Here is a 111,535-nt window from a genome sequence, read left to right on the forward strand (position 1 = left end):
GCCCGGCTCATCACCTATCAGATTAAGGGCAAGTCCCGGCAAGTATTGACCTCCTTGCTCGATACCCGCCGCTACCCCTGCGACGACCTCGTCGATCTTTACAGCCACCGCTGGGAAATCGAGCTGGGTTACCGGGAAATGAAGCAAAGCCTGCTGCAGTCGAGCTATACCCTTAGGAGCAAAAAGCCGTGCATGACGCGGCAGGAGTTATGGGGGCTGTTGCTGGCGTACAACCTCATTCGGGTGGCAATGATAAAGGCGGCAGCGCCCCTGGAAGGGGTGTGGCCAAACCAACTGAGCTTTGCCGGCTGCGCGCGCGCCGTTATCCACTTTTTTTGTACCCAGCAAACCACCCATCCAGGCGCATATCCCAAGCAATACGCGTGGTTCATTAGCACCCTGGCCCAGTTCAAGCTCCCCGACCGACGACCAGACCGGTCATATCCACGCTGCATCCGGCCAAAATACAGCAAGTATCCAGCGAGAAAGAAAAAATGCCAGTCAGCTTAACTGACTGGCATTAGCTCGATGAGCGGCTTTTTTATTGGCTAGAGTGCTTATTGCACTGTGGCGATAACGGCGGTGTCGGTGTAGCTCAGGGCCACCTTCACGGCGCCGGCGCTGACACTGGCGAACTGACCGGCCAGCTTGCCAGCACTGATCAGGGTGAACTGGCTGCCGGCAGCGGGCTGGCTGCTGAAGTTAAGCACCAGTTGGCCGCCGCTGATATAGGCGGTGCCGGTGGTTTGCAGCTGGGCGGCGTCGTCGTCCATGTCGATGGTGAGGGTGCCGTCGTCCTGGGTGAAGTTGGCTACCGTCACCGCGCCGCTGGCGTTAACCAGCACATTACCGGCACTGACGTACAGATCGCCGACGCCAAAGGCGCTGGGGGACTGGGCTTCCAGGCTACCGGCCTTGACCAGGGTGCCGCCGCTGTAGCTGTTGGCGCCTGTCAGGGTCAGGGTGCCGGTGCCTTCCTTAGTGAGCATGCCGGTGCCGCTGATGTCGTTGCGCCACCAGTCGTGGCTGCTAAAGCCGCCGTCCGCTGCGTCCATGTCCACGGTCACGTCGCCATTAAAAGCGCCGTAGCCGTCGCTTGCCATCACCAGGTCCAGGCGGCCCCAGCCGTTGGACTCATCGAGGATGGGGTAGCCGGAGTCGACTTCGGTGGTAGCCAGCACGGCGCGGCGCTGCTCGGCGCTGAGGTAGGGTTGACGGCTCGCCAGCAGCAACTCGGCGCCCTGGGGCACTATGGCCGCGGCGCCAGCGGTGCCGGTTTGGGTAAAGCCGTAGGTCAGGCGGGCGCGATACAGCGCCTTCATGGCGGCGTGGTCGCTGTAGCGGTTGTTGTTAAAGACGCTGGTGTTAACGGCGCTGCCATCAACCAGGCTGCCGGGGTTGGCAACGGTGGTGTGGGCGTAAGCATAGAGGCTCATGTCGGCGCTATCGGCCATGGCGCCAAAGTAAGACTGGGCCTTGGTGTAGGCCGCCTGGGCGTCGCTTTGAATGGTGCTTTGGCCAAGGGCGTAGGCAGCTACCGCCAGGGCGTGGATACGGCCGCCAATCACGTCTACCGGCGAGTGCATACCGGCCAGGATGCGGTTTTCACCCAGCTGCGAACCGCGGGTTAGCATCTCGGCGTAGCGCTGCGGCAAGGCATAGGCGTACGCCATGGCCGCCAGGTAGCCGGCATTGGTGTGGCCTGAAGGGAAGGCGCCATCTTTGCGGCGGTTTTCCTGGTCGTCGGCGATGATGCTGCTCTCGTGATGGCGGCGAGCACATACCAGGCCCGGCACCACTTTCACGCTGCTGGTGTAGCTGTCGAAGATCCAGCTGTTGTCCGTGTTGCTGTCGGCATCGACGCAGCTGTAATTGGCCGAGCCCAGGTAATCAACTTTACCGTCATCGTCCATGCGCCAGGGGCGCGGGGTAGAGAACAGGTATTTGGAGGCGCTGGTAGAGGCCGGCGCGGCTTGGCGGAAGTCGTAAACCAACTGGTAGACGGCACCCAGCTCGCTGTCGCTGCTGCCAGCGTACTGGATACCGTCGTTGTTGGCGGCGCTGTAATGGGCGTTGCTGAGCACGTCAGACAACGCCGGGGCGTGGATGTCGGTATAGGCGCCGGCACCGGCCACGTAGGCTTCGGTAAGGGGGCCGTAGCCGTCAATCACGCTGTAGTTCTTGCTGCGCTGGTCATCGAGGAAAGCTTCGACGGATTGGTCCTGGCTGCGGTTGGCCGTGACCTTGACCACGTACTGGATGTTTTCCTTCCACACCGTGGCGTTGACTATCTGCTGGCCGTCGAAGTTGTCGGGGCCATTGCCGTTGGCGTTTTGCTGCCAGCCGGCAAAACCGGCGGTCCAGATGTTGTTGATGCCCTTAAGCAGGTTGGCGATGGGGTTTTGGTCGATGTTGTAACGCAGCGCCGAGTCGGCGTTGTTGGCGGCGTTCTCGGCCGACGGCAGCGGGTAGTCCACTGCCGGCAGCGGTACGCTCAGCTCGCTGCCAAGGCCGGTGGGGATGGCCGGCTTGGTTATCTCAACGCTGGGGGTATCGTCATGGCTGTCACTGCAGCCGGGCAGTACTAGGGTCAGGGCGGCCAACACGGCCAGGGACAAGGCGGAACGTTGCAAGGAGTTGGGGTACATGGCTGGGTCCTTTTATAAAAAGTCCCAGCACCCTAAGCACTCTTTATGAAAGCTCGGTGACTGTTTTGTTAACCCTTGATTAGGAAGGGTAAATTAGCTTGGTATATGAAATTTTTTATACCAAATGATGAAAATACTCGGCAAATCAATAAAAAACCCGGCCAGTGCCGGGTTCAACCTTCGAGGATAACGGTGGCCATGGCCAAGGCCTTTTCGTCTGACAAGGCCAGGTGGCAATGGCGCACCCCCATGGCGTCGGCCAGGGCTTTAGCCTGGCCGCTCAGGCGCAAGATGGGCTTGCCGGCAGCATCGTTACTGACTTCAAAATCCTGAAAGCTCACCCCGGCGGCAATGCCGGTGCCAAGGGCCTTGGCCGCCGCTTCCTTGGCGGCCCAGCGCTTGGCTATAAAAGACAGCGGCTTGCCCCTCGCTTCAAACTGGGCCTGTTCGGCAGCGGTGAGCAGCCGTTTGGCAAAGCGCTCACTGGCGCGCTCAAAGCGGCCAATTTGCACCACATCGTTACCCAGGCCGAGGATCACCTGGCGGCCACCATCAGCGCTTTCATATCCCGCACGGCTTTGTCCAGGCCGTCAAAGAGCGCTCGGGCAACAATGGCATGGCCGATGTTGAGCTCATAGATTTGCGCCATGGCGGCAATGGGCTGCACGTTGTGGTAATGCAGGCCGTGGCCGGCGTTAACGGTGATGCCAAGGCTGTCGGCCAGCTCTACGCCACGGCGGATGCGCTCCAGCTCCTTGGCCTGCTCGCTGCCTTGGCTCTCGGCGTAGTGGCCGGTATGAATTTCAATAAAAGGCGCCCGGCACTTGGCCGCCGCTTCTATCTGGCGCGGGTCGCAGTCGATAAATAGCGACACCAAAATGCCCGCCTCTGCCATGCGCTCACAGGCGGCGTTAACCCGCGCAAACTGGCCGACCACATCCAGGCCGCCCTCGGTGGTGAGCTCTTGGCGCTTTTCCGGCACCAGGCACACAAAGGCAGGTTTGACCTGCTCGGCAATGGCCAGCATCTCGTCGGTGACCGCCATCTCCAGGTTCATGCGGGTCTGGATGGTGTCTTTTAACAGAAACACGTCGCGGTCTTTGATGTGGCGGCGGTCTTCGCGCAGGTGGATAGTAATGCCGTCGGCCCCGGCCCGTTCGGCCACAAAGGCGGCTTCCACTGGATCTGGGTATTGGCTGCCACGGGCGTTACGCACGGTGGCAATATGGTCGATGTTCACACCAAGATGGATTGGGCTCATTGGACTCCTCCTGCGAGTCGAAAAAGCTCCCTGCTTTTTAGCGGTTTGTCCCCCAGATGCGGGGCCAGCAGGGCACGGCAAAAGTGTTTGGCGATACGCCGGGTGTCCTCATCCTGCCAAAGGTCCTGGGCCATGGCCAGCAGCGCCTGGCCAGGGTATGGGCCTTTCACATCACTCACCAGGCCCTCTTCGGGCAGCAGTTGGTAACGCCCTTGGGGATTGAGGGGCTGGCCCTGGGTGTCGCGCCACAGATCAACGCCATAGCCCAGGCGATGACACAGGCTCAGCTCAAAGCGGCGCAGCACCGGCTCCACATCTGCGCTACTCAGCGCCAGCAGGGTTTGCTGGTAGAGGCGAAACAGGCCATCGGTCTCGACGCCACGGGGCACCAGGCGAATAAGCAGTTCGTTGACATAAAAACCGGCGTAAAGGGCATTGCCGGTAAGGGGATGGGCGGTTTTAACGTCAATGCTGCGGGCGTTCTTTAAATCACCCTGGCCAGCCAGGGTCAGCTCGAGCAGCACAAAGGGCTGCATGGCAGCCCTTTTATGACTCTTCTTGGCCGCCATGCCTCGAACCACGGCGCCGACCCTGCTGTCGTCTTCAAGCAATAGCTCGGCAAGGGCGGCGTCGTCCAGGTAAGGACGGCGGTGCAGCACATAGGCCCCCTGGGCCATTAGTCGTCCCCGTAACCCAGGGAACGCAGGGCCCGCTCGTCGTCGGCCCAGCCGGATTTCACCTTCACCCACAGTTCCAGATGCACCGGGTAGTTAAAGAGGCGCTGCATGTCTTGGCGGGCGTCGGTGCCGATGCGCTTGAGCTTGTCGCCTTTGGCGCCGATCACCATGCGCTTTTGCCCTTCCCGCTCCACCAGAATAAGGCCATTGATATGAAAACGGCCTTCTTCTTCCTTGAACTGCTCAATCTCTACCGTCACCGAATAAGGCACTTCGTCGCCGAGGTTACGCATCAGTTTTTCACGGATGATTTCAGCAGCCATAAAGCGGCTGGAACGGTCGGTGATGTGGTCGTCGGGGAAGATGTGCTCGCACTCGGGAATGCGTTTTTCCACCTCGGCGCGCAGGGCTTCTACCTGGGTGCCCTTCTCGGCGCTGATCGGCACGATGGCGGCAAAATCGAATTGCTCGGACAGCCATTTGAGGTGCGGGAACAGGTCGTTCTTGTTCTTGACGTTATCGACTTTGTTGACCGCCAGAATAACCGGCTTTTTCTCGGCTTTGAGCTTTTCCAGTACCATCTGGTCGTCGTCTTCCCAGTGGCTGCCCTCCACCACAAACACCACCACTTCTACGTCGCCCAAAGAGCTGGCAGCGGCGCGGTTCATCAGGCGGTTGATGGCCTTTTTCTCGTCCTTGTGCAGGCCGGGGGTGTCAACGTAGATCACCTGCAGGTCATCCTGGGTGTCGATACCCAGGATGCGGTGGCGGGTGGTCTGGGCCTTTTTGGAGGTGATGGACACCTTCTGGCCTAAAAGCTGGTTCAAGAGGGTGGATTTACCCACATTGGGGCGGCCGACAATGGCCACAAAACCACAGCGTTGCTCAGTCATTTAATTGCTCCAGGGCTTGCTCGGCGGCGGCCTGCTCTGCCTTGCGGCGGCTGGAGCCTACGCCCATAAAGGGATTGTCGATACCTTCCACCAGACAGGACACCGTAAAGGTTTGCTGGTGGGCTTCCCCTTCCACTTTCTCCACCTGATAGTGTGGCAGAGGCAGGCGCTTGCCCTGCAGGTATTCCTGCAGCCGGGTTTTGGGATCTTTCTGGGCGACGCCAGGCTGGATAGCCTCTAAGCGGCTGTCATACCAGCTGAGGATAAGGTCGCGAATGGTGGGTAAATCCGAATCCAGATAAATGGCGCCAATCAAGGCTTCTACGCCGTCAGCCAAAATGGACTCACGGCGAAAACCGCCGGATTTGAGCTCGCCCGGCCCCAGGCGCAAAAAGTCGCCCAGTTGGAATTCGCTACCAAACTCGGCCAGGGTTTTGCCTTTGACCAGGGTGGCGCGCATCCGCGACATATCCCCTTCGTTAGCGGCCGGGAACCGATGATAAAGGGCGTCGGCAATGACAAAACTCAAAATCGAGTCGCCCAGGTATTCCAGACGCTCGTTGTGCTGGGAGCCAGCACTGCGGTGCGTCAACGCCTGGCGAACCCGCTTTTCGTCATTGAAGCAGTAGCCCAGGCGGCGATACAAAGTCTCTAAAGAATGGGTCATCTCTCTTCCAATAAAGAGGGCGGAGTGTCCGCCCTGCTGAATCGTTATTTTATGGGACCTATGCGTCCGAATCTAACCCCGGTCGGCACCCAACTGGGTAACCAGCTGTCCGGACCGCGGTCCATGTTAAAGCTCATCCAGATAAATACCGCTTTGCCCACCAGGTTTTCTTCCGGCACAAAGCCCCAGAAACGGGAATCGGCGCTGTTGTCGCGGTTATCCCCCATGGCGAAATAATGTCCTGCCGGCACCAGCCACTGGCCGGCGCGCTGGCCCGGCTGGCGATAATACTCCCCTACCCGGTCGGGAATACCGGGCGCCTGCAAAATGTGGTGCTTTACATCGCCCAGGGTCTCAAGGCGGTTGTCCAGCGGGTAGTTACCGATAAAAAAGGCGCCAAGGCCTTCATCAACGCTGGCCACTTCTGCAAGGGCCGGGCAAGGCTGCTGGCCCTTGCAGGCCGGCTGCACATAAAGGTGCTTGTTACGGTAGACAATTTTGTCTCCCGGCAGTCCCACCACCCTTTTTATCAGGTCGATTTTCGGGTCGCGCGGGTCCTTGAACACAAACACATCGCCCCGTTTGGGCTCGCCGGTGGCAATCACCTTCTTGGCAAAAACCGGATCTTTAAGGCCGTAGGCAAACTTCTGTACCAGCACAAAGTCGCCCACCAGCAAGGTGGGCATCATGGAGCCGGAGGGAATTTGAAACGGCTCAAACAAAAACGAGCGCAGTATCATCACCGCCGCTATCACCGGGAACACCCCGGCGCTGTTCTCTACCCAACCGGGCTGGGCCAGCAATTTGTCACGCTCCGGCCCCTCCAGGGTGCCACGGGCCGCCGCCTCGGCATCGGCCAGTTGGCTGCGCCGCTTCGGCGCCCAGCGGTAACGGTCCAGGGCCCAGACCAGGCCGGTGGCCAGGGTCAACATCACCAGCAGGATAGAGAAATACTGTGCCATCCGTATGCGTCTCCCGCCTCTTGGCCGTCAGTGAATGGGGCCCAGGCGGCCAAAGCGCACGCCGGTGGGAACCCAACTTGGCAGCCAGCTGTCGGGGCTGCGGTCCATGTCAAAGCTCATCCAGATAAAGACTGCTTTACCCACCAGATTCTGCTCCGGCACAAAGCCCCAGAAGCGCGAATCGCGGCTGTTGTCGCGGTTGTCGCCCATGGCGAAGTATTCGCCTTGCGGCACTATCCATTCGTCAGGGCGGGTGCCGGGTTGCTCGAAGTACTCGCCAACCCGGTCAGGAAAGGCGTAGTTGAGCAGGATGTCGTGTTTGACATCGCCTAAGGTTTCGGTGCGCCGGTCGAGCGGGAAGTTGCCAAGATAAAACTCGCCCTTGCCCTTGTCGACACTGGTAACTTCGCTCAGGCCTGGGCATTCCTTAACGCCCTCGGCGCAAGCCGGCTGAATATAGAGGTGCTTGTTGCGGTAGATGATTTTATCCCCCGGCAAGCCCACTACCCGCTTGATGTAATCGACTTTAGGGTCTTCGGGGTATTTGAAGACGATGATATCACCACGCTTGGGTTTGCCGGTGGGGATCATGGTCTTGGCAAAAACCGGGTCCTTGATGCCGTAGGCAAATTTTTCCACCAGGATAAAGTCGCCCACCAGCAGGGTGGGCATCATGGACCCGGACGGAATTTGAAAGGGTTCAAACAAAAACGAGCGCAGTACCAGCACCGCCGCGATCACCGGGAAGGCGCCGCGGCAACTCTCCACCCAACTGGGGTGAGCCAGCATCTTCTCACGACTGTCTTGGTCCAGCTCGCCGCCGGCGGCCTGTTCGGCACGGGCCAGAGCGGCCCGGCGTTTGGGCGCCCACAGCAGTTTGTCCAGCAACCAGACCAGGCCGGTGCCCAAGGTGATGAGCACCAATAAGATGGAGAAGTACTGCGCCATGAATTGTCCTTATTTACCCACTTTCAAGATGGCGAGGAAGGCCTCCTGGGGCACTTCAACGTTCCCCAGCTGCTTCATCCGCTTTTTACCTTCTTTTTGTTTCTGAAGGAGTTTTTTCTTACGGGAGACGTCACCACCATAACATTTGGCGGTTACGTCCTTACGCAGCGCCTTAACGGTACTACGGGCAATAATGTGGTTGCCGATAGCGGCCTGGATGGCGATATCGAACATCTGGCGAGGAATGAGCTCTTTCATCTTCTCCACCAGTTCGCGGCCACGGTATTGGGCGTTGTCCTTGTGGGTGATGATGGCCAGGGCGTCGACCCGGTCGCCGTTGATCATCACGTCCAGGCGCACCATGTCGGCCACCTGGAAGCGTTTGAAGTTGTAATCCAGCGAGGCGTAGCCACGGCTGGTGGACTTGAGGCGGTCAAAGAAGTCCAGCACCACTTCGGCCATGGGCAGCTCGTAAGTCAGCGCCACCTGGTTGCCGTGGTAAACCATGTTGGTTTGCATGCCGCGCTTTTCGATACACAGGGTAATGACGTTACCCAGATACTCTTGCGGCACCAGGATGTGGGCCTCAACGATAGGCTCGCCAATCTCTTCGATGTTCTGGATGGGCGGCAGCGCCGAGGGGTTGTCCACCTGCACGGTTTCACCGTCGGTCTTTTTGACCTCGTAAATTACGGTGGGGGCGGTGGTGATAAGGTCGAGATCGTATTCCCGCTCCAGGCGCTCTTGGATGATCTCCATGTGCAGCATGCCCAAAAAGCCCAGGCGAAAGCCAAAGCCAAGGGCGGTGGAGGTTTCCGGCTCGTAAAAGAGCGACGCGTCGTTCAAGGACAATTTGCCCAGGGCGTCACGGAAAGACTCGTAATCGTCGGAGCTGATGGGGAACAGGCCCGCGTAAACCTGGGGTTTGACCTTTTTAAAGCCCGGCAGCGGTTTGTCGGCGCCGTTACGGGCCAAGGTCAGGGTGTCACCTACGGGAGCGCCGTGGATGTCTTTGATGCCGCACACCACCCAGCCCACCTCGCCGCATTTGAGGCCGTCGGTGTCTTTCTGTTTGGGGGTGAAGATACCGATGCGGTCCACATCCCAGTTCTGGCCGGTGCTCATCACCTTGATTTTCTCGCCCTTTTTCAGCGAGCCGTGCTTGATGCGTACCAAGGACACCACCCCAAGGTAGGGGTCGAACCAGGAGTCGATGATGAGCGCCTGCAGCGGCGCGTCCGGGTCGCCGACCGGGGCCGGAATGGCCTGGACGATGCGCTCCAGCACGTCTTCAACGCCGATACCGGTTTTGGCAGAGCAGCGCACCGCGTCGATGGCTTCGATACCGACGATGTCTTCAATCTCGGTGGCCACCCGCTCTGGGTCGGCCTGGGGCAGGTCAATCTTATTAAGAACCGGCACCACTTCCAGGTTTTGCTCCAGGGCGGTGTAGCAGTTGGCCAGGGTCTGGGCTTCTACCCCTTGGCCGGCGTCTACCACCAGCAGCGCCCCTTCGCAGGCCGCCAGGGAGCGGGACACTTCATAGGAGAAGTCCACGTGGCCGGGGGTGTCGATAAAGTTGAGCTGGTAGGTCTCGCCGTCTTTGGCGTTGTAGTTGAGGGTAACGCTCTGGGCCTTGATAGTAATGCCGCGCTCGCGTTCCAGATCCATGGAGTCCAGCACCTGCTGCTGCATTTCGCGGTCGGTCAGGCCACCACAGACCTGGATCAGGCGGTCGGACAGGGTAGATTTGCCATGGTCAATGTGGGCAATAATGGAGAAGTTACGAATATGCTTCATGAGGCTAGGATGGGTCCACGTCAATGCTGGGTCGCAAATGCGGGGATTTTACGCTAAACCGCCGGGCAAATCATCCGCCCGTCACCGCAAGTTCCATTCTGTCTCTTTCGCGGCTCAGCACCTTGATAAGCTTGGGCTCTGCCACCAGCCGCCCGGCAAGATAACCAGCCCAGCGAAAACCGCCATAACCGCCGCCAACCAAGGCCGGCAATACCCACAACTCGGACAGGGCCAGGCTGGCGGTTAACTGGCTGGCCAACACCGCCGCCGCGATAAGGCACAGCAACGGCAGCAGATACAGGATGAGGGTGCCACGCACCAGGCTTTGCTCGGTAATGCCTACCCGCACAAAATCCCCTACCGCCACGGCTTGATCGCAGTGCATGTCTAGCACGTCTAGGCGGCGGTTAACGGCTTTGGAGAGTTGCCCCGAACCACATTGCTCGTTGCTGGAACAGCTGTCGCAACTGGACTGGCGGCGAAACTGGACCCGGATCAGGCGGCCCTTCACCGCCACCACTTCGACGTCACGCTCCATCATGGCTGGCCACCGGTCAGGCTAACCTGGCGCGCCACCCTCTCAAGGGCTGCGGTAGGCACGGTGCCAACCGCCATCACCTCGGTGCCGCCGTGGTTGATCCCCACCAGGTTGAAAAAGCCGTTCTGATGGATGGTCAGCTCCTGGCGCGGGGCGCTGGGGTTGATGTACACGGCAATCTCGGCCAGGCCATCGGAATAGAGCCAGTAATCGACCCCTTCGCCCAGCAAGGCCAGGCGATGGTAGTTGGCAGTCACCGGGTGAAAGCCCGGCGGCAGCCAGTTGACCTTGCCAAGGGCCTGGGGCGAGCCTTGACTGGGCAGGGCGCTGGGGGCCGGGAACTGGGCCTTGGCTACCCGCTGGATATGGTCGGACGGGGCGTCCAGTTTATCCATGTCCACCACCATCAGCTGCTCGATCACCTCGGCATTCTGGGCTACCCGGTCTACCCGCAGCGGCAGGTGGTTGTCTCTGTCTATCCAGATCCAAAAACCGTGGCGGTAGTTGTCTTTGGGCACGATGCGCAGCAATTGGGCCGGATGCCCTGCTACCCGCGACACCCCGGCCAACACCAGGTTGTAGTGGTCAACAAGGTCGGCCGGCGCGGTCAGCAGCGCATCGGGAATAGGGCCGCGAATGCTGTCGGCCTTATAGGAAAAAGGAGCATGGTCCATGTCCAGCAAGGTGACCACGTCGCCCTTTCTGACCACTTCCCGTGGCGGCCCGTTAAGGAACACCAGATGCTCGATCTGTTCGCCGTCAATCACCCCATGCTCATAGCGGAACGGCTGCACTCGCCCTTCCTGGACCTTGACCAATGACAACACGTAGTCGTCATTGGTCAGGGCATGGGACAAGGCATCGAGCCATTGCAGCGCCTGGGCCTGATTTTGTTCAGCATCTTGAGATGATGGGTTGTGCTGGGGCAGCGCCTGGGCGCTTTCGGCTTGGGGCTGGCTACCGGGGGTTACCCCCTGGTTGGCCGGCACAGTGGTCGCAGTGACCGCTGCCAGCACCAGCCAGGGGAACATCATTTCGGATTCGCCTCGCTATCCTCGGTCACTTTTTCATCGTCCTGCAACCGCAGTTGCTGGGCGTGGTCCTGCAGATAGGCGTTAACGCGGCGTTGCTGTTCGGCCTGAATAAGGCGGCCTTGCTCACCATTGGGCGGGCCAGCTTCCAGGCTCACCGGCGCAGCAGTACCGATAGCCGGCAGGGTAGACAAAACTGGGTTGCTGACCGGCTGCGGCACGTCGCTCTTGGCGCCGTACTGCTGAACACCGATCACCGCCACCAAGGCAACGGAGGCCGCGACCGCCATCTGGGCCACCGGGCGCCAGAACCCTTGCAGGCCACGGGGCTTGGCTTTGGTTTCAGTCGCCTTGGGGGCCAGCAGCGCCGGTTCCTCGTCCAATGCGGCAGCGACCCGGTCCGTGATGTCAAAAGACATCTGAGCCGGCAGTTCACCGCGCAGAGCATCACCGATCAGGTGATAACGCTGCCAGCGCTCAGCCGCCTCTGGGTCTGATTTGATTTCCTCCAGCCAGGTACCATCCAGCGGATGCTGGTTGTCCACCAGGGCTGAGAAGAGTTCGTCACGATGCTGTGCCATAGTATTTACCCTTAACGCCTGAGCAAAGGTTGCAGCCGTTTGTCGATAGCTTCGCGGGCCCTGAAGATCCGCGATCGTACTGTCCCTACCGGACAATCCATCACGACAGCTATCTCCTCGTAACTGAGCCCTTCCATCTCTCGCAACGTGATGGCTGATCGCAAATCGTCCGGCAGGGACTCAATGGTTTCAAACACCACTTTCTTGATTTCTTCCGACAGCAGCATGCGCTCGGGACTGTCGACCTCACGCAGCGCATCGGCGCCGTCATAAAATTCTGCTTCGTCCGCGTCTACATCATTGGCCGGCGGACGGCGGCCCTGTGCCACTAAATAGTTTTTGGCACTGTTTACGGCGATGCGATAAAGCCAAGTATAAAAGGCACTCTCGCCGCGAAAATTAGGGAGTGCCCGGTACGCCTTGATAAAGGCCTCCTGAACCACATCAGGCACATCCCCCTGATTTTTCACATACCGGCCCACCAAATTGGCCAGCCGGTGCTGATACTTGGCAACCAGCAGATTAAACGCCTGTTTGTCGCCTCGCTGGACGCGCTCAACCAACGCCAGGTCGTTATCTACGGTCTGCTCATTCATCCGAGCCTGTTCTCCCAACATGTTCTTCTCAATTTCTGCGTTGTGACTCGGTACAAGCGCCAACTCTATGACGCGGCGGTTCATGGGAAGTTCAATGCATTCGTAACTTTTTGACTCTCCCTCGGATTTGGAGGGATACTGCGCCGCATCCAGTCACTTGCCCTGCCCGCCATCATACTGTATGCAAGCAGATACTGACCATCTCTGTGACGTCCTCGTTGTCGGCAGCGGCGCTGCCGGCCTGACATTGGCCCTGAAACTGGCCGACACCGCCCAGGTGTTGGTGCTGGCCAAAGGCCCCTTAAAAGAGGGCTCCACCTTTTATGCCCAGGGCGGCATTGCCGCCGTCTTTGACGAAACCGACACTGTTGAGTCCCACGTGGAAGACACCATGGTGGCCGGTGGCGGCATCTGCGAAGAAGACGCGGTGCGCTTTACCGCCAGCCACGCCAAGGAAGCCCTGGAATGGCTCATCTCCCTTGGGGTGCCCTTCGACCGCGAAGAAGACGACGACTCGCGCTTTCACCTGACCCGCGAAGGCGGCCACAGCCACCGGCGCATTCTCCATGCCGCCGACGCCACCGGCCGCGCTGTGCAGCTGACCCTGGTGGAACAGGTGCGCAATCACCCCAACATTCGCCTGCTAGAAGCCCATAACGCCGTGGATTTGCTCACCGGCCGCAAATTTGGCCTCGATACCGACCGCTGCTTCGGCGCCTATGTGTGGAACCGCAACAAGATGCGGGTGGAAACCATCCGCGCCAAGGCGGTGGTGCTGGCCACCGGCGGCGCCTCCAAGGTTTACCAATACACTTCCAACCCCGACATCGCCTCGGGCGACGGCATTGCCATGGCCTGGCGGGCGGGCTGTAGGGTAGCCAACCTCGAATTCAACCAGTTCCACCCCACTTGCCTGTACCACCCCCAGGCCAGGAATTTTCTGGTCACCGAAGCCCTGCGCGGTGAAGGCGCGGTATTGCGCCGCCCCGACGGCAGCCGTTTTATGGACAAGTACCACGAGATGGGGGAGCTGGCGCCACGGGACGTAGTAGCCCGGGCCATCGACCATGAAATGAAGAAGCTGGGCGCCGATTGCGTGTACCTGGATATTTCCCACAAGGACAGCGACTTCATCATCAAGCACTTCCCTACCATCCATGAAAAGCTCAAGGGCCTTGGCATCGACATCACCACCAGTCCCATTCCGGTGGTACCGGCCGCCCACTACACCTGTGGCGGCGTGGTCACCGACATGCAGGGCCAGACCGATGTGCCCGGCCTCTACGCCATAGGGGAAGTGGCCTACACCGGCCTGCACGGCGCCAACCGCATGGCCTCGAACTCCCTGCTTGAATGCCTGGTGTTCGGCACCGCCGCCGCCGAAAAGATAAACACCGAGCTTGGCCAACTGCAAAGCCTGCCCATGGCCCCGGCCTGGGACGAGTCCAAGGTCATCGACTCGGACGAAGAAGTGGTCATTGCCCACAACTGGCACGAGCTGCGCCTTTTCATGTGGGACTACGTAGGGATAGTGCGCACCAACAAACGCCTGGAGCGGGCCATGCACCGCATCGAGCTGTTGAAGCAGGAGATTCACGACTACTACGCCAACTTCAGGGTGTCGAACAACCTGTTGGAGCTGCGTAACCTGGTACAGGTGGCCGAGCTTATTGTGCGCTGCGCCATGGCAAGAAAAGAGTCGCGGGGCTTGCACTATAACCTCGATTACCCCGGTCAGCTTGAAAACGCCAGCCCTACGGTGCTGCGCCCAGACAGCGTTTGAGCCGGCGCCAGTCGGCCTCGCCAAGTTCAGGCCGATAAACCCAGTACCACCTAGAGCCCGCCTGGAACATCACCAGCAGCGGGCTTTTCATTACCCGGCTGACAACCACCGGCTGGCCATCAAGGCGCACCATGCCGGCCTCGTTTAGCCACAACAGCGCCGGGGCGGCCGGAAAGGTCACTAAGTAAAGGAGCGGTAACAGCAGCAATGCCGGCCAGCTAAGCCAGCAAAGGGCGGGGAAAATCAGCAGCAACGGCGCCCGCTTGAGCCAGGGGCGCCAGCGCCATAAACGCAGCTGGAGGTTATGGCTTGATACGGGCGTGGACACGGTCGAGGATAAGCTGCACCATGGCGGCCAGCTCCGGGTCCGGGCATTGCTGGTGGCCCATCACCCAGGCAAACAAATCAGGGTCATCCTGGGTCAGTAGGCGCTCGAAAGTGACCTTGTCCTGGTCGCTCAGCTCGTCATAGGCTTCGTCGACAAAGGGCTCAAACAGCACGTCCAGCTCCAGCATGCCGCGACGGCAGGCCCATTTGAGGCGTGACTTGTTCTTGTTATCGGTCATGTTGCGCACTACTCCGGCAAATTTTGTTGGCCAAGTTTACCTGCTTTTGGCGCCGCTATCAGCCTGCACTTCAATTGTGGCCGCCCCTTGGTGGTATGATGGCGCCACTTATTCTGAGGAGGTGATTGATGTCATCCTGGCAAAGCATCCTTGGCACCTTGCCACAAAGCCCCCTGCCCCTGAACCTGCCCACCTTGGCGCTGATGCCCCTGACCGAGCTGGGCCTGGTGCGCCTAGCAGGGGTTGAGGCGCAAAAATTCCTGCAAGGTCAGGTCACCACCGATCTGACTGTCTTACCTAAAAACCAAGCTAGTCTCGCCGCCCAGTGCGACCCCAAAGGCAAGATGCTGGGGCTCTTTACCCTGCTCTGGCAGCAAGACGACATCCTGCTTATCCAGGCCCGCGACGCCATCGCCAGCCAACTGCCCGGCATGGCCAAATTTGCGGTGTTCAACAAGGTCACCCTGAGCGATGCCAGCGACGAGCTGCTGATGCTAGGGGTGAGTGGCAGCAGCGCTAGTGATGCCTTGCAAGCCGCCGGCCTGCCGCTACCCGCCGCGCCCCTTGAGGTGAGCCCGCTAGAAGGCGGCTTTGTGCTGAATAAAGGCGCGTCTCGCTACCTGGTGGCCCTGCCCGTTGAGGCCATGAAGGCCTTGGTAAGCAAACTGCCCGATGCCTGGTTTGAGCCCTCGGCCTGGCAAGGTCTTGAGGTACTGGCCGGCCAGCCCTGGCTGCCCGCTGCCATTCAGGGCGAGTACATTCCTCAGCAATTGAACCTTGATAACCTCGGCGGCATCAGCTTTGAAAAAGGCTGCTACATCGGCCAGGAAGTGGTAGCACGGATGCATTTTCGCGGCGGCAACAAGCGCGCGCTTTGGCAATTGGCCGGCAGCGCCGACCAAGCCCCCAAGGCCGGCGACGAGCTGGAGCTCAAGCTCGGTGAAAGTTATCGCCGTGGCGGTGTGGTGGTAGCGGCTTATCGCTTTGCCGAAGGCGAACTTCGGGTGCTGGCAGTGGCCAGCAATGATTTGGAACCCGACAGCGCATTTCGCCTCAAAGACGCCCCGGGCAGCGCCCTTGCCCTGGTCGCCCAGAGCACCAAGCTGTAAGCAACTGTTCCCTTATGCAAGGGGTTGCATAAGGGAATACTGATAAAACTTAGCCCCTTAGCCCAATCCCTGCAGATATCGCCTGACACACTCTGTTACAGACCCCGTCGGCCATCCAAGCCCTCTCTTCCACACTTTGACATGGACACCGACATCCCTGTCTTGCGTTTGGAGGAAGTGAAGATGAAATTGGCCTCGATACTGATCCTTGGCGCCACCCTCGCCGCCGCACCGGCCCTGGCGCAAACCCGTTATGTGGCTGCCGACAACAGCCTGGGAACCCAGCTTTGCATTTCAGCCGCGACCGCCACCCCCATCGGCATGGTGATGGAGCTCAAAGAAACTCACCTGAGTTACCATTTTCTTGCCAACAACCTGCGTTGCAACGACATGTCAGTGGGGCGCTTTGCCGCCGAAGCCGGCAATGACCGTGTTGCCAGCCAGTTCCTGAGAAGGATGAAACAGCAGATTGAAATCAAAGACATTGTTGCCAAAGCCGACGTGTCGCTTATGGTGCAGGGCAGCCTGTAATAAAAAAGGCGCCGTTGGCGCCTTTTTTATTTGAGAAAATTGCCGCAGCCATGCAGTTGCTGGCTGCCCAGAGCAATAGCCACCTTGGTATCAAAACGCTCGCCGCTCATGTCGTCAACGCAGGGGCCTGGGCTTAGGGTGGCGCTAAAACCGCTGCCCTCAAAGAGGGTCTTGTCGCCTTGTTGCAGGCGCCGGGCGCCGCTTTTGAAACGTTGCTGGCCGTAATCGGTATCAAGCTCCATGGCGGTGCCGGAGATCTCCAGCTGCCAGCCGGGCTCGTTGCCCAAAGCCCGAAAATCCACCCCTTTGAGCTTGGCGCTGTCCCAGGCGGTGGCCTTGGGGTCGAGCCGGCAACTCTGGCTGGCGCCTCTGGTCGTCAAGGTGGCCTCTTTACCGCTGGTAACCAGATGCAGCTCGGTGCCGGCGTACTCAATGCCACTGCTGCTCTGGCGCTGCTGCACCGGCACTTTTTGGCCATCAAGATACAACATGCTGCTGCCGCCCTTTTGCTCCAGCACCAGGCTGGTGTCGGTGCAGTGATAGACCCTGGCGCCAGGGCCAGCTATCCGCTCAGAGAGATCCGGCGCTTCCGGCGCCTTGGCCGTTACCGGCAAATCAGTGTTGCCTTTGTCGCCGCAGCCGCTTAGCAGAACCAGTACAACCGCCCAGATGTGTTTGCTCATAAATCCCCCCAACCTTGCAGCTGTAACCTTAGCCACCCCAGTTCAACCCAGCCTGACAATGGCTTGGTAACCGCCTTTTCACCCCGTTTACCGAGCGCTAACCAGCTGATTTTTTTACTTAGCGATGGCTTCGCAGCTTTGGTAACGTAGGCCAACCCCCGAGGAGACGTTTTATGAAGCGTATTGTGATTGTCGGCGGTGGCGCCGGCGGATTGGAGTTGGCTTGCCGGCTCGGTCGCAGTCTTGCCAAGAAACACCTGGCCCAGGTGCTGCTTATCGACCAGCACCGCCAGCATGTCTGGAAACCGCTGCTCCATGAAGTGGCCACCGGCGCCTTCAACCCTGAACTTGGCGGCGCCGATTACCTGAACCTCGCCCGCCTGAGCGGCTTTCAGTTTATCCAGGGCCAACTCACTGAACTGGACCGGGAAAACAGGCAACTGACCCTGGCCCCCACCCGCGATGGCAAAGGCCGTTTTCTCAGTAGCAACCAGCATATTCAGTACGATTTTCTGGTGATGGCGGTAGGTAGCCAGAGCGCCGATTTCGGCACCAAAGGCGTGGCCGACCATGCCTTTTTCCTCGACGGCCCCGAGCAAGCCAACCTCTTTCACGACCACCTGCTGGCAAGGGTGCAAAGCGAAACCTTAAGCGAAACCCCGGCCAAGCTGTCGGTAGCCATTGTTGGCGCCGGCGCTACAGGCGTAGAACTCTCTGCCGAGCTTCGCAGCGCCGAGAAGGTGTTTCGCCACTACGGCGCCAAACACCTAAGCCTGGATTTGACCTTGCTGGAAGCGGGCCCCCGCATCTTGCCGGCGCTCAACGAAAAAATTGCCGCCAAGGCCCAGCGCGAACTCAACAAGCTTGGGGTGAAGGTGCGTACCGGCGCCAAGGTGATTGAAGCCACCAAAGACGCCTTTGTGCTGGACGGCGACGAGCGTATCGAAGCAGATTTAATGGTGTGGGCCGCCGGTATCAAAGGCGCCGATTGGCTGGCCCAGCTGGGGCTTGCCACCTCCCGGCGCAACCAGTTCGAGGTCAACGGCCAGCTGCGCACCTCCGACGAGCACATCTACGCTCTGGGGGATTGCTGCGACGCCGCCCCGCCACGGGCCCAGTCTGCCAACCAGCAGGCCATCTTTCTCAACAAGCTGTTTGCGGCCCTGGTCAAGGACGAGCCCTTCAGCGACGAGTTCAAATACCAAGATTACGGCTCGCTGGTGTCGCTGGCCAACTACAGCGCCGTGGGCGGCTTGATGGGGTCTATCGCCAAAGGCACGCTGTTTGTGGAAGGCCATATCGCCCGCTGGATGTACATCTCCTTGTACCGCAAACACCAGCTGGCCATGTTTGGGCTGTGGCGCACCATCGGCATGGTGATCGCCGACAAGTTCAACGGCTGGGTCAGGCCCCGCCTGAAACTGCACTAAGCCTGGCCGCGCCCTGGGTTGATGACAGGGCGCTCGCCAATACCGGCTCACTCAGATAAAAGCCCTGCACTGTGTCGCAACGCATTTTTGCCAGCAGTGCCAGGGCTTTTTCGTCTTCCACCCCTTCAGCCACTACCTCGATAGCCAGCCCCTGGGCCAGGGCAATCACCCCTTCCACCAGCTTGGCTGAGCGCGTATCGCTGGCCATGGGCTGGACAAAGCTTTTATCCAGTTTCAGCACCTCGGGCGCAAAATCCTTAAGGTGCGACAGGCTGGAATAACCGGTGCCAAAGTCGTCCACCGCCAGGCGAATGCCTTTGCTGCGCATGCCATTCACAAAGGCCAAGGCTTGCTCTGGGTCGCGCAGCAGCGCGCCTTCGGTGAGTTCCACTTCTAAAAGCGCGCCGGCCAGGCCATAACGGTTAAGCTCACCGGCGAAAAAATCCGCCAGATCCGCTTCATCCAATTGCACTGCCGACACATTAATGGCCATGGTCAGCCCCGGCCAAAGCGCCTGCCAGGCCTTAAGCTGCATAAGAGCGGTGCTGGCCACCCAGCGCCCCACCTGGCGGATAAGGCCGGTGTCTTCCAGCAGCGGCACGAAATCACAGGGCGGAATAAGGCGCCCGTCCTGACTCCAGCGAATAAGCGCTTCCACCCCAACCATACGCTGGGCGTTGAGGCTGAATTTGGGTTGGTAGACCAGCAAAAACTCGTTGTTGGCAAGGGCAGTGCGCAGGCGGTTTTCCATCCGTACCCGCTCCAGCGTCGGCCCGCTGAGGGTAGTGGAGTACAAACGGTAGTTGTCGCGCCCGGCTTGTTTTGCCGCATACATGGCCACTTCGGCGCACCTCAGCAAGCTCTCGGCATCACTGCCATGCTCGGGAAAGCGTACCAAGCCAAGACTGTGGGTCAGCACATGGCGGTCGCTGCCAATCACCAGTGGCTCGGCCACCCCCTGGCGAAGGTGGGCGACTAAGGCCTCCAGTTCATCAAGGCTCAGATCCCGGGGGGCGGCGAGGATAAACTCGTCGCCGCCGCTTCGCACTATCAGCATTTCGTCGCCAAAGCGGCGGCGCAGGCGATGGGCCAGCTGCACCAGCACTTCGTCACCCACCTTGTGGCCAAGGGTATCGTTGATGTTTTTAAAGCGGTCCAAATCTAACAGGCACATAAAACCGCTTTTGCCCTGGCGCAACCAGCGATTGAGGCTTTGCCCCAGCAGCACCCGGTTGGCAAGGCCGGTGAGTTGGTCGTGGTGGGACAAATGCCAGATGCGGCTGCGCTGGGTGCGGCTTTCGGTGATGTCGGTCATGATGCCTGCCACCTTGAGGGTGCGGCCCTCTTCGTCAGTGACCGGGTAGGCGTTGTCCTTTATCCAGCGCTCGTTGCCGTCTTGGTCCAGTACCCGATATTCCAGCTCAGTCTCGCCACGAAGGCGCTGGCCGGAGGCGAGCACCCGGGCCACCTTGTCCCTGTCCATAGGGACTATAGCCTCCAGCCAGTCTTCGGCGTCCACATAGAGCATCTGCGGGTCGCGCCCCAGCAGCGCTTGGTAACCGGGCGACACATATTCGATGCGGCGACTGGCCACATCAAAGCTCCAAAACACCTGAGGCAGGCGGCTAACCAAGGCCTGCATCATCTTCTCGCTTTGGGCCAGCTGCTGGCGGGCCTGGCGTTCGCGAGACAAGTCCACCGCTGCCACCAGCACCAGTGTGTGGCTGTCAAACTGCAACTGCCGGGCCAGTACCGACACACTTAGGCCATTGGCCAGCTGCATTTCGTCTTTCAGTGCTGACAGGTCACCGGATAACAAGGCGGAATTGAACAGCGGATGGAACTGGCTGGCAAAGATCTGGTCTAGGTGGGACACCTCGCCCACCATGGCCAGGCTTTGATGGTTTTGCTGGATAACGCTACCTGCGGTATCCACCAACCAAAGAGCCAGGGGGTGTTCGTTAAAAAGGCTTTGATAACTTTGTGTTAAGGCCAGTTGCCGACCATAAATGCGCCGCTGACTTTGGGCGAAACGGTCAATGAGGCGGTAGAGGATAAGAGCCGTCATCAACACGAAAAAACTGCCTTTATAGGTTTGCACCCACGGGTTGTCACCAAATAGCAGCAGGCTTAGTTGATCGGACCCCCAGATCCACAGCAGCGCGAGTACGCAGTAAACAACAGCAATCCGAATGGGCACCAGGCGGTAACGTCGATCGTATGAAGAGGCGTTATGGGTGTCTGTCATTGAGCATCCAAGCGGGCTAAATCAAAAAAAGGCGTTAACTTTTAATGACTTTACCTAAACACATTTTTTCAACAAACGATAGAATTACCCAATGCGGTTAACCTTTCATTGCGCAGGCCACCAGTTCACTCTTACCCGCAGTGAGGGCCTTGAACATCTTTTTGTCGATGACAAGCCGGTCAGCCTGCGTGCCGCCAGCAGTCTTGAGTCAGAGCATTGCTTTTCGGTGGGCGACGATAATTGGCAGGCCAAATTGCTCTGGCAACCCCAGCAGCGCAGCCTTCATTACCAGATGCAACTAAACGGCCAGCGCGCCGGCGAAGGCCAGGTGCTGTGCAGCGAGCCTTTCGAGCCTGAGCAGCCCGTGACTCCCCTCCAAGAGCCCACAGAGCAAAGCCGCCACGGCAAGGGCTTAGGCTGGTTGGCGTTGGCGCTCAAACTCTTTAAAAGTGCCTCGGCAGTGAAGGTGGCCCTGGCTGGCGCTTCTTTTGCCTCCTACGCCTACCTCTTTGACTGGAAAATCGCCCTGGCCCTGATTGCCATCTTGGTTATTCACGAATATGGCCACCTTTTGGCCATGAAGCGCTTTGGTGTCAAAACCAAAGGGATTTATCTCATTCCTTTTGTCGGCGGGGCCGCGGTGTCTGCCGAACAGTTTAAAAGCCAGTGGCAAGAGCTTTATGTGGCCCTGGCTGGCCCCAGTGCCGGCCTTGCCAGTACCTTGCTGGCCTATGGCGCCTGGCAATTTACTCAAAACCCCTGGCTTGGCGCGGTGACGGCTTTAGGTGCCTTTTTAAATCTGGTGAACCTCTTGCCCATTCACCCTCTCGATGGTGGCCGGGTGCTCAAGGCGGTAATGGCCTCTACCGGCAATAAGCTGGCGTTTTATGGCCTGTTGCTGGTATCGGCACTGGGTTTTGCCCTTAGCCTTTATTTTGGGCTAGTGCTGCTGGCTATCTTGCTGGTAGCAGGGCTTTTGGATTTGATGGGTGAGCGCAACCAACCCACCCGGCAGCTGCCCATGAACCGCTGGGGCATGGTTGTGGGCGGCGCCTGGTACAGCGCGGTGCTACTGGCTTTACTGGCCCTGGTGTGGGCCATGGCCGATAGCGGCTTGCCTGGAACGCAAATTCCGCATTTACTATTGTCATCCTAAGGAGTTCAAAACAAAGGGGAAGCCGATGTTGGCACCGGTAGTGCCCAGTAACGAGCCAGAACGGCTGGCCTCACTGGAGCGAAGCGGGCTATTGAAAAGCGGTGAAGATCCGCGTTTTACCCGCATCGTCAGCCTGGCAGCCAAGATGTTCAAGGTGCCTACGGCGCTCATTTCTCTGGTAACGGAAAAGGAGCAGCGTTTTAAAGCCAAAGAAGGGATGAGCGGCAACGCCACGCCGCGCAGTACCTCCTTTTGTGGCCATGTGGTGGCCCGGGCTGCCCCCATGGTGGTGGAAGATGCCACCCAGGATGCCCGCTTTTTTGATAACCCCCTAGTGACCGGGCCGCCGGACATCCGCTTTTACGCCGGCCACCCCATCTATTTCGAAGGCCAAATCCTTGGCACCCTGTGCCTTATCAGCCCCCAAACCCGCCGCTTTAGCGAAGAAGATGCTGAAACCCTGGCCAGCCTCGCCTCCTGGGTAGAAAACGAGGTGCGCCTCAATGCCATCACCCAGGAGCGCAACCAACTGAGCGGCGAACTGGAAGTGGCTCATCGCCAAGCTATGACCGACCACCTTACCGGGGCCTGGACCCGCCGCATTCTGCCCACCCAGGTAGCAAGCGACGTCAGCCGCCGCACCGCCGTGCATCAAGCCAGCACTGCCGTGGCGGTAGACTTGGATTGCTTTAAAGGCATCAATGACGAACTGGGCCACGATGTGGGGGATGCGGTGCTGGTAGAGCTGGTAGCACGCCTTGGCCATAACCTTCGTAGCAACGATTTGGTGATACGGCTGGGGGGCGACGAATTTTTGCTGTACCTGGGCAGCTGCCCACTGGAGGAGGCCGAGAAACTGGCGGCCCGGCTTTTGGACGCCATCTGCCTGCAACCTGTGGTCATTAACGACGAGCTGTCGGTGCCCATCAGCATCAGCCTGGGGATAGGCAGCAGCAACCAGTTGGAGCTGGACGCCCTTATCGCCCTGGCGGACGATGCCCTCTACGACAGTAAACGCAAGGGCCGGCGCTGCTATTCAAGCAGGCAACTTTACCGCTAACCCCTTGCGCCCTGCCCTGTCGTTCATGGCGCAGGGCCACTACTCTTAGCCGGGTTTCATTCCTTTAGCTGGCAAGGAAGCCCGTCTTTTTTACAGCAAGCCCATGCTCATGGCCTTGAGCACCGCCTGGGTCCTGTCTCTGACCTCAAGCTTGGCCAAAATGGCCGACACCTGGTTTTTTACCGTGCCTTCCGATTTGAACAGGGTATTGGCGATTTCCTTGTTGGCGTAGCCGGCCGCCATCAGCTTGATAATTTCCAGTTCCTTTTCACTTAAGGCAGGGGCGCTATCAGCAGGTAAGCCAGCCTCCCCGGCCAGCATGCGCCGGGCCAGGGTTTCGGTCAGGCCCGGCTGAATAAAGCGGCCGCCGCCGGCCAGCTTTTCTACCGCCTCCACCAGGGTCTCCATGGACACGTCTTTGAGTAAAAAGCCCTTGGCACCGGCCGCCATGGCCGCTGCCAGGGCCTGGCTGTCGTCAAAGGTGGTGAGTACTAGTACCGCAGGGCCGCTGCCATCGAGCTTATCCAGCACCCCCTGGCCATCCAGTACCGGCATGCGAAGGTCTAAAAGCATCACGTCTATGCCGTCATGCTCGTTCAACAGCTGCAGCGCTTGCTGACCGTTGGCGGCGGTTGCCACCACCTCTACCTGCCCAGACAGCGCCAGCAAAGAGGCGATACCGTCTCGCACCAGCGCCTGATCGTCCACCACCAGCACTTTTATCATCACCCGCCTCCCAGCTCGGCTTTAAGCATCAATGCCTCATGTTCGCGGCCAACTTGCAAGGTGCCACCGGCAGCGGCGACCCTTTCCGCCATCCCCTTAAGGCCCATGCCTTGGCGCCAGTGGGCCGCCAGTTTGCCGTTGTCCCGATAACGCCACTCATAACCTTGGCCCTTGGGGGCCAGGGTCAGCCAGGCGCTACTGGCCCCGGCGTGGCGCAAGGTGTTGGTAATGGCCTCCCGGCTCAGTAAAAACACCAGTTGCGCCAGCTGCGGCTCGGCCACAGAGCAAAGTTCAAGATGCAGGTTAAGCCCTACCGCCGGGCCAGCCAGTTGCTCAAGGGCGGCTTTGAGGTCGAGGTTTTCGTCGCGAATATCGCTGACCGCGCTTCGCACCGAGCCAAGGGCGTCCCGGGCCTGCCCTTCCAGCACCGCCAGTTGGGTCAGCTGTGGGTGGGTACGCCTTTGCACCTGCAAACCGATGGCAAGGGCGGTGAGCTGGTGGCCAAGGCTGTCGTGCAAATCGCGAGCGATACGCAGCCGCTCGGCCTGGCGGCCGGTTTCTTCCAGCAGCATCTGGGTGGCTTGCAGCTCGCGGTTAAGGCTCTCCAGCTCTTGCCTGGCCAACTTTTCAGAGCGGGCCGATTGCGCCATTCCCAAAGAAAAGAGGTGAAAGCTGTACCAAAGCCCCAGCCAGATAAGGTCAATGCTCTGATAGTGAAAGTGCTGGCTCAGCACAAAGGCGCTGGCCATAGCGAGCGCCGCCGGCAGTGGCCAGGGCTTTGGCAGGTAAAGAGGCGCGCCAGCGCACCAGATAACCCCCAGCACGCCCAGGTAGCCAAAACTATTGAAGCTAAACAGTGCCACGGCCGAGGCCCCGGCCAGCAGCCAGCCCCAGCGGCCGTGCCAGTGGGCGCACTGCAACACAAAGCCGAAGAAGAAAAGCAGCATCAGCCCCAGGGCCAGCATGGAGCTGCCCTGGGTTGCCATAAAGCCAATCACCACCAGCCAGGTCAAAGAGCCGGCCAGGAAGTTGGCATTGCGATAGAAGTCTTTGTTCATGCGGGCATTATGGGCCAGTAACGGGTTTTGCCAATAGGCCACAAGTCACGGCAAGGCATTCTCGGCTCGTAACATTTCCGTCATGTTATACAAAATGGCGACAGGTCCGCGCAGTTCGTGACCTTGAGCACATAAGATGAAAAACATTTAACACAAACAAAGCCTTGCTTATTGACAGCTCAGTTTTTGAACTGCAATGTGAACCACTTTAGAAGGCCCTGATAAAGAGCCCAAAAACACGAACTGGCTTAACACGCCGTTAAAGAGACCCTCCTCATTCCGGCCGGTCCGGAAGACGATAAGAAGTTGTCGGGTTTCCAGGCAACAGCGGGAAGATTGACGACCATGCGCATATTCAAAGGCTCAGACAAACTGATTTACAGCCAAGCGGTGGGGACTGCGGTGATTTTGGTGGCCGCGCTTATCGCCAATAACACTCAATACCTTGGTGATATCACCGGGCCAGGCCTGATGTGGAGCTTGGCCGGGGTGCTGGCCAGCATCATGTTGGCCAACTGGCTGATGGACAACAGGGTCCACGGCCTGATGTTTGACGACGAAGCCATCGAGATACGCTACCGGCGCCGCCGCATTACCCTGAGCCGCCAGCAGATCACCCGCATCGAATCAGTGGGCAGCATCCAGGCGCCGGCCTGGTTTGTGTATACCGACGAGCAGCGCTACCTGGTGCAAACAGAGAAGTTTCCGCGCTGGATCCGCTTGCAGATCCTCGATCAGATGCAAAAATTTCGCCGCGACTTACGTTGAGGCTGGCCGGGTCAGTAAAACGACAGCCTTTGGCGTTTAGCATCGAGAGGTTCTCACTCCTGGTAACGTCCGATGCTCACTGACGAACTCTCCTTTCTCAGACCCTTTATCTATGCCGGGGCCGGTCTTATTGTGCTGGCCCTGCTGCTTTATGTCTGGCGGCGCTTGCGGCTGCGTAATGCCTACGAGCGTACCCCGTTGTTTACCGACCGCGAATTGGCCTTTTTACCACTGCTGGACGAAGCCTGTGGCCGCGATTACCGGGTCTTTGCCAAGGTGCGCTGGGCCGATGTCATTGGCGTGCAGGCCAGATTCAAGGGCAGCGACTGGCAGCGGGCCTTTAACCGCATTTGTGCCAAACGCCTCGATTTCGTGCTGTGCCGCCCCGACGACCTGGCGGTGATGCTGGTGCTGGAATTGCTGCCTGAAGGCAAACCGAGCCGCGACCGCAAAAAGCGCGACAAACAGCTCATCAAGATTTGCGAAAAAATCGGTCTGCCCCTTATTCAGCTTGATGTGAGCAACAATACCCGGGCTATTGATATTCGCGCCCGTATCGAACAAGCCCTCAAAGGCCGTAAGCCAGAGCCGGTGCTGGCCCGTTCAAGTAACGCTGCCGCTGAACCGGATACCCCCATCCCCCCGCAGCAAAGCGTCGCCGAGCCGCAGGCCCCGGTTCAAATCCAAGAGGATGACGAGTCGCTGCCGCCGCTGATGGCCAGCCGCCAGACAGCAGAAGAGGCCCTGGTGGAGATAAGCAGCGACGCCCCTATTGAGCGGGCCGAGAAGCACTGCCCCAAGTGCGACAGCCCCATGCAAAAGCGCACCGTCAGCAAAGGCCAATACCAGGGCCAGGTGTTTTGGACCTGCGCCAACTACCCCCTTTGCAAAACGGTGCTACCGGTTGACCAAGACAAGCCCAAAGCCCGGGAAGTGACCAGCGAAGGGCTCTTTACCCTGCGCGCCTCCCGCTGATTTCCCCCAAGGCGCCACCGGCGCCTTTTTATGGCGATTTTTCCGCCAGGGCCATTGCTCCTGTCACACAAAATCAGTAGGCTTGCGCCCCTTATTAACTAAGGGGTATCCCAGAGTGCTGACCACCGCCAATATCACCATGCAGTTCGGCGACAAGCCGCTTTTCGAAAACATCTCCGTCAAGTTTGGTGAGGGCAACCGTTATGGCCTGATCGGTGCCAACGGCTGTGGTAAGTCCACCTTCATGAAGATCCTCACCGGTGAACTGGAACCCAGCGCCGGTAACGTCTCCCTGGCCCCCCACACCCGCATGGCCAAACTGGGCCAGGACCAGTTCGCCTTCGAAGACTTTTCCGTTATCGACACCGTGGTGATGGGCCATGCCGAGCTGTGGGCCATCAAGGCCGAGCGCGACCGCATCTACAGTCTGCCGGAGATGAGCGAAGAAGACGGCATGAAGGTGGCAGACTTGGAGGTGCAGTTTGCCGAGATGGACGGCTACAGCGCCGAAGCGCGCGCCGGTGAGCTGCTGCTGGGTCTGGGCATTCCCCTTGAGCAACACTACGGCCTGATGGCCGCCGTCGCCCCCGGCCTCAAGGTACGGGTGCTGCTGGCCCAGGTACTGTTCTCCAACCCCGAGGTGATGTTGCTGGACGAACCGACCAACAACTTGGACATCCACACCATCCGCTGGCTTGAAGGGGTGCTCACCGAGCGCGACTCCACCATGATCATCATCTCCCACGACCGCCACTTCTTAAACCAGGTGTGCACCCACATGGCAGACATGGACTACGGTGAGCTGCGCCTCTATCCGGGCAACTACGACGAATACATGACCGCCGCCGAACAGTCTCGCGAGCGCCTGTTGGCCGACAACGCCAAGAAGAAAGCGCAAATCGCCGAGCTGCAGACCTTCGTCAGCCGCTTCTCGGCCAACGCTTCCAAGGCCAAGCAGGCCACCAGCCGCGCCAAGCTGATTGATAAAATTCAACTGGAAGAGGTCAAACCCTCTTCCCGCCAGAGCCCCTTTATTCGCTTCGAGCAGGCCAAACAGCTCTATCGTCAGGCGCTGCAGGTGGAAAACCTGGCCCAGGGCTACGACGGCACCCTGCTGTTCAAAGACTTTAAACTGAACGTGGAAGTGGGCGAGCGCATCGCCATCATCGGCGCCAACGGTGTGGGTAAATCCACCCTTTTAAACACCCTGGCCGGGGTGATGGAGCCCAAAGAAGGCGCCATCAAATGGTCCGAGAACGCCAACATCGGCTTCTACGCCCAGGATCACGCCGACGATTTTGCCATGGACACCAACCTGATGGACTGGATGGCCCAGTGGCAGCAGGAAGGGGACGACGAGCAGACCCTGCGCGCCGCCCTTGGCCGCATGCTGTTTGGCCAGAGCGATATCAAGAAGAAGGTCAAGGTGCTGTCCGGTGGTGAGCAGGGCCGCATGCTCATCGGCAAGCTGATGATGCACAAGCCCAACATCCTGTTGATGGACGAGCCCACCAACCACATGGACATGGAGTCCATCGAGGCGCTCAACCTGGCCCTGGAGCACTACAAGGGCACCTTGCTGTTCGTGTCCCACGACCGCCAGTTTGTCAGCTCCCTGGCCACCCGCATCATCGAGGTGACCCCCACCGGTATCAAAGACTACCTGGGCAGTTACGACGACTACCTCAAGGCCCAAGGCATCAACGAGATGCGATAAGCCAACAAAAACAGCGCCCAAGGGCGCTGTTCTTTTATCGACCTTTTGCTACAAATTTTTCCTTAAGGCAAATCGAAAGGCGGTCGTAATCTATATAGGTAAATCAACAACAATAGCTTGCCTTATGATGTCCCGTAACGTTGCCCTCCTTCCCCTGCTGCTTTCCTTTTTGGCAGGCTGCGCCAGCCATAACAACAGCCAAGCCGCTCCCCGCAACGACTATTTTGCCAGCCTTGAGCACTATCAGTTTGCCCTGGCATCGAGCCAACTAAGCCAAGCGGCAAAAAAAGGGGACCTCAAGGCCAAGCAATATCTCAAACAGTACGGTACCTGGCTCCGAGCCCAGGTTGCCATCGAGCAAGGCAGCGCCGATGCCCAGGCCAGCTACGCCCGGCAACTGGCCAACCCTAAAGGCGCCACTATGCCGAACTACCCGGCAGCCGCCCATTGGGCTGCCCTTGCCGCCAAGGCAGGTAACGCCCAGGGCCAGTATTGGCTGGCCCACTTTTATGAGACCGGCCAAGGCGTGGTACGAGACCCCGACCAAGCCTTTTACTGGTACCAGCAGGCCGCAGCCCAAGGGCTGGTCCTGGCCCAGCGTCATTTGGGAGCGCTGCTGGAAAGTGGCGAATTGCTGCGCCCCGACCTGCATCTGGCCGCCCACTGGTACCGCCAGGCAGCCGATCAGGGCGATAGCCAGGCCCAATATCAACTGGGCCACTTTTATCAGCAAGGCCGCGGTGTTGCCCAGGATCTGAGCGCCGCCAAATACTGGTATGAACTGGCCGCCAAACAGGGCCAACCCAAGGCTCAATATCAGTTGGGACTGCTGCTGCCCGCCAGCGACCCTAAAGCCCGCTACTGGCTGCAACAAGCCGCTCGTCAGGGCAATGTCCAGGCCATAGACCGGCTCTCCATCAGCGCCGTGCAATAAGCGCACAGGAAAAAACGCCGCTTAGCGGCGTTTTTTTATTGCTGTTGTTTTCTTCACCCCATGTGTATTAGTGTATCAATACACAATACAGGTGATGACATTGTTTAATCTCAACCCGCAATCCGGCATACCGATTTATCGCCAGCTTTATGAGCAGGTAAAGCGCCTTGTTACCGCAGGCCAGCTAAAACCAGGCGAAGCATTGCCGTCGGTCAGGGAACTGGCAGTGCGCCACAGCGTTAACCCCATGACCATTTCCAAGGCATACAACCTGCTGGAAGCGGATGGCGTGTTGGTACGTCACAGGGGAAAACCGATGACCGTAGCGACAGCGGTGGCTTGCAGCCCCGAAGAGCTGCTGCAACCGCTGTTGTCCCAATTTATCCAAAGTGCACGTCAGCTCCATTTGAGCGATGCGCAGGTCATTGACATTGTTAACAAAGGATTGAAAAAACAGCATGACTGAGTCCCTGATCAAAATAGAAAACCTCAGCCAAACCCTCGGTAAGACACAGGTGTTAAAGAGTGTCAGCAGCAGCGTTGGACAGGGGGAAGTGATTGGCATTTTAGGATTAAACGGCGCTGGCAAAACGTCGCTGTGTGAAGCTCTGCTCGGCTTTCGGCCTGCCACTTCAGGCAGCGTAACCCTATTTGGTACCTCGGTTGATGCGCTGCCTGGGAGCAGCAAACTTGCCATCGGCTACGTGCCGCAAAAAGAAGAGTTATTGACTCACCTCACCGCAGAGCAAAATCTAAAACTCTTTGCCAACTTCTACCCCCACTGGGACTGGCTTTTTGTCGAGCAACTAGCAGAAAAGTGGCAAGTGCCACTGGCTAAGAAGGTCAATACCCTGTCTGAAGGCCAGCGTCAAAAGCTGTCCATCATCACCGCTCTTGGACACCATCCCCGTTTGCTGGTATTGGATGAACCCGTTGCCAGCTTGGACCCTTTGGCTCGGCGCCAATTTATCAGCACCCTTATCGACGAAATGACGGCGACCAACTGCACGGTTCTGTTCTCCAGCCACATCGTTTCAGACCTTGAACGTATCGCCAGCAGGGTCTGGATACTCAAAGCAGGCAAGCTGATCATCGACGAAACACTCGACACCCTGCAGGAACGCGTTGCCAGAATAAATAGAGCCTCCCTTTTCGAGCACCAGCCCGTGCTCCACGAATTTAATGATGGCAGCCTGTTGGTTGTCACCGAAAAGCCGGTCAGTGCCCTGCCCCTTGAGCAGCTCTTTGTGGAGATCCATCAATGAGGGGGCTTATTCAAATATTGGCCATGATGTGGTTTGAAAGAACGGCACAGGTGCTGCTAAATGGCGGCAGCCTTTTACTGTTGGCAGTCAGTTTTGCAATACCGCCAAGCACCGGCTTTGGGATACGTATGGCCGCTGGCTGCCTGCTTTCCATCAATATGACCCTACGTAGTGTCATAGTTCATCGCCAGATCATGAGCATGCATAGCTTGCGCCTATCGCCAAAAGCAATACCGACCGCCCATCTGGCGCTATTTATCAACGCGTTGCTTTTGTCGATACTCATCAGCGCCATTCAAGACAGCCTGAACTGGCCGCTCTGCTTTTTATTTTTCAGCCTCGAATTCATATTGCTGCAACTGTTTTGTCACAACCGCCTGGGGGGCATGATCGTCTTCACGGCACCGTTAATACTGCTCTGTAATGTGTCGCTGATGCCAGTGCTAGAGAGCTTCAACGGCACTCCCGGTATAGCGGCAACAGCACTGGTTTTGTGGGGACTTTTTTTCTTTATTCAGCGGTTTGTTATTCCGAGTCCACCATCTCAATACTTTTTCGATAAGGGCTGGAACAATAAAGCCGAGCCAATCAGATTAATTGAAGACCACTTTTCCAAGATGATTAAAGAGCCGGCCTTGAGCCTCCTTGCCGGCTGCGATGCCAGCTATGTGGCTTTTTTTATGCGGGGACTGTTGGGCCTGACTTTGTTGCTACTGGCCACCATCGTTACCAGCATGCACCACGGGATAAATTGGCCGCTTTTTGCCATCACCTCGACCCTGCTCAGCAGTTGGCTTGCCGTCAGCATTGGCAAGGTTTCAACCCGGCTTCGCTACCTGTGGTTGCGCCATCCCGGCACTAGGTTGCAGCAAACCAACGTGATGGAAAGATTAATCCTTCGCCAAACATTGAGTGCCGGTGCAATACAGCTTTTTGCGGTCCTGTTGCTGGCCTGTTTTTCAACCATCGCCATGGCATTGCTGCTGCTCTCGGTTATTCTCAGCGCCGCTTTGACTGCCTTAATGCAGTATTTGGCCACAACCCGCTGGGCGCCGGACGATACCCGGTTTTTACCGCCGCTTATCTACATGCCGTTGATGGCGCTTGCCATGCTGTTGCGAATCGAGCAGGTCACCTTGTTACCGTTGGCCTTGGCAACCGTGGTGATTGGCGCACTGGCTTTGGCATTGCGTCAAAACTGGTACCGGCAGGCGCTTATCAAAACAAGCCCAGCTGGCCCCCGATAAGCTGTTCGAACTCAAGGTTGATAAAAGGCAGGATGGCTTCGGCCACCGGCTGTAACTGGCGGTCGATGTAGTGCTGGTAGTCGATGGGGCTTTGCTGGTATTCCAAAGGCTCGGGGCCGCTTAGGGTCATCAGGTAGCTGATACTGCCCTTGCCTTGGTATTTGAGGGTTTTGCCAGCCTTTTTATTGTGCTCGTCGGCCAGGCGCGCGGCCCGTACATGGGGCGGCACATTCTTCACGTATTGGTCGAGCTTGCGGCGCAGGCGCTTTTTATACACCAAATCGCCATCGCGCTTGCCGGCTAAGGTCTCTTCTACCGTGGCGCGGATAAAAGCCGAGGGGTCCTGGTCACTGAATACCAGCCGGTAGAGCTCGGTCTGAAATTGCTTGGCCAGTACCGTCCAGTCGGTGCGCACCGTCTCCAGCCCCTTAAACACCAGTTCACCGTCGCTTTTAAGGCCGGCATAACGTTTTTTAGAGCCCGCCTCCGAACCGCGAATGGTGGGCATCAAAAAGCGCTGGTAGTGGGTCTCGTATTCCAGCTCCAGGTGGCACTCAAGGGAAAACTCGTCCTGTAACGTCTGTTGCCAGCGCGCGTTGATATCCGCCGCCAGCCCTTTGCCTATGGCGTCGGCTTGGTCATGGTCGAGGGCGTCGTCCAAGAGCACAAAGGTGGAATCGGTGTCGCCGTAAATCACCTGGTGGCCGGCTTCTTCTACCCACTTGGCGGTCTGCTGCATGATGGCGTGGCCGCGCAGGGTAATGGAGCTGGCAAGGCGGGTGTCGTAAAAACGGCACCCCCCTGAGCCCAGCACCCCGTAGAAGGAATTCATCAAGATTTTGATGGCCTGGGAGCGGGGCGCGTCTTTTTGGCGCTTGGCCTGGTCCCTGGCTTGCCAGAGCTCAGTGATTATCTCGGGCAAAAAATGCTTGGTGCGGGAGAATTTGGCCTCCCGAAAACCGGGGATGGCGTCCGCTTCCACCAGCCCTTCAATCAGCCCTAAAGGGTCGATTTTAAAGGTGCGGATAATGCTCGGGTACAGGCTCTTAAAATCCAGCACCAGCACGTTGCGATAGAGCCCGGGCCTGGAGTCCATCACGTAGCCGCCAGGGCTGGCAAGGCCGCCCCCCAAGGGGAGGTTGGGGGCCACAAAGCCGGCGCGGTGCAGCTTTGGCAGGTAGAGATTGGTAAAGGCCGCCACCGAGCCGCCGGCGCGGTCAAGCTCCAGGCCGGTCAGCTGGCTGCGCAGGATAAGAAAATCCAGCAGCCGGGTCTTGGCAAAGATGTCCCACACCAGCACACAGTCTTCGAGGTTGTAGGCCGCCAGTTTCGGTTTGTTGAAGCGAAAATCGTGCTCAATCTCGGCCAGGCGGTTGTCTACGTCTTCGGTTTTCTTGCCGCGCCCCAAAAGGGCCTGGGAGACAAATTCCAAGCTGAAGCTCTCGAAGTTGTAGGTGGCAATCTTGAGCGCGTCGATGCCGTCGATGGCAACCCGCCCCGGCAGGGACGCAAAGGCCTGGCCGTCGCCTGTGGCATCGCGTATCCAAAGGGCCTCACCGCCCCGGCCCAGGCGCAGGGTCATGCCGTGGCGCTCCGCCCTTTTGGCCAGCAGCCGCAGGTCAAAGGCCACCACCGACCAGCCAATGATGATGTCTGGGTCCAGGCGCGCTATTTCTGCCTCAAGGCGTTGCAGCAATGCCTTTTCATCGGCTACCCAGTCTATCTCGCCATCGCTGGGCTCAGGCGTCCCCACCATCAGCACCTTGGCCGCGCCGTTGCCATAGAGCCCTGCTGAATACAGCTCGCCCTTGGCCGAACACTCCAAATCCAGACTCAGCACCTTGAGCGTGGGCCGGTAGTCGGCGCCTTTTATTCGCACCTGGCGCCACTCGGTATGACCGGTCTTGGCGGTAGGTACGCCGTCAAAGGCGATGGCGCCGCGGGCAAATCGTTCCATCAGGTAACGGTCGGAGAGTTTGATGTCCGCTTCCAGCACTTCGATGCCATTGCTGGTGAGCTGCGCCTGGCCCTGTTTGTGGGCCTCAAGGGTGGCGAAATAGAGCATGGCCACCGGCTCGCGGGCAAAGCTTTGAAAGCCCAGCTCTTTGACGTCCGCCAGGCTACCTGCCAGCAGACTTTTGGCCTTGGCCAGGTTATTGGCCGCCACCATCAGCACCGGTTGTTCCCCTTCCACCACCAGTTTGGCCGGGCCATCGGGGCCGCTCAGCCAAAGGTGAATTTCGGTTTTACCGGCGATATCGCGATGATGGCGAGAAAGTAAAAAGCCCTGGGGCAAGGGTCTGTCTCCACTGTGGCTGCAGCCGCTAGTTTACTGGTTAAAAAAACAGTATCCAAAAATTTTATCCCCACCCTGTAAAAATGCCAGGGCGCAAGGCGCACAAAAAATCACAAACACTTGAATTAAAAGAATTTTACGGCTTGGCATGGCCTTTGCGGGAAGCAATATACATTTATCGAAGTCAAGGAGATCGATATGGCTAACCGTCTGAATAACCGCAAAGTAGCCGTTTTGGTTGCCGATGGGTTTGAGCAAATCGAGTTAACCTCTCCAATAGAGGCCCTTAAGGAAGCGGGCGCCAAGGTAGAGGTTATTGCGCCGTCACCAGGCCAGGTCAAAGGCTGGCAGCACGACCATTGGGGTGACCAGTTCGATGTCAGCTACTGCCTGAACGATGGCGACCCGGAAGATTACGATGCTCTGCTGCTGCCCGGCGGCGTCATGAACCCCGATACCCTGCGAAACGATACCCGAGCGGTCCGCTTTGCCCGCCATTTCTTCGATGCGGGTAAACCGGTGGCTGCCATCTGCCACGGGCCGCAGTTACTGGTGGAAACCGGCGCTTTGACTGGCCGCACCATGACCTCGTATTCGTCTATTAAAACCGATTTAAAAAACGCCGGCGTGCGCTGGGAAGACCGGGAAGTTGTCACGGACCAAGGCTTGGTAACAAGCCGCAGTCCTGATGACTTACCGGCGTTTAACCGTAAGATGGTCGAAGAATTTGCCGAGGGTAAGCACCGCGGGCAACGTACCGCTTGAGCCAAAGCGCGTAATGAAAAAGCGGCCCGAAGGCCGCTTTTTCAGATTTTGAATTTGCCCACCAGGCCATGAAGCTCGGTACCGAGCCCGGCCAGGGTTTCGGTAGAGTTGGCGGTTTCCTCCGAGGCCTGGGCGGTTTGCTCGGCAATTTCCCGCACCCGCACCACGCTGCGGTTTATCTCTTCGGCCACGGTGCTTTGCTCTTCGGCGGCGGTGGCGATTTGGTGGTTCATGTCCTGGATGCGGGACACGGCATTGGCAATGTCGGTTAAAGACGCACCAGACTGCTGGGCCAGGGTCACGGTTTCGTCGGTGAGCTGGCGGCTGCGCTCCATCATCAGCACCGATTCTTGAGTGCCGTGCTGCAGGTTGGCGATGAGGTTTTCAATCTCGGCGGTGGATTCCTGGGTGCGGCGCGCCAGGCCCCGCACTTCATCGGCTACCACCGCAAAACCGCGCCCGGCTTCACCAGCGCGGGCCGCTTCAATGGCGGCGTTCAGCGCCAGCAGGTTGGTTTGTTCTGCTACCGCTTTAATCACATCCAGCACGGTGCCGATGCTGTCGCTGTCGGCTTTGAGTTTTTCCATGGCCATGGCGGTATGGCCAATTTCCTGGGAAAGCCCCTCAATTTGTTGCACGGCCCGGGAAATCACTTTGTTGCCTTCGGCGGTGGTGTGGTCGGCTTCGGAGGCCGCCACAGCGGCCAGCTCGGCGTTGCGGGCCACTTCCTGCACGGTGGCGGTCATTTCGTTGATGGCGGTGGCCACCTGATCGGTCTCGGCGCGCTGGCGCTGCATACCGGCACTGTTTTGTTCAGTCACCGCCGACAACTGCTCGGCAGAGCTGGCCAGTTGCTCGACGCTGCCACTGATCTGGCTCATCACATCGCGCAGGTTCTGGTTCATATGGGCCATGGCTTGCATCAGCTCGCCCAGCTCGTCTTTGCGCTCTACCCGGATGGTCGTACTCAAATCGCCATCGGCAATGGTGCGAGCCACGTTCACAGTGTCACGCAGCGGCCGCACTATTTGGCGGGTAATAATCCAAGCGCCCAGCACCCCCAGCATCAACGCCAGCGCCGACACCACAATCAGGGTTAGGATGGCCGAATGGCTGTCGGCTTCACGTTTGTCGGATTGAGACTCCATCAGGCGGTCAACCTGGGCACCCAGTTTCAGGGCCTCGGTGTCCATCTCTTTACGCAGCGATTCCTGCTCGCCCACCACTTTATTGAGCTGCAATACATGCTGGCGATAACCGGCCAGGGCCTTGAGGGCGTCATCGAGGATTTGACGGTCACCACCGCCAATATTGAGGGTGTCGGCCAGTTGCTGGATCTCGGCCATGGTCATGGTGGCGGCATCAAGGTTTTTGCTGCTGCCGTCAAAAATATAACCGCGCATGTAGTAGCGCAGCATGGCCACCCGCTGGTTGATGTCGGAGGCCAGCAGGGCGTTGGACACCACCGCTTCGTCGGCCATCACCTGAGCCATGCCCCCCAGGCTTTTATTGAGTTCGGTAACCTTGCCCACCATGATGTTGCCGATTTTCACCCAACTGGTGCGGATCTCGGCTTTCTTGTTGGACAGCTCCACAAAGCGGGTGAATTCGCTTTGGTACTCTTTGGCAATGCTGTTGATCTGCTCAATGGTTTTGACATCAACCGGCGCCACAAACAAAGATTTCTTCTCAAGAGCAATGCTGGCAATCTTTTTGATGGCCTTATCAAAGTCGCCGACTTTGGCGTCATCCCCCGACACCAGATAATCGCGGCGGCTCACCTCGGCGTCCATCAACAGGTCGTTGACCATCCCCCCAACAGCGACTTTATCGCTTCTTGCCAGCATGGCATTTAACCCACGGCTCCCGGTCACGGCCACCACCAGGGTCAGCACCAGCACGATGCCAAAGCCCCAAGAGAGCTTGGCGGCGACTGACAGGTTATCCATGATACGGGTTAGGTTACTCATCGGGGGGTTGCCTCTTTTATGCACGAGCTGCCCATCTATAGCGACACCGGTGCGCGGATCTTGAGCTGACCATAGATGAAACTCAAGGTTTTTGGGGTGACCGAAATCAACAAGCCATCATTTAACATGATGATAATCATGACGTTTTACTTGCTTAACCAGCAGTTCAATCTTTGCTCTCAAAAGTAGCCGAAAACCCCATGGCTGCCACCTGTAACAAACCCCCTACTCTGTCGGCCCAGTACGAGGCCGGAAGGTCGCCGACACTAGGCATATGTCTAAAGCCGCGCGACTTTTTGGCCTTTTTTTGATCAAGATGGCCTTTTTGCACTGCGCGGCGGCCAAGGTTCCCTCTGGCCACTGGCGCAGTTAAAAACAACAAGATAAGGTGGCAGTTCGCGTAAACAGTAAGCACTAATAAACCGGCCAGCCGTTACGGCGCCCACGACACGGATGTACCGATGCCCTTCAGGACCCAACTGGCCAGACACACCTTTTCGACCTTATTGTCCGTTGTTGCCGCGGTGCTGTGCTTTGTGATTGCCCTGCAACTGATCCTGGCCAGCGCTCGCCATGAGCTGCAACAAAACGGCCAGGAGACCCTGGCCACCTTCGACGCCATTTTCGGCGAGATCCAATCGGTCACCGATGCCCTCAACCGCCTCGGCTACGCCGATTGCAACCGCGACAACCTGCTGGCCATGCGCCGGGCCGTATTTAATGCCAACTACATCAAGGGCATTGGCTTTTTCCAAGACGGCAAACTGGTGTGCGCCACCAGCTCAGGAAGATTAAAAACGCCGCTCACCGAGCCCAAACCCGATTACCAAGATGCCCAAGGCAATCAATTCTGGCTGCGCTCGCGGATCATGCTGTTTCGTGACGACAGCACCCCCCGTTACGCTTTTATCGCCCAGCGAGGCCGCTATAACGTGGTGCTTGAATTGCAGCAAAAGCTGGCCGTTGAGATGCGCAATGCCCGGGATTGGGAACTGCTTTTCCAAGGCCAGGGCCACCCGCCGGTGCACATGGCCGGGGTGCAGGGATTGTTCGATGGCAGCCTGGCTCAGGAACAGCTCACCAATACCAGTTTTAGCGCTTGTAGCAGCCAATACCCTCAATATTGCCTGGCCCTTCGCCAGTCATCACAGGCGGTGCTTGAGCAAAACAGCTACCTGATGGTGGTGGCTTTTATCTTCAGCTTGATAGTGGGCGCCGCCACCAGCATCGGCCAAAGTTTGTATCGCGATTACCGCAGTTCCATCCGGGTCAGGTTACGCCAGGGCTTGAGGCATCAAGGCTTCTACTGGCTGCTACAACCTGTGGTGGACATGGCCTCCGGCAAGGTGATTGGCGCTGAGGCTCTGGCCCGCTTTGCTGACGACATCGGGCCGTTATCGCCGGATCAGTTTATCGACCGCTTACGGGAGCTGGAGCTGGCCTGGCCCTTTACGGTGCAGATGCTAAACCGCACCTTGACCGAGCTTGAAGCCTGCACCGAACTGCCGGCGGGCTTTAAGGTGAGTTTTAATATCTACCCTCACCTGCTTGCCACGGGCGCCATTCGCGAATTAATGGCGCTGCCGGTCATCAAGGCCAGCCGATTTAAATTGGTGTTTGAGGTTACCGAAGACGAAGAACTGGACAAGGCCCAGGCACAAGCCAACCTGCACTACCTGCGCCAGCAGGGCATTGGCCTGGCGGTGGATGACTTTGGCACCGGTTATGCCAACCTAGGCCAGCTCATCAAGATGGATTGCGATCTGTTGAAGATCGATCGCAGTTTCGTCACCGACATGGAAGAGCACAGCGTACGCTCTTCCCTTATCCCCCAAATCGTCGGCATCGCCCGCCAGCTGAATGTGCAGTTGGTGGCCGAAGGGGTAGAGAACGAGCGCCAATACCAAGCCCTTAGAAAACTTGGGGTGGATTACGCCCAGGGTTGGCTGTTTGGTAAACCCATGACCTTAGGCGAATTGGTTGTGTTACTGGAGCAACAAGCCGCAGCGGCCTGAGGGAAGCCCTTCCTCTTAGGAAACCGACAAGACGCCTTTACCTTGAAGCTGTCCAACAGGGACACACTATCAAGGAGAAGATCATGCCTACCATTACCCTCGTTCAAAATGCCGACAACCAAAACGGTGTTCACAACATGCGTGGCCAGCCGGGTGGTATCCCGCTGACGGGCCTTGCCGGTGACCATGCCGTCTTTACCTGTACCAATCCCTTGGCCACCATCCAGGGTATCACCAGCGTTGATATCGTTTATAACACTGGCGTCCCGGCCCCGGAAACCATCCAGGTAAGCTCGGTACAGCCCTGAGCCAAAGCCGGTTGCTGCGGTAGCCGGCTTATTTCCCTTCAGCGAGTCAATACCCCCACTTCACCGCATCACCCTGGAAAAGCTTCCCCTGCCAACCCGCAACGGCGCTTTTTATCCTGCCCTTAACCGGCAACCGCCGGCACTCAAGGAAAGGAGAACACCCATGCCTGTAATCGTCCGTCACCTCACTCCCAACAACGCTCTGCAACCCGGCTATGCCACGGCCCAAGTGCTGGCCCAGGAAACGGTGCTGCATTTTGCCGCCGTGCGCGGCACCAATGTCGGCATAGGCCCGGCTTCTTGCTGCGCAGCGCTTGCCGTACAGCCCACCCATCAGTTCCCGGCTCTGCCGGGCCAGGGCTTTGGGGTGGCTTTTGGCAATTCGCAAGTGGCCGCTGGCGGCCTCGACCAAGGCCCGGTTGGCAACCACGCCGAGCGCTGCGCCCTCACCGCTGCCGGCAATAACCACCTGGCGCTGACCAACCCAGCCGTGATGTTTGTCGAGCTGGCGCCCTGCAATGGCTGCCTGAATTGGTTGGAGGGTAACGGTGGCGGCGTTGCCAACCCTTACGATTTTGGCCCACATGGCGACACCCTGAATGTCTGGTACGCCTTTGACTACCCGGATGTTAACCAGGCCCTACAGGCCTTTCATCTGCTGCCCATCGACCAGCAACAAGCCGCTGTGGCGCTGTGGTAACGCCTCAAGATACGGGGGCAAAAGCCCCCGTATTTTCAAAGTAGCATTGAAAGTGAATCTGCAATTTCAGCGTTTTACTTGCGCGAAGCAGCGGTTAGGGTAAGCACTCCCCCAACCTCGCTGCAGGACCCCAATGAACATCACCGATTTTGCCAAGGCCCGCTATTCCACCAAGGCCTTTGACCCCAGCAAAACCATTAGCGACGACAAAATAGCCCAGCTCATGGAGCTGGCACGCTTTAGCCCCTCAAGCGTTAACTCCCAGCCCTGGCACCTGATCTTGGCCGCGACCGAAGAAGGCAAAAACCGCATCGCCAAAGCGGCTCAGGGTGGTTACAGCTTTAACGAAGCGAAAATCAAAAACGCCTCCCATGTACTGGTGTTTTGCGCCAAAACCAGTATTGATGAGCACTACATCGAAGAGCTTATCGCCACCGAAGATGCCGATGGCCGTTACCCCACCGAAGAAGCCAAAGTCGGTGGCCGCCGGGGCCGCACCTTTTTTGTCAATCAGCACCGCTTTGCCCTTAAAGATGCCCAGCATTGGATGGAAAAGCAGGTATACCTGAACCTCGGCACCGTGCTGCTGGGCGCCGCAACGCTGGATATCGATGCGGTCCCCATCGAAGGCTTTGACGCCCAGGTCCTGGACGCCGAGTTCGACCTGCACGCCAAGGGCTATACCAGCCTGGTGATTGTGGCCCTGGGCTATCACAGCGAAGACGATTTCAATAAAAAGCTGCCCAAGTCTCGCTGGCCGTTGTCGCGCATCTTTACCGAGTGCTGAAAAAACACCGGCCATGGGCCGGTGTTTTTTATCTCCCCCGTTTTAGCGCAGCCTGGTCTTTACCGGGCCTGCCGCCAGGGTTAAGGTAATCCGAATTTACCTTTTAATAACAATAAAACGGATAGGGAAAGCCCCATGAAAAAAGCCCTTTTTGCGCTGCTGCTCACCCAAGCCAGCCTGCTCCCGCAACCGGTATTGGCTGCCGATGCCTCGGCCAATCTTGGCCAGTGTTTGATTGATTCTCTTAATGGCCGGGAACGTAAGCAATTGGCCCAGTGGATCTTCTTTGCCATGTCCAAACACCCCGACATCCAGCAATACGCCAAGGTCAGCGCCCAGGACATCACCCTTTCCAATAAAAGTACCGGCGCCCTTATCACCCGCCTGTTAACCGAAGACTGCCCGGCCCAGGCCAGTGCCGCCCTGAAAACCTCCCCCACCGCCTGGCAAGGCGCCTTTCAGATGGTGGGCCAGGTCGCCATGCAGGAGCTGATGACCAACCCCGATGTTAGCGCTGCCGTGACCGGTTATACCCAGTATCTGGACATGGACAAGATCCGCGAATTGGGAGCCAAGTAACACTTTAAGGCTTGGCCGGTAACAGCCCGGCTGCCTTGGTAACATTTCTTAATAAAGCGCTAAGCAACGGCTCTGAGGATGAGCCCGTCCTTGTCGTAACCAGGTAAGCCGTACCGATGAAGTTCCATTCCATGAAGCTGGCCGCCGCCATTGGCCTTTGCAGCGCATTTGGCGCCCACGCCTCCGATACCTGGGAAACCATCAGCAATGTCAGTACCGATGCCCTGATCGCCGGGGCCTTTGTGGTGCCCGCCTACAAACAAGATTGGGAAGGCGCCAAGCAAGCGGCCTTTTCCATCGGCAGCGCCGCCGGTACCAGCATTGTGGCCAAGCACCTTATTCATGAGGAGCGCCCGGACCACAGCGGTGACGACAGCTTCCCGTCCAACCACGCCAGCGCCGCCTTTGCCGCCGCCACCACCCTGAACATCCGTTACGGCTGGCAATACGGGGTGCCGGCCTATGGCTTGGCAGCACTCACCGCCGTTGGCCGGGTGCAGGCTGACCGCCACTACTGGAAAGACGTGGTGGCCGGCGCCGCCATCGGTACCACCGCCGGTTATCTCTTTACCCATAAGTTCAGTGACAACCTGGCTATCGCCCCCTGGTTTGACGGCCATGGCGACACCGGGGTGATGGTCTCCATGCGCTGGTAAGCCGTGTTCTAAGAAAAAGGAGGCCAGAGAACCTCCTTGTTCACCCGCCGCCAAGACGACAAAAGCCCGGCCGAAGCCGGGCTTTAACACGCAAAGAGAGTGGGTGGCTTAGCCTTTGATAAAGGCCAGCACGTCGGCGTTGAATTTGTCGGGCTCGATTTGGGCAAGACCGTGGCTGGCACCGGGGTAAACCAGCAAGGTAGCGTCTTTGACTATCTTGGCGGTCTTTTCGGCGGAGGCGGCAATAGGCACGATTTGGTCGTCGTCACCGTGGATAACCAGGGTCGGCTTGTCAATTTTCTTAAGGTCTTCGGTGTAATCGACTTCAGAGAACTCGCGGACACAGTCGAATTCGCCCTTGATGCCGCCTTGCATGCCCATCAGCCAGAACGACTCTTGCAAGCCGGGTTTCACTTCAGCGCCTTCACGGTTAAAGCCGTAGAAGGGCACAGTCAAATCTTTAAAGAACTGGGCGCGGTTGGTGGCAGTGCCTTGGCGGATACCGTCGAACACCTCCATGGGGGTGCCTTCAGGGTTGGCATCGGTTTTGAGCATCAGCGGCGGTACGGCGCCAACCAGCACCATTTTGGCGACACGGGCAGAGCCATGGCGACCCACATAGTGGGCAATTTCGCCGCCGCCGGTGGAGTGACCAATCAGAATGGCATCTTTGAGATCCAGCGCTTCGATAACCTCGGCCAGGTCGTCAGCGTATTGGTCCATGTTGTTGCCGTCCCAGGGCTGGTCGGAATTACCGTGACCACGGCGGTCGTGGGCAATAACACGGTAGCCGTTCATGCCGAAAAACAGCATTTGGGCGTCCCAGGCGTCACCGGCCAGAGGCCAGCCGTGGGAAAACACGATAGGTTGGCCGGTGCCCCAGTCTTTATAAGCGATGCGGGTGCCGTCTTTGGTGGTGATGTATTGGGTGCTGGTGGTGTCGATAGACATAATTGATTCCTCGAAAATTTGGCCCTGCATTGAGGGGGATTTATCAAAAACCCGAGCCTGGATACCGGTTCATTCGTGGCTGCTTCATCTGGATAAAAATGAACAGGTATCAGCGACTCAAGATGCCTATCCAAGGTAGAGGAATCAGGATTTTTTTAAAGGCGGCATCTGAAAAAACTCTTGTTCCTTAAATGGATACAATGACATAGCGCTGTCACAACCAATGCACTGACCCCACGCCATTTTTTGAAACCTGCCTTACATAACTTAATCGCTTATTTACCGGCTCTGCTTTTTTGGCGTTAATTCACATTAACGGCGGCGCAAATAGTAAAAGGGCACGTCATTTAAGACATGCCCCCAAGTCACACCTAAAAATAGCGGCCATAAGAAACCGTTAATAACCTCATTAACGGCCTGTTCATGGCCAGCTTATCATGACACCGCCACCTCATTTTTTATCCGAAAACGAGACACCATTTGCCGCAATCTGGCGGCCTGTTCTGACAAGTCTTCACAGGCCCGCTCGGTTTGGGTAGAACTGGCCAGCACCCGCTGCCCGGCATCGCGAATATCCACCACGTTACGGCTTATTTCCTCGGCTGCTGCCGATTGTTGTTCGCTGGCGGTGGCCATCATGGCATTGGCGTCGTTGAGCTGGGTCAGGGCCTGGTAGCCACTGCCAAGCTCGGTTTTGGCGGTATTGATACATTGCGAGGTTTCGAGAATTTTCTCGGAGCTTTGGTAGATCATCTCGGCGGCGCTACCGGCGTTACCTACCAGGGTAGCAATCAGGTTTTGGATCTCCTGGGTGGCGTCCTGGCTGCGCGACGCCAGCGCCCGCACCTCATCGGCCACCACCGCAAAGCCCCGGCCCTGCTCGCCAGCCCGGGCCGCTTCAATGGCGGCGTTGAGGGCCAGGAGGTTGGTCTGTTCGGCAATGCCGTTGACGATATTGATAAATTCTTTGATTTTCTCCGTGCTTTGGCGAAGGTCGTCAATCATCTGCCGGGATTTGTCGGTGCTCAGCACCAGCTCTTCGCTCAGGCGCTGGGTTTTGTCCATGGTCACGCTGCCCTGCTTGATGCTGTTCTCGGCCTGGGAGCTGCTGGCAAAGGTGTCTTGGGCGTTGCGGGCCACCTGGGAGATGGTGGTGGACATCTGGTGGATGGCGCTGGAGGCCTGCTCGGTATTTTGCTGCTGCTGATTGACCGCCTGGCGGTTGTCTCTGGCCATTTGCGAGAGCGAAGCAGCCGAGCTCACCATTTGGTCGGAGTGGCTCATGATGCTGGCCACCATGGTGCTCAATGAACCAGCCATCTGCCCCATGCATTGCAGCAACCGGCCCAGCTCGTCCTTGCGGTTGACCTCAATCTCGACATCGAAATTACCGTCTGCCATCTGCTCGGCCACGTGGCGTGCCTGGGCCACCGAGCCAACGATTTGCCGGCTGATCACCACACTCACGCCAATGCCCAGCAGCAAGGCGGTGGCGGTGAGGAACACCGTTTGCCACATGGCGTGTTTCTCGTCGGCTTCGGCGTTCATGGCCACCGACTCCCCTACCGCTTCAATGCGGCCAATAAAGAGGGTCAGCTCCTGATTCAACGCCTGCTGGCGCTGCTCAAGGGCCTGGGCCTGGGTTTTAAAAGCGGCAGGCTTTTCACTTTTTTGCAGCAGCTCAATCAAGGCAAAGGCTTGTTTTTCAAAGGCGTCATGATGCTCGATGATCTGCTGCAATTGCTGGGCGAGGCTCAGCTCGGTTGCTTTGACCTCGGTAGAAATGCTGTGCTCGATGGCGCCGCTCAGTAGCCCCTGAGCCTGGGTGATGTTTTTATCGAAATCCAACAGCATTTCCCGGTAGCGGCGCATCATCTTGGCCACATCGTCACGGCTGGCATCCATGGGAATGTCCATGGCCCGAAAGGATTGCTCCAGCACGGTAGCGCTTTGGATCTGGCGAACGGTGATTTGGCTGGTCAGTTGCACCAGCGGCATGGTCTCGTGGGCTATGCCTTTAATTTCTTCGGCGATTTTGCCCATTTTTATCATGCTGAACGCCGAGATAAGCACGGTGATGGACAGCACCATGGCAACCAGCAACACGATTTTGAGGGCGACGGATTGATCCTTTAACCACTGCATACCCCATCCTCTTGAGATGAAAAGGGATGCGGCTCCTTGCCTGCTTTAAACGACCGGAGCCGCTGACATAACTATGGAGTGTAGTAGCCCGGCGCCGTTTCTGGGCATAAGGCACTGAGATACCATGAAAAATGCCCAATTTGCAGCGACAAAAAAAGGCCCCGAAGGGCCTTTTTTAAAAACCGGAGAGTCAGAAGGAAAAATCCTTGGCGTCGATGCCGGTTTCAATCACCTCGCCATACTTGCCGGCAAATTTACGCAGCTCAGCTGCATTACCAATGAGCACCAGTTGCAAATTGCCCTCGGGAAAGAACGTCGGGATCAGGGCCTTGGCCTGCTCCAGGGTCAAGCTCTCCACCTCGCTGCCAAACTGGCCATAACGGTTCATGTCCAAACCATAAAGGGCCGAGCGCGACATGGCCGAGGCCAGGGCGTCATTGGTGCTGAGCTTGGGCGGGAACTGGCCAATCAGGTAGCTCTTGGCCGAGGCCAGGGTGGCTTGGTCCAGCTTACCGGTAAACAGCTTTTGATAGGTTGCCAGGGCCAAATCGATGGCCGGCTCGCTGGTGGCGTTACGGGTAAAAGTGGAGATGTAAAAAAGGCCGCCGGAGCTGGTGGTATAAAACCGCGAGCCAGCGCCATAGGTGTAACCCTTCTCTACCCGCAGCGCCTGGTTAAGCCAGGAGGTAAAGCGCCCGCCCAGCACCGTGTTTAGCACTTCGGCGCGGGCCCAGTCGGGGCTGCTGGCCGCAAAGCCCTGGCTACCAATCATAAAGGTGGTTTCGGTGGCATCGGGTTTATTGACGATAAGCACTCTTGCCTTATCAGCCACCGCAGGCGCCCGCATCTTCATGCGCGGCGCTTCGCGGCCGGTTTGCCAGTTGCCAAGGCTTTTGCCGAGCGCCTTGGCAAAAGCGGCAGCCTCAAAATCGCCAGCGGCGCTCACGACCACGTTGCCGGGGTTATACCAGCGCTGGTAGAAGCCTTTGACATCAGCCAGGGCAATATCGGCCACACCGTTTTGGCTACCGGCAACAGGGTTGGCAAAGGGATTGTCGCCCCAGGCCAGGCGCTTGAAGTAAGGCTTGATCACTTCCCTCGGGCTTTCCCTGGCCTGGGCCAAATCGGCCAGGTGCAGGGCCTTGAGGTTGGCAAAATCGTCGTCATTAAAGCGGGGTTTGCTGAGCACGTCCTTGATAAGGGCCAGCATGGCCACCTTGTCTTTGGCCATAAACTGGCTGTGCAGCTCGGTGCCCTCTTCGCTGACGCTCACCTCCATGGAGGCGCCCAGGCTGTCGAGCTCGCTCTCCAGCTCGCCTTTAGTCAGCGCTTGGGTGCCTTGCAGCAGGCTGTTGCCGGTAAGCCAGGCCAGGCCTGCTTTACCGTCATGCACGGCGCCGGTTTTCACCAATACCACCACGTCAATCAGTGGCACGTTATGGCGGGCCATCAATTGCAGCTTTACCCCGTTATCCAGGGTTTGGGTGGTCATGGCAGGCAGCTTCATGTCGACTCCGGCAACGGCGCCTTGGCTGGCAAGGGCCAGGCCCAGGGCAAAAATAGCGTGTTTCATTCCTTGTCCTCCTGGCTGCCCAGCACGCCAACGGTACGATTGGCCTTGGTCAGGTATTTGGCCGCCACGGCCTGCACCTGGGCCGGGGTAACCTTGGCGTAGTCATCCGCCATGGAAAAGAGCTTGCGATAGTCGCCGTTGTAGAGGGCGTAACTGCCCAGGGCATTGGCCATACCGTTGATGGTTTGCAGCTCGTTGTACTGGCTCACCAGCAGCAGGTTGCGGGCTTTGGTGAGATCGGCCTCGCTGATGCCGTGGTCGCGAATGTCTTTGATTTGAGCCAGCAGCGCCTGTTCAAGGGCAGGCTCGGTCACGCCAGGGGCCGCTACGGCGTAGAGATAAAAGAGGGTTGGGTCCAGGTTGTTGGGCAGGTAGGCAAACACATCGGTTGCCACTTTTTGCTCGTCCACCAGGGACTTTTTCAAGCGGGCGCTGCGCCCCTCAGAAAGCAGGGTTGCCAGCAATTTCAGGGCCGGGGTGTCGGCGTCTTTGGTGGCGGGCACGTGGTAGGCCACCATCAGATTGGGGCTGGTTACCGAGGGCTTTTGCACGTAAAGGCGGCGCTCGCCGCTTTGCTTGGGCTCAACCGTTACCACCGGTGGCGGCGGGCTTTGCGCCGGGATAGCGGCAAAGGCCTGGGTAGCCAGGGTTTTTACCTTGGCAAAATCCACATCGCCCGCGATGACCACCAGCGCATTGTTGGGGGCGTAATAGGTGCGGTGATAGCTCTCCAGATCGTGCTGGGTCCAGGCCTTGATGTCTGACTCGTAACCAATCACCGGCCAGGAATAAGGGTGGGCGGTAAAGGCCACGCTCAGCAGCGGCTGGTTGAGGGTCTCAAAGCTGGAGTTTTCAAGGCCGGTGCGGCGCTCAGACGCCACCACCTCCCGCTCGGAGGCCACCATTTTCGGGTCGATAGCCAAGTGGGCGATGCGGTCAGATTCCAGGTCAAAAATGGTTTTAAGGCTGGAGGAGGGAAACCAGTCGGTATAAACCGTGATGTCTTCGGTGGTGTAGGCGTTGTTGGCGCCGCCGGCGGCTTCCATCACCTTGTCAAACTGGCCGGGGCCGTATTTCTTGGCGCCGTTAAACATCATGTGTTCAAAAAAGTGCGACAGCCCGGTAATGCCGGGGCGCTCGTTGCGCGAGCCCACTTTCCAGAAGGTGTACATGTTGGCATTGGGGATGGCGCTATCTTCGAGCACCAGAAACTGCATGCCGTTTTTAAGGGTAAAGGTTTTTACGTCCTTGGCGTCGTAGGCCGCGGCAGGTAAGGCCAGCGCCCCCAGCACACCGGCCATCAGCAACCGGGAAAATGGCTTCATTATCAAAACTCCTTTTGCGAATGCCATAAGGTAACGGCCAGGGCCGCATTACCCCAGTATCAAAATGTAAAAAGCTTTGTCTTTCAGCGATAAACCTACCTTGTTTGCCTTACCTCTCGCTGGCAGCGGCGCGCTTTTTAAAGATTGACCTGCACGCTGAGCTGAAATGCCAGGGCATTGCCGATATCCCGGCGGCTGTCCGGGTGCGCGATGTATTGCAGATCGGGCTGGATACTGAGCCAGGAATTCACCGCGACCTGGTAGCTGAGCTCCCAGGCCGCTTCGGTGGCGCCAAAATCGTCGGTGTTGCCTTCGGGGCGGTAGTGGCGGCTATTACGGGCCAGGGCCAGGGCGATACCAGCGGTGTCGTCGGGGCGCTGGCTAAAGGGTTGGGTCAGGGTGAGCCCCAGGCCAAGATAGCGGGCAAAACGGTTGGTTTGAGGGCTCGCCACGGCGCCTTGCACAAAACCGCCCAGCACCTGCCCCGGCAGCTTGCTTGATACATAAAGCCGCCGGTCGAGCAGCACATAAAGCCCGCTTGAGCGGGCATTATTGCCGCCATCCAAGGCGGCCTGGCTATGAGTGTAACCCCAAAGGCCAACAGCCAACTTGTTGTCATAGGGAGCCAGCGACGACACCCGCCCTACCATGTCGGGCTGCCAATCTTTGGGAGGCTCGCCGCTTTGCGCCCGGTCAAGCCAGGCCCATTCGCTTATCCACAACAAGCCATCGTTTTGGGCAAAGGGCCCGTCCGGGGCACCGTCTCGGTATACCGGGGTGTCATCCAACAGAGCGGTGCGCCACACCACGTTTTTAAAGGGTTTGTAATCTACTCGCACTCCCACAGAAGTGGCAGGGAAGATAGACGGGCCAGCCGGGCCGCTGCCAGCAAGGCTTGGGTCCATGCCAAAGGAGCTGTTGAGAAACAACGAAGCGGAGTTGAGCCGGTCAAACTCGCTGTTCACATCGTAAAGCCCGCCCAGTACCGACCAGCGCGAATCGTCGCTGTTGTATTGGGCCCAGGCTTCATAGAGGCGATTAAGGTGCGACGCGGCAATGTTGCTGGCGCCTTGGGCGTCACCGGTTAGTGCGCTGGGGTCGCCGCCGCGCACCAGCAGCCCTTGGGTAAAAAGCGTCAGGCCTGGCATGCCCCAAAGGGCACCGCCGTTTCCTTGCAAGGAGGCGTAAATGTTGGTGAGGCCGGTACTGCCGCGTTTGAGGCCGCCACGCAGGTTGCTGTAGAACTCGCTAGTCATGGAGAGTTCGGCCTGGACGGCTTTGGCATCATCGTCGGCGCGGGCGGGGCTTACCAAACAGCAGGCGCCAAGGCACAAGGTCAGTGAGAGTGTAGGCAACAATGCCTTGGGTGATGCCATTGGCCAAACCTCTACTCAGCAGGCAACCGAACCAGTGCCGACATGATAGGCAGAGAAAAGCGCCCTCATGCAATCTGATTTAAAGATTAACCAAGCAACAGACAATCTACTGAAGCGAAAACCTACTGGCCAGCCAAGGAGTTAGGCCTGATCTGCCACCACGGTATTGCGCCCCTGTTCTTTGGCCTGGTAGAGCCGGAGATCCGCCTGCCGGTAGAGGCTGTCGAAGTCTTCGCCGTCTTTTAACCATTGGGCAAGGCCAATGCTGACCGTAAAGCTAACCGGCTGCCCTTCGGCCATCAGGGTGAGATCGGCCGCGGCGCGGCGCAGCTTCTGGGCAACGTCCATAGCGCTTTGGGTGTTGCAACCGGGCAGCAGCAGGCAAAACTCCTCGCCCCCTACGCGAAACACCCAGTCTTGCTCGCGGGTGGCGCTTCGCAGCATCTGGCTCAGTAGCCGCAGCACTTGATCGCCCACTTCGTGGCCGTGGTTGTCGTTGATTTGCTTGAAGTGGTCGATATCCAGCAGTACCAGGGTAAAGGCATGCTGCGGCTGGCTTTGGCATAGCTGGGCAAACACATCTTCAAGATAAAGACGGTTATAAAGACCGGTTAACGGATCTTGAGCGGCAACGGTCTGCAGCCTTGCCACCATCTGATGGCGTCGGGCCTCGTAGGCGTGGCTAAGGGCCCAGATAAAGACATAGGTCAGCCCGGCATTGATGCCCACCGCCACCGTGGCATTGCCGCCACCGGGCGGCTGCGCCCACACCAGCACCGCCACACCGGCAACGCCCACCACGCCGGTAATAACCCCGCCCCACAGTAGCCCCAGCAATAGCAAACTGGTGGTGGGCACCAGCAGCAGCCAGTAAAAACCGTCGTTAAGCATGGCCTTGGTGACCAGGCTGTGAAGCACGGTGACGCTGATAAAAATCACCAGCGACGTTGACCACCAATGCAGGTAGGGAGTCTTGGGCAGGCGCCATAAAAAAAGCCCACTGTAAGCCACAATAATGGCCTCTATCACCACGATAGAGTCCAAGCCATGGGCGCGCAGATTTAGCAACCCTAGGGCCAGCGACACCACCATCACCACCCATAGCAGCACCCGCAACAAGGCACGGCGGAACCGGGATTTTTCATCCCAGAGGGTGGGTAGCGTCGCTAACCGCTTCGTCATGAGGGGGAGGCTCCAGCAAGGAAAGGGCTTAACCAAATTCGCCCAGCCTAAGAAAATACCTTGATTCTGTTACAAATTCCATGCGCCAAGCCTTGTCGGTGCTGAGCTTGCCCTCTAAGGTACAGCCCAGAATGTTGGCCCTTTATGGTTAAAAAGGACGTACACCATGAAACCCCTCGCCCTGTTATTGCCCCTGCTGTGCCTGCCGGCTTTAGCCGATACCGACTTTACCGGCAGCGGTACCCTGGCAGGCGCCGCCATCACCATGACGCTGCATATCACCGATAACGGCGAGGTTTCGGGCCACTACGCCTACCAAAAGTACCAGCGCCCCATTGCCCTTAGTGGCACGGTGCAAGGTAAAAATCTGGCGCTGCAAACCGGCCCGGCGCTAGCCGAGCGCTTCAGTGGTACCTTGTTTGGCGCCACTAATCAGATAACCCAAATCGCCGGGCTCTGGCAGGGCAAAAGCAACGCCTTTGATTTTGTGGTGAGCAACCAGCCGGACCCTTACCGCGACCACCAGATCAGCTGCCAGGAAATGGCCGAGCTGCCCGCCCTGGTGTTTGGCAACAATGCCGACCTTGGCTCCGGTAGCGGCTCGCCCAATAAGGTTGATTACCAATGCCCGCAAAGCCTTGCCCAGCTTGATTTTCTCAAGTCGCTGCTGGCCCTGGCTGACACCATTCGAGACCCCAACCCATTGCCGCAAGGCTGCACCGGCACCATGCGCTTTGCCATCTGGCGCTATCACGCCTTTGAACTGGCGCAGCTCGGCTACTACCCGCAAAAAACCTTCAAGGGCCAAGACGACAATCACTACTTTAAAACCTGGAGCTACCAAAGCCTCTATAACCGCGCCCTCTACCAGCAATACCAGGCGCTGGCTGCCAAGGCCCTGCCAAAGCTCAGTAGCTGGTACCAAACAACTGCCTCAGTAGACGCCGCCACCGCCAAGGCGTATGCCGATAACGCCCTTAACGCCATCGCCAGCTGGGCCTATGGCGCGCACCCAAGACGCTTACAAACCGAGCAACCGGTGCCCCACACCGAAGAAGCCCTGGCCGGTAACAGCCAGCCCTTTCTCAATGCCTTGGCTGGCGCAAACCCCAGCCAGAAGCTGGCCAGCCTGCGCCAACTGCTGGTGGCAGCCCCAGACTCCCCGCTTATCTCAGCGCTGCTCGATACCATGGCCCAAATCAAAGAGCCGCCACGGAGCGAATCGCCGCTGTCACTTGCCGTTACCCATCCGGCGCTGCTGGCAGCGCTGTTAAAGAAAGGCTTTAACCCCAACCAGCAAAACGACTTTGGCAAAACCCCGCTTTTTTACGCCATCCAATTTAACCAGCCCCAGGCGGTAACAGACCTGCTGGCCGCTGGCGCCGATATCAACCACGGCTACCAGCTTCAAGATGCCAACGACTGGCGCTTTCAATGCGCGTTTAATATCGAGCATTGGCAGCGAACCCCCTTGATGCACGCCGCCCAACACAGCGATGTGGCCATGCTTACATTACTGCTCGCTAACGGCGCCCGCCTCTATGCCAAAGACAGCCTGGGCAAAACCGCCCTCGACTACGCCAAAGACAACCACAAGGACGCCAACGCCGCCTTCTTGCAAGAGGCCAAGCCATGAGCGCCCGCCCCCTTTGTTGGGCCAGCGCCTTGCTCGCCTGCCTGCAACTTGGCGGCTGTGGCAGCACCTTACGCTACGCCTTCGACGACAGCCCCAACCCCTGTAGTAAAACCGGTTACATCTATGGCGGCACCCGCATTGACGGCATGTTGATTGGCAACAGCTTTACCGGCCCAGACCGCTCAGCCGCCCTCGGCGCCTTTGGCCTGGTTGACCTGCCTTTTAGCCTGGTCATGGACACCCTGCTGCTGCCCCTGGCCATTCCCCTCGAAAGCCACTACCACAGCGCCTGCCAACAACAAAAAGTCGCCGACACCACAAAAAGCGCAACGCCTTAATCTCAAAGGCTTTACCCAAAACAAGGCGGTGGTTAAGGTGGGGGTAAAACTCGAAGCGAAAGCACTGCTTTCGCGCAGCAAGCCACCAAGGATGGGTAGCAACTCAAGATGATAAAGGGACTTTGGATAACCTGATTCCACGGGCGGTAGCGTCAATTTAGGTTGAGTCGAAAACCAATCTATTACTCTGATAATTAAGTGTTTTTTTGATTATTGTCATCTGTGGTTGTTCCTTTAATGCCGGGACTATTCGGACCGTCCATGGCCCTCACCCAATGGGCCATCGTCGGTATGACGATGTTCAAGTTTGTTCCTGACAAACTTGTCACCCAAGCAGAGGGGTATCGTAGGTTTTCGGGCTGAAATATATGTGTGGATGCACAGTGTATCTGTTGGCCCAGCTGATCCAGGCCATTTATGACGATAAAGAGCGCTCGTTTTTCCCGGTTTGACCAGTTCTAATACATTGAGGTGGATAAAGTTACTTCTCATCCGATGTGATGATAACGAGCACTCGTCATGCATAAAAACGAGACCGCTCGCTTTTGTGGAGTCATTCTTGGCTTTCACACGAAAATCTAGAGGATGATCAGCTGGTTAAGCTTTTAATGCCGACTGGTCAGATGAGTGAAAGCGAGCGCGCTCGCTAATAAAACTGTTAGCATGCAAGGTGAAACATGGACGACTTTTTGGCTCAAATATATCTGGAACAAGCTAAGCAAGAGTGCGAAAGGTGCTTTCATTCAATCCAAATAATGAATGCAATCACTCAAAGAAAAGTAGAAGACGATTTCTTTCAGCATGCCCTTGATCTGATCCATCATGCCGCTGCCGTCTCTCGTATCTTTTGGCCTCCTGGCGGAAGAAATAAACAAAGCACTAAGCGAGCGCATCGTAGAGGTCAGGTCCTTAGGGATATGCTTCAGCTTCAAAGTGGGCATGCAGTTCAAAATCGTTCTTTACGCGACCACTTTGAACACTTCGATGAGCGTTTAGATGATTGGGTAGAAAACAGCAAAAACAGGAATATTGTACATCGCCTTTTTGGACCTAGATCAGCTATAGGTGGCGACGCTATTCAAGACTCAGACATAATTCATCACTTTGATCCGGCAACAAATATATTCGGGTTCAGGGGTGAACACTACAATATTCAAGAACTCGCTACTGGGCTTGATGATATTTATCAAAAAACGGTAGCTAAAATTGCAGAGCTCGATGCTAACAAGGCATTGCAGCGGACTAGCCGCTGAATGCGGCGTTATGTGCCCGAGCGGCAAAGGAGAACTATGTTCAAAAAATTTTTGCTAAAGTCTTTAGTTAAATTTAAAGCTAGAGAGCGGGTTTATCTTGGCTCTGAATCGTCATTGAAAAATAACGATATGTACTTTATCTGGACTAAGGATTCGAAGAAATATTATCTGGAATCAATTGAAAGTAAAAATGTCATAACTTTTCATTATCCGGACGCTGACAGCGATGATGCTGAAATTCACAAGATACCGTTCTCTCAATTGTCTCAATACGACTTGCTGATTAAACATCATTATCGCTTATGGCAATTAGAGTATACAACGTTGCTTCGTGCTTATATTTTTAATGTGCTTGGTATTAATCGTGTTAAGTGGTTTTTCGAACAAAGTCGAGATAAAAAAACGATTAATTATTATGAAAAATTTGAATTACTAAGTATGGTTCTAAAACATAGAGATGCGTCAAATAAAGTCAATTTCTATGCACTAAAGCGTGAAATCTATGGGACTAGCTCGGAAAAAAGAACTGACTATACCCATAACATGGACTTGCGTTGGAAGTTATTAGCTTTACAAGAAAGCGGGGATGTTAGTTTTAAAGATGAAGCTCTTTATCTGTCTAACATAACGGTGAACCCGCAGGCTCTGAATACACTTTCTGCTTACCAAAGAGAGGAACGAAAGCACCGTGACAGTATTAGGATGGCTCGCATTCAGCAAACCATCGCATTTCTATTGTTTATTTCCGCGGTTATAAATGTGTACTTTACGCATATAGCAAACACAGGCACATAACAAACTGTTTAAGAGTGATTCGCAACGCGTGGCATTTTTACTATGCGTTGATTTTAGTGATTAAGGTGGTTTGCAGCGGCTTCTGTGTTGCGTTGCTCACACCTTAACAGGGCGTTATGTTTCAGGAGAATTCTAAGTGAAAGAAGAAGTGGTTAAGGAAAAGGGTTCGGGAGTTTATGAAATACTCTCAAAAGTTATTTCACTAATTGGAACAATCCTCCTTGTACCAGTAATCCTTTTTTTACTATTAGGCACTGGCTACCTTTTAGCTTTGTCAGGCATGTTTAATGAGAGTTCGCCTCACGCAGCCTCTGAAATAAAGATGCTCATTCTTGAGGTGTGGAGAACACTGCTCCCTTTGGCTCAACAAGCGCTGTCACTAATCGGGCCAATTTTAATCTTAGTAGTAGTTGTTGGGTTGGTAAAGTGGTTGGCTCCCTCAGATAAACTTAGCCTTAAGCCTGTTGCTGACAATCTTCCCGCCGTATTGGCTGTAATCATTCTTGGATCAATATGCATTCTCCCAGTGATGGGGCGTGAAATTCCTGGGGTAATGAGTAATATCGCTCTTGTAATAGTAGGCTTTTACTTTGGCAAGCTACATGTTTCATCAAATAAAACATAACAAGGCCAGTCAGCATCGCTCACTTTGTTCGCTGGACCTCGTTTCACTCGGCCGCTGCTGGCGGCGTTAGGAGTTTATAAGGAGTTGGTAAATGGGTTTTTGGGATCTTTTCAGGAAAAAAGAAGAAGGTGATAAAGCAAATTTACCATCTAATATTCAGCAATTGTCTAACAGTTTATCCAAAGGGCAAATGGTCCCAATCCGAACTGATTTATCATTAGATGGTAAAAAGGAGGCTTTTTTATCCTTTCTTATTAAAGAGTGTGATGAAAATATTGAGTTGTTAAGAGATAACCCTAATGTTGAAGTGTCATATGGTGGTGTCACATTTAATTTTGAAGAAAAAGTATTCGTTTTATACCTTCTAGTCAGAATAGAAGAAAAGTCTGAGATGACATATGAAACCGCATTTTCGCTTTCACAAAGTGAAATGTATGAGGACTGTGAAGCTTTTTCTAAGCAAAACGGTATTCAAATAATAGTGTCTGGTGAACAAAGGAATAAAGTCATTGTTGTCAAGATGGATATGATTCACTTAAATATTGCAGCTGTAATTAAGTTGGCAGAGGACAAAACGAGCCTAAATTGGTCAATTGAGAAATTTATGGAATGTGTGGGTTTTATACAAAGTCAAACAAGTAACCCAGAAGAGCTCTGGTATTTATTACAAAATGCAGGCGGGTTCATAGAAGTTAACACAAAGTAATTTTCACACCCCCCCTGGACCTCACCCGCTTTAACGGACACGCATCGCTAACTCACCGAGAGGACGTCGATGCCTGCTTACAAGACCGGAAAACGCACCCAGCAGTACAGTCTGGAGTTCAAGAAAAAAGCCGTGCTGTGGAGCCATGAACCACACCGCAACGTCAAGGAAGTAGCCGAGGCGCTGGACATTCACCCCTTCATGTTGTCTCGTTGGCGCAAGGAATTTCGTGAAGGTAAGTACGGCATGGCCAACAATGCTCCAATCGACTCGCAGGAACGGAATATCCGCTTTGGATGCGGCGCGTTTGCCGGGATTTTCCTAAATAGCAGTGTCGAATAGTAGATCACCTTGGGCAGCCTACGAAGCCCATGTTTTCGCGGGCTGTAGCGATATAGGGTGGCTCACAATTAGGAACAGTTATTTAGGTGCATTTATAGGGTTATTCGTTATTGGTCTCACCACCGGACCTTTGTGGGTATTTTCCCTCTTTATCGCGGTCATGGTTGCACTTCTGGCAGTCAGGTATGGCGACAGATTTTGGGTCCGGTTCATCAAAACCCTTCGTGATGTCGCCCATTTTCTATAGAAATAACGGCCCTACGCTACTATGCCTCAATAAAATTTAGGCCCTAACGAAGCCACCGCTCTTGGGCCCCTTTCAGCAGAGCGCCAAACTGCTGAAAGTGGAAGCTTGCTTGAGGTAAGAAAGTCGGCGGCCAGTTCGGTAAAAGCGGAAGATACCTAATGCCGGGCTTGCCATCTTTGGCAAAGGTCACCCCATCTTTCTTGGCTACCCCCCCAAAAAGAAAAAGCCCCTCAATGGGGCTTTTTCGTTCCTATGCGGCGCCAGCTATAACCACTCACTGACCCCGCTTAGGCAACACCCAATTCGGCCGGATAAAGTGGCAGGTGTAACCGTTGGGGAAGTGCTCCAGATAATCCTGGTGCTCGGGCTCTGCTTCCCAGAAATCACCGGCTGGGGCCAGCTCGGTGGCTACCTTGCCGGGCCAGAGGCCTGAAGCGTTCACATCAGCAATCGTGTCTTCGGCCACCGCTTTTTGCTCATCCCCCAGGTAAAAGATGGCGGAGCGGTAGCTGGTGCCCACATCGTTACCTTGGCGATTAACGGTACTCGGGTCGTGGATTTGGAAGAAGAACTCCAAAATCTTGCGATAACTTATCTGCGCCGGGTCAAAGATGATTTCAATGGCTTCGGCATGGGTGCCATGGTTACGGTAGGTGGCATTGGGTACATCGCCGCCGCTGTAGCCCACCCGGGTGGAGAGCACACCAGGGTAGCGACGTATCAGATCCTGCATACCCCAGAAACAGCCGCCGGCCAGAATGGCCTTCTCGGTTTTCGCAGTCATAAAGCCTCCTATGTTCAGCGCCCTACTCTACCAGCACGGTCAAGCCAGGGCGACGCACAGATAGCGATTGCGATAAGCGGTTTGTTGGCTTGGTGCCGTTACGATTACCCCGCCAATGAGGCTGTGATATTTACGCTGTTACTTTTCAAGCTCGTAGTTGCAAACATCCATACCCAGCGTTGGTTCAGAGGTAGGAATATGGCCCATTTCTTCGCCGCTTTCGGGGCTCATCACCAGGATCTCCCAATGCAATGCATGTTTGCGATGGTAGCTAACCAAGACTTTCAGCTGGCCATGGCAAATTTTGGGTTCTACTGCCGTGGTAGTCCAAAAGACATCCTTTTGCCAACCTAGATCAGGTGAATAACAGACCGGGTCTAACCTGTGACGGGAGTCCAAAGTATCCTGCCCCCAAGTACAGGCAATCAAAGGCTCGGGCTGTATCACATGAGACCTTGGTTTTATCTCTTTTTCTAAAATCCGCTGGTTGTCTTCAAGCTTAATGATTTGACGCTCATCTCTAACCGCATAGAGGTTATTTTTTAGCTCATAAAATTGAGAAATTTTGTTTTCCTGTGGCAAAGATACCGAGGTGCCATTTTCAGGATTGATCTCTTTTATAAAGTAGCTATCGCTGCCTTCTTTATCGATAAGTCCACTGACAAAGAAACGATTAGAAAACGAAAAAACTGAATAAATGGCAGTCAAACCAGAGCGATACTCTTTACCATTAATATAAACCCTACCATAATCGCCAAAGTGTATCTCAGCAGCACTACATGGAGAAGCAGCTATAAGCATAAATAGTGTAATTGTCAATCTAGTTAAATCCATAAAATTTATGCATTGCATTCATTTTTCAACACTATCACTCTATAGCTATAAATAATCGTAAAATTGGAAAATATAAAAAAGAGGCCTAAGCCCCTTTTATTATCTCTTCCATGAGTGGAAGTCTAGGGTCAGTAGACTGAGCCTCTAAATATGCTGACTTCAAGACCTTAAAAGCCTCGTCATACATCATCAAAATTTCTTCAACATTCTCTGGATCTTTCAACGTATCAGATTCAAGTAATGCCTCATAGCGATTAATACTCTCATATACAGATTGGAGAGAAACCAACAAGGTACTATTGTCTATGTTAGCCATGTTTTCTTTTCTCATTCATACTAACTACGTTTGTTAGCAAATCTTTCAGCAATTTCTTGAACAAGTCAACCGTCATCATCCTATTTGGGACTATTGAATAATGCGTTGCCCCAAAACGTTCATTATAATCATCTTTTATAATCAACAAACCTTCTGGAATTGGAGTTTCTGCAGGAATTTCAATGTATTCCCACCGCTTCCCTTTAAAAGTCTTGCTTCTATCAAATAGCGAAGTACCTTCTACTTTCCAGATACTATCCACACTCTTTTTGTAGACTTTTGGGACAATATAGCTAATACCATTGATTTCTCGGATAGTAACATCTGCCTCGCGGAACTGCCCCCTACCCAAGTCTCTACGTTCAAAGTCAGGATGTAGAGGATTTTCGGCAGGATGGTCAGTTCTCGATGCTCTCCATAGACAGAGAGTTAAGTCTTGATCATTATCAAAAATCCTTTCCAAAATTTCCATCTTTGCAAAGAAAGACTTAATTGTTCCTTGTTCAATAAGATGTTCCTTCATCTTAAAATCCTTTTTATCAGCTACAAAATTAAAATTATAAATTTAACTATAAAATAGAGAAATAAAAGCGCATATCTAGAAAAATTCGTTGCTAATTTGCATATCGCTTTTACAAAAATAAAAAAGCCCCTTATGGGGCTTTTTTATTTTCCAACCAACGGCGCTTATTTATGGCGCATATGGGGGAACAGCAGCACGTCACGGATGGAGGCGCTGTCGGTGAGCAGCATCACCAGGCGGTCGATACCGATACCTTGGCCGGCGGTAGGGGGCAGGCCATGCTCGAGGGCGGTAACGTAGTCGGCGTCATAGAACATGGCTTCTTCGTCACCGGCGTCCTTGGCTTCGACCTGGGAGCGGAAGCGCTCGGCCTGATCTTCGGCGTCGTTAAGTTCGCTAAAGCCGTTGGCCAGCTCGCGGCCACCGACGAAGAACTCGAAGCGGTCGGTGATGAAGGGGTTGTCGTCGTTACGACGGGCCAGCGGGCTCACCTCGGCCGGGTAGGCGGTGATAAAGGTGGGCTGGATCAGCTGGGCTTCGGCCACTTCTTCGAAGATGTAGGTTTGCAGCTTGCCCAGGCCATCGGTTTTGCTGACCTTCATACCCAGAGACTCGGCAATGGCCTTGGCCTTGTCGAAATCGGCCAGATCCGCTTCGGTCACATCGGGGCGGTACTTGATGATGGCCTGGGTCATGGTCAGGCGCTCAAAGGGCTGGGCGAAGTCGTAATCCACGCCTTGGCTTTGGAAGGCGGTGGTGCCCAGCACGTCTTTGGCCACGGTGCGCAGCATGGCTTCGGTGAAGTCCATCAGATCTTGGTAATCGGCGTAGGCCCAGTAGAACTCCATCATGGTGAACTCTGGGTTGTGGCGGGTGGAGAGACCTTCGTTACGGAAGTTACGGTTGATCTCAAACACCTTCTCGAAGCCACCGACCACCAGACGCTTGAGGTACAGCTCCGGGGCGATACGCAGGAACAGCTCCATATCCAGGGCGTTATGGTGGGTCATAAACGGCTTGGCGGAGGCGCCACCGGGGATGGTGTGCATCATGGGGGTTTCGACTTCCAGGAAGTCGTGGCCGGTCATGAAGTTGCGGATGGCGTTGACGATTTTGGAGCGGTTGACGAAGGTCTGGCGGGACTCTTCGTTGGCAATCAAATCCAGGTAGCGCTGGCGATAGCGGGTTTCCATGTCGGAAAGACCGTGGAACTTGTCTGGCAGCGGGCGCAGCGCCTTGGTCAGCAGTTCGATGGCTTCCACGTGGATGGACAGCTCGCCGGTGTTGGTTTTAAAAAGAAAACCCTCGGCGCCGATGATGTCGCCCAAGTCCCACTTTTTGAACTCGTCGTTGTAGAAGCCTTCGGGCAGGTTGTCCCGGGCCACGTAGATTTGGATTTTGCCGCTGCCGTCTTGGATGGTGGCAAAGCTTGCCTTACCCATGATGCGGCGGGTCATGATCCGGCCCGCTACCTTGACGCGTACCGGTTCGCCTTCGGCCAGCTCTTCCTTGGTGGCTTCGCCGTATTTGGCTTGCAGCGCATCAGCATTGCTGTCTTTGCGAAAGCTGTTGGGGAAGGCCACGCCCTTGGCACGCAGGGCGTCGAGCTTTTCCTTGCGCACTTTGAGCTGTTCGTTGAGATCCAGTTCCGGGCTTTGGTTTTGTTCGGTCATGACATTTAAACCACTGAGTAAGGGATAGGGGCGCGCCGCGCCCCGCTCAATAAATTACAGGCCGGCCTTGAGGCTGGCTTCGATAAAGCGATCCAGGTCGCCGTCCAGCACCGCTTGGGTGTTGCGGGTCTCGACGCCGGTGCGCAAGTCTTTGATGCGCGAGTCGTCCAGCACGTAGGAGCGAATTTGGCTGCCCCAGCCAATATCAGACTTGGACTCTTCCAGCTTTTGCTGCTCGGCCATGCGCTTTTGCATCTCCAGCTCATAGAGCTTCGCCTTGAGCTGTTTCATGGCGTAGTCCTTGTTCTGGTGTTGCGAACGGCCCTGCTGGCACGCCACCACGGTGTTGGTGGGCATGTGGGTAATACGCACCGCAGACTCGGTACGGTTAACGTGCTGACCACCGGCACCGGAGGCGCGGTACACGTCAATACGCAGGTCGGCTGGGTTGATCTCGATGTTTACCGAGTCGTCTACCTCAGGGGAGAGGAACACCGACGCAAAGGAGGTATGGCGGCGGCCACCGGAGTCAAACGGGGATTTGCGCACCAGGCGGTGTACGCCAATTTCGGTACGCAGCCAGCCAAAGGCGTAGTCGCCCTGCACGTAGATGGTGGCAGACTTAATACCGGCCACATCCCCTTCGGAGAGTTCCGTTATCTCGGCTTTAAAGCCGTGAGCGTCGGCCCAGCGCAGGTACATGCGCAGCATGATGTTGGCCCAGTCCTGGGCTTCGGTACCGCCGGAGCCAGCCTGGATATCCAGATAGGCGTTGGACGGGTCCATCTCGCCGGAGAACATGCGGCGAAACTCCAGCGCTTCGAGCTTCTTGGTCAGCTCGTCGAGTTCGGGCTGAATTTCGTTGAAGGTGTCTTCGTCTTCGGCTTCAACGGCCAGCTCCAAAAGGCCCAGCACGTCTTCCAGGCCTTGGGTCATGGTGTCGATGGTTTCCACCACCATTTCCAGCGCGGCGCGCTCTTTGCCAAGGGCCTGGGCTTTTTCAGGCTCGTTCCAAACGCCGGGCTGCTCAAGCTCGGCATTCACCTCTTCTAGACGCTCTTTCTTGGCGTCGTAGTCAAAGGTACCCCCTAAGAACCGCTGTCCGCTCAGACAGGTCCTGTACTTGGGTCTTGATAGGATTCGTTTCAAACATGGGCGTTGTGTCTCTGTGTCAGCCGCCGAAAAAGAGGCAGAATTTTAGCCTATTTCTGCCCCAAGTTCCTAGGCCGGCTCGATGTGATCTACCAGTAATTGCACCGACTGGCGGCCTTTGTACTCGTTGATGTCCAGTTTATAGGCAGCGTGGACCCATTCAATGGCTGGGTTGGGCCAGGTGGTGAGGTCGGCATTGAAATGAATGGCGTCAATCAGCTGCTCGCGCCCGGCCGGGCTTAGCACCAGTTTCAAATGCTTTTGCCCCACCAGCCGCTGGCTAACCACTTTGAAGTGGCCATCGAATACCGGCTCGCTAAAGGCCTGGCCCCAGGGGCCGCCGTCACGCAAAAGCTGCGCTGTCTCCAGGGTGAATTCACTGGGCAATAGCTCGCCGTCACTTAAGATTTCGCCGGTCAGCATATGGGGTTCGAGTTTCGCCTCGGCGGCCGCCACGAAAGCGGCGTTAAAGCGTTCGAAGTTTTCCGGGCGGATAGACAGCCCCGCCGCCATGGCGTGGCCACCAAACTTGATGATTAGGCCGGGGTTTTGGGTGTCTACCTCGTCCAGCAGGTCGCGAAGATGCAGGCCGGGAATGGAGCGGCCCGAGCCCTTAAGTTCGGTCTCGCTTGCCGGGGCAAAGGCAAACACCGGCCGGTAAAAGCGCTCTTTGATACGGGACGCCAAAATCCCAATCACCCCCTGGTGCCAGTCTTCCCGGTACAGGGCGATACCGGCCGGGGCCTCGGTGATATCCACCTTGGCAAGGGCCGCCAGCGCTTCTTGCTGCATGGAGCTTTCAATCTCGCGGCGCTCACGGTTAAGGCTGTCGAGCTCGGCGGCAATAAGCCGGGCCTGGTGAAAATCGTCGGTGACCAACAGGCTCACCCCCAGGGACATTTCATCCAGGCGCCCGGCGGCATTGATACGCGGCCCCAAAAAGAACCCAAGGTCGCTTGCCGCCAGCCGTCTTGGCTCGCGGCCCGCCACCTCGCAAAGGGCCAAAATGCCGGGGCGGCAGCGCTGGGCGCGGATGCGGTTAAGGCCCTGGTGCACCAGGATGCGGTTGTTGCCGTCCAGCGGCACCACGTCGGCCACCGTGCCAAGGGCAACGATGTCCAACAGCTCGGCGAGGTTGGGTTCAGCCCGAATGGGTTCGGCCTGGCCGTTAAACCAGCCGGTTTCCCGTAAATGGGCGCGCAGCGCCAGCATCAGGTAAAAAGCCACCCCGACCCCGGCCAGGGCCTTGGAGGGAAAGGCGCAGCCTTCGAGGTTGGGGTTAACAATGGCATCGGCACAGGGCAGTTCGCTGCCCGGCAGGTGGTGGTCGGTAACCAGCACCTCAAGGCCAGCGGCTTTGGCGGCGGCCACCCCGGCAATGGACGAGATGCCGTTATCCACGGTAATAAGCAGCTCAGCGCCCCGCGCCACTGCCACCTCGACAATCTCCGGCGACAGCCCATAACCGTACTCAAAGCGGTTGGGCACCAGAAAATCCACCTGCTCTGCCCCCAGCATTTTCAGCGCCAGGATACAAAGGGCCGAGCTGGTGGCGCCGTCGGCGTCAAAATCGCCGACGATAAGCATGCGCTTTTGCGCCGCCAGCGCTCCGGCCAGCAGCTTTACCGCCGCATCCATGCCTTTTAGCGCCTGAAAGGGAGCCAGGCCCTTGGCACTTTTTTCAAGCTCGCTGAGCGCCTTAACGCCACGGCTCACATAGATGCGGGTAAGCAGCGGCGGCAAAGGCCAATTGGGCAGTTCTTGCGGTTCTGGGCGGCGGACTATCTTTGGCATGGACGAAAAAGGCGGCTTGCGCCGCCGTTTTTTAATGTTCTGATGGCCCACAGTCTAAGCAAAGTGGGCGGCTATCTCTACTGCTTTTCCAGCGCCTTGACCAACCGCTCCGGCGGCAGGTAGCCGGGCACCAGGGTGCCGTCGTCAAGGATCATCGACGGCGTGCCGGTGACATTCAAAGAGCGGCCCAGTTGGTAATGCTCTGGCACCGGATCGTCGGCGCAGCTGGCCTTGGGCACCTGCTGGCGGTGCTTGGCAAGGTTCATGGCCGCTTGTTGGTCTTTGGCGCACCACACCGATTCAAGCTCGGTGGCGGCAGGTGAGCTGAGCCCAGCGCGGGGGAAGGCCAGATAACGAATGGTGATGCCCAAATCGTTGTACTGCTTCATATGGGCGTGCAGGCGCTGGCAGTAGCCGCAGTCGGTGTCGGTAAAGACGGTGACCACATGCTTTTGCTGGGCGGCGGGGAAGACGATCATCGAGGCCTCATAAGGCTTGATGGCCGCCAGGCGCACTTGGTCCTGGCGCTTTTCGGTGAGGCTGGTGAGCTTGTCGTCCTTGAGGCTGTAGAGATTACCCGACAGCACATAGTTGCCGTCTTCTGAGACATAGAAAATGCTGTTGCCAGCCACCACTTCAAACATGCCCGGTACCGGCGAAGGGGTAATGCTTTTAACTTTGGCCCCAAGCTTGGCTTGCACCTTCGCCCGGATCTCCTTCTCGCCGGCCTGGGCGCCCAGGCTTATCAGAGCCAGGGCCAACAGGCCCCCGGTAAATGCGTTCATCCTTCCATTCCTCTTGTGCTCCCCCATTGCGGGCCAACGCTACAAGTTGTTAACAGCAACTGCAAGGGCGTTGCGACTAACCGCGGGGATGATGCTGACCATGAAAGCTTTTTAAACGCTCCCTGGCAACGTGAGTGTAGATCTGGGTGGTGGAGAGATCCGCATGGCCCAGCAGCATCTGCACTACTCGAAGGTCGGCACCGTGGTTAACCAGATGAGTCGCAAAGGCGTGGCGCACCGTGTGGGGGGACAGATCGCTTTTCAAACCCGCCTCCAGAGCATAGCGCTTGATACGATGCCAGAAGGTCTGGCGGGTCATCTGCTGGCCGCGCTGGGAGGGAAAGAGCACGTCGCCGTCACTAATAAGGGCCGGGCGGGCATATTTGAGGTATTGGTCAAGCCAATGCAGGGCCTCCTCGCCCATGGGTACGATGCGCTCCTTGTCGCCCTTGCCTATCACCCGCACCAAGCCTTGACGCAGGTTGACGCAATCGCGGGTCAGCCCCACCAGCTCGCTGATGCGAAGGCCGGCGGCGTACAAAAGCTCCAGCATCGCTTTGTCGCGAAGGCCAATGGGCTCTTCCAGGTTGGGGGCGTCAAGCAATGCGTCTACGTCGGCTTCCGAGAGGGTCTTGGGCAACGGCCGGGTCAGGCGCGGGCGCAGCAATGGCGCCGTGGGGTCGTCGCTGCGGGCCTTTTCGCTGAGCAGATACCCGTAATAGCGCTTGGCGGCGCTCAGCAGCCGGGCAGTGGAAGAGGCTTTGTAATCGGCTTGCTGTCGCCAGTCGAGAAAGTCGCGTAAATCGTCGCTACTTAACTGTTTGAAAGAACGGCCATTATTGCCCGCCCATTGGGCCAGGGCTTTTAAATCGCGGCCATAGCTGTCGATGGTGCGCTCGGAGAGGCGCTCAACCAGCAGCAGGTGATCGAGAAAGGGCTGATATTCTGCTAAGCTGCCGCCATCGCTTTTGTTGTCTGAATTTGTCATGCGAATTGGCCTTTTTTACGGCTCCACCAACTGCCATACCGAAATAGTCGCAGAAAAGATCCGCGGCGTCATCGGTGAAGAGCTAGTGGAACTCAATAACCTCCGTGATGTGCCCGTGGCCTTGATGGCCGATTACGATCTGTTGATCCTCGGCATTCCCACCTGGGATTTCGGGCAATTGCAGGAAGACTGGGAAGACCAGTGGGACGCCCTCGATAGCGCCGAGCTGGACGGCAAAACCATCGCCCTGTACGGCATGGGCGACCAGTTGGGTTACGGCGAATGGTTCCTCGACGCCATGGGCATGCTCAAGGAAAAACTCAGCGGCCATCAGGTGCGTTTTATCGGCGCCTGGCCGGTGGCGGGCTACGAATTTGACGCCTCCAAGGCCCTGAGCGACGACGCCAGCCACTTTGTGGGCTTGGCGCTCGATGACGATAACCAGTGGAAGCTCACCGACGAGCGCCTGCAAAGCTGGTGCGTACAAATCCTCGAAGAATACGCCGCGTCCCTCGGCGAATAAAAAAGGCGCCTTCTGGCGCCTTTTTTAATTAAGCACTTCCGAGCGCACGGCTTCTGCCCGCCGGAACATGGACATCACTACCAGCGCGGCGGCGGTAGGCACCAGCCAACCCAGGCCATCTTCAAAGAACGGCAGGTGCGACAGCCACTGCTCAGGCACCGGCAAACCGGCAGCCTTGAGGCCATCGAACAGAGCAAAGAAAGCGGTAATGCCCACCACCAGTTGCTGGCCCCAGCGCTTATGCCCCACCACCCCTGCCAGCAGGCGCAGCGCCACCAGGGCAATGGCCACCGGGTAGACAAAGAACAGCACCGGCACCGAGATGGCGATAAGTTGGCTCAGCCCCACGTTGGCCACCAGCGCCGAGCCGGTTGCTACCACCGCTGCTACCAGTTTGAGATTCAGGCCCAAGGCCGCGTTGAAATACTCGGCGCAGGAGCTGGTCAGCCCCACGGCCGTGGTTAGGCAGGCAAGAGTAACTACGGTCGCCAGCAGGTAGAGGCCGGCCGGGCCAAACAGCGCCTCAATCGCCGGTACCAGCACGTCGGCTCCATCTTTGGGGTTGGTTACCAAGTGGCCGGAGGTGGCCCCCAGGAAGAACAGGGTGATGTACACCAAAGCCAGGCCAGTGGCGGCCATGGCGCCGGCCATGCACAGGTAACGAAACTGCGCCTTGCGGTCTTCTACGCCGCGGGATTTAAGGGCGTTAACAATCACCAGGCCAAACAGCAGCGCCCCCAGGGTATCCATGGTCATGTAGCCTTCCAAGAAGCCCTTGGCAAAAGGCGCCTTGTGCCAGGCGGCGTTGGAGCTGCCCATTTCTCCCAGAGGATGAAACACCAGCATCACCGCGATGGCGGCCAGCAGCACCAGCAGCACCGGGGTGATCACCTTACCCACCACGCTCAAAAGCTTGCCGGGACGGATGGCGAGATAAAAGGTGAGGGCAAAAAAGCCAAGGCTATAAAGGGCCTGGGTCAGCCAATCGGGGTTACTGATAAAGGGGCTAAAACCGAGCTTATAAGCCACCAGGCCGGTGCGGGGCGTGGCAAAAAACGGGCCTAAAATCAGGTAGATGGCGATACAAAGCGCCAGCGATAGGCCCTTTGGCAATACCTTTGAGAGGGTTTCTAAGCCGCCGCCCGCCAGGGCCACGGCAATAATGGTGAGCAAAGGCAGGCCCACGGCGGTCATCAGGAAGCCGACAATGGACGATGACAAATCACCGGCCGATTGCAGCCCCGCCAGGGGCGGGAAAATCATATTGCCTGCGCCCAGGAAAAAGGCGAAGGTCATGAACCCCAGCGCCAGTACATCAGCGCCTTTCAACTCTTTGGCCACGCATTAACTCTCGAAAAAAAGTGAAGGCGAAGGGGTACCATGATTTGCGCCGGGGCCACAACCTTTGATTAGAAGTTGAGGTAAAAATCCCTGCCCAGTGCACGAAACGCCGCCGTCCAGCGGCCATCGGGCTCACGAAGTACGAGCTCTGAGCAGTCAAGCGCCCCGGGTTGGCGGCGCCATTGCAGCAAGGCTCGCACCGGCTCGGATTTGCCGGCCACCGAATACACGGCGCAGCGCCGGTAAAGGTGGTAGCCCTGCTCGGCCATGGGCTCGCACCATTGCTGCTGCGCTTGCCAGGGCAGCACCATGGCCACCTCTTCGCCGCCAAGGCGGGCGCAATTGGCAGCCAGCACATGGGCTGGCAAGGCACTGATATGCCGCGCTTGGTCGCGCCCGGCGTGGGGCGAGCGCACATCGGGGCTAAAAAATGGCGGGTTGGAGACAATAAGCCGGTAAGGCCCGCCCACAAAGGCATTAATATCGCCCTGGTGCAGGGTGATGCGCCCGGCGAAGGGGCTGGCGGCCACATTATCTTGGGCCTGGGCGCAGGCCTCACTATCTAATTCCACCGCATCAAGGGTTAAGGCCTCGCCGCGCTGGGCCAGCATCAAGGACACCAAGCCGGTGCCGGCGCCGATATCCAGCACCGCCCCGTTTTTTGGCAATGCCGCCCATAGCCCCAATAACACGCCATCGGTGCCCACTTTCATGGCCGAGCGCTCGTGAGCGACAAAAAATTGTTTGAACTGGAAACCTTTACTCATAGCTGCGAGATTGTACCCCAGTGCCACTTTGCCTAAAATCAGCGCCCCCCTTGCCTGTGTTACAGGCCAACCTGAGGAACCCCCATGGCATTTGAACATCTGGAACTGGACCCGGCCCTGCTTGAAGCCGTCAGTGAACTGGGCTTTAAGAAACCGACCGCCATCCAAAGCCAGGCCATTCCGGCTGCCATGGACGGTCACGACCTGCTGGCCATGAGCCCCACCGGCACCGGCAAAACCGCTGCCTTTTTGCTGCCAGCGTTGCAACACTTGCTGGATTATCCAAAAAAGCGCAAAGAGCCGCCACGGGTTCTGGTGCTCACCCCCACCCGTGAGCTGGCCTTGCAGGTAGAAGCCGACGCCAAGGCCCTGGCCGGCAAGACCCCCATCGGCATCGGCTCGGTGATTGGCGGCGTCGACTATAAAGTCCACGGCAAAGCCCTGGGCGGCGAAGTAGACCTCATCGTGGCCACCCCTGGCCGTTTGGTGGAGTACATCGAAAGAGGCCTGTTTGACTGTATCGCCGTGGAAATTCTGGTCCTTGACGAAGCCGACCGCATGCTGGAGATGGGCTTCCAAAAAGACATGGAGCTTATCCTCGAAAAATGCGAGCAGCGCCGCCAGACCCTGCTGTTCTCCGCCACCCTCGAAGGCCACAACCTGGAGCAGTTTGCCGAGAAGGCGCTGACCGATCCGGTAGAGCTGAGCGCCGATCCGTCCCGCCGCGAGCGCAAGAAAATCCACCAGTGGGCCTATTACTGCGACGACAAAACCCACAAGTTCAAGCTGCTGCTGGCGCTTTTGAAAGATCCAGAAGCCGAAAAAGTACTGATCTTTGTTAAAACCCGCGACAAACTGGCCGAGCTGCGTGACCAGTTGGCCGGGCAAAAAGTGCCCTGTGTGTGGTTGCAGGGGGAAATGCCCCAGGAAAAACGCAACAACGCCGTGGCCCGCTTTAAAAGCGGCCAGGTGCCGGTGCTGCTGGCCACCGATGTAGCGGCCCGCGGCCTGCACATCGACGACATCAGCCACGTCATCAACTATGACATGCCCCGCACCGCCGACATTTACATCCACCGTATCGGCCGCACCGGCCGGGCCGGCGCCAAAGGTACCGCCATCAACCTGATTGAGGCCCACGATCTGCCCATGCTGCGCCGGGTTGAGCGCTACCAGAGCGACCCCATCAAGGTGCGGGTGGTGGACGAGCTGCGGCCCAAGTCCAAGTTCAAAGAGCCGGTGAAAAAGAAAAAGGACAAGACCCTCAAGCCCAGTGCCAAAAAGGCCCTGGCCAAGAAAAAGGCCAAAAAGGAAGGCAAACAAGTCGAGCGCAAAAAGCTGCGCCACCGCGACACCAAAAACAAAGGTGCACCGCGCGGCAGTGAAGCCCGCCAGCGCAGCGATGAAGCGCGCGGCAAGACCGGCGAAGAGTAAGCCCCGGCCCAATAAAAAAGGCAGCGTTAGCTGCCTTTTTTATTGCCTCACGCCGCCGGCGCGATGTGGATGACAGGCAGCGGAGCCAGGCCGTGGTGGGCACGGGCTTTGTCACAATCGGGGTTGTGAATACCCAGATACCCCGAGTATTCAAATTCCCGGCAGGGGCTGGGCCGCTTTTCATACATGGTGCAAGCCACCGCCTGGCCAATGTCGCCACTTAACGACACACAGCGGCAGCCATTGCGGCTCTCGGTGCCCTTCATGCAGCTCAAGTAGGGGTTGACCTGGGAGGTCAACTCATCGGGTACGGTGCCGCCGCCCAGTTCCGACTCTGCCCAATAAAAGGACACGCGAAAATAGGCGCAGCAGGCACCACAGGAAACGCACGGATTCACTACAGTCATGCAGCACGCACTCCGCACCTTATTCAGGTAAAGAATTGATATTGTTGAAAACACTAAGAAAATGGCCGGTCAGCCAACTGCCGGGAAAGGACATCCCAAGCAGCGCTCTATTCTCGTCTGGCTCGGGGGATTTTGACAAGATCCCCGGCGAGGAATTTTAGCGGCCCCGCAAACAGACTCTTTCCACAATGGCGCTGCACTTCGGCTCGGGAAAATCGTCTGAACCTTGTACCCAACAGAGGAGAAGCCGTAATGAAAGTCGTGCTCAAAACCGCCCTGGTTGCTCTGCCCCTGCTGCTCAGTGCCTGTGCCAGCCACCCCCAAGCCAAAGCCAAAGCCAAAGCCAAACCTATCCCTTGGAACCAATACGTGACCCGCCAATCGGTTGACGTAATGAACCCCGATTTCAGCAATTTCCGGATTGTCGGTACCGATCGGGTGGTGCTGTGGGACAGCCCAAGAGAAGCCTACCTGGTCACCACCGCCGGCGGCTGCTTCTTTGACAACTCCAACCCGGTACTGGGCTTTACCAACCGCGACCAGATGTTCAACCCCCTCACCGACACCATCATCTATGACCACCAGCGCTGCCCTGTGGTCAAGATTGACCAGCTCAATACCGAGCTGCTCAAGGCCGACGGGGTATTCAAGTAAAGCCAGCTTGGCACCAGGGCCCTGCCCGCTCTGGTGCCCACCGCTATACTCGCCTGGCACTGCGCGCTATAAAGGACGGGAGCCAACACAAGGAGTGACCCGATGCGCATCCTGTTTAGCCTGCTGGCCTTGTTGCTCAGCGCCTGCGCCACTAAGCCGGCCGAACCGGTGGACTGGCAGCAGTACACCAGCAGCGAAGAGCAACAAATTCGCTCGTTAAGCCTCAGCCGCTTTGAAATCGCCAGCCGCGACCAGGTGATCGTCTGGGACGGCATCAACAAGGCCTACCTACTCACCACCACCACCGGCTGCTTTTTAGACTCCACCCTACCTGCCCTGGCGTTTAGCCGCGGCAATGCCCTGATCCGGGTGCGCAGCGATGCGGTGCTCTACGGTGGCCAGCGCTGCACCATCAAACGCATCCAGGGCCTGGACGTGCTGAAGATGCGCCAGGACAACCTTACCCCCTGACTCCCAAGGCAGACGCAAACCAGGCGCGGTTCAGGCTGCCTGGTTTGATGAATTTTTCGCGAAGATAGCCAATAAGCAGGTCAAAAAGCGGGCAATGCCATTGCCCGCCTTTTAACATTCCTTTATCAAAGCCCGGTGCCTTTGCACACAAAACCAAAATCACAGGGAGTTGATAATGAAACCTTTTTGGCTTTTAGGATTGAGTCTGGGCCTGGCGGCCACGGCTCAGGGGCAAGTGGTGATCAGCGAAGTGCTGTACGACGCCCCCAACAACGACAGCACCGAGGAGTTTGTCGAGCTTTACAACAGCGGCTGTAGCGCCGTGGATCTGTCCGGCTACCAGTTGCAGGACAACAGCACCAGTTTCAGCCTGAGCGGCAGCCTGCCGGCCGGCGGCTACCTCACCGTAGCCCGCTCCAGCAGCGGCTTTTACAACCTCTTTGGCAGTAACCCAGATATCAGCGGCATGACCCTGGCACTGGGTAACTCCGGCGACTACGTCAAATTGCTGCAAGGCACCAGCCTTATCGACCAGGTGGGCTGGGAAGGCGGCCTTTCCGGTTGGAGCCTTAACGCCAGCAACGTGGCCATCGAGCGGGCAGCTTTGACGGCCACCAGCAACCAAGACGATTGGCGAGTCGCCGCCACGGCCGGCAGCCCCGGCAGCGGGCCGCTGCAAAGCGATTGTGGCAGCGGCGATGACGGCAGCGGCACCCCAAGCGCCACCGCTCTTGCCAACGGCGTGGCCAGCACCGGCCTTGGCGGCCAGAGCGGCCAGCTGCAAAGCTTCTACATCGATGTGGGCAATGCCCCGGTCACGGTGGTGACCAGCGGCGGCAGCGGCGATGCCGACCTCTATGTCAAAGCCGGCAGCGCCCCCAGTACCAGCAGCTACGATTGCCGCTCCATTCAATCGGGCAACAGCGAAAGCTGCGTGGTGTCCGCTACCGGCCGGGTCTTTGTCAGCCTTTACGGTTACGCCGCCTACAGCGGCGTCAGCCTGACCGCCAGCTTCGACACCGGCAGCGATAACGGCGGCGGTGATGGCGGCGATACCGGCGGCGGCAGTAGTGATACCGACAGCTACTACGCCTCGGCGCTGGGTAAAAGCGGCAGCGCCCTCAAGGCCGCCCTTAACGCCATCTTGCAAGACGCGGTGCACTTTAGTTATTCCCAGGTCTGGGACCAACTGGAATACACCGACGAAGACCCGAACAACAGCAACAACGTGATTTTGCTCTACTCTGGCCGCTCCGAGGCCAAGAGCTTCAGGGCCGGCCAGACCAACGACCAGGACGCCTGGAACCGTGAGCATGTCTGGGCCAAAAGCCACGGTTTTCCGTCGTCCAGCCAATACGCCTACACCGACATCAACCACCTGCGCCCGGCCGATGTGTCCATCAACAGCGCCCGTGGCAACAAGGATTTTGACTGGGGCGGCACCGCCCTTAGCGAATCGCCCGAGAACAAAACCGACAGCGACAGCTTTGAACCGGCCGATGCGGTAAAAGGCGATGTGGCGCGGATGCTGTTCTACATGGACGTGCGCTACGAAGGGAACGACAGCTCGGGGGTGCCGGATTTAACGCTGGTGAGCAGCACCGGCACCAGCGGTGCCCAGCTTGGCGACCTGTGCACCTTGCTACAATGGAGCGCCCAGGACCCGGTATCGGATTGGGAGCGGCGCCGCAACGAGCGGGTGTTTGAGCGCCAGCACAACCGCAACCCCTTTATCGACCACCCCGAATGGGCCCAGTCCATCTTCGGCGCCAGCTGTAACTAACCCAAAAGCCGCCCAAGGGCGGCTTTCTTTCTCCGGCCTGCAGCGCAGCGAAACAGGCCGATATCCTAACCAAGCTACCGATAAATGACTTTTACAATCAGCCCGTTGGCATATTCCTCTGGCAGCACCAGACTGGTGTGCAGGCATTGCTTGTAAAAGGCAGAACCCCTAATGCCTGATAGGCTAAAGATCGGACCACCCCAGGTCGCTTACAGCCAATAACAGAAAGGTTGTTCACACTGACCGCAGTCGTTAGCCCAGGCGGCGTCAGCGCCATTGGGTGCCTTGCGCCCTGCCCTTTCATCCCATCCTTGCCATTGTCGTTTGACAAGGGAGCGTAAGCCTTGGCTATCAACATCAAATCGAAAGTTATTCTGCTGGCTATTGTGCCTTGCCTGCTAATGGCAACGGTTATCAGTGCCATCACTTGGTATGTCCTGCAAAACCTGGCAGCCCAGGAGGTGGCTCACACTCAGCATCGCCTGCTGGAAGAGCGCAAGCTGGCCCTCAAGCACTATCAGGAAATCGGCGAAGCGGCCATCAAGCCCATCTACGATGCCTCCGCCCCCGGCGACATGGCCGCCCGCGATAAAGCCCTTGAGATCCTCAAACACCTTTTGTACGACAAAGCCAGTTACTTCTTCGGTTACGACTCCAGCTACAAAAGGGTGTTCTGGGCCGACAAGAACATCGACATCGGCAAAAGCTTTGCCGACGCCAAAGATGCCAACGGCGTCTACGTGATTCGCGGCCTGGTGGATAACGCCAAAGACGGCAGCCACTACCTGCGTTACGACTGGACAGTGCCTGGCAGCAGCAAGCCCATTCCCAAACTCGGCTACACCAGTTACCTGCCGAAATGGGATTTGGCCTTCGGTACCCAGGTAAACCTTGATGATATCGACGTGGAAGTAGCCAAGGTGGCTGCCACCACCCAGAGCCGCATCGACAACATCATCTTGCTGATCGTCGCCGTTATTCTCGGCAGCCTGGTAGTGGTGGCAGTGGTGGGCACCATACTTGGCCGCGGCCTGGTTAAACCGCTGCTGGTGATCAAGGAAAACCTCGACGACATTGCTGCCGGCGAAGGCGACCTTACCCGCCGCCTGCCTGAGCGCAGCCAGGACGAGCTGGGCGCCCTGGCCCGCTCCTTTAACCGCTTTGTGGAGAAAATCCACGGCCTGGTGCGGCAAATCACCGAGATGACCGGCCAGCTCAACAACCTGGTTGGCGACATGGCCGACCAAGCCCAGCGCTCCGAGGCAGCCATGAACCGCCAGCGCCACGAAACCGACCAAGTAGCCACCGCCATTCACGAGATGTCGGCCGCCGCTTCTGAGGTGTCTACCAGCGCCCAAGGGGCCGCCACCGCCGCGCGCGAGTCCAGCGACGTAGGCAAAGGCGCCAAACAGGTGGTGAGCCGCAGCATCGACAGCATTCACCTGCTGATTGGCGAGATTAGCGACAGCAGCCAGTCACTGGACCAGCTGAACAACGACGTACAAGCCATTGCCAGCGTGGTGGAGGTGATCCGCTCCATTGCCGACCAAACCAACCTTCTGGCCCTTAACGCCGCCATTGAAGCGGCCAGGGCCGGTGACGCTGGCCGTGGCTTTGCGGTGGTGGCAGACGAAGTGCGGGCGCTGGCCAGTCGCACCCAGCAAAGTACCCAAGAGATCCAGCAGATGATAGACAGCCTGCAACAGGGAACCCAGCAAGCGGTAGTCACCATGGGCCGCTCCAGCGAAACCGGCCAGAGCACCGGCGTGCTGGCCAACGAAGCCGGCCAATCCCTGGACGCCATTGCCCAGTTGATAGAAACCATCAACGACATGAACGCCCAGATAGCCAGCGCTTCGGAAGAGCAGCACGCGGTGGCCGAGGAAATAAGCCGCAGCATGACCCAAATCGCCCGGGAAGTGGACAGCGTAGCCGACGATGCCAAAGGCGCCGCCGGCACTGCCAAGGGCTTGTCGGGGGTAACCGAACGCCTCGGTAACCTGGTCAGGCAATTTCGCATCTAAACAAAAAAGCCGGCAGTTGCCGGCTTTTTTCATCAATGCATTTTATTGCTCGTGGCGCAGGAACACCCAGGTATCGCCTTTGGATTGTTCGGGGCTGAAAAAATAGCCGCCGTAGTCAAAGGCTTTTAGGTCTTCGGCTTTACTAAGGCCTTTGTCGGCCGCATAGCGCACCATCATGCCCCGGGCCTTTTTGGCGTAGAAGCTGATGATTTTGAACTGGCCGTTTTTCTCGTCCTTGAACACCGGGGTAATGAGCCGGCCCTTGACCTGCTTGGGTTTGACCGACTTGAAGTACTCGGTGGAGGCCAGGTTCACCAACTCGTCGTTGCCGCTCTCGGCCAGGGCCTGGTTGACCTTGTCGGTGACGATATCGCCCCAGAACTGGTAGAGGTTGCTGCCACGGGGGTTGTGAAGGCTGGTGCCCATTTCCAGGCGGTAGGGCTGCATCAGGTCCAGCGGCTTGAGCAGGCCATAAAGGCCGGAGAGGATGCGCAGGTGCTTTTGCACATAACCCAGGCCCCTGTCGCCAAGGCTTGAGGCATCGAGGCCGGTGTACACGTCGCCGGTAAAAGCCAGCACCGCCTGCTTGGCGTTATCGGGGGTAAAAGGCCTGTGCCACTCGCTAAACCGGGCGGCGTTAAGGCCAGCCAGTTTGTCGGAGATACTCATCAGGCTGGACAGCTCGGTCGGGGACAACTGGCGGCACACGTCGATAAGCTCGGCGCTTTGCTCAAGCAGCTCGGGCTGGGTGAAGGTGTCGGTAACAGGCGGGGTTTCAAAATCCAGGGATTTGGCCGGGGACACCAGCATCAACATGGGCAAGACTCCTTAAATCACGTGCCCGCCACTCTAACAAAAAAGCGGCCGCTAGGGGCCGCTTATCTGTCGATTGCTACGTTCGCTCGCTGCTCTTTTGCTGCTCCCAAACTCCGGGGGCGAGCTTGGGTTTGAGCTCGGGGAATTTACGCAAATCAAAGAACGGCGTCTTACCGGCGGCGCGCTGGCAGTTGTAGTCTCTGGCCACCTTGAAGGCGATGTTGGACAGCAGCAAGATGGCAATGAGGTTAACGATGGCCATCAGCGCCATGGCGAGGTTGGCCATGTCCCAGACGATTTGCAGCTTGGCCACGGCGCCAAACATCACCATGCACAGCCCCAGCACCCGGTAGATGCGGATGGCGGTGTCGGAGTCCTTGAGGAAATCGACGTTGATTTCGGCGTAGTAGAAGTTGGCCATGATCGAGGTAAAAGCGAAGAAGAACAGCGCAATGGCCACAAAGCCGTTACCCCAGCCGCCCACCTGGGAGCTGAGGGCCGCCTGGGTCAGGCTGACCCCTTCCACGCCGCCGGTGATCTTGACCCCAGACAGCAAAATGATGGACGCAGTCGCGGTGCAGATAACCAGGGTATCCACAAAGACCCCCAGCATCTGCACGTAGCCTTGAGAGGCCGGGTGCGGCGGCGTAGGGGCGGCGGTGGCGGCGGCGTTGGGGGCGGAGCCCATGCCCGCTTCGTTGGAGAAAAGCCCCCGCTGAATGCCTTCCATCATCGCCTTGGCCACACCGTAACCGGCAAGGCCGCCAGCGGCCTGCTGGACCCCAAAGGCAGAGCCGATGATGAGCTTGAAGATGGCCGGCAGCTCAGAGATGTTCATGCCCACCACAATCAGCGCCACCGCCAGGTAGCCAAGGGCCATAAAGGGCACCACCACTTCGGCGACGCTGGCAATCACCCTAAGGCCGCCAAACACCACCAGGGCGGTGAGCAGCACGGTGGCCACGCCGGTTATCCAGCGCGGCACCGAGAAGGCCGATTCCACCGCCTCGGAGATGGAGTTGGACTGCACGGCGCAGAACACCAGGCCGAAGGCCAAAATCAGGCACAGCGAGAACACAATGCCCATCCAGCGGGCCTTAAGGCCAAACTGCATGTAATAGGCCGGGCCGCCACGGAAGTTACCGTGCTTGTCCTTGACCTTGAACACCTGAGCCAGGGTGCTTTCCACAAAGCTGGTGCTCATGCCGATAAAGGCAATCAGCCACATCCAGAAGATGGCGCCGGGGCCGCCGGCGGTCAGCGCCACCGCCACACCGGCCAGGTTGCCGGTACCGACCCGGGCGGCAAGAGAAGTACAGAGCGCCTGGAAGGAGGACACGCCGCTGCTGTCGCCCTGGCGGGAGTTTTTCAGCACCGAGAACATGTGGCCAAAATGGCGCACCTGAATGAATTTCAGACGAAGCGTAAAGTACAGACCGGCACCGATCAGCAGGTAGATCAATACCGATCCCCACAGCAATCCATTGAGCCAGTCCACAGCGGCACTGAAATAGGAGAAGAGCAGTGCCCAGATATCTTGGTTTTCTTTCATGGCTGTATTACTTGTTGGGGAACACGGGTTTTGGCCTATCGGCCGAAACAAAGAGCGGGAGTCTAGCACCGACCGCCAGGCGTCCATACCGCAAAAACGTGACCTGTGCGACATTTAGAAACGCTTTTACCCATCTGCTCCCTTTCATATACTCTTGCCCTTCACCCGCATTGAAGGACCCGCCATGTGGTTTAAAAACCTGATGTTGTACCGCCTGACCAAGCCACTTGGGCTGGTGGGTGACACCTTTACTCAACGCCTGGCCGACAACCGCTTCACTCCCTGCGGCAGCCAGGACATCGCCCGCTATGGCTTTGTAAACCCGGTAACCCGCCGCGAAGAGGGCGAACTGGCCCACTTTGGCGACGGCTGCTGGCTGCTGTGTGTGCGCCAGGAAGAAAAACTGCTGCCCGGCGGCGTGATCAAAGAGCTGCTGGACGAGAAAGTCGACGAAATTCAGCAGGCCCAGGGCCGCTCGGTGGGCCGCAAGGAAAAGCAAAGCATGAAGGAAGAGATCGTCACCGATCTGCTGCCTCGCGCCTTTGTCAAAAGCCGCTTTACCTACGCCTACATCAGCGAGAAACAAAACCTGGTGGTGGTGGATTCATCCTCTGCTGCCCGCGCCGAAGAAGTGCTGGGGCTGCTGCGTAAATCCATCGGCTCGCTGCCGGTCACCCCGGTTACGGCGGCCACCCCGGTGGCGGTTAGCCTCACCGACTGGCTGAAAACCCAGGCGCCCAAGCCTTTTGAAGTGGAAGACGAAGCAGAGTTTAAATCCCTGCTCGAAGAAGGCGGCGTCATTCGCACCAAGAAACAGGCCCTGAACGACGACGAGATAAGCACCATCCTCGACAACCAGCGCATGGTCTCCAAGCTCGCCATCAACTACCCGGACAACCTGTCCTTCGTGCTGGACGAGAACCTGGGCATCAAACGCCTCAAGTTTGCCGATGTCTTGCGTGAAGAAAACGACGACATCGACGGCGCTGACCGCGTTGCCCGCCTGGACGCCGATTTCGTGCTGATGACCCGCACCTTCGAGCAGTTCATCCCCGAACTGCTGGCCGCCTTGGGCGGTGAGGCCGACCAGTTGGCGTAACAAAAACCCATGAAAAAACGCGGTCTTGGCCGCGTTTTTTTATAGGTCGAAGGCTTCTTTGAGTTCCGCCAAGGGCTCGGTAAACGCCGGGTCCTCAAAGTAATCGGCCGAGGGGATCAGTCCCTTGGCCAGCGCCTCCTTGATTAAGGCATCGGTGTCGACGCCATAGCGCTGCAACAAGCCGCAGCTCAGCGCACCCAGGCGCACAAAGGTGGCGTAATCGGGCTCGGGGGCTTGGTAGTCCGGGTCCTTCCAGTGGCGCACCACTTTTAGCAGGTCTTCATTAAAGCCCCAGGAGCGCAGGATATTGAGCCCTAGCGGCTGGGCCAGGCGGTTAAGCACCTTCTTCAGCAGATAAGGGCTGGTGACCGCGTCGGGCATCTGCTCGGCTTCGGCCAGGATGGGCAGCACCCCGATATTGTGGATAAGCCCCGCCAGTTGGGCGCCGTCCACCGTCAGTTGCCGGGGGTTGGCGCCGCCCCTTGCCAGATACGAACCCAGCAGCAGACAAGCAGCGCTGGACACCGACACGCTCTCTTCCCACTCGGTCATCATCACGTCCTCGATGATGGGGTGGGAGCAGATAAAGAGCTGCTGCATGGCAGCGGCGGTGACCATGGAGCGGATCTGGCGGGTGCCGATGCGGCCAAGGGCGCCCTGGATGGAGTCTACCGCTGCCACCCGCCGGTAATGGGCGGTGTTGGCCATGCGGATCACCCGGGCTGCCAGGGCCGGATCCTGGCGGATGATATCGGCCAGTTCGTCGAGGGCGATTTCGTCCTTTTCGGTGGCCGAGCGCACCTGCAGGGCCACTTCTGGCAGGGTGGGCAGGATCAGTGAGTCGTTCTTGATCTTGTGGATCAAGGATGCAAGCAAGTCGTTTTCATTGGCCATGGTTGTCGAGCCATTCATCGTTATAGTGCCTAATCACTATACCTTAAGGCAGATCAATTTCATCCATGCAAAGCGGCGCTATGCTGCGCTCCCTTTAGCAGCCAGCCCAATATTCCATGCCAGCCCCAGAACTACTCTGCCCTGCCGGTAGCCTCAAGCACCTCGAATACGCCTTTGCCTATGGCGCCGACGCCGTTTATGCCGGCCTGCCCCGCTATTCGCTTAGGGTGCGCAACAACAGCTTTACCCCCGAGAACATCCAGCAGGGCATCGACCGCGCCCATCAGCTTGGCAAAAAGTTCTACCTGGTGGCCAACATCCAGCCCCACAACACCAAGGTGGATACCTTTATCCGCGACATGGCGCCGCTCATTGCCATGGGCCCTGACGCCCTTATCATGTCGGACCCCGGCCTTATCATGCTGGTGCGAAGCCATTTCCCGGACATGGCCATTCACCTGTCGGTGCAGGCCAACGCCATCAACTACGCCAGTGTCGACTTTTGGGCCCGCCAGGGCATAGCGCGGGTCATTCTCTCGCGGGAACTGTCCCTTGAGGAAATCGCCACTATTCGTGAGCGCTGCCCCGGCACCGAGTTGGAAGTCTTTGTGCACGGCGCCCTTTGCATGGCCTTTTCCGGGCGCTGCCTGCTGTCGGGCTACATCAACAAACGCGACCCCAACCAGGGCGCCTGCACCAACGCCTGCCGCTGGCAATACCAGGCCAGCGCTGCCTGTGAAGACCAAAACGGCGATGTGGTCAGCCGCGAGCCGCAGATCATGGTGGTTACCGAGCAAAGCCGCCCTAACGAGCCGATGGCCGCCGAAGAAGACGAACACGGCAGCTATATCTTTAATTCCAAGGATTTACGGGCGGTGGAGCATGTGCCAGCGCTGGTGGCCATGGGGGTGCATTCGCTGAAGATTGAAGGGCGCACCAAAAGCCACTATTACGTGGCCCGTACCGCCCAGATTTACCGCCAGGCCATCGACGATGCCGTGGCCGGCAAACCCTTTGACGAGGGTTATCTGCAACAGCTCGAACACCTAGCCAACCGCGGCTACACCGAGGGCTTTTTGCGCCGCCATGGCCCGGCCAGCCTGCAAAACTACCAAAGCGGCAAACCCGCCTCGCCTCACCAGTTTGTCGGGGAAGTGCTGGGCGAGCAGCAGCAGGACGGCAGTATCGATATCACCGTCAAAAACCGCTTTGCTCTGGGCGATAGCTTGCTGCTGGTCACCCCCAAGGGGAACTACCCGCTGCACCTTAAGGCCCTTTTTGACAAAAAAGGCCAGCCCATCACCGTGGCGCCCGGCGATGGCCATCAGGTCAAAGTGGTGCTGCCCCAGGCAATCGACTGCCGCCTGGGCCTGCTGGTCCGCCTGGGAGACACGCCGTGACCTTGAGCATCGACAGCGATTGCATCAACTGCGATATGTGCGAGCCAGAGTGCCCCAACAAAGCCATCACCATGGGCCTTGCCATTTATGAAATCGACCCGGCCCGCTGCACCGAGTGCGAAGGCCACTACCCTGAGCCCCAGTGCGTCAACGCCTGCCCCATCGATTGCATCAGCCAGGGAGAGGTTGAGAGTAAAGAGACGCTGCTGGCCCGCTTTGCCGCCCTTTGGGGCTAGCCGTTATTTTGCGATCCCCGCCAAAGTCCCCCGCCGCTGCTCTTTACCCGGGCAGCGGCCCGTGGTTCACTTGCGCCCTTTGAAAAAAGAGCGCCCCGAGGGCCCTGAAAGGAAAGTCCAACGTGGAAAAGGTGACAGCCGCAGACGCCCCCCAATTCAAAGGCTCCAGGCTTCGTAACTATCTGATGTTCCTTATCCCATCGCTGATTGGGATCGGCCTTTTCATGACCCCACTGCGCTACCAGGGCGACATCACCATCGCCATTGCGGTAGTGGCCAAGAGCTTTAAAGCGCTTTTAGAAGGGGTTATGCCCATCCTGCTGACCCTGATTGTCAGCCTCTCGGCCCTGGTTACCGTCTTTTGCCAGCTGTTCAAACCCGCCAAGGTGATGGCCAGCCCCTTTCTCAAGGGCCTGTTTTGCCCCAACTGGCTGTGGACATTGGTGCGGGTGATTGGCGCCGTGTTTGCGGTACTGATTTATAGCGGCAAGGGCCCGGCCTACCTGCTGGACCCCAACACCGGCGGCCTGGTGTTTGGCGATTTGCTGCCAACCCTGTTCTCGGTATTTATCTTTGCCGGTTTGCTGCTGCCGCTGCTGCTGGATTTTGGCCTGCTCGAATTCGTCGGCACCCTGATGACCAAGGTAATGCGGCCGGTCTTCAAGCTGCCCGGGCGCAGCGCCGTGGACTGCTTTGCCTCCTGGCTGGGTGACGGCTCGGTGGGCATTCTCTTGACCGGCAAGCAATACGAAGGCGGCTTTTACACCCAAAAAGAAGCGGCCATCATCGGCACCACCTTCTCGGCGGTGTCCATCACCTTTTCCTTGGTAGTGCTGGCCCAGGTCAAACTGGAAGGCTACTTCCTGCCCTTTTACGGCGCTATCTGCCTGGCCGGGGTGGTAGCCGCCATCGTGGTGCCGCGCCTGCCGCCCCTTCGCTGGAAGAAAGATCACTTTATCGGTGGCAGCCCCCGCACCGGTGAAGAAGAAGCCATTCCCGGCCACCACGGCGTGATGAGCTTTGGCCTGGAGCGGGCCCTGCACCGCGCCGACAGCATCGAGAGCCTGAAAAAGCCCCTGGGCGACGGCATCAAAAACGCCCTAGACATGCTGCTGGGGGTGTTGCCGGTGGTGATGGCGGTGGGCACCATTGCGCTGCTTATCGCCGAGCACACCCCGGTCTTTGGCTGGCTGGGTAAACCCTTTGTGCCCTACCTGGAACTCTTGGGCATTCCCGAAGCGGTGGCCGCCTCCAAAACGGTGATGGTGGGCTTTGCCGACATGTTCATCCCCTCGGTGCTCATTACCGGGGTAGACAACGAAATGACCCGCTTTGTAGTCGCGGCCATGTCGGTGACCCAGCTGATTTATCTCTCCGAAGTGGGCGCCCTGCTGCTGGGTAGCCGCATTCCGGTCAACTTTATCGAGCTGTTCGTTATCTTCATTCTGCGTACCCTGGTGACCCTGCCGGTGATTGCCGCCGTGGCCCACTGGGTGTTCTAAGCCCGCTTTACAGCCCCCCAAGGCGCCCCTATGATGGGCGCCTTCTTTATTGCACCCCTGATAAGGACATCCCCCATGAGCAAAGTCATCAAAGGCGTTATCGCCGTTGCCGTTATCGGCGCCGTAGGCGTGCTGGGTACCAACTGGTACCTCGGCAAGCAACTCAAGGAAGCCATCGCCCAACAGCAGCAAGAACTCGCCATCCAGGGCATGGCCCTGAGCTACAGCGATGCCTCAGTCAACGCCCTGACCCACAGCTGGACAGTAAGCGGCATCAGCTTCAAAGGCCCCCAAGGCGATCTTTTCAAAGTGGCCGAAGTCAGCTCCAACAACTTCGACATGGACCAGGTGCAGCCCCACAGCCTGGCGGAATTTTCTGGCCTGGAACTGAGCCCAGAGCTGCTGCAAGAGGCCCCAGCCGAGCTCAAGGATGCGCTGGGCAAGGTTAAGCTGCACGGCCGCCTGGAAAGCCACTACGACGCCAGCAAAGGCACCTTTGAGTCCAGCACCCTGCTTGACGACAAATCCCTTGGCGAAGTGGAAATGCAGTTCAGCACTGCTGGCGCCACCCCCTTTATCGAGTTCGCCAACCAGTACAGCCAAAAGCTCAAGAACAACCCGCCCAAAGGCGCCAACGCCGAGCGTGAGCTACTGGGCCAGCTGATGCCCAAGCTTCAGCAAATGGCGATCAACAACGTCAGCCTGCGGGTAAAAGACGGCGGCCTGGTGGACTTGTTCTACCGCTTGCGCGCTGCCGATACCGGCCTCGATAAAACCCACCTTCAACAGCAGCTGGGCCAGCAGGTTGCCATGAACCCGCTGCTCACCGACGCCCAGCGCCAAACCCTGCAAGACTTCTTTCAGGGTGGCCACGAGCTGACCATCAAGGCCAGCCCCAGTGAGCAGCTATCGGTCGGCGAGATGATGACCCCCGCCTTCCAGCAGCGCTTCAGTACCCCGCAGCAATTGCTGCACTTTCTTGGTCTGACCTTTAACGGTAACGGCTTCGAAGCTTAATCAAAGGGCGCCAAATGGCGCCCTTTTGGTAAGGGTTCATCCGGGGCGCCTATAGTCAGAGGCAGCAATAAGGAGGAACCCATGGCATTACGTACCCTGACCGCCCCCCTGGGCTTGGCCCTGTTACTCTCGGCCTGCACCAGCACCGGTGACACCCCGGCCGAGAAACGCCAGGCCGTACTGCAAATGCAGCAGCAAACCCTGGCAAGGCTCTATGCCAAGCATCCAGGGGCCCGCACTAAAATCGCCAACGCCTATGGCTACGGCGTTTTTGATTTGGCCAACCAGAACCTGATTTTGCTGTCCACCTCCGGTGGCTACGGCGTGCTTACCGACCAGGCTGGCCACCACACCTACATGCGCATGGGCGGTGGCGGCATCGGTTTTGGGCTGGGGATCAAAGACTACAGCGAAGTGGTTATCTTCAAGCACAAAGCGGATTTCGAGCGCTTTCGCGACTTTGGCTGGGACGCCTCGGCCCAGGCCGAAGCCACCGCCAAGGCCAACGACAATGGCGGCGATGTAGCGGCGAACCAATCGGTGGATTTAGATGTCACCACCTACCAGCTCACCGAGTCGGGCATTGCCTTGCAAGCCACCATTGGCGCCGCCAAATACTGGCGCTGGGACGAACTCAACTGACAGGGGCCTTGGGGCCCTTTTTTATCGCCCCGGCTTTTGCCTTGGCAAAGCCCTCGGCTATATCAGTTAGGCGTTGAATATCTTAAAGTTCATGGCCGTTTAGCCGATATTAGCCAATAGAACCTTTCCCAAGGAAGACAGCTTATGCGCAAGAATCTCCCTGTCGTCGACTCAGAGGTACAGGTACCTGAGGGAGAAGAGCTGGTCTCGACCACCGATCTGCGTGGCGTGATCACCTACGCCAACGACGCCTTCATCAAGGTCTCGGGCTTCAGCGAAGCCGAGCTCATTGGCCAGCCTCACAACCTGGTGCGCCACCCGGACATGCCCTCAGAGGCCTTTGCCGATGTCTGGGCCAAGCTCAAGGCCGGCCGCCCCTGGCGCGGCATGGTAAAAAACCGCTGCAAGGATGGCCGCTATTACTGGGTGGATGCCTACCTGACCCCAATTATGGAAGGCAAGCAGTGCGTGGGCTTCCAGTCGGTGCGGCGCAAAGCGACCCGCCACCTTATCGAGAAAGCCGAAAAGGCCTACGCCCGCATCAACAAGGGCGAGAAGGTCCGCAAACTGGTGGACCTGCGCGGCTTTAGCTTTGGCGGCCTGCCGGTGCTGGTGCTGGGCCTTATCGCCTTCTTTGTGTTTGGTTTTACTACCGCTCTTGCCTTCTGTATTGGCGGCCTGGTGTCGGCACTGGGCATCTTTGCCTGGCTGCGCCCGTTGTGGGTTCAAGACGAAAAGGCCACCAATTTTCACGACTTGCACCTGTCCCAGGCCATCTACGTGGGCCACGGCTTTGGCGCCGGCATGCGCTTTGACGCCATGATGAACTGGTCCCGCAACGCCGCCATGCTGGGCCGCACCAAAGACGCCACCCATTCGCTGAGCGATGTGTCTACCAACCTGGTGCGCAGCGTTACCCACACCCGCAAGGAAGTGCAGGCCCAGGAAGACGAAGCCAACAAGATGGCGGTGGCCATCAACCAGCTGACCGCCACCATCCAGGAGATCGCCCGCTCCAGCCAGAACACCTCTGACGAAGTGCGCGACACCCATACCCAGTGCGACAATGCCCGCACCGCCCTGAAAGACTCGGCGGTGCGCATTAATAAACTCCAAGATGACGTGGAAGAATCCGCCCGCGCCGCCGAGGCCCTGCAAGCCGAGACCCAGAAGGTCACCAGCATCATGGGCGAGATTGAAGGCATTGCCGACCAAACCAACCTGCTGGCCCTGAACGCCGCCATCGAAGCGGCCCGGGCTGGCGAGCATGGCCGCGGCTTTGCGGTGGTGGCCGACGAAGTGCGCGCCCTTTCCAGCCGCACCCAGCAGTCGGCCGGTAATATCCGCGATAGCCTGGCTGGTATGCGCCGCATGCTCGACTCCTGGCGCGAGCTGATGGAGCGCAACCGCGAGCACGCCCAAAGCTGCGTGGACGGCACCCAGGCAGTAACAGTGACCCTGGACGACATCTTTGGCCGGGTTGCCGAAATCAACGACTTGGCGGCGCAAATTGCCACCGCCGCCGAAGAGCAAACCGCGGTAGCAGTAGAGGTCAACGACAACATCCAGCGGCTCAAGGATTTGTCCGAGAGCACCTCCTTTGCCATGGACGAGCTGGAAAAAAGCGGCCTGCTGCTCAACAAAAACACCGACCGCATCGCCGGCCTGGCCCGCACCTTCGGCTAAGCGTTAGCGCCCCTCTCAAGGCCAGCCATCACGGCTGGCCTTTTTGTTATCATGGCTCCCCACGCCGTACCCGGAGCCAACACCATGTCCCAGCAGGTTGCCGTATTCGACCTCGACCACACCCTGATTGATACCGACAGCGCCAATGGTTTTGGCCTCTGGGCCCACCGCCAGGGGCTCTGGGCCGTGGACGACCTGCACGGCAAACTGGCCCACTGGCACCGCCTTTATGTAGAAGGCGCCCTGCCAGTGGACGAATACCTGGCATTTATCATCTCCCCTTTTACCGGCCAGCACCGCGATACCGTCGCCGCCTGGGTGGATGCCTTTGCCAAAGAAGAAGTGGCCCCCAAGGTGCGAGCCGACGCCATGAGCGCCGTCAGGCGCCACCAGCAGCAGGGTCACCGGGTGATAGTGGCCTCCGCCACCATCGCTCCCATAGTAGAAGGGGTATGTAGGCTGCTGGGGCTCGATGAAGTGATAGCCACCGAGCTTGCCGTCGAGGGTGGCGTCTTTACCGGCCAATGCCAGGGGGTGCCCAGCCTCGGCCACGGCAAGGCCTGGCGGCTGACCCAGCATCTGGGTGAAAAGCCGGCCCTGCTGCACGCCTATTCCGATTCCATCAACGATCTGGCGCTATTGAGCCTGGCCGATAGCGCCCATGTGGTGACCCCTGACCCAAAGCTTGCCGCCATCGCCGAAGTGCGCGGCTGGCCGGTGTATCACTGGCGATAAAAAAACCGGCCTTGAGGCCGGTTTTTTATCAGTCGCGCCCGGACAAGGGGGCTTGGAAGGCAGGGCCCATATCCCAGGGCTGCTCAATCCAGGTGTCCTGGGCAATATCAATCACGTACTGGTCGATAAGGGGCTTGCCGCTGGGTTTGGCAAACACCGCCACCAGCTTGGCCTTGGGGTACATTTCCCGCAGGGCGCGGGCGGTATTGCCGCTGTCGACCAGGTCGTCCACCACCAGCCAGCCTTCACCGTCACCCACCGCCTCGCTGGCCGGTTTGATGATGTTCAGGCCGCGCTGGGCGTCGTGGTCGTAGGAGGAAATGCACACGGTATCGACGTTGTGCACCCCCAGTTCACGGGCCAGTACCAGAGCCGGGGCCATGCCGCCACGGGTAACCGCCACTATGCCTTTCCACTGCTCGGCAGGCAGCTGACGGGCTGCCAGTTCGCGGGCGGCCTGATGAAAGGCTTCCCAGGTGACCAGGTATTTTTTTGTCATAGCATCATCCTGCAAAAGCAAATTTCAAGAAGAACAGCATCGCCAGCACCCACACCGCCGGGCTCACTTCTTTGAAGCGGCCGGCCAGAGCCTTGACCAGGGCGTAGCTGATAAAGCCAAGGGCAATGCCGGTGGCGATGGAATAGGTCAGCGGCATCATGATCAGTACCACCGCTGCCGGTACCGTTTCGGTCAGGTCATTCCAGTCCAGGTGGCGAAGGCTGGTCAGCATCAGCACCGCCACGTACACCAGGGCGCCGGCGGTAGCAAAAGCCGGCACCATGCCCGCCAAGGGCGCGAAAAAGAGCGCGGCCAGGAACAACACCCCAACGGTAACGGCGGTCAGACCGCTGCGGCCACCGGCGGCAACGCCAGCGGTGCTTTCTACATAAGAGGTGGTGGTGGAAGTACCCAAAGTGGCACCGACGATGGTGGCGGTAGAATCGGCCAACAATGCCTTGGAAAGCCGTGGCAGGTTGCCCTTTTTATCAAGAAGATCGGCCTTTTGGGCGACCGCCAGCAAGGTGCCGGAGGTGTCGAACAAGTCCACGAACAAGAAGGCGAAAATCACCGACAGCATGGAGAGGCTAAAAGCGCCGGCCAAGTCCATCTTGGCAAAAGTGGGGGCCAGAGACGGCGGCGCCGACACCAAGCCATGGTATTCGGTAAGGCCAGCCACCACCCCCAGCACGGTGATCAGCAAAATGGCAATCAGCACCCCGCCTTTTACCCGCCGCGTCTCCAGCGCCACAATCAGGAAAAAGCCGAGGATAGCCAGCAGCACCGAGGGTTTACTCAGATCGCCCAGGCTCACCAGTGTGGCCGGGTTGTCCACCACCACACCGGCGTTAGTGAGGCCAATCATGGCCAGGAACAGGCCGATACCAGCGGCTATCCCCACCTTCAGCGCGCCGGGTATGGAATTGATTATCCACTCACGAATTTTGAACAGCGACAGCAGCACGAAGATACAGCCACTGAAGAACACCGCGCCCAGGGCGGTTTCCCAGCTGTAGTGGTCGTGCAAAACCACGGTGTAGGTAAAGAAGGCATTAAGGCCCATACCCGGTGCCAGGGCGATGGGGTAGTTGGCCAGAAAGCCCATCACGAAACAGCCAAAGGCGGCTGCCAGACAGGTGGCCACGAAAATCGCGCCGTGGTCCATACCGGTCTTGGCCAGTACCGACGGGTTGACGAAGATGATGTAGGCCATGGTCAAGAAAGTGGTGATACCGGCTATCACTTCCTGACGGGTATTGGTGCCGAGCTCAGAGAGCTTGAACAGTTTTTCGAGCATGGGGGAGCCACTCAAAGACGGAGAATGGCGCGCGATTATCCAAGCAGGGCAAACGTTTTGCAAGGCGCGAAACAGCCATTCCCGAGCTGCATCAGGTTACTACCATGTTACCCAAAACCCCTGGTCGGTAAAGTGCTAATAAAAAAGGCCGCTTACGCGGCCTTTTCGGTTAACCAAATGTACCCTGCACATAATCTTTGGTGCGGGCATTAACCGGTTTTTTGAACACCTGCTCGGTTTCACCGAACTCGATGAGCTCGCCCAGGTACATAAAAGCGGTGTAGTCGGAGATCCGCTGCGCCTGCTGCATGTTGTGGGTCACGATGACGATGGTGTAGTGCTTGCGCAGCTCGCTGATGAGCTCCTCGATACCCTGGGTGGCAATGGGGTCCAGAGCCGAGGTGGGCTCGTCCATCAAAATCACCTCGGGCTTGAGGGCGATGGTGCGGGCGATACACAGGCGCTGCTGCTGGCCACCAGAGAGGCTGGAGGCGTCGCTGTTGAGCTTGTCTTTCACTTCGTTCCACAGCTGGGCCTGTTCCAGGGCCTCACGCACACGCTTGTCCATCTCCTTGCGGGACAGGCTCTCATAGAGCTTGATACCAAAAGCGATGTTGTCGTAGATGCTCATCGGGAAGGGAGTGGGCTTTTGGAACACCATGCCCACCTTGGCGCGCAGGTCGTTCAGGCTCACCTTTTTGGTCAGCACGCAGCTGTCGTCCAGCAGCACGTTGCCCTCGGCGCGCTGGCCGGGGTAGAGCTCATAAATGCGGTTCAAACAGCGCAGCAGGGTGGATTTGCCACAGCCGGACGGGCCGATCATCGCGGTAACGCGATTCTTGTAGATAGGCAGGCTCACTTCGAACAGGGCCTGCTTGTCCTTACCGTAGAAGAAATTCAGCCCTTGAACGTCCATGCGTTTTTTAAGGGGTGAAGCCTGGTAATTCTGGATATGGGCGACCTGGCTCATCAGGACCTCCGTTTTTTCAGTTGCGGCAGTACCCGCGACAAAATGTTGAGAAGCAGGATGGCCATGGTGATCAGCAAAGCGCCGGCCCAGGCCAGTTGGTTCCAGGATTCGTAAGGGCTCATGGCGAACTGGTAAATGGTTACCGGCAGGTTGGCCATAGGCTCATTGGGATTGAGGGTCATAAAGCTGGAGTTAAGAGCGGTAAACAGCAAAGGCGCCGTTTCACCGCTGATGCGCGCCACCGACAGCAAGATACCGGTCACGATACCGGTACCGACGCTGCGATAGCACAGGCTGACAATCACCTTCCAGCGCGGGGTGCCAAGGCCGGCACCGGCTTCACGCAGGTTACGGGGCACCAGTTTGAGCATCTCTTCGGTGGTGCTGATGATGATGGGCAGGGCAATGATGGCAAGGGCGATACTGCCGGCCCAGCCGGAGAAGTGCCCCATGCCTACCACCACCAGTTGGTACACGAAGAGGCCCACCAGGATGGAAGGGGCGCTCATCAGCATGCCGTTCAAAAAGCGGATGGTGTCGGCGGTCTTGGAGTTCTGGCCAAACTCGGCCAGCCAGGTACCGGCCAGCACCCCAATCGGGGTCGCCAGCACAATGCCCAGGGCGGTCATCATCACGCTGCCGATAATGGCGTTGGCCAGGCCGCCTTCACCGCCGGGGCCCGGGGTGACTTCGGTAAACAGCGACCAGCTCATGCCGGCCAGGCCTTTTTCAAAGAGGGTGTAGAGGATCAACACCAATACGCCCAGGCCCAGCAGGGTGGCACCCAGGCAGAAGGCCTTGAACAGCACGTTCTTGGCTTTACGCATGATCATTGCATTTTCCTCCGCAGCAGCACCCGGGCTGTACCCATCACCACGAAGGTGATCATGAACAGCACCAGGCCCAGGCCGATAAGAGAAGCGATGTGCGTCTCACCGGTGGCCTCGTTGAACTGCTCGGCGATGGTGGCGGAAATCGAGGTAGCCGGCATGAACAGGCTGACGTCCATGCTCTGGGCGCCGCCAATGACGAAGGTAATGGCCATGGTTTCCCCCAGAGCCCTTCCCAGCGCGAGGATCAGCGCGCCGAAAATGGGGCCCTTGATGGCGGGCAACAAAACCTTGGCAATCACTTCGAACTGGGTAGCGCCGATACCGTAGGTGGCTTCACGCAGTACGTTGGGCACTGTGCTGAGCGCCTCTTTGATAAGGGAGGTCAGAATTGGCAGGATCATGAAGGCCAGAATGATGCCTGATGTCAAAAGTCCCACACCCATGGGGGGCCCACTGAATAAGCTGCCGATAACCGGCAGCTCTGCCAAATGCTCACCAGCCCACATCTGGAACCCTTCAGAGAACCAGGGGGCAAACACAAAGAGACCCCACATGCCGTAGATGATGCTGGGCACGGCGGCCAGCAGCTCAATGGCAATGGACAATGGCTTGGACAGCCATTTGGGGCTTAGCTCGGACAGGAAGATGGCCACACCCACGCCAACGGGCAAGGCCAGCAACACGGCGATAAACGACGACACCAAGGTGCCGTACAGGGCGTTAGCGGCCCCGAATTGCTCGTTTACCGGGTCCCATTCATTGCTGAAAAAGAATCCCAGGCCGAACTTTTCAAGGGCCGGCCAGGCGCCTGTCACCAGCGACAACAGCAAAGCAAACATCAATACAGCGATGAGCCCTGCACTGGCCATGCTGGCCTTACGGAAGAATCCATCGCCATCCACTGGGAATGCCTTGAGCAGTAATGCTTTCATAGTCAAAGGTATCAGCTCTACAAACAACGAAACCCCCGTGCCGGAACACGGGGGTAAATTTCATGACAACTTACTGTTAGTAAACAGCTTTGCCATTGTTTTTGATGTCCTGGGTCCACATGGATTCAACCATTTTGACCACATTGGCGGGCATCGGTACGTAGTCCAACTCGGTGGCCAGCTTGTCGCCTTTCTCGTAACCCCACTGGAAGAACTTCAGCACTTCCTTGGCAGTCTCAGGGTTAGCCTGCTCTTTGTGCATCAGGATGAAAGTAGCGGCAGTCATCGGCCAGGAGTCGGCACCAGGCTGGTCGTTGAGGATCAGCTTGAAGCCAGGAGCGTGGGCCCAATCGGCGTTGGCAGCAGCGGCCATGAAGGCTTTCATGGAAGGCTCTACAAAGGCGCCGGATTGGTTTTGCATCTGGGTGTAGGTCAGGTCGTTGGTTTTGGCATAGGCAAACTCAACGTAACCGATAGAACCCTTGGTGCGCTTAACGAAGTTGGCGACACCGGCGTTGCCTTTACCGCCCAACTGGTGAGCTTCTTTCGGCCAAGCCACTTCTTTACCTACGCCTACGTTGGCTTTCCAGTCGCCAGAAACGCGGCTCAGGTAGTCGGTGAAGTTGTAGCTGGTACCGGAACCGTCAGAGCGGTGTACGGCGTAGATAGGCAGGTGAGGCAGTTTCAGGCCGCCGTTCAGCTTTTTCAGCTCAGCGTCGTCCCAGAATTTTACTTTGCCCAGGTAGATGTCAGCCAGGGCTTCGCCAGACAGTTTCATTTCACCGGCTTTGATGCCAGGAACGTTAACAACGGCAACGATGGAGCCCATAACGGCCGGGAACTGTACCAGGCCTTGCTTGTCCAGCTCGGCTTTGTCGAGCGGCGCATCGGAAGCACCGAAGTCAACGGTGTTAGCGATGATTTGTTTGATACCACCACCAGAACCGATAGCCTGGTAGTTCAGTTTGACGCCGGTTTCCTTGTTGTATTGCTCGGCCCATTTGGCGTAAACAGGATAAGGGAAGGTAGCGCCAGCGCCGTTGATCACGGTGTCTGCAAAAGCAGAGGCTGAACCCAGAACAGCGCAGCTAAGTACCACACCTTTAAGCAACTTATTCATATCGAGATCCTAAAACCAGTTGGTGAGATGAGACGCCTTGGCGCCCCCTTTTTTCATCAGGTCGGCAGTTTTTTACCATCGCAAGATGACGGCTATGTGACAGCTTTAGGACAGTTGCTGGAGACGGGGGGTATGAAAGGGAAAAAAGCCAATAAAAAAGGGCCCTTGCGGCCCCTTTTGTCATCACAGGATTTTTTATTTTTTCTTTGGTGCCTTGGACCACTGAGTGGGGTAGAGGAACAGCGGCATGCTACGCTGCTCACCCTTGGCCGGCGGAAAAACACCCTGGTTGGCAAAAGGAAAGACGATTTTCATAGTTCAGCTCCTCAATTTCGTTCACAGGCTTCTCGGCACTTGCCCTCTTGGGCGCCTGATCTCGGTTCCGTGGAGATTCTTATCCCCCAATCCATGGAGTTAGCACGAGGAGGTTTTCTCAACCTCGAAGCCAGTATAGCAAAATGTAGTTTTATTACAATAAAACCCAACAAAAAATCCTTAAAACACCAGTTTACGCGGGCGTAAAGTAATTTAATTACAAAATAAGGGTGAAAAAAGCCCACCTTGAGGGTGGGCTTGTCGCTTACGTTAAAGCAGGTAACTGGCGGCCAGGGTGATCACCGGGGCCGCAGAAGGTGCGCCGTGTTGCCAGTCGCCCCCTTCAATGCCGGAGCCGGCGATATCCAGATGGGTGTAGGGGATAGGCTGGGCACTGTCCAGGCCGTGCTTGGCAAGGCCGGAGGCGATATCCAAAAAGGCCATGGGGAACTGGTGGCCACGGGCGGTAACGGAAGACCCGGCATTGTTACAGCTCAGCACGTCGTCGGCACGGGTGCGCGGCGCAATAAAGGCGTAGTCTTCGCGGCGCACACGGGATACGTCAGCCGGGTCGCCGTACAGGTCGCCAAGGGTAGCCAGGGTGCGGCCGATGTTAAGCTCGCGGGCCGGGCCGTTTTCCACCACCGCAGTGTAAGGGCCAAGGGCACGGGCGGCATGGCCGGTAAGGGTAGCGATGGAGAAAATTTCCGGCTCCACCGCATCAACCGCCGCTTCACGCAGGTGAGAGAGGAGGTCGGCCAGTACCAGGCGCCCTTCGGCGTCGGTGTTACCGATGCGCACCCGCACCCCGCCGTGGCTGGTGATGATCTCATCCGCCACAAAGCTGTCGGCACCGATGGAGTTACGCACCGCGCCAATTTCGGCGATAGCCTTAATGCCCTGGGGCTTAAGCTCGGCCAGGGTTTTCATAAAACCGGCCACGGCGGCAGCGCCGCCTTTGTCGCGGCTCATGCCGGCCATATGGCCACCCACTTTCAAATCGGCGCCGCCGGTGTCGTAAGTCACGCCCTTGCCGGCAAACAGCAGGGTCTTCTCAATCTCCCCTTCCCCTTGGTATTCCAGGCGAATAACGCAGGGCACATGGCGCTCTACCGCCAGGCTGGCGCGGGCCACCGCCATCATTAGCGGGTAGTCGCGCTTGAGGGTGTCGGTGTCGCGCAGCACGGAAACCTTCACCGGGCTGCCGGCAAAGAGCTTCTCGCAGTATTCGGCAAATTTAAGGGGCGCCATGCGCTCGGGCTCGGTACCGCACAGGTCCCGGCCAGCGCGGCGGCCCGCTTCGATAGCGGCGGCGGCGTCCACATCCAAAGAGGCCGACAGCACCCCAACCAGGGAAACCGGCTCGACTTCGGCTTCACCCAGGGCTTCACGCGCTTCCAGCGGCTGCCACAGGCCTTGCCAGAACCCCAGCAAAGACAGCAATTCGGCCTGAGCGTAGCGCTCGTCGTCCGGCACGCCAGCCACTTGCAGCAAAGGCTTGGTGATACCGGCAGACAGGGCCAAGGCCGCGGCTTTTTTACCGGCGTCATAGAAGCGGCGTACATCGTCGTAATCGCGCAGCAAAGGGCCGGTAGCGGTGCTGATCAGGCGCTGGCCCGGCAGTTTGGCGGCGGGGATCAACAGGCTGTCACTGGCCACCCGGGCATCGATACGGGCGTGCTCGGCCAGCACGCTTGCCAGAGGCTCGGCCAGGGCTGCGCCGGGGCTGTGAATAAGGATAAGGGCATCGTATTGGCCGCTCTCAAGGGCGGCTTCGAAGGAGGCTTCACGTTGTGGTTTGGCAAAGGCCATAAGAGATTTCCGTTACTGAGTTTGCAGCCATTCTAGGGCAGTCCCCCGGTGCAACCAAGGGACGGCCCGCCGCGCCGCACTAGGGAACTGTAAATATTGGTGTCGGCGCTAGGACGCAGGGGGCGACAAGCGCCGGGTCAGTAGCGCGGCGCCAGCCCCCAGCACCAGGGTGCCGGCCACTAGGGCAAGCGCCCAGGCCCAAAGCTCCGGCCCTTGTTTCAAGGCAATGGAGCCAAGGCTTGCCAGGGCGAAAAGCCCGCCAGTCCACCACAAACACGCCACCCGGCGCCGCCCGGTGCCAACTGCCATGGGCCAGAGCACCGGCAGTAAAGTCACCACCCAGAACACCCAGGGAAAGGCCCAGAACCGCGCCGGGCTGTCCATAGGCAAATAGCGGGCGGCCAGCAGCAGCGCCAGGGTACCCAGTGGCAGGCTACCGGCCAGCACCAGAGATTTGCGGTTGTAGTGATAAAGCCAGCCGCTTTTTGGCAGCCGGCCATGGGCCCGCAAGGCGCCGCCAAAGAGCATGCCAAGACAAGCAATGCCTAAGGCGCTGAACAGCCAAATAAGGGTGATGCCACCAAAGTGCCCATAATGCAGAGCCACAAAGGCGCCGTAAATCAGCCGTGACGGGTCCATGTTGTCCTGGCGGATATCACTCAAAGGGGCCTTGGCGCCGGGGGTAAAGATTATCTCGCGGGTTTCGACCAACTCGCGGCCCCTGCTGCTGGTAGCGATAACCTGCTGGTTTTGGTCCTTCCAGGGGCCAATGGTCAAGCGATTGGGCTGGGCCCCTAAAAGTGCTTGGCTTTGGGCAAGAAGGGCCGAGGGCGGCAGCTGCGCCGCTGCCACCTTGGCCGCTTGGGGTACCTGGGCAAAGCCCATGTCATTCATCAAGGCGCTACGGTCCCCCTGGTAAGGGCCCATCAGCAGCAAGGCCTGGTACAAAACCAGCAGGCAAAAGGCGGCGCCGGTGATGGCGTACATCAACAGATACGGCAGACTGGCGATGCCCACCAGTTTGTGAAGATCCAGCCATTTGTCTTTGGCCGAATCGGGCCGGTACTGCTGGAACTGGCGCTTGAGGTTGGGCCAATGCACCACCAGGCCGTTGATAAGCAGCACCAGCATCAAAACCGCCACCAGGCCTGCAAGATAAAGGCCCATGGGCAAGGACAGGGAATCATGGATGTTTAAAAGGGTGCGGCCAGCATTGCCCCGGATGGCGTCTTTGAGCACGGTGCCGTCAGCCAAAATGGCCTGGTAGCCTTTGCCGCCGTAGTACATCAGCGGGAAGCCGCCCTCCTCGGCCGGGTAAAAAGAGAGACTGCCGCCTTCTTTTAATATGCCCTGCTGCTCAAGCCGGTTGGCGGCCTGGTCCATGGCCTGAGGCAACGTCAGTTGCCCTTGGCGCCCAAACTCCCATTGATAGAGGGCGTCGTGAAAAAACAGCACAATGCCGGTAAAGAAAATGATGGCCAGCGGCGGCGTGATCAATACCCCCACCCAGTTGTGGACCTGGGTCCAGTAGCGGCGCATAAAACTCACCACAGCACTCCATTAACAAGGGCCGAGAGCAGCAGCGCGGCGCCCCAGGAGGCCACTCCGTGGTGCAGGCGGCGGCCGTCGCACAGCATGAACATCACCACCAGCGCCCAGATGGGCATGGCGGCCAGCAAAATGCCCGCCAGGCGGCTGCCGTTTTCAATGGGCATCAGCAAGAACCAGTTAAGGGACAACGACAAGCTCAGCAGCCCGCCAATAATCAGGCTCACCAGCAAGCGCAGGGTCATCGCGCCCTCCTTGGCAGCAGCAGCGGCCACAGCACCAGCCCGGTCATGGCGCCAGTCAGCGCCATAACCCACTGGGCGCTGTCGTCAAACACCAGGGCGCTCAGCACCGTCACAATCAGTACTGCGCTAATAACGGCCCAGAAATACCGGCGGTAGTGCCACCCCAACCAGGTCGCCAACAAGGTCCCTATGCCCAGCATGCAGCCTCCAAACAACAATTATTATCATTATCATGAATGAGGCAGGCCCAGGCAAGGACTAGAACAGACAAAGGGATAGATAAAGGAAGGAATTACTCGGCAAAAGGCAGTTTGAGCTGCTGGATAACCCCCTGCCCCGCCAAGCCGACAAAAAGCCCCACCAGCCGCACCCCTTTGCCCTGGCCGCGCTGGTAGGCCGTCTCCAGCAAAGCGTCAAAGAGCCCGTGGTCCAGTTCGCCGCTGACATGCTCCATGGTGGTTTGGGTAAAATCGCTGAACTTGAGTTTTACGCCCACCTTGCCGATGGCCCGCTCCCCAAGGCGGCGGGTAAGCTCCGGGGCCAGCTCATCGGCCACCCGGCGCACCGCCGCCAGGGTCTCCAGATCTTTGGGCAGGGTGGTTTCCACCCCCACCGATTTTCGCTCCCGGCTAACGGTCACCCCCCGCTCGTCGATACCAAAAGCCCGCTCATAAAGGGCCCGGCCAAATTTGCCAAATTGCAGCTCGAACCAGTCTTGGTCGCAGCGCTGGATATCGGCGCAGGTTTTGAGCCCAAGGGCCGCCAGCCGCGACTCGGTAGCTGGCCCCACCCCTGGGATCTTGCGAAGGGGCAAGTCTTTGACAAAATCGGCCACCGCCGCTGGGGTCAGCACAAAAAGGCCATCGGGCTTGTTCTCTTCCGAGGCGATTTTGGCCAAAAACTTGTTGGGGGCCACCCCGGCCGAGGCGGTGAGGTTGAGCTCGCGGCGAATATCGGCGCGGATGGCTTCGGCGATCAGGGAAGCCGAGCCCTTAAAATGGGGACTGTCGGTCACATCGAGGTAGGCTTCGTCCAGAGAAAGGGGCTCGATAAGGTCGCTGTAACGCTCGAAGATGGCGCGAATTTGCTGGCTGACCGCTTTGTAGACCCCCATCCGCCCCGGCAGCAATACCAGTTTGGGGCACAAAAGCTGCGCCTTGTGGGTGCTCATGGCCGAGCGCACCCCATATTTGCGAGCCTCGTAATTACAGGTGGAAATGACCCCGCGCTGCTCTCGGCTGCCGCCAATGGCCAGCGGCACCGATTTGAGGGCCGGGTTGTCCCGCATCTCCACAGCGGCAAAGAAGCAGTCCATGTCCACATGAATGATCTTGCGCACACAAAGCCTGTATATAAAAACAGTATTTTTGTATTCTAGCGCCGCCTCAAACAAGTGCAACAACAAAAAAGGCGCCTTGCGGCGCCTCCTTTTTATTCGGCCAACAGGCTGCGCATGTTGCCTTCGGTATTGAGGGCCTGATGCCAGGAAAGGGCTTTTTCCAGGCAGTGCGGGGTGTGGCCGCCCCGGGCGCAGGCCTCGGCAAAGTAGCGGTTAAGGGCCGGGCGGTACAAAGGCGCCACGCAGTTGTCGATGATAACCCGGGCCCGCTCGCGGGGCGCCAGGCCGCGAAGGTCAGCCAGGCCCTGCTCGGAGACCAGAATGTCTACGTCGTGCTCGGTGTGGTCTACATGGCTGACAAAGGGCACAAAGCTCGAAATATCGCCGCCCTTGGCGATGGATTTGGTAACGAAAATCGACAGCTGGCTGTTACGGGCAAAATCCCCCGAGCCGCCGATGCCGTTCATCATGCGGGTGCCGCAGACATGGGTGGAGTTAACGTTGCCGTAGATATCCGCTTCCAGGGCGGTATTGATGGCGATGATGCCAAGGCGACGCACGATACCCGGGTGGTTGGACAGCTCCTGGGGCCGCAAGATCAAGCGGTTGCGGTACTTGTCCAGCTCGCGCATCACCTGGTCGTTGCGCTTGGGCGACAGGGTGATGGAAGAGCCGGAGGCAAAGGTGAGCTTGCCTGAGTCGAGCAGATCGAAGGTGGAGTCTTGCAGCACCTCGGAGTACATGGTCAGGCGATCGAAGGGGCCTTCAATCAGGCCTTCCATCACCGCGTTGGCCATGGTGCCGATACCGGCCTGCAGCGGCAGCAAGGATTCGGTGAGCCGTCCTGCGTCAATTTCTTCTTTAAAGAACCGAATAAGGTGGTCGGCAATGGCCTGGGTTTCGCTGTCGGCGGGCAGCACGTTGGAGGGGCTGTCTTTGCCTTCGGTGATAACGATGGCGGCAATTTTGCTGGCATCGATAGGAATATACGGGGTGCCGATGCGGCTGTCCGGGGCCACCACCGGAATGGGCTGGCGGTTGGGGCGCATCTGGGGAATGTAAATGTCGTGCAGCCCTTCCAGGCCAGCGGGGCTGGCCAGATTCAGTTCAATGATCACCTTGTCGGCCAAAATGGCGTAACTGGCGGAGTTACCCACCGAGGTGGTGGGCACGATGCCGCCCTCTTCGGTAATGGCGCAGGCCTCTATTACCGCCACGTCCATCTTGCCCAGCTGCTTGTTGCGCAGCAGCTCTACGGTTTCCGAGAGGTGCTGGTCGATAAACATCACTTCGCCGGCGTTGATGGCCTTGCGCAAGGTGCTATCCACCTGGAACGGCATGCGGCGGGCCAGCACTTTGGCCTCGGTGAGCTTGGCGTCGAGATCGTTGCCGAGGGAGGCGCCGGTCATCAGGGTAATGGAGAAAGGTTTTTCATGGGCGCGCTGGGCCAGGGCCAAGGGCACCGCTTTGGCCTCGCCAGCCCGGGTAAAGCCGCTCATGCCCACTATCATGCCGTCTTGGATAAGCTCGGCAGCCTGCTCGGCAGACATAACCAAATCCTGCCATCCGGGCAGGCGACAACGCTGTTCAACCATGAAACTTCTCCGCACTGTGGTTGTTGCTGTAGGGCGGTCCCCGAGGCAGGCCTTGAAGAGCCCTTATAAAATGTAGGGGTACCTTTGCGTGCGCAACAGTTTACGCCGACGTTCGAGGCAGACAAGTCCCGTGCGCGTAAATGGCTTTTGCGAAATCAGCGAGCGGTTAAACCCGGGGCTTTAGCGGGCAAAGCTCACATTTCCCTGGCTTGGCCGGGGAAAGCGATTGCGTTTTTGTAATGGGCCAATAGACTGTGCGCCACTTTTTGAGGAGACCCCGATGCGCGCACTGCTTTTGGCCACCGTTTTGGCCAGCCCTGCCGCCTTTGCTGGCATGCAATGGCAAGACAACAGCCTGACCTACCTGTACGGCCAGCACTTCACCGTTAACCCCAGCACCGAACAGACCCTGACCTTCGAACATGCCTCAGGCTGGGATTTCGGCGATGTGTTCTTCTTTACCGACGGCACCCGTTTCAACGGTGTCAAAGGCGACAACAAAACCCTGTACGGCGAATTCAGCCCGCGCTTTAGCGCCGGCAAGCTGACCGGCAAGGACCTGTCTTTTGGCGTGGTGAGCGATGTGCTGCTGGCCACCACCTACGAGTTTGGTGAAGGCAACGTCAACACCCTGCTGGTGGGCCCGGGTTTTGATCTCAAACTGCCGGGGTTCGATTACTTCCAGCTCAACTTCTATAAGCGCCTGCCACGTGGCCGCCACGACGGTGACACCTTTCAGGTCACCCCCACCTGGCGTATGCACTTCCCGGTTGGCCAAAGCCAAATCGTCTTTGACGGTTTCATCGACTGGGTAGTGGACAGCGACCAGAGCTATCACCACAACGTCCACTTCAACCCGCAGCTCAAATACGACCTGGGCCAGGTGCTGGGGCTGAAGAAGGACAAGCTGTTTGTGGGTATCGAGTACGACTACTGGAAGCATCGCTTCGGTATCAAAGACACCGACGATTTTAAAACCACCCAGAGCGTGACCAACCTGCTGGTCAAATACCACTTCTAAAAAGGGCCTGCGGGCCCTTTTTAACGCCCGGCCCGGCTCACCATCAGGCTCAGCCAGGGCAGCAAAAACCACAGCAGCAGGGTTTGCCATTCCTGGGTGGGGGCCAGTTCGGCCCAGGCCAGGGTCAGCAAGGTTAACAGCAGGATAAACAGCCAGGGCTTGTCGTCGCTGTGGCGTTTGCGACAGCCCCGCCACAGCGGGAACAGCCATAAGGTAAACAGCAGAAATCGCAGGATGATCCAGTACATAAGCCCTCCTTGGCTGCGCGGATAATAATCAACAGCGCGTCTGCACTCAAGCACTTGACCTTGAACCAACTCCAGGGTTTAGCCTAAGGGCATCATCCAAGGAGGTTGTTATGTCCAACACCATGCATATTGCCCTGCCGTCCATCAGCTGTGGCGGCTGTGTCAGCGCCGTTGAAACTGCCCTGGGCGGGCTTGCTGGCGTCAGCGAATTTGAAGTCAGCCTTGCCGAACATCAGGCCAAGGTAACCGGCACCGCCGCAAGCGCCGCCGTTATCAAAGCCATTGAAGACGCTGGCTTTAGCGCCGAACTTATCAAGGAGTAAGCCATGAGCCAGCATGTGCACTTGGCGCTGCTGGGGGTGAGCTGCGCCGGTTGTGTACGCGCCATTGAAAAGGCCCTGGACGGGGTCGATGGCGTGGACCAGGCCCAGGTTAACCTGGCCGATCGCAGCGCCCATATTGATGGCAGCGCCGACAGCGCAACCCTTATCAGTGCTATTCAGGCCGCCGGTTACGACGCCCGTGAGCTAAGCGGCGACGACGAGAGCGATCTGGACACCCAGGCCCAAGCCGAAGCCGCTCACCTGAAAAAACTCTGGTGGCAATGCGGCGCCGGCTTGGCTTTGGGTGTGCCCTTAATGCTCTGGGGGCTGCTGGGCGGCGAAATGATGGCAATAAGCCCCACCAGCCGCCTTGTCTGGGGCCTGATTGGCCTGGTGACCCTTGCCATCATGGTGCTGGCCGGTGGCCACTTTTACCGGGGCGCCTTCAAGGCCTTTGGCCACCATCAGGCCAATATGGACACCCTTATCGCCCTTGGCACTGGCGCCGCCTGGCTCTATTCCATGGCGGTGTTGCTGCTGCCCCAAAGTTTCCCTGGCGAGGCGCGCCACCTTTATTTTGAAGCCAGCGTGATGATCGTCGGCCTTATCAACCTAGGCCAGGCCTTAGAAGCGCGGGCCCGGGGCAAAACCTCTCAGGCTTTGCGGCGGCTCTTGGATCTCAAGGCCAAGACCGCCCGGGTGATCCGCGGCAAGCAAGAATCGGACATCCCGGTCGCGGCGGTGGCCAAGGGCGACAAGCTTCGGCTGCGCCCCGGCGAGACAGTGCCGGTAGATGGCGAAGTGGTTGAAGGCAGCGGCCTTGTTAACGAGAGCATGCTCACCGGCGAGCCCCTGGCTCAGGAAAAGGCTGCCGGTGCCAGCCTTAAAGCCGGCACCTTGCTGGAAAAAGGCACCCTGGTCTTTACCGCCACCGGTGTCGGCAAAGACACCGCCTTGGCCCGCATCATCGAGCAGGTGAAAAAAGCCCAGGGATCGCGGCCCAGCATCGGCCGCCTGGCCGACAACATTGCCGCCGTGTTTGTACCGGTGGTGATGGTGCTGGCCCTGGTCGCCACCCTGGTCTGGTACAACCTGGGGCCAGCCCCGGCGGTCAGCCACGCCCTGGTGGTGCTGACCTCGGTGCTCATTATCGCCTGCCCCTGCGCCCTTGGCCTTGCCACGCCGATGTCGGTGATGGTGGGGGTCGGCAAGGCCGCCGAGGCCGGTGTGCTGATTCGTAACGGCGAGGCGCTGCAAACCCTCAGCCACATCGACACCCTGGTGCTGGATAAAACCGGTACCCTCACCGAGGGCAAGCCCCAGGTGGTGGAAGTTAATACCTTTACCGACACCGACATCAAGCCCCTGGTCAAAGCCCTGGAGCAAGGCTCCGAACACCCATTGGCCAGTGCCCTGCTGGAATGGGCGGGGGAGGTAGAGGCCGCCGCTCTGCACGACTTTGACACCCTGGCCGGCAAAGGGGTTAAAGCCAGCCTTGATGGCGCGCCGCTGCTGCTGGGTAACCACAAGCTGATGGCCCAGTACCACATCGCCCTAGACGCTGGCGAAAGCGCAACAAACGCCATGATGGAGCAAGGCGCCACCCCGGTGTATCTGGCCCGTGGCGATGCACTGCTGGCGGTCTTTGCCGTGGCCGACCCCATCAAGCACGACACCCAGGCTGCCCTTGATGGCCTCAAAAAACAGGGACTGCGGCTGGTGCTGTTGTCCGGTGACCGCCAGGGCACCGCCGAAGCGGTAGCCCGCAAGCTCGGTATCGACGAGGTGATTGCCGAAGTGCTTCCCGAGCAAAAGGCCGAGACCATCACCCGGCTGCAAAGCGAGGGGCGTAGCGTTGCCATGGTCGGCGACGGCATCAACGACGCCCCGGCCCTGGCTGCCGCCAATGTGGGCATGGCCATGGGCACTGGCACCGACGTGGCCATGGAATCGGCAGATTTGACCCTGATGCGCGGCTCGTTGCTGGTGGTGGAAGACGCCATCGCCATCTCTCGCGCCACTATCGGCAACATCAAGCAAAACCTGTTCGGCGCCTTTATCTACAACAGCCTGGGCATTCCCCTGGCGGCGGGCCTGTTGTATCCCTTCACCGGCTGGCTGCTCAGCCCGGTGGTGGCAGGGGCGGCCATGGCGCTGTCTTCGGTGACGGTAGTGAGTAACGCCAACCGACTGCGCTTTTTCAAAGGGGCAGGCAAGGCATGAGCGTGACCCCAGAGGAACTGGGCCGCCAGCTGCGCCAGCCCGAAGGCGCCCTCGGCCTGAAAGTGGCCGAGGGGATGAATAAGACCAATGCGCAAATCATCCAGTACTGCCAAGAGGCCTTGGCCCTGGTGGACGGCGAGCAGCTTTTAGAAGTGGGCCCCGGCAACGGCGCCCATGCGGCGGATCTGTTGGCTGGTTTGCCCCATTGCCGCTACCTGGGCCTTGATAGCGCCAGCGCCATGGTGGCGGCCGCCCGCGAAAAGCCTCACCCGCAGCTTGCCTTTATGGAAGGCGACCTGCTGGCTTTTACCCCAGCCCAGCTTTTTGACAAGGTGCTGACCATCAACACCGCGTATTTCTGGCAGCCCTTGGCACCAGCCCTGGCGCAGCTTAACCGCTGCCTGAAACTGGGCGGCACTTTGGTGCTGGGGGTGCGTTCCAGGGCCACCATGGCCGGCCAGCCGCAGTTTGCCGAGGGCTTTTGTTTTTTTGATGGCCCCGAGCTCGCCAGCGCCCTTGAGAGCTGTGGTTTTCGGGTCAGTTGGCAAAAAAGGCCCGAGCGCAGCGTAACCATCCTTGGCAATGTCTTGGAAAAAGAAGCGCTTATCTTTACCGCCATCAAGGAGGCAGCATGTTAGTCAACCTTATCGGCCTGTTGGCCATCGCCTTTGTGGTGTTCTGGTTTTGGCCCCGCAAGGGCGCCAGCAAGGCCACCCCAGGCAATAGCGAGGCCACCATCGTAGTGGACGGCGGCGTGTACGAGCCCGAGCGGCCGGTGCGCCCGGCCGGCCAGCCCATCACCCTGACTTTTTTGCGAAAAGACGCCTCGGCCTGCGCCCAGTGGGTGCTGTTTGACGGGGTAGACGCCAGCACCGAACTGCCCATCGGCAAGCCCCACACCCTCACCTTGCCGCCCCTGGCGCCGGGGGAATACGTGTTTCATTGCCAGATGAACATGTACCGCGGCACCCTGGTGGTGAAATAGCGGCGATCCAAAGGCTGATTAGCGCCGTAAGAGCCTGAAAAAATGGCGCTAATCGTATGAGCTCACAACACAAACTCCTGTCTTTACTGATCTGCCTGGTGCTGGTTGGCATCACCGGCGCCCTCGGGGCCATGGCATCGGTGGATGCCAAAGTCTTTTATGCCAGCCTTAGCCAACCGTCCTGGGCGCCGCCTCCTTGGCTGTTCGGCCCGGTGTGGACCGCCCTGTACCTGATGATGGCCCTGTCCCTGTGGCGCTACGGCCAAAGCCCCGGCAAACAAAAGTGGCCCCAGCGGCTGTTTTTGCTGCAACTGGGGGTCAACGCCCTGTGGTCCTGGCTGTTCTTCAGCTGGCACCAGGGCGCCCTGGCGATGCTGGATGTGCTGGCGCTACTGGTGCTGATTGGCGCCTGCATTCGCGGCTTTTACCCGGTAAATCGCCTGGCTGCCTGGCTGCTGGTGCCCTATTTGGCCTGGGTGAGCTTTGCCGCCTTGCTGACCTTCAGCCTCTGGCAAGGCAACAGCCATTTACTGGGTTAAGTCGAGCCCGGCTTTGGGTACACTGGCCCAAAACCTTGCAGGACCAACGATGCAGCAGCCCAGCCGGGCGCTGGTGGTGGAAGGCGGCGCCATGCGCGGCATCTTCGCCACTGGCGTCCTCGATGCCTTTTTAGAACACCGCTACCGTCCCTTCGATTTTTGCCTGGGGGTCTCGGCCGGTTCGACCAACCTTGCCGCTTGGCTTGCCGGGCAGCAGCGCCGTAACTACAAGGTGATCACCGACTACTCCTGCCGGCCCGAGTTTATCTCCCTTGGCCGCTTTTTAAGGGGCGGCCACTGGCTCGACCTCGACTGGCTGTGGGAGGTGACCATCCGCGAAATCCGCCTGGATCTCGACGCCTTTGCCGCCCAGCCGGTGCCCCTTTATGTGGTCACCACCCGGGTAGATAACGGCAAGGCCGCCTATATCAAGGCCGATGCGGGCAACCTGGAACAGCTGCTCAAAGCCTCTTGCGCCGTGCCCCTGGCCTACCGCAGCAACCCCTGCCTTGACGGCATTGCCATGACCGACGGCGGCGTGGCCGACTCCATTCCGGTTATCGAGGCATACAACAAAGGGGCGCGCGACATCACCGTGGTGCTATCGCGGCCCCTTGGCTATCGCAAAAAGCCCGCCAAGGCGCCCTGGCTCACCAAAAGGCTGCTAACAGGCTACCCGGCTCTCGCCGAGGCCATGGTCAACCGCCATCTAAGCTATAACGCTGCCATCGATTTTATCGAGCGGCCCCCGGCCGATTGCAAAGTGCGGGTCATAGCCCCCGGGGATGGCTTTAAGGTCGGGCGCACCACCACCGACAAAGCCCGCCTCGACGCCGGTTACGCCATGGGCCTTGCCAGTGGCCAGGCCGCCTGGGAATCTGGACAGCCCAGCGCCCCCTCAGGCAGACTCGAAACCCTTCCTTAGTTTTTCCCAGGTAGCCACCGCCTTTGCATTCGCCCATCCCATCAAACACCTCACCCCAAGAACTGAGCCATATCCTCGATAAGCTCGGCGAAGGGGTGCTGCTGACCGATGCCCAGCACAAGGTGAGCTTTGCCAACCCTGCCGCCTGCCAGGCGCTGGGGGTAGAGCGCCCCGAGGGTTTGGCACTGGCGATGCTGCTACCGGCTATTGCTCCTTATCTTGTGTCGCTGGCCACCAGCCCCCAGGCAAGCCTTGCCGGCTTGCAGGTCGAGCAAAGCGGCCAGGGTGAAACCCGGCACCTGAAAGTGAGCCTGGAGCCGCGCCTTGACCCGAAGCAAAGCCCCATCGGCTTTTTGGTGTTCATCAAAGACATTTCCGGCACCGTCCAGGACAGGGCCGAGCTTCGGGACCAAAACGCTCGCCTTGAAGCCATTATCAACGGCACCCGGGCCGGCACCTGGGAGTGGAACGTGCAGACCGACCAAACCCGCATCAACGAGCGCTGGGCGCAGATGCTCGGTTACACCCGGGCCGAGCTCGAGCCCATGAGCGGCGAGGTGTTCAAGACCCTGGCCCACCCCGACGACATTGTCTTTTCCGACGAAAAGCTGGCCCTGCATTTTGCTGGCAAGCTGCCTTTTTACGAACAGATTTGCCGGCTGCGCCACAAGGACGGCCATTGGGTGTGGGTACACGACCGAGGCCAGCTCACCAGCCGCGACAGCGACGGCCACCCCTTGCTGGTTACCGGCACCCATATCGACATCACCGAGTCGCGCCTGGCCGAAGAGCGCCTCAATAAACTGGCCCAAAGCGTGCCGGGGGTGATTTACCAATACGCCCTGGGCCCTGATGGCCATTCCTGGTTCCCCTATGCCAGCCAAGGGATCCGCGCCATTTACGGCTTGTCGCCGCAGCAGGTCACCTCTGATGCCAGCCTGGTGTTTGAGCGGCTCCACCCCGATGATGCCGAAGCGGTAGCCGACAGCATCCGCAGCTCTGCCCGCACCCTGGGCAAATGGCACTGCCAGTACCGGGTCAAGCTGGATGACCGGCAGATCTGGGTAGAAGGTAACGCGGTGCCGGAGAAACTCGAAGACGGCACCATCCTCTGGCACGGCATCATTACCGACATCACCGAGCGCAAGCACCTTGAAGAGCAGCTGCGGATATTGTCCATCACCGATGAGCTGACCGGGCTTTTCAACCGCCGCCATTTGTTTAAGGTCATCGACGATACCTTCCACCAATTCCAGCGCTACCAGACGCCCTTTTCGCTGCTGCTTATCGACATTGACCACTTCAAGGCCATCAACGACGGCCACGGCCACCCAGTGGGAGACGAGGTGCTTAAAGTGCTGGCGGCGCTGTTTGGCCAATCGCTGCGGCGCACCGATGTGGCCGGACGCATCGGCGGCGAGGAGTTTTTGGTGCTGCTAACGGGCACTGAGGCCAAAGGGGCAGCCCAGGCCGCCCAGCAGCTGTGCCAGCAATTTGCCGCCATGGCCCTGGACGACGGCCGCCAGGGGCAATTTAGTGCAACATTGAGTATCGGGGTTGCCACCGTCAGCGCGGATGACAAGGACCCCACCGCCTTGGTAAAACGGGCCGACCAGGCGGTCTATCAAGCCAAACGCCACGGCCGTAACCAAGTGTGGACCGCCGACTAAATCGCCCACCTACAGGCGTTAACGCCACAGGAGCCGCAGATGATAGACCTCTACTACTGGCCCACCCCCAACGGCCACAAAATCACCCTTTTCCTTGAAGAAGCCGGCCTTGAGTACCGCATCGTGCCGGTGGATATCAGCGCCGGTGACCAGTTCAAACCCGAGTTTCTGGCCTTCTCCCCCAATAACCGCATGCCGGCCATCATCGACCATGCCCCGGCCGATGGCGGCCAGGCCATCACGGTGTTCGAGTCCGGCGCCATCTTGCAATACTTAGCGGACAAAACCCGCCAGTTCTGGCCCAAAGATGTGCGGGCGCACAACACCGTTAACGAATGGCTGTTCTGGCAGGTGGGCGGCCTTGGGCCCATGGCCGGGCAAAACCACCATTTTGGTGTTTATGCGCCGGAGAAAATCGACTACGCCATCAACCGCTACGTCAACGAAACCAACCGTCTGTACGGGGTGCTCAACAAGCGCCTTGAAGGCCGCGATTTTATTGCCGGCAGCGACTACTCCATTGCCGACATGGCCTGCTACCCCTGGATAGTGCCCCATGAACGCCAGCAGCAGGATCTCAACCAGTTCCCCCACCTCAAACGCTGGTTCGAGGCCATCGCCAAGCGCCCGGCCACCCTCAGGGCCTACGCCAAAGGCGAAGCGGTGAGCAACAACCGCGCCACCGTTACCGAGCAGGGCAAACAAGTGCTGTTTGGCCAAAAGGCCCGCACCTGACCGCAGCGGGCGCACTTGCGCCCGCCCATCGCTTTGCCGACAATGCACTTTTGTGCCCAGGCCCGGCCCTTGTTATGTTCGACCCCATCGCCTTTCGCGCCCAATTTCCCAGCCTCTGCCAGCCCGAGATCTACCTCGACAACGGCGCCAGCACCCAAACCGCTGCGGCGGTTCTTAACGCCATGGACAGCTACTACCGCGAATACCGGGCCAATGTGCATCGCGGCAGCCACAGTTGGGCTGAGCGCGCCACCAGCGCCGTGGAAGCAGCCAGGGACAGCATTCAGAGCCTTATCAATGCCGCCGACCGCCGGGCCGTGGTTTTTACCAGCGGCACCACCGCCGCCATCAATCTCGTGGCCTGGGGGCTGATTGATTACTTCCAGCCCGGTGACCGGATCTTGGTCAGCGCCATGGAGCACCACGCCAACCTGGTGCCCTGGCAGCTGCTGGCCAGGCGCACCGGCGCCGTTATCGAGGTTATCCCCCTAAAGGACGATGCCAGCCTGGACATGGCCGCCTATGAGGCGCTGCTGGCCAACAAACCCAAGCTGGTGGCCTGCTGCCATGTGTCCAACACCCTGGGGCTGATAAACCCGGTGGAGGCCATCTGCGCCAAGGCCCGCCAGGCCGGGGCCCTGACCCTTATCGACGGCGCCCAGGCCATCGCCCACCTCAAGGTGGATATTCAGGCTATCGGCTGCGATTTTTACGCCTTCTCCGGCCATAAGATGTTTGGCCCTACCGGGGTGGGAGTGTTGGCCGGGCGCCTTGAGAGCCTGGGGGAGTTGCTGCCCTTTATGGGGGGCGGCGAGATGATCGACAAGGTGAGCTTTGAGGGCGTCACCTTCAACGCCCTGCCCCACCGCCTGGAAGCGGGCACCGGCCCCATCAGCGAGATAATCGGCCTGGGGGCGGCGGCAAACATGCTGCAATCCTTGGACGCATCAGCCTACGAAGCCGAGCTCACCGCCTTGTTGCTGGACGGCCTTGCGGCGCTGCCGGTCAAGGTGCTGGGCCAGGGGCCAAGGGTGAGTCTGGTATCCATCAGCGTCGACGGGGTGCACCATAGCGATCTGGCCCATTACCTTGCCGGCAAGGGCATTGCGGTGCGGGCCGGCCACCACTGCACCCAGCCACTGCATCAGCTGTTGGGCTTGCCGGGCTCGCTGCGCCTGGCAGTTGCGCCCTACAATACAAAGCAGGAGCTGCAACATTGCCTGGCCGCCCTGGCCGAGGCGATAGCACTATTTCAGGAGATGGCATGAGCCTGTTTGACGACTTTGCCGCCGAGAAGCACTTCGAAGGTCGCACCCGTTTTTTGCTGAGCCTGGCCCGCACCTTGCCGCTGCTGGACAGCAAATCCGCCAGTGATGAAGTGAGCGGCTGCGAGGCCAAAACCTGGCTGCATCTTGACACCAGCACGGGCCGGGTCAACCTGCGCGGCGACAGCGAAGCGCGCATTGTCAAAGGGTTGATGGCGCTGCTGTTCAGCCTGTTTGAAGGCCTGCCTGTCAAAGACGCCAAGGCCATTAACGCCCGCCAAGCCTTCGAGCAGGCAGGCCTTGCCCGCTTTTTAAGCCCTAGCCGCAGCAACGGCCTTTACGCCATGTTGGAGCGCATCGAACAGGGCCTTGCTTGATATGGACGAAGTGCCAGCGCACTTTGCCAGCCAACTTGAGCGCACCCATCGCCAAGCATGGATAGCGGTTGCCGCCACCAACGCCAGTTCGATTCATTAACAGGGAAGCTCATGCTGGCAGGATTGCTGTACGCCATCGCCGCAGGCCTATTGTGGGGCCTTATCTTTATCGGCCCGCTGCTGGTGCCCGATTACCCGGCCGCCTTGCAATCAACCGGCCGCTATCTCGCCCTTGGATTGGTGGCGCTGCCCCTTGCCTGGCAGCAGCGCCGGGCGCTGGCTACCCTCAGCCGGCGCGACTGGCAACTGGCGTTGCTGCTGGCCCTTATCGGCAACCTTTTGTATTACTGCGGGGTAGCCGGTGCCGTGCTGCGGGTGGGCGCACCCATCGCCACCATGGTGGTGGGCACCTTGCCGGTGGTGATTGCCTTGGCCGCCAACTTTTTATACCGCGACCAAGAAGGGCAGTTGCGTTGGCCGGTAATGAGCGCGGCAGTGGCGCTGATGCTGGCCGGGTTGGGGCTGGTCAATATCAGTGAACTCAAAAGCGGCGCGGCCCACCTTGGCGGCGGGCACTATCTGGAAGGCTTGTTGCTGGCGTTTTTTGCGGTGGCCTGCTGGAGCTGGTACGCCCTTAAAAATGCCCGCTGGCTGCGCACCAACCCAAGGCGCTCGCCGGCGGCCTGGGCCACGGCGCAGGGTCTGGCCACCTTGCCGTTATCAGTGCTGGGTTTTGCCCTGGCAAGCCTCTACCTGCACCTTGAGCAGCCGCAGTTTCCGTTGCCGCTGGGGCCACGCCCCGGCATCTTTGTGGCGCTGATGCTGGCCATTGCGGTGCTCTGTTCCTGGTTGGGTACCTTGTGCTGGAATGCCGCCAGCCAGCGCCTGCCGACCGTGCTGATGGGGCCGATGGCGGCCTTTGAGATCCTCACCGGCCTTGGCTACAGCTACGCCCTTCGCGGCCAATGGCCTGACGGCGCTACCTTGGCCGGTGTGCTTTGCATGGTGCTGGCCGTGGTGCTGACGGTGGCCGCCAAACACCGAAGCGCTAGGGCTTAACGCCGGTCAGTTTTTCGATGACCTTCGCCACCGCCACCAGGCCAAAGGTGGCAGTGACCACCATGGAAGCGCCAAATCCCGAGGCACAGTCCATGCGCATGGAGCCGTCGGCTTGCTTGGTGGCGCACACGGTACCGTCGGGCTTAGGGTATTTGAGGGCTTCCGAGGAAAACACACAGTCCACCCCGAACTTGCGGGTCTTGGAGAAGTGGTAGTTGCGGCGCAAGCGCTCTTTTAACTTACGGGCCAGGGGGTCTTGGATGGTTTTGGTAAGATCCGCCACCTGCACCTGGGTAGGGTCAACCTGGCCACCGGCGCCGCCCATGGTGATGATGCGTATCTTGTTGCGCTTGCAATGGGCGATCATGGCCGCCTTCGCGCCCAAAGAATCAGTTGCATCAATCACATAGTCAAAGCCAGCAGCCAAAAGTTCAGCTACATTTTCCGGGGTGACAAAATCATCGATGGCCGTCACCTGGCAATCGGGATTGATAAGGCGGATACGTTCGGCCATGACCTCGGTCTTAGGAAGACCCACTGTGGTGGTCAGGGCATGGATTTGACGGTTGGTGTTGGTGGTACAGACATCGTCCATGTCCACCAGAGTGATGGCACCCACACCGCTGCGGGCCAGCGCCTCGGCTACCCAAGTGCCGACGCCGCCGATCCCAGCCACGAAAATATGACTATGTTTCAGTACATTGGCCGCACTTTGGCCATAGAGCCGGATAATGCCGCCAAATCTGGTGTCGTAATCGCTCATCAGTTACCCCCAAACCCGGGCGCGCATTCTAGCATGGGCCGGGCTTGTAACTAATGGACTATTCCAAATTGACACAAAGAGACGGCATCATGGCTCAACTCCCCCAACCTGTTGGCGCATGTCGCCCGTTAAGGAGATAGCATGCAGGACGTAGTAATAGTCGCAGCAACCCGTACCGCCGTTGGCGGTTTCCAAGGAAGCCTCAGCCAGATCCCGGCCCACCAACTGGCCGCCACCCTTATCCAGGATACCCTGGCCAAGCTAGGCCTCGACGGCAGCCAAGTCGACGAAGTGCTGCTCGGCCAGGTACTGACCGCCGGTTGTGGCCAAAACCCGGCCCGCCAGGCAGCCATTCACGCCGGCCTGCCCAACATGGTGCCGGCCATGACCATCAACAAGGTGTGCGGCAGTGGCCTCAAAGCCCTGCACCTGGCCACCCAGGCCATTCGCTGCGGCGATGCCGATGTGGTGATTGCCGGCGGCATGGAAAACATGAGCCTGTCTCCCTACATCATGCCTGGCGCCCGTACCGGCCTTCGTATGGGTAACGCCCAAGTGGTGGACACCATGGTCAACGACGGCCTGTGGGACGCGTTCAACGATTACCACATGGGCATCACCGCCGAGAACCTGGCCG

110 protein-coding genes and 1 pseudogene (1 of these 111 cut by a window edge) are annotated in these 111,535 nt (G+C 58.2%); 55 read left to right on the forward strand and 56 right to left on the reverse strand.

Features of this window, described 5'->3' with window-relative positions; genetic code table 11:
- Positions 1–510 (forward strand): transposase (locus EDC28_RS00005; protein ID WP_148049767.1); only part of this gene is annotated, 510 nt, incomplete at its 5' end.
- 47 nt (positions 511–557) lie between these two features.
- On the opposite strand, the gene EDC28_RS00010 is transcribed toward EDC28_RS00005, so the two are convergent.
- From EDC28_RS00010 to rpoE, 13 genes are all read right to left on the reverse strand, one after another.
- The gene (locus EDC28_RS00010) at positions 558–2,648 is read right to left on the reverse strand and encodes a phosphatase PAP2 family protein (protein ID WP_123420245.1); all 2,091 of its coding nucleotides are present in this window, start codon (positions 2,646–2,648) and stop codon (positions 558–560) included.
- 173 nt (positions 2,649–2,821) lie between these two features.
- Positions 2,822–3,187, reverse strand: a complete 366-nt coding sequence (gene acpS / locus EDC28_RS00015) for a holo-ACP synthase (protein WP_123420246.1) — start codon at positions 3,185–3,187, stop codon at positions 2,822–2,824.
- Positions 3,184–3,909, reverse strand: coding sequence for a pyridoxine 5'-phosphate synthase (gene pdxJ, locus EDC28_RS00020; protein WP_123420247.1), 726 nt, complete (start codon positions 3,907–3,909; stop codon positions 3,184–3,186). The genes acpS and pdxJ overlap by 4 nt, the downstream gene beginning before the upstream one ends.
- Positions 3,906–4,586 carry a DNA repair protein RecO gene (gene recO, locus EDC28_RS00025; RefSeq protein ID WP_050660682.1) on the reverse strand — a complete coding sequence of 227 codons (681 nt, stop codon included), beginning with the start codon at positions 4,584–4,586 and terminating at the stop codon, positions 3,906–3,908. The genes pdxJ and recO overlap by 4 nt, the downstream gene beginning before the upstream one ends.
- Entirely contained in the window at positions 4,586–5,479 is an 894-nt protein-coding gene (era, locus tag EDC28_RS00030; RefSeq protein WP_050660683.1) for a GTPase Era, read from the reverse strand. The genes recO and era overlap by 1 nt, the downstream gene beginning before the upstream one ends.
- On the reverse strand, positions 5,472–6,146 hold the full coding sequence (gene rnc / locus EDC28_RS00035; RefSeq protein WP_123420248.1) for a ribonuclease III: 675 nt from the start codon (positions 6,144–6,146) through the stop codon (positions 5,472–5,474). Before rnc ends, era begins: the two co-directional genes overlap by 8 nt.
- A 44-nt stretch (positions 6,147–6,190) precedes the next feature.
- On the reverse strand, positions 6,191–7,108 hold the full coding sequence (gene lepB / locus EDC28_RS00040) for a signal peptidase I (RefSeq protein WP_123420249.1): 918 nt from the start codon (positions 7,106–7,108) through the stop codon (positions 6,191–6,193).
- 27 nt (positions 7,109–7,135) lie between these two features.
- A complete protein-coding gene (gene lepB, locus EDC28_RS00045) occupies positions 7,136–8,056 on the reverse strand; it encodes a signal peptidase I (RefSeq protein ID WP_123420250.1) in 921 nt (306 codons plus the stop codon).
- A 9-nt stretch (positions 8,057–8,065) separates the two neighbouring features.
- Positions 8,066–9,856, reverse strand: coding sequence for a translation elongation factor 4 (lepA, locus tag EDC28_RS00050; protein ID WP_050660687.1), 1,791 nt, complete (start codon positions 9,854–9,856; stop codon positions 8,066–8,068).
- Between the two features lie 70 nt (positions 9,857–9,926).
- Entirely contained in the window at positions 9,927–10,397 is a 471-nt protein-coding gene (locus EDC28_RS00055; protein WP_123420251.1) for a SoxR reducing system RseC family protein, read from the reverse strand.
- On the reverse strand, positions 10,394–11,428 hold the full coding sequence (locus EDC28_RS00060) for a MucB/RseB C-terminal domain-containing protein (RefSeq protein ID WP_123420252.1): 1,035 nt from the start codon (positions 11,426–11,428) through the stop codon (positions 10,394–10,396). Before EDC28_RS00060 ends, EDC28_RS00055 begins: the two co-directional genes overlap by 4 nt.
- On the reverse strand, positions 11,425–12,006 hold the full coding sequence (locus EDC28_RS00065) for a sigma-E factor negative regulatory protein (protein ID WP_123420253.1): 582 nt from the start codon (positions 12,004–12,006) through the stop codon (positions 11,425–11,427). The genes EDC28_RS00060 and EDC28_RS00065 overlap by 4 nt, the downstream gene beginning before the upstream one ends.
- Before the next feature lie 11 nt (positions 12,007–12,017).
- A complete protein-coding gene (gene rpoE, locus EDC28_RS00070; protein ID WP_123420569.1) occupies positions 12,018–12,602 on the reverse strand; it encodes an RNA polymerase sigma factor RpoE in 585 nt (194 codons plus the stop codon).
- A 181-nt stretch (positions 12,603–12,783) separates the two neighbouring features.
- On the opposite strand from rpoE, the gene nadB reads away from it, so the two are divergent.
- Complete coding sequence (gene nadB, locus EDC28_RS00075) at positions 12,784–14,385, forward strand: L-aspartate oxidase (RefSeq protein ID WP_123420254.1); 1,602 nt, start codon at positions 12,784–12,786, stop codon at positions 14,383–14,385.
- Here the strand turns inward: nadB and EDC28_RS00080 are convergent.
- On the reverse strand, positions 14,357–14,713 hold the full coding sequence (locus EDC28_RS00080; RefSeq protein ID WP_148049768.1) for a hypothetical protein: 357 nt from the start codon (positions 14,711–14,713) through the stop codon (positions 14,357–14,359). The genes nadB and EDC28_RS00080 overlap by 29 nt on opposite strands.
- Positions 14,688–14,951 (reverse strand): FAD assembly factor SdhE, encoded by a 264-nt coding sequence (locus EDC28_RS00085; protein ID WP_050660727.1) that lies wholly within the window; start codon positions 14,949–14,951, stop codon positions 14,688–14,690. The genes EDC28_RS00080 and EDC28_RS00085 overlap by 26 nt, the downstream gene beginning before the upstream one ends.
- A gap of 128 nt (positions 14,952–15,079) precedes the next feature.
- Here EDC28_RS00085 and ygfZ point away from each other — a divergent pair, with 128 nt between their 5' ends.
- A complete protein-coding gene (ygfZ, locus tag EDC28_RS00090; protein WP_123420256.1) occupies positions 15,080–16,060 on the forward strand; it encodes a tRNA-modifying protein YgfZ in 981 nt (326 codons plus the stop codon).
- 183 nt (positions 16,061–16,243) lie between these two features.
- Positions 16,244–16,591: a DUF3718 domain-containing protein gene (locus tag EDC28_RS00095; protein WP_170163975.1), complete on the forward strand. Its 348-nt coding sequence runs from the start codon at positions 16,244–16,246 to the stop codon at positions 16,589–16,591.
- A gap of 26 nt (positions 16,592–16,617) precedes the next feature.
- On the opposite strand, the gene EDC28_RS00100 is transcribed toward EDC28_RS00095, so the two are convergent.
- A complete protein-coding gene (locus EDC28_RS00100; RefSeq protein ID WP_123420258.1) occupies positions 16,618–17,274 on the reverse strand; it encodes an MliC family protein in 657 nt (218 codons plus the stop codon).
- 173 nt (positions 17,275–17,447) lie between these two features.
- Here EDC28_RS00100 and EDC28_RS00105 point away from each other — a divergent pair, with 173 nt between their 5' ends.
- A complete protein-coding gene (locus EDC28_RS00105; RefSeq protein WP_050660696.1) occupies positions 17,448–18,704 on the forward strand; it encodes an NAD(P)/FAD-dependent oxidoreductase in 1,257 nt (418 codons plus the stop codon).
- Here EDC28_RS00105 and EDC28_RS00110 read toward each other — a convergent pair.
- Positions 18,679–20,952 carry a putative bifunctional diguanylate cyclase/phosphodiesterase gene (locus EDC28_RS00110; RefSeq protein WP_123420259.1) on the reverse strand — a complete coding sequence of 758 codons (2,274 nt, stop codon included), beginning with the start codon at positions 20,950–20,952 and terminating at the stop codon, positions 18,679–18,681. The two genes, EDC28_RS00105 and EDC28_RS00110, sit on opposite strands and share 26 nt — an antisense overlap.
- A gap of 91 nt (positions 20,953–21,043) precedes the next feature.
- On the opposite strand from EDC28_RS00110, the gene EDC28_RS00115 reads away from it, so the two are divergent.
- Together EDC28_RS00115 and EDC28_RS00120 are read left to right on the forward strand one after the other, a co-directional pair.
- Complete coding sequence (locus EDC28_RS00115; protein ID WP_123420260.1) at positions 21,044–22,108, forward strand: metalloprotease; 1,065 nt, start codon at positions 21,044–21,046, stop codon at positions 22,106–22,108.
- Between the two features lie 25 nt (positions 22,109–22,133).
- Positions 22,134–23,168: a sensor domain-containing diguanylate cyclase gene (locus tag EDC28_RS00120; RefSeq protein WP_123420261.1), complete on the forward strand. Its 1,035-nt coding sequence runs from the start codon at positions 22,134–22,136 to the stop codon at positions 23,166–23,168.
- A gap of 90 nt (positions 23,169–23,258) precedes the next feature.
- Here EDC28_RS00120 and EDC28_RS00125 read toward each other — a convergent pair whose 3' ends face one another.
- Both EDC28_RS00125 and EDC28_RS00130 read right to left on the reverse strand, forming a co-directional pair.
- Entirely contained in the window at positions 23,259–23,894 is a 636-nt protein-coding gene (locus EDC28_RS00125) for a response regulator transcription factor (protein ID WP_123420262.1), read from the reverse strand.
- On the reverse strand, positions 23,894–24,952 hold the full coding sequence (locus EDC28_RS00130; protein WP_148049769.1) for a sensor histidine kinase: 1,059 nt from the start codon (positions 24,950–24,952) through the stop codon (positions 23,894–23,896). Before EDC28_RS00130 ends, EDC28_RS00125 begins: the two co-directional genes overlap by 1 nt.
- 345 nt (positions 24,953–25,297) lie before the next feature.
- Between EDC28_RS00130 and EDC28_RS00135 the strand changes: the two genes are divergently transcribed.
- From EDC28_RS00135 to EDC28_RS00165, 7 genes are all read left to right on the forward strand, one after another.
- Positions 25,298–25,720 (forward strand): hypothetical protein, encoded by a 423-nt coding sequence (locus tag EDC28_RS00135; protein WP_050660702.1) that lies wholly within the window; start codon positions 25,298–25,300, stop codon positions 25,718–25,720.
- 72 nt (positions 25,721–25,792) lie between these two features.
- Positions 25,793–26,695: a DUF2726 domain-containing protein gene (locus tag EDC28_RS00140; RefSeq protein ID WP_123420264.1), complete on the forward strand. Its 903-nt coding sequence runs from the start codon at positions 25,793–25,795 to the stop codon at positions 26,693–26,695.
- Positions 26,696–26,810: 115 nt separating this feature from the next.
- On the forward strand, positions 26,811–28,412 hold the full coding sequence (locus EDC28_RS00145; protein ID WP_050660705.1) for an ABC-F family ATPase: 1,602 nt from the start codon (positions 26,811–26,813) through the stop codon (positions 28,410–28,412).
- A 124-nt stretch (positions 28,413–28,536) separates the two neighbouring features.
- The gene (locus EDC28_RS00150) at positions 28,537–29,346 is read left to right on the forward strand and encodes a tetratricopeptide repeat protein (RefSeq protein ID WP_050660706.1); all 810 of its coding nucleotides are present in this window, start codon (positions 28,537–28,539) and stop codon (positions 29,344–29,346) included.
- A gap of 94 nt (positions 29,347–29,440) precedes the next feature.
- The gene (locus EDC28_RS00155; RefSeq protein WP_336391472.1) at positions 29,441–29,812 is read left to right on the forward strand and encodes a GntR family transcriptional regulator; all 372 of its coding nucleotides are present in this window, start codon (positions 29,441–29,443) and stop codon (positions 29,810–29,812) included.
- Positions 29,805–30,611, forward strand: coding sequence for an ABC transporter ATP-binding protein (locus EDC28_RS00160; RefSeq protein ID WP_123420266.1), 807 nt, complete (start codon positions 29,805–29,807; stop codon positions 30,609–30,611). The genes EDC28_RS00155 and EDC28_RS00160 overlap by 8 nt, the downstream gene beginning before the upstream one ends.
- Positions 30,608–31,858 (forward strand): hypothetical protein, encoded by a 1,251-nt coding sequence (locus tag EDC28_RS00165; protein WP_123420267.1) that lies wholly within the window; start codon positions 30,608–30,610, stop codon positions 31,856–31,858. Before EDC28_RS00160 ends, EDC28_RS00165 begins: the two co-directional genes overlap by 4 nt.
- Here the strand turns inward: EDC28_RS00165 and EDC28_RS00170 are convergent.
- Positions 31,830–34,154 (reverse strand): DNA polymerase II, encoded by a 2,325-nt coding sequence (locus EDC28_RS00170; RefSeq protein ID WP_123420268.1) that lies wholly within the window; start codon positions 34,152–34,154, stop codon positions 31,830–31,832. The genes EDC28_RS00165 and EDC28_RS00170 overlap by 29 nt on opposite strands.
- A 198-nt stretch (positions 34,155–34,352) precedes the next feature.
- Between EDC28_RS00170 and EDC28_RS00175 the strand changes: the two genes are divergently transcribed.
- Positions 34,353–34,919: a type 1 glutamine amidotransferase domain-containing protein gene (locus EDC28_RS00175; RefSeq protein WP_211355703.1), complete on the forward strand. Its 567-nt coding sequence runs from the start codon at positions 34,353–34,355 to the stop codon at positions 34,917–34,919.
- Between the two features lie 41 nt (positions 34,920–34,960).
- Here the strand turns inward: EDC28_RS00175 and EDC28_RS00180 are convergent, their stop codons facing one another.
- Positions 34,961–36,889: a methyl-accepting chemotaxis protein gene (locus EDC28_RS00180; protein WP_050660712.1), complete on the reverse strand. Its 1,929-nt coding sequence runs from the start codon at positions 36,887–36,889 to the stop codon at positions 34,961–34,963.
- 461 nt (positions 36,890–37,350) lie between these two features.
- On the opposite strand from EDC28_RS00180, the gene EDC28_RS00185 reads away from it, so the two are divergent.
- The 6 genes from EDC28_RS00185 to EDC28_RS00210 all read left to right on the forward strand — a co-directional run bounded on the left by EDC28_RS00185 (position 37,351) and on the right by EDC28_RS00210 (position 41,934).
- Entirely contained in the window at positions 37,351–38,904 is a 1,554-nt protein-coding gene (locus EDC28_RS00185; RefSeq protein ID WP_123420270.1) for an EAL domain-containing protein, read from the forward strand.
- Positions 38,905–38,987: 83 nt separating this feature from the next.
- Positions 38,988–39,212 (forward strand): hypothetical protein, encoded by a 225-nt coding sequence (locus EDC28_RS00190; RefSeq protein WP_123420271.1) that lies wholly within the window; start codon positions 38,988–38,990, stop codon positions 39,210–39,212.
- Between the two features lie 163 nt (positions 39,213–39,375).
- Positions 39,376–39,912, forward strand: coding sequence for a cytidine/deoxycytidylate deaminase family protein (locus tag EDC28_RS00195; RefSeq protein ID WP_050660715.1), 537 nt, complete (start codon positions 39,376–39,378; stop codon positions 39,910–39,912).
- Positions 39,913–40,045: 133 nt separating this feature from the next.
- On the forward strand, positions 40,046–40,699 hold the full coding sequence (gene nfsB / locus EDC28_RS00200) for an oxygen-insensitive NAD(P)H nitroreductase (RefSeq protein ID WP_123420272.1): 654 nt from the start codon (positions 40,046–40,048) through the stop codon (positions 40,697–40,699).
- A 135-nt stretch (positions 40,700–40,834) separates the two neighbouring features.
- Positions 40,835–41,278, forward strand: coding sequence for a hypothetical protein (locus EDC28_RS00205; protein ID WP_050660717.1), 444 nt, complete (start codon positions 40,835–40,837; stop codon positions 41,276–41,278).
- Between the two features lie 116 nt (positions 41,279–41,394).
- The gene (locus EDC28_RS00210) at positions 41,395–41,934 is read left to right on the forward strand and encodes a phosphatase PAP2 family protein (protein ID WP_244946515.1); all 540 of its coding nucleotides are present in this window, start codon (positions 41,395–41,397) and stop codon (positions 41,932–41,934) included.
- Between the two features lie 108 nt (positions 41,935–42,042).
- On the opposite strand, the gene EDC28_RS00215 is transcribed toward EDC28_RS00210, so the two are convergent.
- From EDC28_RS00215 to EDC28_RS00240, 6 genes are all read right to left on the reverse strand, one after another.
- The gene (locus EDC28_RS00215) at positions 42,043–42,885 is read right to left on the reverse strand and encodes an alpha/beta fold hydrolase (protein ID WP_050660718.1); all 843 of its coding nucleotides are present in this window, start codon (positions 42,883–42,885) and stop codon (positions 42,043–42,045) included.
- A gap of 435 nt (positions 42,886–43,320) precedes the next feature.
- A complete protein-coding gene (locus EDC28_RS20070) occupies positions 43,321–45,030 on the reverse strand; it encodes a methyl-accepting chemotaxis protein (protein ID WP_050660719.1) in 1,710 nt (569 codons plus the stop codon).
- A 190-nt stretch (positions 45,031–45,220) separates the two neighbouring features.
- Positions 45,221–46,603, reverse strand: coding sequence for a M16 family metallopeptidase (locus EDC28_RS00225; protein WP_123420273.1), 1,383 nt, complete (start codon positions 46,601–46,603; stop codon positions 45,221–45,223).
- Positions 46,600–47,928, reverse strand: coding sequence for a M16 family metallopeptidase (locus EDC28_RS00230; protein ID WP_123420274.1), 1,329 nt, complete (start codon positions 47,926–47,928; stop codon positions 46,600–46,602). Before EDC28_RS00230 ends, EDC28_RS00225 begins: the two co-directional genes overlap by 4 nt.
- A 137-nt stretch (positions 47,929–48,065) precedes the next feature.
- Positions 48,066–49,304: a carbohydrate porin gene (locus EDC28_RS00235; RefSeq protein WP_123420275.1), complete on the reverse strand. Its 1,239-nt coding sequence runs from the start codon at positions 49,302–49,304 to the stop codon at positions 48,066–48,068.
- A 141-nt stretch (positions 49,305–49,445) separates the two neighbouring features.
- The gene (locus tag EDC28_RS00240) at positions 49,446–50,486 is read right to left on the reverse strand and encodes a GGDEF domain-containing protein (RefSeq protein ID WP_123420276.1); all 1,041 of its coding nucleotides are present in this window, start codon (positions 50,484–50,486) and stop codon (positions 49,446–49,448) included.
- A 166-nt stretch (positions 50,487–50,652) separates the two neighbouring features.
- Between EDC28_RS00240 and EDC28_RS00245 the strand changes: the two genes are divergently transcribed.
- The 7 genes from EDC28_RS00245 to EDC28_RS20380 all read left to right on the forward strand — a co-directional run bounded on the left by EDC28_RS00245 (position 50,653) and on the right by EDC28_RS20380 (position 56,181).
- Positions 50,653–52,122, forward strand: a complete 1,470-nt coding sequence (locus EDC28_RS00245; protein WP_123420277.1) for an ankyrin repeat domain-containing protein — start codon at positions 50,653–50,655, stop codon at positions 52,120–52,122.
- The gene (locus EDC28_RS00250) at positions 52,119–52,460 is read left to right on the forward strand and encodes a YceK/YidQ family lipoprotein (protein WP_123420278.1); all 342 of its coding nucleotides are present in this window, start codon (positions 52,119–52,121) and stop codon (positions 52,458–52,460) included. Before EDC28_RS00245 ends, EDC28_RS00250 begins: the two co-directional genes overlap by 4 nt.
- A 677-nt stretch (positions 52,461–53,137) precedes the next feature.
- Entirely contained in the window at positions 53,138–53,713 is a 576-nt protein-coding gene (locus EDC28_RS00255) for a hypothetical protein (RefSeq protein WP_123420279.1), read from the forward strand.
- Between the two features lie 36 nt (positions 53,714–53,749).
- Positions 53,750–54,508 (forward strand): hypothetical protein, encoded by a 759-nt coding sequence (locus tag EDC28_RS00260; RefSeq protein ID WP_123420280.1) that lies wholly within the window; start codon positions 53,750–53,752, stop codon positions 54,506–54,508.
- A gap of 136 nt (positions 54,509–54,644) precedes the next feature.
- Entirely contained in the window at positions 54,645–55,133 is a 489-nt protein-coding gene (locus EDC28_RS00270) for a hypothetical protein (RefSeq protein ID WP_123420282.1), read from the forward strand.
- A gap of 91 nt (positions 55,134–55,224) precedes the next feature.
- Positions 55,225–55,839 (forward strand): hypothetical protein, encoded by a 615-nt coding sequence (locus EDC28_RS00275; protein ID WP_123420283.1) that lies wholly within the window; start codon positions 55,225–55,227, stop codon positions 55,837–55,839.
- A gap of 69 nt (positions 55,840–55,908) precedes the next feature.
- Positions 55,909–56,181 (forward strand): transposase, encoded by a 273-nt coding sequence (locus EDC28_RS20380; protein ID WP_123420284.1) that lies wholly within the window; start codon positions 55,909–55,911, stop codon positions 56,179–56,181.
- Positions 56,182–56,702: 521 nt separating this feature from the next.
- Here EDC28_RS20380 and msrA read toward each other — a convergent pair.
- The 9 genes from msrA to xerD all read right to left on the reverse strand — a co-directional run bounded on the left by msrA (position 56,703) and on the right by xerD (position 65,277).
- Positions 56,703–57,212, reverse strand: a complete 510-nt coding sequence (gene msrA, locus EDC28_RS00285) for a peptide-methionine (S)-S-oxide reductase MsrA (RefSeq protein ID WP_123420285.1) — start codon at positions 57,210–57,212, stop codon at positions 56,703–56,705.
- A gap of 138 nt (positions 57,213–57,350) precedes the next feature.
- Positions 57,351–58,046, reverse strand: a complete 696-nt coding sequence (locus EDC28_RS00290) for a hypothetical protein (protein WP_148049771.1) — start codon at positions 58,044–58,046, stop codon at positions 57,351–57,353.
- A gap of 85 nt (positions 58,047–58,131) precedes the next feature.
- Positions 58,132–58,362 carry a hypothetical protein gene (locus tag EDC28_RS00295; protein WP_050657666.1) on the reverse strand — a complete coding sequence of 77 codons (231 nt, stop codon included), beginning with the start codon at positions 58,360–58,362 and terminating at the stop codon, positions 58,132–58,134.
- Positions 58,355–58,885 (reverse strand): Tse2 family ADP-ribosyltransferase toxin, encoded by a 531-nt coding sequence (locus EDC28_RS00300; protein WP_123420287.1) that lies wholly within the window; start codon positions 58,883–58,885, stop codon positions 58,355–58,357. Before EDC28_RS00300 ends, EDC28_RS00295 begins: the two co-directional genes overlap by 8 nt.
- A 164-nt stretch (positions 58,886–59,049) precedes the next feature.
- Positions 59,050–60,558 (reverse strand): lysine--tRNA ligase, encoded by a 1,509-nt coding sequence (lysS, locus tag EDC28_RS00305; protein WP_123420288.1) that lies wholly within the window; start codon positions 60,556–60,558, stop codon positions 59,050–59,052.
- Positions 60,559–60,612: 54 nt separating this feature from the next.
- A protein-coding gene (gene prfB / locus EDC28_RS00310) for a peptide chain release factor 2 (protein WP_123420289.1) occupies positions 60,613–61,711 on the reverse strand; the annotation gives its coding sequence in 2 pieces (ribosomal slippage) (positions 60,613–61,635 and positions 61,637–61,711; 1,098 coding nt in all).
- A 68-nt stretch (positions 61,712–61,779) separates the two neighbouring features.
- A complete protein-coding gene (gene recJ / locus EDC28_RS00315; RefSeq protein ID WP_123420571.1) occupies positions 61,780–63,504 on the reverse strand; it encodes a single-stranded-DNA-specific exonuclease RecJ in 1,725 nt (574 codons plus the stop codon).
- Between the two features lie 77 nt (positions 63,505–63,581).
- A complete protein-coding gene (gene dsbC, locus EDC28_RS00320) occupies positions 63,582–64,289 on the reverse strand; it encodes a bifunctional protein-disulfide isomerase/oxidoreductase DsbC (protein ID WP_050657670.1) in 708 nt (235 codons plus the stop codon).
- A gap of 76 nt (positions 64,290–64,365) precedes the next feature.
- Complete coding sequence (xerD, locus tag EDC28_RS00325) at positions 64,366–65,277, reverse strand: site-specific tyrosine recombinase XerD (RefSeq protein WP_050657671.1); 912 nt, start codon at positions 65,275–65,277, stop codon at positions 64,366–64,368.
- Here xerD and fldB point away from each other — a divergent pair.
- Positions 65,276–65,800, forward strand: coding sequence for a flavodoxin FldB (gene fldB / locus EDC28_RS00330; RefSeq protein ID WP_050657672.1), 525 nt, complete (start codon positions 65,276–65,278; stop codon positions 65,798–65,800). The two genes, xerD and fldB, sit on opposite strands and share 2 nt — an antisense overlap.
- Before the next feature lie 24 nt (positions 65,801–65,824).
- Here the strand turns inward: fldB and brnQ are convergent, their stop codons facing one another.
- On the reverse strand, positions 65,825–67,141 hold the full coding sequence (gene brnQ / locus EDC28_RS00335; RefSeq protein ID WP_123420290.1) for a branched-chain amino acid transport system II carrier protein: 1,317 nt from the start codon (positions 67,139–67,141) through the stop codon (positions 65,825–65,827).
- Positions 67,142–67,209: 68 nt separating this feature from the next.
- Positions 67,210–67,854 carry a tRNA1(Val) (adenine(37)-N6)-methyltransferase gene (locus EDC28_RS00340; protein WP_244946516.1) on the reverse strand — a complete coding sequence of 215 codons (645 nt, stop codon included), beginning with the start codon at positions 67,852–67,854 and terminating at the stop codon, positions 67,210–67,212.
- Between the two features lie 138 nt (positions 67,855–67,992).
- Between EDC28_RS00340 and srmB the strand changes: the two genes are divergently transcribed.
- A complete protein-coding gene (gene srmB / locus EDC28_RS00345; RefSeq protein ID WP_123420292.1) occupies positions 67,993–69,342 on the forward strand; it encodes an ATP-dependent RNA helicase SrmB in 1,350 nt (449 codons plus the stop codon).
- A gap of 47 nt (positions 69,343–69,389) precedes the next feature.
- Here srmB and EDC28_RS00350 read toward each other — a convergent pair whose 3' ends face one another.
- The gene (locus tag EDC28_RS00350; RefSeq protein ID WP_123420293.1) at positions 69,390–69,749 is read right to left on the reverse strand and encodes a YkgJ family cysteine cluster protein; all 360 of its coding nucleotides are present in this window, start codon (positions 69,747–69,749) and stop codon (positions 69,390–69,392) included.
- 252 nt (positions 69,750–70,001) lie between these two features.
- On the opposite strand from EDC28_RS00350, the gene EDC28_RS00355 reads away from it, so the two are divergent.
- The 4 genes from EDC28_RS00355 (at position 70,002) to EDC28_RS00370 (ending at position 74,681) form a co-directional block, all read left to right on the forward strand.
- Complete coding sequence (locus tag EDC28_RS00355; RefSeq protein ID WP_123420294.1) at positions 70,002–70,403, forward strand: DUF6491 family protein; 402 nt, start codon at positions 70,002–70,004, stop codon at positions 70,401–70,403.
- Between the two features lie 102 nt (positions 70,404–70,505).
- Positions 70,506–70,874, forward strand: a complete 369-nt coding sequence (locus EDC28_RS00360; RefSeq protein WP_050657677.1) for a DUF6491 family protein — start codon at positions 70,506–70,508, stop codon at positions 70,872–70,874.
- Between the two features lie 175 nt (positions 70,875–71,049).
- Positions 71,050–72,657: an endonuclease gene (locus EDC28_RS00365; RefSeq protein WP_123420295.1), complete on the forward strand. Its 1,608-nt coding sequence runs from the start codon at positions 71,050–71,052 to the stop codon at positions 72,655–72,657.
- A gap of 344 nt (positions 72,658–73,001) precedes the next feature.
- Positions 73,002–74,681: a methyl-accepting chemotaxis protein gene (locus tag EDC28_RS00370; protein ID WP_050657679.1), complete on the forward strand. Its 1,680-nt coding sequence runs from the start codon at positions 73,002–73,004 to the stop codon at positions 74,679–74,681.
- 42 nt (positions 74,682–74,723) lie between these two features.
- On the opposite strand, the gene yaaA is transcribed toward EDC28_RS00370, so the two are convergent.
- Positions 74,724–75,497: a peroxide stress protein YaaA gene (gene yaaA, locus EDC28_RS00375; protein WP_123420296.1), complete on the reverse strand. Its 774-nt coding sequence runs from the start codon at positions 75,495–75,497 to the stop codon at positions 74,724–74,726.
- Between the two features lie 76 nt (positions 75,498–75,573).
- On the reverse strand, positions 75,574–77,049 hold the full coding sequence (locus EDC28_RS00380) for an alanine/glycine:cation symporter family protein (protein ID WP_123420297.1): 1,476 nt from the start codon (positions 77,047–77,049) through the stop codon (positions 75,574–75,576).
- A 184-nt stretch (positions 77,050–77,233) separates the two neighbouring features.
- On the opposite strand from EDC28_RS00380, the gene rdgC reads away from it, so the two are divergent.
- On the forward strand, positions 77,234–78,148 hold the full coding sequence (rdgC, locus tag EDC28_RS00385) for a recombination-associated protein RdgC (RefSeq protein WP_050657681.1): 915 nt from the start codon (positions 77,234–77,236) through the stop codon (positions 78,146–78,148).
- Between the two features lie 39 nt (positions 78,149–78,187).
- Here rdgC and EDC28_RS00390 read toward each other — a convergent pair whose 3' ends face one another.
- A complete protein-coding gene (locus EDC28_RS00390) occupies positions 78,188–79,060 on the reverse strand; it encodes an HDOD domain-containing protein (RefSeq protein WP_083445737.1) in 873 nt (290 codons plus the stop codon).
- 98 nt (positions 79,061–79,158) lie between these two features.
- On the opposite strand from EDC28_RS00390, the gene trhP reads away from it, so the two are divergent.
- The 7 genes from trhP to EDC28_RS00425 all read left to right on the forward strand — a co-directional run bounded on the left by trhP (position 79,159) and on the right by EDC28_RS00425 (position 86,260).
- Positions 79,159–80,442 (forward strand): prephenate-dependent tRNA uridine(34) hydroxylase TrhP, encoded by a 1,284-nt coding sequence (gene trhP, locus EDC28_RS00395; protein ID WP_123420298.1) that lies wholly within the window; start codon positions 79,159–79,161, stop codon positions 80,440–80,442.
- Positions 80,439–80,678, forward strand: a complete 240-nt coding sequence (locus tag EDC28_RS00400; RefSeq protein ID WP_050657684.1) for a YfhL family 4Fe-4S dicluster ferredoxin — start codon at positions 80,439–80,441, stop codon at positions 80,676–80,678. The genes trhP and EDC28_RS00400 overlap by 4 nt, the downstream gene beginning before the upstream one ends.
- Before the next feature lie 122 nt (positions 80,679–80,800).
- Positions 80,801–82,180, forward strand: a complete 1,380-nt coding sequence (locus tag EDC28_RS00405; protein WP_336391473.1) for a YjiH family protein — start codon at positions 80,801–80,803, stop codon at positions 82,178–82,180.
- Between the two features lie 75 nt (positions 82,181–82,255).
- Positions 82,256–83,197, forward strand: a complete 942-nt coding sequence (locus tag EDC28_RS00410; protein WP_123420299.1) for a hypothetical protein — start codon at positions 82,256–82,258, stop codon at positions 83,195–83,197.
- Positions 83,198–83,278: 81 nt separating this feature from the next.
- Entirely contained in the window at positions 83,279–83,839 is a 561-nt protein-coding gene (locus EDC28_RS00415; RefSeq protein ID WP_123420300.1) for a lipid-binding SYLF domain-containing protein, read from the forward strand.
- Positions 83,840–83,983: 144 nt separating this feature from the next.
- Complete coding sequence (locus EDC28_RS00420) at positions 83,984–85,525, forward strand: methyl-accepting chemotaxis protein (protein WP_050657687.1); 1,542 nt, start codon at positions 83,984–83,986, stop codon at positions 85,523–85,525.
- Between the two features lie 84 nt (positions 85,526–85,609).
- The gene (locus EDC28_RS00425; RefSeq protein WP_170163979.1) at positions 85,610–86,260 is read left to right on the forward strand and encodes an HAD family hydrolase; all 651 of its coding nucleotides are present in this window, start codon (positions 85,610–85,612) and stop codon (positions 86,258–86,260) included.
- A gap of 28 nt (positions 86,261–86,288) precedes the next feature.
- On the opposite strand, the gene gpt is transcribed toward EDC28_RS00425, so the two are convergent.
- From gpt to pstS, 6 genes are all read right to left on the reverse strand, one after another.
- A complete protein-coding gene (gene gpt, locus EDC28_RS00430; RefSeq protein WP_050657689.1) occupies positions 86,289–86,759 on the reverse strand; it encodes a xanthine phosphoribosyltransferase in 471 nt (156 codons plus the stop codon).
- Between the two features lie 4 nt (positions 86,760–86,763).
- Positions 86,764–88,095: an NCS2 family permease gene (locus tag EDC28_RS00435; RefSeq protein WP_336391486.1), complete on the reverse strand. Its 1,332-nt coding sequence runs from the start codon at positions 88,093–88,095 to the stop codon at positions 86,764–86,766.
- A gap of 130 nt (positions 88,096–88,225) precedes the next feature.
- Positions 88,226–89,026: a phosphate ABC transporter ATP-binding protein PstB gene (gene pstB / locus EDC28_RS00440; RefSeq protein ID WP_050657691.1), complete on the reverse strand. Its 801-nt coding sequence runs from the start codon at positions 89,024–89,026 to the stop codon at positions 88,226–88,228.
- On the reverse strand, positions 89,026–89,859 hold the full coding sequence (gene pstA / locus EDC28_RS00445) for a phosphate ABC transporter permease PstA (RefSeq protein WP_050657692.1): 834 nt from the start codon (positions 89,857–89,859) through the stop codon (positions 89,026–89,028). Before pstA ends, pstB begins: the two co-directional genes overlap by 1 nt.
- On the reverse strand, positions 89,856–90,791 hold the full coding sequence (gene pstC, locus EDC28_RS00450; protein ID WP_050657693.1) for a phosphate ABC transporter permease subunit PstC: 936 nt from the start codon (positions 90,789–90,791) through the stop codon (positions 89,856–89,858). Before pstC ends, pstA begins: the two co-directional genes overlap by 4 nt.
- Before the next feature lie 76 nt (positions 90,792–90,867).
- Positions 90,868–91,911: a phosphate ABC transporter substrate-binding protein PstS gene (pstS, locus tag EDC28_RS00455; RefSeq protein ID WP_050657694.1), complete on the reverse strand. Its 1,044-nt coding sequence runs from the start codon at positions 91,909–91,911 to the stop codon at positions 90,868–90,870.
- Positions 91,912–91,938: 27 nt separating this feature from the next.
- On the opposite strand from pstS, the gene EDC28_RS20210 reads away from it, so the two are divergent.
- Positions 91,939–92,433 (forward strand): hypothetical protein, encoded by a 495-nt coding sequence (locus EDC28_RS20210; protein WP_211355705.1) that lies wholly within the window; start codon positions 91,939–91,941, stop codon positions 92,431–92,433.
- A 63-nt stretch (positions 92,434–92,496) separates the two neighbouring features.
- On the opposite strand, the gene EDC28_RS00460 is transcribed toward EDC28_RS20210, so the two are convergent.
- The 6 genes from EDC28_RS00460 to EDC28_RS00485 form a co-directional block, all read right to left on the reverse strand.
- A complete protein-coding gene (locus EDC28_RS00460) occupies positions 92,497–94,038 on the reverse strand; it encodes a M17 family metallopeptidase (protein WP_123420303.1) in 1,542 nt (513 codons plus the stop codon).
- Positions 94,039–94,146: 108 nt separating this feature from the next.
- Positions 94,147–95,577, reverse strand: coding sequence for a PepSY-associated TM helix domain-containing protein (locus EDC28_RS00465; RefSeq protein WP_244946528.1), 1,431 nt, complete (start codon positions 95,575–95,577; stop codon positions 94,147–94,149).
- Positions 95,578–95,582: 5 nt separating this feature from the next.
- Positions 95,583–95,831 (reverse strand): hypothetical protein, encoded by a 249-nt coding sequence (locus tag EDC28_RS00470; protein WP_050657697.1) that lies wholly within the window; start codon positions 95,829–95,831, stop codon positions 95,583–95,585.
- Positions 95,828–96,031: a hypothetical protein gene (locus EDC28_RS00475; protein ID WP_050657698.1), complete on the reverse strand. Its 204-nt coding sequence runs from the start codon at positions 96,029–96,031 to the stop codon at positions 95,828–95,830. The genes EDC28_RS00470 and EDC28_RS00475 overlap by 4 nt, the downstream gene beginning before the upstream one ends.
- A 92-nt stretch (positions 96,032–96,123) precedes the next feature.
- Complete coding sequence (gene dinB / locus EDC28_RS00480; protein ID WP_050657973.1) at positions 96,124–97,170, reverse strand: DNA polymerase IV; 1,047 nt, start codon at positions 97,168–97,170, stop codon at positions 96,124–96,126.
- 92 nt (positions 97,171–97,262) lie between these two features.
- Positions 97,263–98,765: an acetyl-CoA hydrolase/transferase family protein gene (locus tag EDC28_RS00485; protein ID WP_123420305.1), complete on the reverse strand. Its 1,503-nt coding sequence runs from the start codon at positions 98,763–98,765 to the stop codon at positions 97,263–97,265.
- A gap of 280 nt (positions 98,766–99,045) precedes the next feature.
- On the opposite strand from EDC28_RS00485, the gene EDC28_RS00490 reads away from it, so the two are divergent.
- A complete protein-coding gene (locus tag EDC28_RS00490) occupies positions 99,046–99,786 on the forward strand; it encodes an outer membrane protein OmpK (protein ID WP_123420306.1) in 741 nt (246 codons plus the stop codon).
- A gap of 20 nt (positions 99,787–99,806) precedes the next feature.
- Here EDC28_RS00490 and EDC28_RS00495 read toward each other — a convergent pair whose 3' ends face one another.
- Entirely contained in the window at positions 99,807–100,034 is a 228-nt protein-coding gene (locus EDC28_RS00495; RefSeq protein ID WP_050657701.1) for a hypothetical protein, read from the reverse strand.
- A 110-nt stretch (positions 100,035–100,144) separates the two neighbouring features.
- On the opposite strand from EDC28_RS00495, the pseudogene EDC28_RS00505 reads away from it, so the two are divergent.
- From EDC28_RS00505 to EDC28_RS00550, 10 genes and pseudogenes are all read left to right on the forward strand, one after another.
- Positions 100,145–102,580, forward strand: a pseudogene (locus EDC28_RS00505) (copper-translocating P-type ATPase).
- Positions 102,577–103,218, forward strand: a complete 642-nt coding sequence (locus EDC28_RS00510) for a class I SAM-dependent methyltransferase (protein WP_123420308.1) — start codon at positions 102,577–102,579, stop codon at positions 103,216–103,218. The pseudogene EDC28_RS00505 and the gene EDC28_RS00510 overlap by 4 nt, the downstream one beginning before the upstream one ends.
- On the forward strand, positions 103,212–103,565 hold the full coding sequence (locus tag EDC28_RS00515) for a cupredoxin domain-containing protein (RefSeq protein ID WP_050657705.1): 354 nt from the start codon (positions 103,212–103,214) through the stop codon (positions 103,563–103,565). The genes EDC28_RS00510 and EDC28_RS00515 overlap by 7 nt, the downstream gene beginning before the upstream one ends.
- A gap of 56 nt (positions 103,566–103,621) precedes the next feature.
- A complete protein-coding gene (locus EDC28_RS00520) occupies positions 103,622–104,104 on the forward strand; it encodes a TspO/MBR family protein (protein ID WP_050657706.1) in 483 nt (160 codons plus the stop codon).
- Positions 104,105–104,153: 49 nt separating this feature from the next.
- Positions 104,154–105,029 (forward strand): patatin-like phospholipase family protein, encoded by an 876-nt coding sequence (locus EDC28_RS00525; protein WP_123420309.1) that lies wholly within the window; start codon positions 104,154–104,156, stop codon positions 105,027–105,029.
- A 23-nt stretch (positions 105,030–105,052) separates the two neighbouring features.
- Complete coding sequence (locus EDC28_RS00530; protein ID WP_123420310.1) at positions 105,053–106,699, forward strand: sensor domain-containing diguanylate cyclase; 1,647 nt, start codon at positions 105,053–105,055, stop codon at positions 106,697–106,699.
- A 39-nt stretch (positions 106,700–106,738) separates the two neighbouring features.
- Complete coding sequence (locus EDC28_RS00535; RefSeq protein ID WP_123420311.1) at positions 106,739–107,434, forward strand: glutathione binding-like protein; 696 nt, start codon at positions 106,739–106,741, stop codon at positions 107,432–107,434.
- Positions 107,435–107,508: 74 nt separating this feature from the next.
- Positions 107,509–108,702 carry an aminotransferase class V-fold PLP-dependent enzyme gene (locus EDC28_RS00540; protein WP_123420312.1) on the forward strand — a complete coding sequence of 398 codons (1,194 nt, stop codon included), beginning with the start codon at positions 107,509–107,511 and terminating at the stop codon, positions 108,700–108,702.
- Positions 108,699–109,076 carry a SufE family protein gene (locus tag EDC28_RS00545; RefSeq protein ID WP_050657711.1) on the forward strand — a complete coding sequence of 126 codons (378 nt, stop codon included), beginning with the start codon at positions 108,699–108,701 and terminating at the stop codon, positions 109,074–109,076. The genes EDC28_RS00540 and EDC28_RS00545 overlap by 4 nt, the downstream gene beginning before the upstream one ends.
- Positions 109,077–109,187: 111 nt before the next feature.
- Positions 109,188–110,135 carry a DMT family transporter gene (locus tag EDC28_RS00550; protein WP_123420313.1) on the forward strand — a complete coding sequence of 316 codons (948 nt, stop codon included), beginning with the start codon at positions 109,188–109,190 and terminating at the stop codon, positions 110,133–110,135.
- Here EDC28_RS00550 and tcdA read toward each other — a convergent pair.
- Positions 110,125–110,898, reverse strand: coding sequence for a tRNA cyclic N6-threonylcarbamoyladenosine(37) synthase TcdA (gene tcdA, locus EDC28_RS00555; protein WP_050657713.1), 774 nt, complete (start codon positions 110,896–110,898; stop codon positions 110,125–110,127). The genes EDC28_RS00550 and tcdA overlap by 11 nt on opposite strands.
- A 141-nt stretch (positions 110,899–111,039) precedes the next feature.
- Between tcdA and EDC28_RS00560 the strand changes: the two genes are divergently transcribed.
- A protein-coding gene (locus tag EDC28_RS00560) for an acetyl-CoA C-acetyltransferase (protein WP_123420314.1) crosses the window boundary here: on the forward strand, positions 111,040–111,535 show its 5' portion. 686 nt of this gene lie beyond the right edge of the window; the window shows 496 of its 1,182 coding nt (coding positions 1–496); its start codon is at positions 111,040–111,042; the stop codon falls past the right edge of the window.

Source organism: Gallaecimonas pentaromativorans (assembly GCF_003751625.1).
In the GTDB taxonomy this organism is placed as follows: domain Bacteria; phylum Pseudomonadota; class Gammaproteobacteria; order Enterobacterales; family Gallaecimonadaceae; genus Gallaecimonas; species Gallaecimonas pentaromativorans.

What these genes read in the sequence shown, in the direction of transcription:
- EDC28_RS00390 (WP_083445737.1), bottom strand. Translation starts at nt 79,060, where the DNA reads ATGAATGGCTCGACAACCATGGCCAATGAAAACGACTTGCTTGCATCC.
- EDC28_RS00095 (WP_170163975.1), top strand. Translation starts at nt 16,244, where the DNA reads ATGAAATTGGCCTCGATACTGATCCTTGGCGCCACCCTCGCCGCCGCA.
- EDC28_RS00490 (WP_123420306.1), top strand. Translation starts at nt 99,046, where the DNA reads ATGCGCGCACTGCTTTTGGCCACCGTTTTGGCCAGCCCTGCCGCCTTT.
- EDC28_RS00545 (WP_050657711.1), top strand. Translation starts at nt 108,699, where the DNA reads ATGAGCCTGTTTGACGACTTTGCCGCCGAGAAGCACTTCGAAGGTCGC.
- era (WP_050660683.1), bottom strand. Translation starts at nt 5,479, where the DNA reads ATGACTGAGCAACGCTGTGGTTTTGTGGCCATTGTCGGCCGCCCCAAT.
- EDC28_RS00245 (WP_123420277.1), top strand. Translation starts at nt 50,653, where the DNA reads ATGAAACCCCTCGCCCTGTTATTGCCCCTGCTGTGCCTGCCGGCTTTA.
- EDC28_RS00060 (WP_123420252.1), bottom strand. Translation starts at nt 11,428, where the DNA reads ATGATGTTCCCCTGGCTGGTGCTGGCAGCGGTCACTGCGACCACTGTG.
- EDC28_RS00495 (WP_050657701.1), bottom strand. Translation starts at nt 100,034, where the DNA reads ATGTACTGGATCATCCTGCGATTTCTGCTGTTTACCTTATGGCTGTTC.
- EDC28_RS00150 (WP_050660706.1), top strand. Translation starts at nt 28,537, where the DNA reads ATGATGTCCCGTAACGTTGCCCTCCTTCCCCTGCTGCTTTCCTTTTTG.
- msrA (WP_123420285.1), bottom strand. Translation starts at nt 57,212, where the DNA reads ATGACTGCGAAAACCGAGAAGGCCATTCTGGCCGGCGGCTGTTTCTGG.
- xerD (WP_050657671.1), bottom strand. Translation starts at nt 65,277, where the DNA reads ATGACAAATTCAGACAACAAAAGCGATGGCGGCAGCTTAGCAGAATAT.
- EDC28_RS00425 (WP_170163979.1), top strand. Translation starts at nt 85,610, where the DNA reads ATGTCCCAGCAGGTTGCCGTATTCGACCTCGACCACACCCTGATTGAT.
- EDC28_RS00460 (WP_123420303.1), bottom strand. Translation starts at nt 94,038, where the DNA reads ATGGCCTTTGCCAAACCACAACGTGAAGCCTCCTTCGAAGCCGCCCTT.
- EDC28_RS00295 (WP_050657666.1), bottom strand. Translation starts at nt 58,362, where the DNA reads ATGGCTAACATAGACAATAGTACCTTGTTGGTTTCTCTCCAATCTGTA.
- EDC28_RS00485 (WP_123420305.1), bottom strand. Translation starts at nt 98,765, where the DNA reads ATGGTTGAACAGCGTTGTCGCCTGCCCGGATGGCAGGATTTGGTTATG.
- EDC28_RS00135 (WP_050660702.1), top strand. Translation starts at nt 25,298, where the DNA reads ATGCGCATATTCAAAGGCTCAGACAAACTGATTTACAGCCAAGCGGTG.
- pstC (WP_050657693.1), bottom strand. Translation starts at nt 90,791, where the DNA reads ATGAAAGCATTACTGCTCAAGGCATTCCCAGTGGATGGCGATGGATTC.
- EDC28_RS00420 (WP_050657687.1), top strand. Translation starts at nt 83,984, where the DNA reads ATGCGCAAGAATCTCCCTGTCGTCGACTCAGAGGTACAGGTACCTGAG.
- EDC28_RS00465 (WP_244946528.1), bottom strand. Translation starts at nt 95,577, where the DNA reads ATGCGCCGCTACTGGACCCAGGTCCACAACTGGGTGGGGGTATTGATC.
- EDC28_RS00055 (WP_123420251.1), bottom strand. Translation starts at nt 10,397, where the DNA reads ATGATGGAGCGTGACGTCGAAGTGGTGGCGGTGAAGGGCCGCCTGATC.
- EDC28_RS00540 (WP_123420312.1), top strand. Translation starts at nt 107,509, where the DNA reads ATGTTCGACCCCATCGCCTTTCGCGCCCAATTTCCCAGCCTCTGCCAG.
- EDC28_RS00470 (WP_050657697.1), bottom strand. Translation starts at nt 95,831, where the DNA reads ATGACCCTGCGCTTGCTGGTGAGCCTGATTATTGGCGGGCTGCTGAGC.
- EDC28_RS00525 (WP_123420309.1), top strand. Translation starts at nt 104,154, where the DNA reads ATGCAGCAGCCCAGCCGGGCGCTGGTGGTGGAAGGCGGCGCCATGCGC.
- EDC28_RS00230 (WP_123420274.1), bottom strand. Translation starts at nt 47,928, where the DNA reads ATGAAGCCATTTTCCCGGTTGCTGATGGCCGGTGTGCTGGGGGCGCTG.
- EDC28_RS20070 (WP_050660719.1), bottom strand. Translation starts at nt 45,030, where the DNA reads ATGCAGTGGTTAAAGGATCAATCCGTCGCCCTCAAAATCGTGTTGCTG.
- nfsB (WP_123420272.1), top strand. Translation starts at nt 40,046, where the DNA reads ATGAACATCACCGATTTTGCCAAGGCCCGCTATTCCACCAAGGCCTTT.
- EDC28_RS00235 (WP_123420275.1), bottom strand. Translation starts at nt 49,304, where the DNA reads ATGGCATCACCCAAGGCATTGTTGCCTACACTCTCACTGACCTTGTGC.
- EDC28_RS00130 (WP_148049769.1), bottom strand. Translation starts at nt 24,952, where the DNA reads ATGAACAAAGACTTCTATCGCAATGCCAACTTCCTGGCCGGCTCTTTG.
- yaaA (WP_123420296.1), bottom strand. Translation starts at nt 75,497, where the DNA reads ATGTTGATGCTGGTGTCCCCGGCCAAATCCCTGGATTTTGAAACCCCG.
- lepB (WP_123420250.1), bottom strand. Translation starts at nt 8,056, where the DNA reads ATGGCGCAGTACTTCTCCATCTTATTGGTGCTCATCACCTTGGGCACC.
- EDC28_RS00340 (WP_244946516.1), bottom strand. Translation starts at nt 67,854, where the DNA reads ATGAAAGTGGGCACCGATGGCGTGTTATTGGGGCTATGGGCGGCATTG.
- rpoE (WP_123420569.1), bottom strand. Translation starts at nt 12,602, where the DNA reads ATGAATGAGCAGACCGTAGATAACGACCTGGCGTTGGTTGAGCGCGTC.
- EDC28_RS00110 (WP_123420259.1), bottom strand. Translation starts at nt 20,952, where the DNA reads ATGACAGACACCCATAACGCCTCTTCATACGATCGACGTTACCGCCTG.
- EDC28_RS00210 (WP_244946515.1), top strand. Translation starts at nt 41,395, where the DNA reads ATGAAGTTCCATTCCATGAAGCTGGCCGCCGCCATTGGCCTTTGCAGC.
- dsbC (WP_050657670.1), bottom strand. Translation starts at nt 64,289, where the DNA reads ATGAACGCATTTACCGGGGGCCTGTTGGCCCTGGCTCTGATAAGCCTG.
- EDC28_RS00510 (WP_123420308.1), top strand. Translation starts at nt 102,577, where the DNA reads ATGAGCGTGACCCCAGAGGAACTGGGCCGCCAGCTGCGCCAGCCCGAA.
- EDC28_RS00105 (WP_050660696.1), top strand. Translation starts at nt 17,448, where the DNA reads ATGAAGCGTATTGTGATTGTCGGCGGTGGCGCCGGCGGATTGGAGTTG.
- EDC28_RS00360 (WP_050657677.1), top strand. Translation starts at nt 70,506, where the DNA reads ATGCGCATCCTGTTTAGCCTGCTGGCCTTGTTGCTCAGCGCCTGCGCC.
- EDC28_RS00475 (WP_050657698.1), bottom strand. Translation starts at nt 96,031, where the DNA reads ATGCTGGGCATAGGGACCTTGTTGGCGACCTGGTTGGGGTGGCACTAC.
- EDC28_RS00250 (WP_123420278.1), top strand. Translation starts at nt 52,119, where the DNA reads ATGAGCGCCCGCCCCCTTTGTTGGGCCAGCGCCTTGCTCGCCTGCCTG.
- recO (WP_050660682.1), bottom strand. Translation starts at nt 4,586, where the DNA reads ATGGCCCAGGGGGCCTATGTGCTGCACCGCCGTCCTTACCTGGACGAC.
- pstS (WP_050657694.1), bottom strand. Translation starts at nt 91,911, where the DNA reads ATGAATAAGTTGCTTAAAGGTGTGGTACTTAGCTGCGCTGTTCTGGGT.
- srmB (WP_123420292.1), top strand. Translation starts at nt 67,993, where the DNA reads ATGGCATTTGAACATCTGGAACTGGACCCGGCCCTGCTTGAAGCCGTC.
- pstA (WP_050657692.1), bottom strand. Translation starts at nt 89,859, where the DNA reads ATGATCATGCGTAAAGCCAAGAACGTGCTGTTCAAGGCCTTCTGCCTG.
- EDC28_RS00275 (WP_123420283.1), top strand. Translation starts at nt 55,225, where the DNA reads ATGGGTTTTTGGGATCTTTTCAGGAAAAAAGAAGAAGGTGATAAAGCA.
- EDC28_RS00195 (WP_050660715.1), top strand. Translation starts at nt 39,376, where the DNA reads ATGCCTGTAATCGTCCGTCACCTCACTCCCAACAACGCTCTGCAACCC.
- gpt (WP_050657689.1), bottom strand. Translation starts at nt 86,759, where the DNA reads ATGACAAAAAAATACCTGGTCACCTGGGAAGCCTTTCATCAGGCCGCC.
- EDC28_RS00180 (WP_050660712.1), bottom strand. Translation starts at nt 36,889, where the DNA reads ATGAGTAACCTAACCCGTATCATGGATAACCTGTCAGTCGCCGCCAAG.
- EDC28_RS00520 (WP_050657706.1), top strand. Translation starts at nt 103,622, where the DNA reads ATGAGCTCACAACACAAACTCCTGTCTTTACTGATCTGCCTGGTGCTG.
- lepB (WP_123420249.1), bottom strand. Translation starts at nt 7,108, where the DNA reads ATGGCACAGTATTTCTCTATCCTGCTGGTGATGTTGACCCTGGCCACC.
- EDC28_RS00205 (WP_050660717.1), top strand. Translation starts at nt 40,835, where the DNA reads ATGAAAAAAGCCCTTTTTGCGCTGCTGCTCACCCAAGCCAGCCTGCTC.
- EDC28_RS00120 (WP_123420261.1), top strand. Translation starts at nt 22,134, where the DNA reads ATGTTGGCACCGGTAGTGCCCAGTAACGAGCCAGAACGGCTGGCCTCA.
- nadB (WP_123420254.1), top strand. Translation starts at nt 12,784, where the DNA reads ATGCAAGCAGATACTGACCATCTCTGTGACGTCCTCGTTGTCGGCAGC.
- fldB (WP_050657672.1), top strand. Translation starts at nt 65,276, where the DNA reads ATGCGAATTGGCCTTTTTTACGGCTCCACCAACTGCCATACCGAAATA.
- recJ (WP_123420571.1), bottom strand. Translation starts at nt 63,504, where the DNA reads ATGCCAAAGATAGTCCGCCGCCCAGAACCGCAAGAACTGCCCAATTGG.
- ygfZ (WP_123420256.1), top strand. Translation starts at nt 15,080, where the DNA reads ATGTCATCCTGGCAAAGCATCCTTGGCACCTTGCCACAAAGCCCCCTG.
- pstB (WP_050657691.1), bottom strand. Translation starts at nt 89,026, where the DNA reads ATGAGCCAGGTCGCCCATATCCAGAATTACCAGGCTTCACCCCTTAAA.
- EDC28_RS00065 (WP_123420253.1), bottom strand. Translation starts at nt 12,006, where the DNA reads ATGGCACAGCATCGTGACGAACTCTTCTCAGCCCTGGTGGACAACCAG.
- EDC28_RS00240 (WP_123420276.1), bottom strand. Translation starts at nt 50,486, where the DNA reads ATGACGAAGCGGTTAGCGACGCTACCCACCCTCTGGGATGAAAAATCC.
- EDC28_RS00515 (WP_050657705.1), top strand. Translation starts at nt 103,212, where the DNA reads ATGTTAGTCAACCTTATCGGCCTGTTGGCCATCGCCTTTGTGGTGTTC.
- EDC28_RS00140 (WP_123420264.1), top strand. Translation starts at nt 25,793, where the DNA reads ATGCTCACTGACGAACTCTCCTTTCTCAGACCCTTTATCTATGCCGGG.
- rnc (WP_123420248.1), bottom strand. Translation starts at nt 6,146, where the DNA reads ATGACCCATTCTTTAGAGACTTTGTATCGCCGCCTGGGCTACTGCTTC.
- EDC28_RS00085 (WP_050660727.1), bottom strand. Translation starts at nt 14,951, where the DNA reads ATGACCGATAACAAGAACAAGTCACGCCTCAAATGGGCCTGCCGTCGC.
- EDC28_RS00550 (WP_123420313.1), top strand. Translation starts at nt 109,188, where the DNA reads ATGCTGGCAGGATTGCTGTACGCCATCGCCGCAGGCCTATTGTGGGGC.
- EDC28_RS00380 (WP_123420297.1), bottom strand. Translation starts at nt 77,049, where the DNA reads ATGAAAGAAAACCAAGATATCTGGGCACTGCTCTTCTCCTATTTCAGT.
- EDC28_RS00115 (WP_123420260.1), top strand. Translation starts at nt 21,044, where the DNA reads ATGCGGTTAACCTTTCATTGCGCAGGCCACCAGTTCACTCTTACCCGC.
- EDC28_RS00290 (WP_148049771.1), bottom strand. Translation starts at nt 58,046, where the DNA reads ATGGATTTAACTAGATTGACAATTACACTATTTATGCTTATAGCTGCT.
- EDC28_RS00410 (WP_123420299.1), top strand. Translation starts at nt 82,256, where the DNA reads ATGAGCAAAGTCATCAAAGGCGTTATCGCCGTTGCCGTTATCGGCGCC.
- EDC28_RS00190 (WP_123420271.1), top strand. Translation starts at nt 38,988, where the DNA reads ATGCCTACCATTACCCTCGTTCAAAATGCCGACAACCAAAACGGTGTT.
- EDC28_RS00175 (WP_211355703.1), top strand. Translation starts at nt 34,353, where the DNA reads ATGGCTAACCGTCTGAATAACCGCAAAGTAGCCGTTTTGGTTGCCGAT.
- EDC28_RS00355 (WP_123420294.1), top strand. Translation starts at nt 70,002, where the DNA reads ATGAAAGTCGTGCTCAAAACCGCCCTGGTTGCTCTGCCCCTGCTGCTC.
- rdgC (WP_050657681.1), top strand. Translation starts at nt 77,234, where the DNA reads ATGTGGTTTAAAAACCTGATGTTGTACCGCCTGACCAAGCCACTTGGG.
- trhP (WP_123420298.1), top strand. Translation starts at nt 79,159, where the DNA reads ATGCCAGCCCCAGAACTACTCTGCCCTGCCGGTAGCCTCAAGCACCTC.
- EDC28_RS00350 (WP_123420293.1), bottom strand. Translation starts at nt 69,749, where the DNA reads ATGACTGTAGTGAATCCGTGCGTTTCCTGTGGTGCCTGCTGCGCCTAT.
- EDC28_RS00260 (WP_123420280.1), top strand. Translation starts at nt 53,750, where the DNA reads ATGTTCAAAAAATTTTTGCTAAAGTCTTTAGTTAAATTTAAAGCTAGA.
- EDC28_RS00165 (WP_123420267.1), top strand. Translation starts at nt 30,608, where the DNA reads ATGAGGGGGCTTATTCAAATATTGGCCATGATGTGGTTTGAAAGAACG.
- EDC28_RS00125 (WP_123420262.1), bottom strand. Translation starts at nt 23,894, where the DNA reads ATGATAAAAGTGCTGGTGGTGGACGATCAGGCGCTGGTGCGAGACGGT.
- EDC28_RS00300 (WP_123420287.1), bottom strand. Translation starts at nt 58,885, where the DNA reads ATGAAGGAACATCTTATTGAACAAGGAACAATTAAGTCTTTCTTTGCA.
- lysS (WP_123420288.1), bottom strand. Translation starts at nt 60,558, where the DNA reads ATGACCGAACAAAACCAAAGCCCGGAACTGGATCTCAACGAACAGCTC.
- tcdA (WP_050657713.1), bottom strand. Translation starts at nt 110,898, where the DNA reads ATGAGCGATTACGACACCAGATTTGGCGGCATTATCCGGCTCTATGGC.
- EDC28_RS00100 (WP_123420258.1), bottom strand. Translation starts at nt 17,274, where the DNA reads ATGAGCAAACACATCTGGGCGGTTGTACTGGTTCTGCTAAGCGGCTGC.
- EDC28_RS00010 (WP_123420245.1), bottom strand. Translation starts at nt 2,648, where the DNA reads ATGTACCCCAACTCCTTGCAACGTTCCGCCTTGTCCCTGGCCGTGTTG.
- EDC28_RS00155 (WP_336391472.1), top strand. Translation starts at nt 29,441, where the DNA reads ATGACATTGTTTAATCTCAACCCGCAATCCGGCATACCGATTTATCGC.
- EDC28_RS00225 (WP_123420273.1), bottom strand. Translation starts at nt 46,603, where the DNA reads ATGAAACACGCTATTTTTGCCCTGGGCCTGGCCCTTGCCAGCCAAGGC.
- EDC28_RS00255 (WP_123420279.1), top strand. Translation starts at nt 53,138, where the DNA reads ATGGACGACTTTTTGGCTCAAATATATCTGGAACAAGCTAAGCAAGAG.
- EDC28_RS00365 (WP_123420295.1), top strand. Translation starts at nt 71,050, where the DNA reads ATGAAACCTTTTTGGCTTTTAGGATTGAGTCTGGGCCTGGCGGCCACG.
- EDC28_RS00535 (WP_123420311.1), top strand. Translation starts at nt 106,739, where the DNA reads ATGATAGACCTCTACTACTGGCCCACCCCCAACGGCCACAAAATCACC.
- EDC28_RS00160 (WP_123420266.1), top strand. Translation starts at nt 29,805, where the DNA reads ATGACTGAGTCCCTGATCAAAATAGAAAACCTCAGCCAAACCCTCGGT.
- pdxJ (WP_123420247.1), bottom strand. Translation starts at nt 3,909, where the DNA reads ATGAGCCCAATCCATCTTGGTGTGAACATCGACCATATTGCCACCGTG.
- EDC28_RS00215 (WP_050660718.1), bottom strand. Translation starts at nt 42,885, where the DNA reads ATGTCTATCGACACCACCAGCACCCAATACATCACCACCAAAGACGGC.
- EDC28_RS00185 (WP_123420270.1), top strand. Translation starts at nt 37,351, where the DNA reads ATGCCCTTCAGGACCCAACTGGCCAGACACACCTTTTCGACCTTATTG.
- EDC28_RS20380 (WP_123420284.1), top strand. Translation starts at nt 55,909, where the DNA reads ATGCCTGCTTACAAGACCGGAAAACGCACCCAGCAGTACAGTCTGGAG.
- EDC28_RS20210 (WP_211355705.1), top strand. Translation starts at nt 91,939, where the DNA reads ATGAGACGCCTTGGCGCCCCCTTTTTTCATCAGGTCGGCAGTTTTTTA.
- lepA (WP_050660687.1), bottom strand. Translation starts at nt 9,856, where the DNA reads ATGAAGCATATTCGTAACTTCTCCATTATTGCCCACATTGACCATGGC.
- EDC28_RS00415 (WP_123420300.1), top strand. Translation starts at nt 83,279, where the DNA reads ATGGCATTACGTACCCTGACCGCCCCCCTGGGCTTGGCCCTGTTACTC.